Origin of the sequence: Bradyrhizobium sp. AZCC 1721 (assembly GCF_036924715.1) — a bacterium.
In the GTDB taxonomy this organism is placed as follows: Bacteria; Pseudomonadota; Alphaproteobacteria; order Rhizobiales; family Xanthobacteraceae; genus Bradyrhizobium.
Window position 1 is genome coordinate 4,542,179 of the sequence record NZ_JAZHSB010000001.1, and the last position, 113,066, is coordinate 4,655,244.

The window sequence follows — 113,066 nt, forward strand, 5'->3', positions numbered from 1 at the left end:
TGACCGGCGATACCGGCGTGCCCCGCTTTGCAAGCCAGGACGAGATCGGCTCGACGCGAATGACTTCCTGTTTCATCGTTGCACCTCTCGAGCAGACCTGATCGAGGGTGCAAGTTAGCTCAATCCGATGCCACCATGCTTCGATTGAGGTGGAAGTATCGATGTCGAGATCAGACGATCTTCTTCTCCTTCAGCGCTTCCACCTTTGCCTCGTCATAACCAATCGTCGCCAGCACGTCCTTGGTATCCGCGCCGAGCAGCGGCGGCGCGCGATATTCCTTCACCGGCGTCCCGGAGAAAGTGATGGCATTGCGGATCAGCGACAGGTCGGACTGTAGCGGATGGTTGACCTTGACCTGCATGCCGCGCGAGCGGACATGCGGATCGGAAAACACCTGCGAGAAATCGTTGATAGGGCCCGAGGGCACGCCGGCCTTCTCCAGTTCTTCCAGCCAGTAGGCGACCGGCTTTTTCAGGAACAGCCCGGCGAAGATCGCCATGATCTCCTTGCCGTGGACGACGCGGTCGTTGTTCTTGACGAAGCGCGGATCGGTGGCGAGTTCGGGCGCGCCGAGCACGGCGCAGGTGCGCTGGAATTGGCCGTCATTGCCGACCACCAGCATCAATTCCCCATCGGTGCATCGGAACACGCCGGCCGGCATGCCGCCATTACCCCAGGTGCCGCGCCGCGGCGGGGTCTGGCCGTTGACGAGAAAGATCTGTGCGTAATGCGACAGCGCGGCGATCACGGTGTCGAACAGGCAGACGTCGACATGCTGCCCCTCCCCGCCATTGACCTTGCGGTGATAGAGCGCGGCCAGAATGCCGATCGATGAGTTCATGCCGGTCATGTAGTCGACGATCGAGGGGCCGACCTTCATCGGGCCGGCGCCGGGCTCGCCGTCGATATGGCCGGTGACGCTCATCAAGCCGCCCATTGCCTGCAGGATCGCGTCGTAACCGGCGCGCGGCGCGTAAGGGCCGGTCTGGCCGAAGCCGGTCACCGAGCAATAGATGATGCCGGGATTGATCGCCTTGATCGATTCGTAATCGAGCCCGTAGCGCTTGAGATCGCCGACCTTGTAATTCTCCATCATCACGTCGCAGCTCTTGGCGAGCTCGCGAATGATCTCCTGGCCCTCCGGGGCCGCGATATTGACGGTAAGGGATTTCTTGTTGCGGTTGGCGCAGAGGTAGAACGAGTTGTTATTGTTCTGCTTGCCCTCGGGATCCTTCAGGTAAGGCGGGCCGAAGGCGCGCGCGTCGTCGCCGCCGCCGGGACGTTCGATCTTGATCACCTCGGCGCCGAGATCGGCGAGCATCTGCGCCGACAAGGGACCAGCGAGCACCCGCGTCAGGTCGAGAATTTTGATGCCCGATAGTGGCAGAGCCGACATGAACGTCCTCCGAATTTTTGGCGTGGTGGCGCGGGAACAGAATCCGGCGCGATGCTTGCCGATACACTATTTTGTGCGGCTGAGCCCTGCATTGTCGGCATGTAGGTATCCATCGCTGACTGGAGCTGCGACGAGGGCTCCGATCGATTGCGCTCCCTCTCGCACGCAACAATTGAATTGGACCACTAATTGGTCTATTCTTCCCAAGCCATCGATAATCGAACAAGACGCCTCATGCGCATCCCCGTCTCCGAAGCCAAAGGACAATTGACCGAGCTGGTGCGACGCGCCGAAGCCGGCGACGAAGTCATCCTGACCCGCCATGGCCTGCCGGCCGTGCGTCTGGTTCCGATCGCGGCAGCGCCGGACCGTAAGGCGCGTCGCGCCTTGCTTGAAGCCGCGCGCGCCAGCGGCGCGACAAAGGCCGCGGCCGGGCCCGACGCCGCCAGGAGTCAGGATTTCCTATACGGCGATGACGGCCTGCCCGGATGATCGCCGTCGATACGTCTGCTCTTATGGCTGTCGTGCTCGGTGAAGCCGAGGCCGACCCCTGCATCGCCACGCTGGAAACAGAAGACGAGCTATTGATCTCGGCGGTAACCATCGCCGAGGCATTGATCGTTGCGGACCACCGAAACGTCGGCGACGAGATGGGAAGCCTGATTGACGGGCTTGGCCTCAACACCATTGCCGTTTCGCTGGCCTCGGCACGAAGGGCCGCGCAGGCCTATGCACGATGGGGAAAAGGCATTCACGCCGCCGGACTCAACCTCGGCGACTGCTTCTCCTATGAGGTCGCGAAACAGCATCGCTGTCCCCTGCTCTTTGTCGGGAGCGATTTCGCGAAAACGGACATCAAAGGTGTTCTATGAACCGGACCATTCCAGTCACCCACCGCTAGCAGCGAAACGGGCGGCCCTGTGGAAGGAGCCGCCCGCTGCGATTGTCCAATCGTTATTGCCGATCGCCTGACTACCTGTTCGCGCCGGCCTTGGCGCGGCTGGCGCGCCATTCCAGGAATTCGCGGTACAGGGGATCGCGCTCCTGCGGGGAGAATGCGGCGGCGGCTGGCGCGGCAACCGGCGCCGGCACGGCACCCGATGCTGCCGATACGGCCGCGCCCGGAGGCATGTTGCGGTCGAGCCATTCCTGCGCCGCCTTGAAGCGGGTCCAGCCGGACACCGTCGCCCGCGGCGCCATTTCCCTCCACTTCGGATGGAACGGCGGACGCTGCAACTGCGCGACCTTGTCGAACATCGTGTCCACCAGCAGCGACAGGCGGCGGTAGCGATCGCTGTTCGGCGCCCAGTTATACGACGCCAGCACCGCTTCTGCCGCAACCGTCTCGACGTAGCCGCCATCCGGCACAAGGCCTGGGTAGTCCGCCGAAGAAAGCTTGGAAGGCAGATATTCCTCCTGCAGCGTCTTGGCGTAGTCGACCGGGACCAGATGCAGGTTGCGATCGTTGACCTGGTTCAGCCATTGCAACGGCTTGCCTTCGATCGCAACGATCGCGTCGACCTCACCCTTGCGCAGCATGTCCACCGCCAGTCGTGGCTCCTGGTAGATCAGATGCGGCCTGATCCCGAGCCGCTCGAATACGTTGATCGCGGTCACGAAGGTCGAACTGTCGGGCAAATCGACCACCACGGTCTTGCCGTCGAGTTCCCGCATGTTGGTGATCGTCCTCGGCGCGAGGACGTGCATTTCCTCGTTGAACATCTTGGCGACGTAGACGAACTGGTTGCGGATGTCCTTGGCGAAGTCCTTGCGGTCGAGATAGGCCAGCGTGTCCTTGCGCACGATGCCGGCGTCGACGCCCCGCAGCAGCAAAATGTCCGCCACCGCCTGCACCGATCCGCGGCCCATGACCGGCAGGATCCGCAGCGCCGTGCCATTGTCGAGCACCGAGGCGAGATCGGCGCCCACCTGAGCATAGGTGGAGCCGAACGAGCCCGTCATCAGGCTCACGGTATTGGCGTTGAGCTGGTTGGCCAGATCGCGCTTGGTGGCGGTGCCGTACTTGAAGATCGTCTTGAACGAATCAGAGACGGCGCCCGGATCGATGCCGCTTCGCACCGGGCCGAAGTGCTGCCAATTGCCATTGGTAAAGCGCATCATCCGCATCTGCTCGATCGGCGCATGATCCGAGGGGCTGGTGTTGATCAGGATGCCCTGCACCATCATGGGAAGCTGGATACCCTTGATCGCGCGAGCCTGCTTCATGATGTTTTCGCGTGAGAGATCGTCGCCGCAGTTCTTCAGCACCTCGACCAGAGTCCTGCTGACCAGATAGCCAAGGACGGCCTGGCCGTTGGTCTTGCTCACGCTCGGAACATAGCGCTGCATGAAGGCGCTCCACTCGCGGAACGCCACGTCACCGGCCGCCGCCGCGTCTTCGCCCTCCAGCCTGTATGCCGCCGACAACAGGCCTTCCGCATTTTGCGGGCCCGCCGGCTGAATCACCGCCGAGTACGAATTGGCGATGGACGCCACGAAATGGTTCGGCCGCCAGCCGAGTTCGACGCTTCGCCGGATCGCCATGATGGCGAATTTCGGCGTGGTGAATTCAATGAAGACGTCGGCATTGGACGCCTTCAGCTTGGCCATCTGCGCATCGATATTGGTATCGGTGACCTTGTAGGGAGCCTCGGCAACGATTGCGACCTTGCCGCCCAGACCGTCCTTCAGGCCTTTCAAGTACTCCTTGCCCATGCCATCCTCCTGGTAGAGGACGGCGATCCGGCTGCGGGGATGGTTCTCCAGGATATACTGCGCAAAAATTTGCGCTTCAGCCGTGTAGGTCGGCAGGAAGCCCATGGTCCAGGGAAATTCGCGCGGCTGGTCCCAGGCTGCTGCGCCCGACAAGGCATAAAGCTGCGGGACTTTTTTTGAGTTCAGATAGGGCTGGATCGCCGCGTTGGTGTTCGTACCGATGGTCCCCAAGGTGAAGAGAACCTGGTCCTCCTCGACGAGCTTGCGGGTCATCTCCATGGTTTTGTTGGGGTCATAGGCGTCGTCATAGGTGATCATATTGACCTTGCGGCCATTGATGCCACCCTCGGCGTTGACCTTGTCCAGATAGGCCGAGATGACCTTGGCGATGACGCCGTAGGCGGAAGCCGGACCGGTATAGGGAGCGGTGTTGCCAATCCGGATTTCATTGCTGCCCGGAGGAGCCGCGTACGCCTGATCGCTCATCATCGAGCCGGCCATCGCGGCCAACACCAGCGCCGCTGCCGCGTTGCGCCGAGGGATGATGTTGAACCGGCGCATGGCGTCGCGGGCCGAAGCCCAGGACAATTGTTCCATTCGCCAGCGAGTGATGCCGATCGTAGCTCCCATTACAGTCCCCCTGTGAGCCCATACTCTGCAAAATAATAATCGCGTGATGCGAGCGGGCACCGTTTCAACCCTACTCGCCGACATTGTGTCTCAATCGGATTGATTTTGTGGCGAGTCCAGGCGTTCCGTAAGGCATGGTTACTGAGCGCGTATTTTCGCCCAAGAAATGCACGGAATTGCCGCCAACTCGCCACACGCGCAATCAGCGCGTGTCCGTGTAAGCCACAAATGCCTGCGGCGCATCAACTTGCGGACACGCTGTCAGGGACAATTTTGATTAAATTTTGACCGACGGAGCGGTGAACGGAATCGAACCCGCTAGATGCCGTTCCCATCGGCCATCGCCGGCCGCGAAACGACATAGACGGCACAAGCAAGGAACATGACCGCCACAGCTACGGCAAGCGGCAATGACGGCTCGACGCTGTACCAGAACACGAGAAACCCGATCGTCATTCCCGCGCAAGCCATGGCCTTGGCCGACCGTGGGATGGCTCCGGCGGCGCGCCAATCCCGCAGCGGTTTGCCAAATGTCGGATGGTCCAGCAGCCATGCCTCGAACCGCGGCGACGAGCGCGCAAAACACGCCACTGCAACGATCAGGAAAACCGTGCCCGGCATCAGCGGCATCACCAGGCCGATCACGCCGAGCGCAACCATCACCCAACCGAGGCTGAAGTAGATGATGCGCATCAGACCTGCCGCCTGTCCTTCCCGTCAAACAAAGACCGCTCGCTTCCCGTTCATGCCACGGCTTGCCTAGCCGTAGCTCGCGGCCACGAGCCCGCCTTCGCCCGCTGGGCTTCGGCGCGGCAGCCTTCCCTCGCTTTGCGAGCGAAGGCTGGAGCGGGTGAAGGGAATCGAACCCTCGTATTCAGCTTGGAAGGCTGCTGCTCTACCATTGAGCTACACCCGCGCTGGCGTTGACCTAACACGACGCGCAGGCGGCCTCAACCGCCCCGCCGACCCTGTCCGCATGTCCTGTGCGGACCTTTCGACCAGGTCCGCACCCCTTAACAGGGGCAGATTCGCCGCTTATATTCGGATTTCCATCAACAACGAAAGGAGGTGATCCAGTGTCTTATACCAAGCGCTGTCACCTCGCTGGGATCGCCCGCTAGGCTTGTCTTTTGGCCTGGCATCGGGGCGCTCTCAGCCCTGGACCAGCGAGCACAACAGTTGGGGCGCGACGGGAGTTGTCCCGCCGCGCCTTTTTATTTCTTAAACGTCCTATTTCTTAAACGTCCTCGAAAGGCAGCCAGTCCGGGCCGCCATAAAGGAGAAAGCGATGCTCTACGCCATGCTGGCCTATCACGTCGAAGCCGAAGTCACATCCTGGACGGCGGAGGAGGACGCGGCCCTGATGAGCGAACTGCTGGCCGTGCATGAGCGGCTCAACGCGAAGAAGGTGCTCGGGCCTGCGGCGCGGCTGGGCGGCACGGCGGAAGCCCGCACCTTGCGCGGACCGGGCGCGGGAATGGTCATCGACGGGCCATTTGCCGAGACCAAGGAGCAGCTATTGGGTCTGTACGTGTTGAATTGCGCCAACGAGGAGGAAGCGATCGCGATTGCCCGCGACCTGCGGCGCGCCAATCCGTCCGCCGTCTACGAAATCCGCCCGATCAGGCTCTATCTTCCCGGCGAAGCGTTGCCGGAAACCTCGAGCGAACCCGGTTAGAGGCTGACGCTCCTCGCCGGCGATGAGGCTGCGGATGCCCGGAGGCACTGCCATACCGCACCGCAGCGGACCTCGAAAACAAGCATTATTGACTCGCTATCGGGGCCACCGACCCCCACATTGAATGCATCACCGACACAACCAGTGCTCGTAGGCGTTGGTGACTGAGAGTGTTGTGCTCCCGCCTGCAAAGGAAAGGAGATACGATGCCTCATTCAGCCAATCGTATTCTGTCCCGAGCAAGCCCTGTCGATCTCGAAGACCTCCGGCCGCATCTTCGCATTGTCGAAATGCAACGCGGCAAGGTCGTTGCGGAGAGCCGCGCGCGCGTCAATCAGGTGTACTTCCCGCACGGCGGCATACTTTCCTGCGTTGTTGAGCTGGAAGATGGTTGGGCGATCGAAAGCGCCATGATCGGAAACGATGGTGCTTTCGGGGCTGCACAAGCGATCGATAGCAAGGCGTCCCTGCATAAAGTCGTGGTCCAGGTATCCGGCCTTGTAAGCGTCGTGGATGCGGAGCACCTCAAAGCGGTTGCCCTGTCTTCCCCTGACCTGCTCGCACTGCTCATCACGTACGAACAATTCCTCCTCGGCCAGGTGCAGCAGACGGCTGCCTGCAACGCGATTCACAGCGTCGAACAGCGGACGTGTAAATGGCTAGTCAGGATGTGCGATCTGGTGGGCACCGAACTGCCGGTGACGCAGGAATTTTTGGCGCAGATGATGGGGGTGAGGCGAACCAGCGTCACCGGCGTTGCCAGCCAACTGCAAAAAGAGGGGCTGATCGCGTACAGCAGGGGCAAGCTAAGCATCCTGAATATGGATCTCCTGCAGCGCCGCGCGTGCGAGTGCCACCGAACTGTTCGAGAGCTGTATGCTGCGGAGTTCGATGACACCGAACGAGAGGCGCTTCCGGCCCGACACAGCGCCTGTCCTTGAATTTCGGGGCCTGGCATGCTGGCGGAATCGCGGTCAGCTAGGCTGCAATCCTGCGAAGCGCCTTGGCGCGAAGCAGGATGGTGGGGAAGGAAGGACTCGAACCTTCGAAGCCATACGGCGGCTGATTTACAGTCAGCTCCCTTTGCCACTCGGGACACTTCCCCGTCCGACAGCGTCACCGAACCGACCGCCCGAGTGGCGGAGGACCGGACCCAAGGATGACGCTGAGGCCGAAAGCCCGTTTCGAACCGGCTGCGACCGGCGCGTTTATGGGCGAAGCGGGATGGCAAAGTCAACCAACGCGGACCACCAAAAATAGGTTCGACCAGGCCAAATTGCCATATTCGGGCCCCCGTGACACAAGCTCCCCATGAGCGATCGCGACCGAAAACCGCCGTTCCGCCGCGGCGGCGGCAAACCCTTCGAAAAAGGGCGGAAATTCGCCCGTCCGCCGGGCCGGCGCGACCGGGAAACAAGCTCCGACGGGCCGGCGATTCTCTATGGCTGGCACACGGTCTCGGCTGCGCTAGCCAACCCGGAACGGCGGATCCGAAAGCTGTTCCTGACCGAAAACGCCGCCCGGCGGCTGGCAGAGGAAAATATCGATACCCGCGTTGCCCCGGAAATCGTCCGGCCGAACGCGATCGACCAGCGGCTCGGGCCGGACGCCGTGCACCAGGGGCTGTTGGCCGAGGCCGATCCCCTGCCCTCGCCCGATATCGACACGCTGCCGCAGGACGGCATCGTGCTGGTGCTCGACCAGATCACCGATCCGCACAATGTCGGCGCCATCATGCGCTCGGCGGCGGCCTTTGCGGTGAAAGCGATCGTCACCACCGCCCGCCACAGCCCGGAAGCAACCGGCGTGCTGGCGAAATCCGCCTCCGGCGCGCTGGAGCTGGTACCGCTGGTCACCGTGCAAAATCTCGCCCGCGCGCTCACCGAACTGAACGACCGCGGCTTCTTGACGGTCGGGCTGGACAGCGAGGGGACCGAGGACCTCGCCGCCGTGCCCTTGCAGCAACCGCTGGCGCTGGTGCTGGGCGCCGAGGGCAAGGGCCTGCGGCAACTGACCCGCGAAACCTGCCGCGCGGTGGCCCGGCTCGACATGCCCGGCGAGATCAAGAGCCTGAATGTTTCGAACGCCGCGGTGCTGGCGCTCTATATCGGCGCGAGCAGATTGGGCCTGATGAAATGAACAACGCCCGCTCGCGGAAAGCGAACGGGCGCTGAAGCTTTCAAACTACCGCTGGATCAGTAATAGCGGCGCAGTACGGGCCGACCGTGGTAGTAACGCCCCGTGTAACGGTAACCGTTCCGATGATAGCCGTACGAACGGTTGTAGCCATAGCCGTAACCGGAGATCGCGCCTTCGCGATAGACCGGATAAGGCGCGAAATTGCCCGGACCAGTATAGGTCGGGCCCTGGTTGACATAATAATACTGCTGCTCTGGATCGGGCAGACGCTCGCGGACCCAGCCGCCGCAGGGGCTGCAGCCGGCATAGCCGTAGGTCACGGCCGGGGCGACGTAGACCGGTGCTGCGCACGGGGCGTAACCGCAGGCCATCGCTGGTGCTGCAGCCATGACGGCCACTGCCGCCACTAATCCTTTAAGTATCTGACGCATTACTCTCTCCTGTTCGTATTTGCTTGGTCTTCTTAACGTGGAAGGTGATGCGGCCATCGCCTATCATCGCGCGGTGCGTAGATGATTTCGGGCGGATCGACGGGCACGTTGGACTGCGCCGGCAACGGCGCCGACTGCGCCGACCAGGACTGATGGTAGCTCTCGGCCGGTTGCGGCAACCTTCGATTCGCCGGCGGCTCGATTTCCAGGCGCCCGTAACCGGGCATGCGGCCGGCGCTCGGATAATAATGACCGACGCGCGGGACCGGATCGACATAGCGGCCGCCGTAGACAGTCGGCTCGACATGGGTGCCCTTGCCGAGGCCCCAGTCACCCTCGACCACCGCATAGGATGCATCGACGCCGTTAATGATGACGGGAACGCCGGGACGGCCCGGAATCACGATCTCGAAGCCGCCGCCGGCAAAGGCGGTCGAATTCGTCGCGATGAAAAGTGCCAGTGTGACGCCAATGCGCATCGCTTGGGATCCGGTTTTTCTAACGTCCCAATTTAATCCAACATGCCGGTTCAGGGGTTAAGGCCTTCGGCCAAATTGCCGGTAAGGCTAACGCGCAACCATGGATCGTCATTCAATTGCGAGAAATGCCGCTATCCAAACGTTAACGCCTCCAGGATCGGAAGGCCGACCCGGTGGTTTGGCCGCCCGCTCGATTGTCATTTGCGCTGACATATCGCACCATCCAGCCCCCTCCCAACGCCAGCCGAAATGCCTGAAATGACGACCAAAACGCCTGCAAAGAACGTGCTCTGGATCATGTGCGACCAGCTTCGCTACGATTATCTCGGCTGTACCGGGCACCCTGTGCTGAAGACGCCGAACATCGACGCGATGGCCAAACGCGGCGTATTGTTCTCCAACGCCTATGTGCAGTCGCCGATCTGCGGCCCGTCGCGGATGTCGTTCTATACCGGCCGCTACATGCGCTCGCACGGCTCGCACTGGAACGGCTGGCCGCTGCGCGTCGGCGAACCGACGCTCGGCGATCACTTAAAGAAGATCGGCGTCCGCAACGTGCTGGTCGGCAAGACGCACATGGCGCCCGATCTCGAAGGGCTGAAGAGCCTCGGCATCCCCGCCGACTCGATCATCGGCGTGCATGTGTCGGAATGCGGGTTCGAGCCCTATGAGCGCGACGACGGCCTGCATCCGACGGGACGGCCGCGGCCGGCCTACGACAATTATCTGCGCCAGCATGGCTACGACGCGCCCAATCCGTGGGAGCACTGGGCCAATTCCGGCGCGGCCGAGGACGGTAGCCTGCAGAACGGCTGGCTATTGGTTCACGCCGACAAGGCTGCCCGCGTGCCCGACGAGCACTCCGAGACACCCTACATGACGCGGCGCGCGATGGAGTTCATCGCGGAAGCCGAGGACGACGGCCGGCCCTGGTGCTTGCATTTGTCCTACATCAAGCCGCACTGGCCCTATATCGCGCCGGAGCCCTACGCCAGCATGTACGGGCCGCAGGACGTGCAGCCGGTGATCCGTTCGCAGGAGGAACGCGCCAACGCACATCCGGTGTTCGCCGCCTATATGGACATGCGCTATTCGCGCAACATGTCGCGCAACGAGGCGCGCGCAAAAGTCATTCCGACCTATATGGGCCTGATCAAGCAGATCGACGATCAGATGGGCGTGTTGATGCAGTTCCTCGAAACCCGCGGCCTGCTCGACACCACCATGATCGTATTCACGTCGGACCATGGCGACTATCTCGGCGATCACTGGATGGGCGAGAAGGACCTGTTCCACGAGCAATCGGCGAAAATCCCGCTGATCGTGATCGACCCCTCGCCTGCCGCCGATGCCACGCGTGGCACGGTCAGCGAAGCGCTGGTCGAGGCGATCGACCTGGCGCCGACCTTCATCGACTATTTCGGCGCCACGCCGCCGGATCATATCCTGGAAGGACGCTCGCTGGTGCCGCTGCTGCACGGCGCGCCGCCTGCCGATTGGCGCAAGGTGGTGTTCTCCGAATACGATTACGCCATGCAGGACGTCCGCGTGATGCTGAACCAGCCGATCGAGCGCTGCCGGCTGTTCATGGTGTTCGACGGCCGCTGGAAATACATTCACGCGTCCGGCTTCCGCCCGATGCTCTACGACCTCGAAACCGATCCGCAGGAATTTTGCGATCGCGGCGCCGACCCGGCCTGCGCCGACATCGTGGCGCGGCTGCAAGCGGAGCTATTCGATTGGGCGCTGCACCCGAAGATGCACATCACCACGCCGAGCACGAAGATCGCCGCCTATGCAGCCCAACAGTTGCAGGTCAGGAACGGCGTTTTGATCGGCATCTGGGACGAGGCCGAACTTGGCGCCATCAGAGAGAAGATCGGGATTATCCGCAGTTGAATTTCAAGAGCGATCATCGGCCGCAGAGTCCGAACGACGAGAAATTTGAAAATAAAACCGACACGGGCGAGACGCGGCTTTGACCCAAATGCGGACGCGCGGATCGGTCGAAACGCGAGCGTCAGACGCCTGTCAAGAACGTCTCAATCTCGCCGATGAACTTTGACCAGGCGGGCTCACCTGGTATGGGGATGTGGTTCTCTGAGTCCAAGATCACGAATTTGGCGTTCGGGATGGACGTGGCGATGCGGCGCCCCTCGTTAAACGGCGCCGCGTTGTCGTTACGACAGTGAAGGACCAGGGTTGGGGCAGATGCCTTCGGCAATAGATCGAGAATGTCGATATCGTCAACGGCGTATCGGTTCATGGTCGCGTTTTCAACTGATGTCGAGAGGCGCAGAAGGTTTGCGTACCACCTGATCTGCTCGGCCGAAGCGCCGGGAAGAAAGACAGAGCTGAATATCCTTAGCAGGGCAGAGTTGTCGTCGCCCCAACCCTGTCGCATGATGGCAATCCACGCCTTCGCGATTTCGGCCTCGTTCGGAGGGGCACGTTTGTTGCGGCCCAGCGCAAAGCCGCCGTGAAGGATCAGTTTCGACACACGTTTGGGATAGCGGGCAGCGTGGGCGATCGCGATCGCGGCTCCCTGCGATATACCCAAGATGGCGTAACGATGCAGATGCAAAGCATCCACAACTGCATCCAGGTCGCGCTCGAACGTTGTGAAGGAAATGTCGGTGATGTCGCGATCGGAAAGCCCAAAACCTCGACCATCATAACGAACGAGCCGGACGCGGTTGACGAGGGAGCGCCAAAGCGGTCCGCGGATGGGACTCTGCCAGTCGTACTCCAGGTGGGAGGCCCAGGTGGGAATGCACACAAGCGGCATGCCCTGGCCTACACATGCAACGGCAATGTTGACGCCGTCCTGGGTTCGGCAGAATGTAAGCTCCTGACCGCGTGAACCGATGGCTGGAGCTCGCTTGTCCAGTTCCTCGCCGGATAACTCGGCCGCGAACAGGTAGCCCCGGCGCGGGACGGTCTTGACGATCTCATGGGCATCGTCGGACAGCGCTTCGCGGATGTCCCTGATGCACTGCACGAGACAGTCATCGGATACGAACACGTTGGGCCAGTTTGCCTTGATCAGCTCTTCCTTGGAGACGAGCCTGCCGGCGTGCTCAGCGAGATAGCGTAGTACATCGAAGGATTTCGGCCGCAGTTGAAGCTCCCGCCCGCCACGCACGACCGCACAGCGCTGCAGGTCGAGGGCATAACCGCTGAAGCAGAGCACCTTGGAGGAGTTGGAATGCATCCTACCTCCACCGCGACCTTCAAAATGAATCTTACCACCTTCACCGATATTTCGGCGGAATTTCGTCGCGCGCTCGTTACGCCGCATGTCCGACGTGGCAGCGTCGGCCGGTGCGCGGGCGCGCCACTTGGGATTGCTTCGGACGCCTCGCAAAAAGCGCCAAACGCGTAGGCGTACAATGATACCGCGCGAGCACACGGATAACCGGAGGCAGCCATGAAATTGCTGCGTCGATTGGTGTTGGTTCTTGCCACTCTGATCATGGCCGTCACAGGAGGGCCAGCTGCACTGGCGCTGGATTATCCCGCCCACACGGTTCGAATTGTCGTCGGTTTCGGCCCGGGCACATCTCCGGATATTGTTGCGCGCTTGCTCGGCGATAAGCTTTTCCAGGCATGGGGCAAGCCAGTCGTGATCGAGAACACGGTCGGCGCCAACGGCAATATTGCCGGGGAGCGCGTCGCAAGGGCTGAGCCGGACGGCCATACGCTGCTGCTCGCGGCCAACCCGGCGATCGTCATCAACCCCAGCCTGTATGAGAAGATGCCGTTCGATCCGGTCCGGGACCTTGTGCCGATCTCTCAGGTGTGTGCTTACGCAAACATCCTCATCGTCAACAACGACGTGCCGGCGAAGAATGTGCAAGAGCTTGTGGCACTCGCACGCGCGCAGCCGGGCGCACTCACCTATGGGTCCGCAGGATTTGGCTCAACGCTGCACCTCGCCGGGGAACTGCTGAAATCGATGGCGAAAGTCGACATCCTGCACGTGCCGTATCGCGGTGCTGTCTTTTCGCAGGAGCTGGTCGCTGGACGGCTCAGCATGGCGTTTGTTCCTCCTACCGGCGCGTTTCCCCTCGCGCGCGAAGGGAAAGTCAGGGCGCTCGCCGTGACGTCGTTGGAGCGCCATGCCGGCGCACCCGATCTCCCGACCATGGCGGAATCAGGCTTCCCGAGCTTCGATTTAACAGTATGGTTTGGCTTGATGGCGCCTGCCAGAACTTCACCGGCGATTGTCGAAAAGCTGCACCGCGAAACCGTGAGGATTCTCGCGATGCCGGAGATGCGCAAGCGATTCGATGACCTTGGAATCGAGCCGATTGGCAACTCACCGGCGGAATTCGCTGCCGTTATTGACGGAGATTCCGAAATGGGCGAAGCTGATTAGAGAAGCGGGTATAAAGCTGCTCGATTAGATTGCGGCCGATCACGGAACCTGTCGCCGGCACCGCCGCCGCCCTTCGAGGAGAGCAATGAAGCCATATCGCGGCGACACCAGATTTGACCGGTGGTCATCCTTTCCCGACCGGGCATCGTGGCGCGGCTGCAGTTAGAGCTATTCGATTGGACGCTGCATCAAAAGATGCACGTCACAACGCCAAACGCAAAGATCGCTGCCTATGCCAACCAGCAACTGCAGGTAAAGAACGGCGTGCTGATCGGCATCTGGGACGAGGCCGAGCTTGGTGCGATCAGGGAGAAGATCGGGATCAAGCCATAAGACCAGTGATGCGCATTGCACGACGGATTAGCCCAGGCAAAAGACGTCTGGCGTTCTGTCTCGGCATCAAGTCAGCGTGAGGCGTGAGGCAGCTCACATTCGAGAACCGCGAGTTGATCTAAGGCCGTCGCAAACCCGGCTTCGGGAGACGAGCCATGCCATTATTCAACAGCCAAATCGATTGGCGGGGAATGGGCACCATAGTGGTGGTCGGGCTTTTCACCCTGTTCGCCCTTACGTTCGCCGTTGTTAGTTACGTGGAATCGTCATCGAATGCCGACCTGGCCGAGTTTACGAGCACGACCGAGTCATCGGCATCTGATCCGAACCATTCCAACGAATCTACAACCGAGAGCCCGTCCGCCAAGGAACGAACGAGCTGCCCCCTCGGTAACAAATCGCCACCAACTCAACTACTGCCCTTGCAGTAGTCTACACTTCAGACCAATTCGGCCTCGAGCGCCTACGACGCATCGTGCGCCACGGGACGATTTCATCCACGGCCGACAAGGTCGACCGGAGTACGGTAGAGCTCGTTACAGTCTCCATCGGTGACACGCACAGCACATCCGGTGGAACGCAGCTCGGGGCGAACGATGCAAAGCTCGCTCGCGAGGCTTTCGGCCTTATCGATCGCGTTTTCTGTGTTTTCGAGATACATGCCGCCCTGGTTTTTGAACTCCGCGCCTATGACGAGATCAAAGTTGAAGTATGGCATCAGTGCCCCCTGCCAAATTCAAGCTGCACGGAATCTAACTGAGTCTGGTGGGTTCCCTCATTTCAATTTCTGCCTTTGACATCTGATTGTAGTCGTCTGTTGCGCTTCGGTACCGCGACCGCACCATCGCGTGCACACCACTCGACGCGGCACCTGCTGGTCCGAGACCTGAGTGGTCGGACCGTCGCAATCGTGATTCTGCTCCGGGCTGCTAGCGCAAACCATTGAGGGGTTGGAAACTAGTGTTGCGGCGGAGACACGTCGGGTTGGTAAATTGCGGCCGCTCACGCCACGTTTATTGCAGTTCCGAGCACGCGGGCGCTACGGTCGCCGGCAAAGCACTTCGCAGCCCTTCGAGGAGCGCAATGAAGCCATATCGCGGCGATATCGGAACTGTCGGCTGGTCATCCTTTCTCTGTCTGGCATCGTTGCGTCGACTGCACGCGATAGCTATCGCGGTCTTGCTGCTCCTGGCGATCGGCGCAAGCCCCACACAGGCACGGAGTTCCGCGTCGGCGGCCTCGACTGCTCATGTCTATCTGCTCCGCGGCGTGCTCAATATCTTTTCTCTGGGGCTCGATGACATTGCGGTAAAGCTGCGGGCGCAGGGCATCCCGGTCACTGTCGCGAACTTTGCCTCTTGGTCGTCGCTCGCCGACGAAGCCGCCGCCGGATACAAGAGTGGCAGGATCAAGACGATCATTCTGGTCGGGCATTCCTCGGGGGCGACCGCGCTTCCCGACATGGTCGCCAAGCTGGATCAGCTTGGCGCTCCCGTTAAGCTCGCCATCGGCCTGGATTCGGTGTTTCGCACCAGCCTCTCGGGACGCGTGGGACGCTATGTAAACTTCTACATCGCCAACGGCGCCGGCACGCCGGTTCAGAAAACCGGACAATTCCAGGGCAAGCTCGAGAATGTGAACGTGCAGAACGTGCCTGGCGTCGGGCACATGTCCATCGAAAAGAACCTGATCATGCAGCAAAAGGTGATAAGCGAGATCGACGCGGTCGTCTTCGGCCGATCTGTACCAGCTTCGGCGGCGCAGAGGCCGCGGCAGCCTGAAGCGGCAAGCACGGCGAGACCTGGCACGGCAAGCACCGCGGCGGTACGTTAGTAGTTCGAATGCCGTCGCCGCAGCGACGAGCGCCGCAAATTCTGCCAATTCCTCGACGATAGATCACCCGCTAGAAGCGCCGGGTGGCGTGGCCCGCCGGCATTCAAGGTTCGTCACTTCTACGCCTAAATCGCGAGCGGAATGTACATGAAAAGTCCGACGCTGGTTGCAGCCGTGGTGATCCGTGCAGCCCTTTCCGTCTGCATCTTGGCGGCCGTTTGCAATCTGGCGGTCGCCGATCCGGTCGCACGCACGACCAATGCTGTCGCAACCGTCGCTCCCGACACGCCGCCAGCCGCGGCCCAGCCGCAGGCGCGCGTCTACCTGTTCCGCGGCGCGCTCGGCCCGATCTTCTCGCGCGGGATGGACCGCCTGACCAATCGTCTCCAGCAAGCCGGTATCCGGGCTGACGTCTATGAATTCACGATTTGCCGGCTGATTGCGGATCAGGCGATCCGCGATTTCCGGGACGATCCTGCGCCGATCGTGCTTATCGGTCATTCGATGGGCGGACTGTGCGCCTTGACGTTCGCCGGGATACTGAAGTCTGAAAACATACAGGTAAGCCTGGTGGTCACCATTGATCCGGCTCAAGCAAGCCCGAAAGTGCCGCTGAACGTCGAGCGTTACATCAACATTTTCCTGTCCGACAGTATACTGGGCGGCGGCGATGTGGTGGCGGAGCAGGGTTACCAGGGTCACTACGCAAGCTTCGATTTGAAGCAGCACGGGGAAGTCACCCACATCAACATCGACAAGATGGATTCCATCCACGAGCAAGTGGTGACAGCAATTGCGCAACTTGCGGCTACACCGGCCAAGGGAGAGGCAGTGCCGCTGCGCTACGTCGTTCCTCCTGATGCCCCGCTGGAGCTTTGGGACAGCGGCACGCAGCAACTCGCCCGTTCGGGCGATACCTTGCAGAGGCTAGCGGCACTGAACCATGTACCGCTGTGGTCACTTACCCAGGCCAATCAGCATTCCGACAGTGCACCGCTGTCAGTTGGCCAGCGCGTCCTGGTTCCGCGCCGTCTTGCTCCACCTGTCGCGACATCCGCGGCGTCACCCGTCGCGACACCAGCGGCGACGCGACGGAAACGGTAATGGCAGAGCGACGTCAGGTGCGCGGCAGGAACGGAATCAGCATCGGAACGCGACGGCAATACGATCCATAGGCATCCGCACCGAGTTCCGCCGTGAGGAAGCCCTCCTCCATGCGGGCCTTCAACCCCATCCCGAGCGAGATCAGCGCCGCCCCCAGCATCGCGGAAACTGTTCCGACCGCTATACCCGTCACCAGCATCCCGGCGATAAGCCCCGTATAGATCGGGTGGCGCACCAGCCCGTAGGGGCCGGTGTCGATGACCTGATGACCTTCCTTGTGCGTGATCGCGTTCGACCAGAATCGTCCGAGATGAATTCTCCCCCACCATGTGAATGAGATCCCCGCAAGGACAAGGCACGCGAGCACATAGATGCCCAGGTTGCCAAACTGCCAGAGCGGCTTTTCCCCCAGGACCTTGCCCGTCAACGGCAAGAAAAGAATGGCCCCTACGAGAATGGGGGAGCGGTATTTGAGCGACTCCCAGGTCATCACGTGTTTCTTCGTTTGACCGGACCAGAACGACGCCAAAACCCAGCTCATGACCCACAAAATCCAGATGATGGCGAGCAACTGTGTGGGCCAGGTAGTGGTCCAGCCACTCAAGGCGAAAGCCAGCCATTGACCAGGATCGTTGGGCATGTCGCGGACCATCTTAAGCGATTGGATCAACCGCCGAACAGGCGCTCGACGTGTAACGAGTGCTCGGCATTGAGTCCCATTCAGGTTGATTGTTGCCGGCATCAAGCAGATGCGCAATGGCCTCACGCAAAACGGGTTCGACGGGACCCGGCGCATAGCCCAGCTCTCGTTGCGCTTTTTCGATCGACAATGCCCCCGCCCGCAATGCGATACGAACGCCTTCGGCCGTACCGGACGGAGGCCGGCGCGTCACGTGATCGGCGATGAACTCCAGCGTTGCAGTGACCATTTCGGCGACCTTGCCGTTCACTTGAATGCAGCGGATGCGACGGCCGCTGATATCAGACATGAGTTCGAGAACCCGTCTTAGCGGCATGCTTTCGCCACCGAGAACGTAGCGATGTCCAGCCTGTCCGCGCTCCATGGCGAAGATCAGCCCTTCGGCGGCGTCGCGCACATCGACGAGGTTCACGACAAAATCAAGGTGCAATTGAAGACGCCGGTTGAGAAAATACCGGAGCATCGCCGTCGGCGGGGTAACGTTGTGGTCATAAGGCCCGACGGGCATGGTGGGACAGCCGATAACCACCGGGTATCCGGATGCGGCCGCCTGCATAGCGAACCGGTCGGCGAGCATTTTCGAGCGCGTATATGGACCCGGCATGTCGTCCGGCAGGAGCGCATCGTCAGCGACAGGAACCGCCGATGGCGAGGCACGGAACAGAATGGATTCCGTCGAGCAGTGCAGGAAGCGCTCTATGCCGCGCTTGCGCGCCGTCTCAATGACGATCTCGGTGCCGCCGAAGTTGACGGTGTGAAAATCGGCCTTCCGCGGCAGCCACATCCCCGGCAAGCCAGCCAGGTGGTAGACCTCGTCGACCCCGTCCATCGCGCGGTCAACCAGGTCCCGATCAAGCACCGATCCCCTGACATACTGAACCTGCGGCAACGCGCGAGGGGGCGGCTGAAGATCGAGCACCCTCACCTGCCGACCTCGCGCGATCAGCGCCGAGACCAGGTGCTTTCCGATGAATCCGCTGCCGCCTGTGACCAGTATGCGCGTCATGCTGCCAATGAACTCAAGCTGAACTATTTGAGATCAAGATGCAGCGCTTTGCGGATGCACTTGGATGATGATGGCGAGATCGCGCCGAAAGCCCAGCGAGATAAACAGTTTTGCCATGACAAACATTGGGCCCAGCAACAGGTGAGTCGGATTGTCGACCAGCGCCGGCTGCTGCCGCTCGAACACGCGGTGCCCAATAATCTGCGATGCGACGCCGACGACAATCAAGATGGCCGTAAGTGTCCACATGCCGGCAATCGTCGCATGACCAACGATCATGCCAGCAGCCGAGAGCAACACAACCGCGGCTCCAAGGATTCCGGCGCCAAGCGCGAAATCGAGCAGGAACCAATAGACGAGCACCGGTATGACAGCGATGGTCGCCGCGCTGGTTTGGAACCCGAACACGGTGATGGACCACAAGCTGAGCGGAAGGATGGCGGCCAGGAACAGGAACACGATGCCGAGTACATGCATTGCGCAGTTCCAGGGGTCGCGATGATACTCGACGTAATCAGCGAGCTGCCGCCGAAAATACGAATTCATGCGGTGCTTATCCCCCTGCTATCGGCAAACGCGGCCAGACGGGTCAACCAAAAACCCAGCCCACCTGCTTCGATGCCCCAACTTCCATCAGAGACAGTAGTTAAACTAGGAAATCATCATCAAGTCAAAACGCGGACGCGGCACGTTTGACACTCCCTCAAGCCCGCTGCCAATGTTGACAAATCATACAGTAGTTCAGACGATTAGCGTCGTACGGGGTCTCGGGAACCGCTGCGCGCAGCGATAATTTTCCGGCAAGTGTTGCCGTTCGGCCAACCTGTCACAATCGTTTCGTGAGCCCTTTACCCCAAGACGCTAAGCGCCAGCGCGCCTACTCCGGCGACATCTGCGTCTGCCGCCAGGCGGCCGGTGGCGTCCCTACCGTTCTGCGAAACGCACGATTGAAGGCGGCTTCGGAATCGTAGCCAACCGCCTCCGCCACGCGGGCGATCGGATCGCTTCCAGACGCCAGCAGACCGGCAGCGAGTTGCATGCGCCAGCGCGTCAGATACTGCATCGGCGGTTGTCCGATCAGGTGGGTGAACCGCTGCGCGAATGTCGATCGCGACAGCCCCACGGCCTTCGCGAGATCATCCAATGTCCAATCCGCCGCTGGCTTGCCATGCAAGAGATTCAGCGCTTGACCGACGTGTCGATCGGCCAAGCCGGCAAACCAACCGGTCTGTTCGGGGCCAAGCGCTTCGATATGGCATCTGATCGCCTCGACAAAGAGCAGTTCGCCCAGCCGGGCCAGCACGCCCTCCCCGCCGGTCCGGCGCCCCTCCGATTCAACCCGCGCGGCATTGATCAGATAACCAAGTCCCGAATTCTCCCGATATGAACTTCCGCGCAGATGAAGGACGGCAGGCAGGGACTCCAAGAGTGGATTGAAAGGGCGCGCGTCGCAGCCAAGAAATCCGCACAGGATGCGCGCGTCGGCAGGTCCGCTGTCGCCGAGGCGGAGCTTGTGGGGAAGCTGGTCGGCGGTCGGCCGATGATAGTAACTCAGGTCAGGGATCGCCTGCATGCCGGGCGCACTGGAAAGCACATGCGCAGCGCCTTGCGGAAATGCGATGATATCGCCCGCGTCGAGCCGCACGGATGGCTCATCGATCAGCCCGGCCCAGCAGCAACCATCGACAACGACGTGATATTCGATGACATGCTGCGCCCCCGGCAACACGGCTGAAGCGCAGGCGGACGATGCCGGCGCCGCGGCCACCCATGGTGCGCGAACGTCAAGATGGAAGAACATCGCACTGCAAAGTCGTACGGCGCGCAACACATCGGACAGGGCATCCGCCCCCATAGTCGCAGCTCCAATCGGACGCTCGGGCACGCTTCTCGGACGAACAGCAAAAATAGGAAGGATTCAGACGCTCAGTCAAGCCATCCGGCAGTCTGGTCATTTGCCGCAGCCTCGCGAGGACCTATGTCCCATCGCGCCAAAGGAGGCAGCAATGAACATTTTGGTCAGAGAATCAAACGAGCAGAAGCTGGAAGCATTTGTTACGCGGATATTGGGCGATCTCGGCGCCGCCATGATTGCACCGCTGGTGCGCATTGGTGACGAACTCGGACTGTACAGCACACTCGCCGCGTCGGGACCGGTGACGCCGGAAGAACTGGCGCGCCAGACCAGAACAGTCGAGCGCCTTGTGCGCGAATGGCTCAGCGCCCACGCCGCCGCCGGCTATCTGGACTATGACGTTACGACCAAGCGCTTCTCCATGAATCCCGAGCAGGCCATGGTGTTCGGCAATCCTGACAGCCCGGTCTACATGCTGGGCTCGTTCGAGGTTTGCCAGGCGGTGATGGTTGACCAGCCCAAGGTGAGCAAGGCTTTCCGCAACGGCGGCGCCGCCGGCTATCACGAGCGATGCAATTGCCTGTTCAGCGGAATGTCACGCTTCTTCGGCGTGAGCTACAAGGCCCATCTGGTGCAGGAATGGCTTCCCGCATTGGACGGCGTGGTCGAAAAACTCGGCCGCGGTGCGCGGGTCGCGGATATCGGCTGCGGCCATGGCATCTCAACCATCCTGATGGCGAAAGCATTCGAACGGTCCAGATTTTTCGGGATCGACAACCACGAAGATTCAATCGCCGGCGCCCGCGACGCCGCGAAACGCGACGGCGTAGCAGCCAGGACGGAATTTGATGTCGCCACGGCCAAGAATTTTGTAGGCGGCAATTTCGACCTGATCTGTTGTTTCGACGCGCTGCACGACCTGGGTGATCCCATCGGCGCGGCGAGCCGCATTCTGCAGGCTCTCGCTCCCGACGGCACGTTCATGGCCGTGGAGCCGCTAGCAGGAGACCGGCTGGAGGACAATATCAATCCGGTCGGCCGCCTCTACTATGCCGGCTCCACCATGATCTGCACGCCGGTTTCCCTGGCGCAGGAGGTCGGGCTCGCCCTCGGTGGGCAGGCAGGACCAAAACGGTTGGAAGCGGTTCTGCGCGAAGCCGGATTTAGCCGTGTCCGGATCGCAGCCGAGACACCCTTCAACATCGTGCTCGAAGCGCGGCGATAAGACTGACCGCGCTGTCGTTTCTTACGCCACCGGGAGCACTGCTCTCCGGTGGCAAAGGTGCCTAATCATGACGCAGACGTTACAAGCAAAACAAGGCAATCGAGGACTCGGCCAGGGAGGACTTGACCAGCAAGGACTTGGCCAGGCCGGCTGGATCCTCGATCATTGGATAGCCTCTTTCCTCGCCGCGGTAGAGCGCGCTGTCCGTCATCGACGCACGAAGCATCGGGCCGGGACGCAGCCCGCGATATCTACTGCATCTAGCGTTAGGTCCCTGCCCGAGGCCCGATAACGACAAGCTGCCGTTCGGAATCAGGGATGATCCTTGTTCCGAACTGCTGACATCTCCCATCCAGTGTCTGCTGGATCCATTCGATGTCCTGCCGCGCCGGAATGGAGAGACGAAAGTTCTTGATCTGCAGGGGAAACAGCTTGAGCGCATGGAGGCTTCCGCTGGTCGGATCCAGGTCGGCGAAATACATCAAGGCAAGGTCATCACGGTAGCGCTCGTAACCACTGATGCCTTCATAGTCGTTCAGGAAATCACCGCAGCCATAGAGAATGAGGCGGTCTCGATAAATTTCGATCGCTCGCGGATGATGCGAAGAATGCCCGTGAACGATCGACACGCCTGCCTTGTCGATGAGGGCCCGGGCCAGAATTCTCTGCTCGTGCGGAATGTGATATCCCCAATTGGATCCCCAATGGATTGAAACGACGACGAGATCGCCGGGCTTCCTGAGCGCCATGACCTGTTCGGCGACCTCTGACGCACTCGCCTCGGAGAGTTCCGGCAGCAAGTTGACGCCCGGAGTGTCTGACGTCGCAGCCCATTCGAGCGGGATGCCGCTCGATGTCGATCCAAACGAAAAGATCAAGAGCCGCGCTTTGCCAAGGTTCAGCACCGCGGGTGCGCGCGCTTCATGATCGTTGCGCCCCGCGCCCGTTGTCTTGACGTTGAGTTTTTGCAGAGTAGTCAGCGTCTCCAGCAAGCCGGCGCGGCCCCAATCGAGCACATGATTGTTGGCCAATACGCAGCAGTTGATCTCGGCCGCCGCGAGGCATTCTGCATTCTCCGGGCTCATGCGGTAGTTGATGCCCTTGTTCATGCGGTCGTTGCTGCGAGTCACTGCCGTTTCAAGATTGATGATCCGCGCGTCCGGCCGCATGCGCGCCAACTGGTCCAGCGCAGCGCCCCAAACGTAGGACGGCCCGTTCTGCCGCGGAATGGGTCCGTTCGCCTGCTCGGCGAGCCGCACGTACCCCTCCGCCGATCGCACGTAATGTTCGTAAATCTCAGGGCTGCAGGGGTGCGCGAGCACCTGGTCGATGCCGCGGCCGCACATGACATCTCCGCAGAGAAAGAGCCGTACCAATTTCCGATGCCCAGCCGGCAAACGTCTTTCCTCGAGCATGAAAATACCGCTCAGGTTGTTGCGTCAAATGTGGGCCCCCTTGAACGCCGTCATCACCTCGGCCAGCATCCGCTCCTCCTCTCCCGCATAGCGCGGAGAGAAGTGAAACGGCTCGACACGGCGCACATTAGCTTCCCGCGCAATTTCTCCGGCAGCCGTCGTTGTAAGATGGCCCCGCTCCCTCGCCAATGCGGCATCCGTCCCCGCGAATGCCGCCTCGATGAAGAGGATGTCCGCATTCTGAACGAGCGCCACGATGGCGGCGCGATTGGCTGGCGTATCGACAACATCGGTAACATAGGCAATTTTCTGGCCGGCAGTGACCGTCAGGAGGTCACGCAGGCTGCCGAGCGGCTCGAGGCGACCGTCTGAAGCCGCCGCCCCATCGATCCGTATCAAATGATCGTCCGGCCGGCCTTCCACAACCGCCTGCTTGAGCCACTGCAACCACGGACCGACCGGGAGCCCGCGCTCGTATAGTCGATTCTTCCAAATGTTGACATGGGCCGCTTCCTGCAGGGCAAAGCCGAGGCAGGGCGTGCCATGCTCAAGGATGGCGGCTGAAACCCGGCGGGTCCGCTCGTCAGACAGGACGCCGTCAAGAACTGTCTTCGACACCGGCGGTTCCGCGGCAAAGGCGTTCTTCAGCCGGAACTGCCTGGTCGCGATGGAGTTCGGCGTCTCAAATTCGCTGACAACGAAGATCAGATCGGCGCCGTAGCTCTCGACCAGATTCCATCGATAGGCCTGAAGCTTGTGAAAGACGCGCTCGGCAAAACCGGCCGGGCCGTAAAGATGTACAGTTTTCTCCAGTCCTACGTGCAAACGGAGCAGATGATCGAAGCCAACGAAATGATCGATATGCGCATGCGAGACAAAGATCTGATCGACGCGTCGTATCTTCCGCGGTGACAGTGAAGCGATTTCCCCGAGATCGAACAGTACGCTGCGCGTCTTGAACAGCGTCTCCACATAGACCGTCGGGTCGCCGTAGCGACCGTTGACCAGGTTCGGATGGAAGATCGGTCGCATGACAAACTATGCAGCAGGTTTTTCACACGGCGTGTGCGTCACTCTACTTTCACCGCCCAAGGAACCCTCCTTGTTTACCCGGTCAATGCTCCCTGAAACCTCCAGATTTAAGCAGACTTTTGGACTCCCGCACCGGCTAGTTCGTGATCTTGTACCCGGTCTCTTTCACGATCGGCTGCCAGAAGGCGTTGTTGGCAGCGAGCTCCTTCGTCAGACCTTCGGGCGTCGAACCGACAGGGATCAGGCCGATCGCTGCGAGCTTTTCCTTGACCTCCGGCTTGGCGAGCGCGGTGGCGACTGCCTCGCTCAGCTTTTTCGCAAGATCCGGCGAGGCGCCTGCCGGCAGCCACATGCCGTACCAGGCGTCCGCCACCAGATCGACGCCGCTCTCCCTGAGAGTCGGCGCATCGGGCAGGAACGGCGAGCGCTGCGCGCTGCCGACCGCGAGAATCCGGACGTTGCCCGCGCGATGCTGCGGGATGGCATCAGTCAAGGTGGAAATCGCGAACGGCATGTGGCCGCCGACGAGGTCGTTGATGATCGGCGCGCTGCCGCGATAGGCCACGCGGGTCAGCTTGACGCCCAGCGCCTGCTCGAGCCGCGAGCCGGTAAAATGCGGAATGGTACCGTTGCTCGGCACGCCGAACGTGGCCTGATCCGGATTGGCTTTCAGCCAGGCAACGAACTGCTTGAAGTCCTTGACCTCGGCCGGGACGGCCTTGCCGACAAAGACGCAGAATTCGAACCGCACGAGTTGGCTGACCGGAACGAAATCCTTTGCCGCGTCGAAGCTCGGCGTGGTCTCGACCATCGGCAGCAAATACATCGTCGGTCCCGTCGTCACCAGGATGGTCGTGCCGTCGGGATTGGCGCCCTTCACCGCCTTGATGCCGATCAGCCCGTCGCCACCGGTGCGGTTCTCGACGATGATGTTGCGATCAAGCAAGGGAGCGACGTGCTGCGCCAGCAGCCGGCAAAGTGCATCCCCGCCACCGCCGGCTGCAAAGGGAAAGATGATTTTGGTCAGCGGCCCGGCCTGCGCGAATGCCTTGCCCGTTATCGCCGCCAGCGAACACGCGGCGCTTCCGGCCAGAAAATCTCGGCGCTTCATTCTGTCTCCTCCCAGCACTTTATAATTGTTCATCGGTCCGCAACGCTAAGGCCACCCGACGTCAGGTCAGCACCGTCTCGACCACCGTCATAATTCCGATCGCGACGGTGGCAAGGCCGACTGCCCCTTGCAGGCTGCGATTGGCCCAGGTGAGCCAGCGCGCGGAGACCGCAAGCGGCACCGCGATCGCCGTCGACAGCGCGCCCATGCCGATCATCGAGCCGACGCCGAACAACGCGATATAGCCGAGCCCGACGGCGGGGCTGGAGGCCTGCGTGACCGCGAGCACCAGAAGTGCGGCCGAGCCCGCCATGCCGTGCATCAGGCCGATCAGCAGGGTCCGCCAGCGGAAACCATGTTCGTGGATGTGAGCGGCGCGGGCGTGCGGTGTGATTTCGCCGGCATGGCTATGGGCGTGGAAATGCACCGTGCCGTCGCCATGACCGTGTTGATGAAAATGCACCCGGTCGCGCCACAGCCGCCACAGCACATGCGCCCCGAGACCGACCAGCATCAGGCCGACGGCGGTCTCGAGCGGCCGGGCAACGCCGTCCGGGATCGCGCGGCCGAGCAGAATGGCGGCGCCGGCAAAGACGAATAAGGTAAGCGTATGGCCGAGCCCCCAGGTCAGCCCGTGCTTGACGATATCGGCGACACGGCTTCGGCGCGCGGCGATGCTGGAGACGGCGGCGATATGATCGGCTTCGAGCGCATGCTGCATGCCCAGCAGAAACCCCAGCCCCAGAATTCCGAACATACGCCCCCTGCTCGCTTGCCTGTTTGATAAAATACCACTTCGAAGCCTTTGTCAGGTCAAGACTTCATCACCGGAGTCGGCGGCGGCGCGCTGCGCACCGCCGCAGCCATCGTGACCACCCCAGTCGCCGCCGCCAGAGCCCCGATCGGCGGCGACGAATACGCCCGGCACAACGGCTTTGTCTGCACCCCCGGCACCTGGTTCCGCGGCGATGGACGGCCGCAGGCATATTTGCCAATAGGTCAGTGCAAATCTGCCAATAGATCAGTGCAAATCGAGTCCAGAAAAGGCGGCTGGAGGCCGCCTTTTTCATGCCTCGGGTGCGCTGGAGCGGTTCTTGAGGTTCTGGCCCTTTGCGACCAAGTCTGCTATTCGAGCCGCCGAAGATCGGCCCCACGCGGCGGGTATTTTCGCCGCCCACCGATCGCTTCAATTCGCCGGTTTAGCTCAGCGGTAGAGCAGCGGTTTTGTAATGCGCAAACCCGAGTGCCCATACGTACCGCATTGTATGTTTCAGTTAGGGTTTCCGAGCTCGGCGATCACCCGTCGGCCCTTCCAGTTACTGTGTATACTGGGCAGTTTGGGGCCAAATTTGGGACCAAAAAGCCGCCGGCGCTAGCCGACGCCATAGGGCCTTGTTGAGGAAGTTTTGCCCAGCGCCTTCTCCGCGTAACGACGGTGATCGCCTGGACGTGCTGATCCGGTGCCATGCGACCAGTCGGACCCCCGCTGATGGGCCTGACGTCAAGGCCAGCGCCCTCAGTTGAGATGTCGGCGGAGCTTTCCGTTGTGCCGCTATCGGACCCATAGGGCCACGAGGGCACACGCGAAACCTACCACCAGGATGCCCGCAGCCGTTACCGTGACTAGGTCAATTGACCAGGGGTGTCCTTTTCCACCGATCAAGTCGAAATGTCTGGAGCGTCTGTCGTCCCTGAATGTCTGAAGGCGCATGATACGCACCCCCTTGTGCGCGCGTTGGACGATCATTCAATCGGCGACAGCCCAGACAGTTCCTTGAAATGCGAAACGGACCGCGGGCATGGACGCGCAAGGGATACGGCCGACAGATGCCCCCGGCCCCCGCATGACACGGCGCCGATCTGACCAGAGGGCCCGCCAGCGTGAACCTGCGGTCCCCTCTCGTGCTACTCCGTCAAAGCCGGCCTAACTGATAGAAAAAAGGCCCGGCGGTTAGACCGGGCCCGTCTTAGTTGCAGTTCCCGAGGTCAGGCGCGTTTTGCCACTGATCCAGACCTCCGTCGGCCGATCCATTTCCCCCAGCCCGATGACACGCCCTGATGGATGGGCCTGCCTTCCGGCTCCGCCCGAGCTGGAAGAGCGTGCGGCGGCAGTTGCAGCCGGTCGTCACCGCCCGCAACGTCAGAAATCGCATTGAGGAAGAAGTGGTTCTCCGCGAGCGTTGCCCGCGCAATGCGAATTGAGAACACCGCGTGCGTCTCGTTGAGGGCGATCAGCGCAATGTCCGTCGATAACAGGCCTTCCGAGCATTCCATATCGTATTTCAGCATCAGACCAGCCTCCCCTCCTTGAGCGCCTCGGAGATGTTCTCCAGCAGAAAGTGCTGCCAGGGGCGCGCTTTGCCCTCGCTGCTTACCAGGTTCTCCGGCCACAAGTGTCCGGTAACATCGCTGGTTACGGCGTGCTCGACCAGGGCGCACAGGCCGGCAATTGTGGTGGGCGCGATGTTCAAGAGCTCGACCGCGGCGTCGTCTGCCGCGGCCGTTGTTCGGATTATCTCGCGCTCGCCTTCGATCCATCGCGGATCGTCTGTCTCGACAATCTCTTCACCCCAAACGGTGATCCGGGACTGACATTGTCCGTTTGGGAGCTGGGCCTCGAGATCGCCCTGACGGTCGACGCACGCGAGCCAGGTGGCAAGCGCCGCCTTGTGCGCCTCGATTGCCGCAAAGATCGGATCACGGGCCTGCACAGCGCCTGCGGCCGGTCCCGGCGCCGAGAGAGCCGTCGCGAGGGCGGCGCTCCCCGCGGTCACCGCGGCGGCTTGAGACAGGAATCGACGCCGAGAGGTATCGACTGCTTCGGTGGCGGTCGGCTCGGCGATGTTGTTTAGGGACGAGTTCAATCGTGGCGTGCTATGCACGCTGTCAGCCTTGAGCATGGTGTCGCTTCCTTGCTTGGGTTAGAGCCGGGGCGGAAGTTGGCGCTTCCCCTCGGCTTGTATTTTATGTAAACTAAAAATATGAAGAAGTCAATTTCAGTAAACAAAAAATCTAGAGGTCGCCCGAAGAAGAAGGGCGGCGTCGATCCGGTAACTGCAGTCCGTCTGCCAAAGACGATCTCCGACGCGGTCGACGCATGGGCCGCTAGTCAGGAAGACGAACCCGGCCGATCCGAAGCCATCCGCCGGCTGGTAGAGCTGGGGCTGAAGGCGAAGAAGTGATGAGGCAGTCGATGCAGCGCTTTGCGGCGTTGGTGCTGCTTTTCGCGCTTATCGGCAACGTCGGTAGCAAAGCGGACGACCTACTGCCGCAACTGAGGAAAAGCTACGAAGATTGCATACACCGCACAGTTCGTTTGCAAGGCCTAGGCAGCACTTCGGAGGCTATCGACTTGGCATTCCTAGCTTGTCAAAGCCAAGAGCAGGCTATCATAGAGCGCTTGGCTGCCCTCGGCATGGCGCCGGCTACAAGTTTTAAGGCCTTACAAGCGTTCAAGCTGAGGCTGCGGAAGGCGGTCAAATAGCTCGCGGAAGCCATCCGCCGGCTCGTGGAGCTGGGGGCTAAAAGGTGAAGAAGAATTTCTTGCTGTCGAGCCGGCGTAGCGTGTTACGGCCCGCGCCCGCCGGAACGTTTTAGCCCGTAGCGAGTCGTAAAGGCGTCGATCCCGCTTTTGGATCGAACATGGAAAAAGCGGCCGCCTATGCGATCTCGGCCCTCATCGTCGGCTTCGGTCTTTGGATCCTTATTGCCGGCTTAAGCTCCAGTGCACCTGCATTATGGATTTGCGCTGGTCTCATCCCCATAATGATCGGGCTCATCAGCGCTTTCGGCCCCAAGTGAATCCGTCCCCTTTCCGAGGCGCGCGGCGCGCCTATCCCCAAAGCCGATCGGCGTCAGTTTTCGTATCCAGCCAAGTCGCCCCTCCTTCATCGCTCAAAGGAATGTCCAAGCTAAAACGCTGGTCTCCGTAAACTCGGGGCCGGCGCCGGTGATCTCGCAAAAACTCATCGACGCGTGCCGAGGCTTCGGAAAGCTTCAGCCACCCTTCGCCGATTGCGATGTACATTCTCGACATGACGTCGCCTCGGTCGTGCTCATGCAAATGGGCAGTCGCTCGCCGCACGGCTTCGTAGGCGTCTTCTCCATTGTTTTGGGTCAACGATGGCGCGGCCGTGAGCCGCTTGGCCTGCCAAACCTCTCTCAGGCGTGCAGAAAGATTTGCTCGGGAGAGCGTATAAATACGACTTCCAATTTTCGGATTCTTTCTGAAAAAATTTCGAAGCGCTGGTTGCGATGATGCAGGCGCTGCTGCGGATAATGTTGCGCCGTGATGAAGCGCCACAACCACCGATCTCACCTGTTCTTCCGTCGGCATACGCGCGCGAATGGCCTTCTTGTTGCAGTCTTTGCACCGCCTCACGAGGCAATTTCGCTCATTCCGAACATAGAACGTATTTTCCAACGTGCGAACATGGCCGTTGGCGCAAGTCGCTGCGTTGCGGCGGCTCTCGGCAGAGCGCTCCCGTGCATGTTTTAGATTGACTGTCGTCGTTCGTATGCCGGCCGCCTTCTCGTTCTCCTTTGCCAATCGCAGGGCCTCAGCGCCCCATTCAGGATATGCTTTACAATGGTTGCGGAATTTTCCAGGAGTGACGATAATCACGTTCTCCTTGCTGCAGCCGAATATTCGCCTCAAGGTCGTTTTGTTTTTCAGAGCATCCATGCACCTCGTGGCCTGCGCTGGCGTCATTAGCCGGGAAAATCGGGCGTGGCTTATCGCGAGATAGTCTGCATTCACGTCGTCAAGGCAGGCGCCAACATTCCGGCAGTCGTTTTGATGAGGGCAGATAGCGCAGCATTGCAGTTGTTCGCTTGGCATCGGCATCTCCCGTGAGTGCGTGATTGCGCCGGCAGATGCAGGGCCTGAGTCGCGGCAGGTCAATGCTCCAAACGAGACAATCCCCGTCCATAGCGGCGGCTTTTCCGTTGCGATCGCCCTCCGGTTGCGGTTGGATGGACAAAGGATCTGGGGGAAGAAAAATGCGGAGTCTGGGAATCGTGGCGCTTGCCGTCGCGGTGAGTGGATGCGCGATCCAACGAGCTCAGGTTGCTCAAGATGCGCGCATTCAGATGGTCGGTATGTCAAAGGAGCAAATTCTAGCTTGCATGGGACCACCGGCGAACAAAGCCGCCGAAGGTCAAACTGAAGTGTGGGGTTACAACTCCGGCGATGGAACGGTGGTTGCTAGCGGATCAATTTCCGGCGGAAGCTTCTCCGGGGTTTCCTCAAGCCGGTTTTGCAAGATCAATTTAGTCTTCGCCGGAAGCGCCGTGAACTCCGTCAACTATCAAGGACCAACGGGCGGCCTGATCACAGCCGGCGAGCAATGCGCTTACGCGGTCGACGCCTGCGTCAAACCTCGATAACCGCGAGTAACATCATGGCGCTGCGTTTTCGAAAGACATTTTCGATCATCCCCGGCGTCAGGCTGAATATCGGCAAGAAGAGCGCGAGCGTCCGGATCGGCGTGAAGGGCTTCGGCTATACCACCGGGACCGCCGGAAAGACCATCTCCGCCTCGCTGCCTGGCACGGGCTTAAGCTTCTCCCACAAAATAAAAGACAACCCACCGATGACACCTGCTGCGGTGCCAGTATTGGATGTCCGACCGCGGCGCCCGTGGTTCCTGCTGGTAATTGTCTACGTGGTAGCAGGCCTGATCTGGTGGACGATCCTGCAACCTAAGTAGACGGACGACCTCGTCAAAAAGCGGCAAGAAAAAACCCGCCGGTTAGGGCGGGTCTCTGTCGTCGCGGTTAGTTGGCCACGCTACCTCGCTGACCAGGGCTACCTGATGGGTCGAACGTCGTCTTTCCGCAGCCGGACCAAGAACCGGGCATATTGCTCGGTCGCGTGCTCATCGGCGCGTTGCCGAGATACCCCGGACTTGTAACCACCAAAAACTTCGTAGTCATTGACCGCGATCAATTCGTCCAGCTTCTTGCTAAGATCAGCCATTGTCATGACCTTATTGCGGACTGCCTTCGACTGGACGTAAAGCAGGAACTGTTCGGCCAAGATGTGAAGAGCGAACAGTTCGTTTTCTTCAAGATAATTCTTTCCGACCTTGGCCTCCTGCACGGTCGGCAGGTTCCCCTCAAAAGTTTGAAGTCCCATGTTGGAGTGTTTGTGGTTGGCGCGATCAAGAATGATCTCTGCCGCGGTCATGGCACTTACCGCATAGTGAAACTTATCTTGGACCACAGCATAGAACGATTTGCAGGTCCGGCTAAGCGGGTCGTAGTCAACCGCCGCCTCCTTGAAGAAATCCCGGACGCTGGCGAACAGGTGCTTCTCCTCCGCCCTGATGGCGCGGAGCCTTTTGGCGAGGCTATCTGCGGCGGTAGGATCAGCCCGCAGGCGTTTCTCGTTGAGCGCGTAGCCATCTTGGAGATAGCCCTGCAGAATTTCGTTGGCCCATCGCCGAAATTCGACGGCCTCCGGCGATTTTGTCCTAAATCCAACCGCCAAAATCAAAGGCAGACTGTAGTGGATCACTTCGTAAGTCTTGCCGTCTGCGGCAGTAGAGGGGAATTTCCTCTCAACTGAAGAGGACGTTAATTCTCCATCCAAATAGACGTTTTTGATGTGCTCTCTGATGGTTGCCTTATCGCGGCCATAGAGGTCAGAGATTTGATTTTGGGTTGCCCAGACCGTGGCCGCCGTCAGGTCGATGTTAAACGGTATGTCCCGGTTGCCGGTCTTGTAGTGAACCGACTTCATTTCTATCACACGCGCCGTGGCATTGGTGATGCGAACGGTCTCCTTAGTTTCTTCGACGAGCTTCGTGATCTTCGGCGATTTCATTGGTCGCAATTCCTGTGCGGTGCGCCACGAATCGCTGGACATTCTGTCCTGCCGCTGTAAAACGACTCTTGTTAAGGGAGGCCGTGTCACAACATCGTGGCATTGGGTTTCAAATTTGAAGAGCGGGCCATTGTCGCGATGGGCCGCTCTTCGGCTTTTGGTGACGAATCACCAGTTCCCAATCTAAGGCCGATTGAGATTCCCCGGAACAGATTCCTGCTCCGTTCCCCATGTTTTACACATAGGGAAATCAGGTACTTGAGAGGATGGCGGCGGGCGGCCGGGGGCCTCTACCGCTCCTCGTCCGGATGCACCCATTGAGGGCGTGATCTCCTGCCGCTCGGTCAGTTTGATCATGCGCATGGGCGCCGAGCGACCTTTCCGACATGACCGGCATTTCAGCGAGGCTTCCAACTTCCATATCGGGGTGTCGCGTGGCCGGCGATTTGACTCCCATGGTCGCTCATTACAGCGCCACCAGCCCGAACTCGCAATTCACGAGAGCCGCTTCTTCTTGGTCAAGCCAGCCCCGCTACCGTCGGGAAAATGTTTGCAATCGCTGGAACCGCGGGCCTGGCAAGGCGTCGACTCCCGCTTCCGGCCGATGCCCCCAAAGCCCCCTGGCCGGAAGAAAACCTGCCTACAGGTTGGCGGCCCCAGCCTGAAAACCTGGGGCCGTTTTGGCTCGCTGGATCGTGGAAGGCGCCTATGCACTTCAGCCGCGTTGGTCCTGCAACAGGGGACTTAGAGATATGGAGCGCGAGCGAGCGCGGCTTCTCATTCGTAATCAGTAATGAGAGTACGAGTGGTCCTGGACTCCACGGGAAGCCTGGCTTTGTAGCCTCTTGGCGCTCCATCAATTTCAACAAGCCCGCCATCAGGGTAGGCGGATCACCATTTAAGACGTTTGCCGAAGCCGAGAACGCCTGTGAGGCCATGCTTGCGCACCTGACCAAATAGCTTCGGATTCCCAGGCCCGTCCGCCGGAGTCGTGCAAGGTCCAGTGCCCCTTGAGGGGCGCGGCCTGGTCCATCTCCCCCGCTTGGACTTCACCCGAGTAGCCCGCCCTTCCCTGCCCCCGAACACGAGCGCGCCGGGCGCGCGGACGTCGATGCTATCCAGGATCGCCAGCGACGGCGCGGGGAGCGGATTTAGCGTGATCCCGCCTCTCCTAATGCGTCCGCGCACCCAGGCGGCCCGGCGCGCGATGCTTCCGGACGACACGCGGCAGCCCCTCGCCACTACGGTCACCCCCGGAATGGCTAATTCAAGCTGGGTCCGATTCTTGGCAGAATTGGGCGCATGCGCTAGCCGACGCTGTAAGGCTTGTTGAGGAAGTAGTCGCGGTTTCCGAGCGCCTTCTCTGCGTACTGGTCGATCGCGACTGTGATCGCCTGGACGTGCTGATAACAGTAGCCTTCACGTGCAGCCCGCTGGCGCACTTCAGCAAGCGCCCTGATCCATGGCGAGTTGTCCGCCTTCTCGTCGTACCATTTGAGCGGCTCCGGCATCACCAGCTCCGGCCGCCCAGCACGCGCCCCTTCGTCGGGCCACCCTGCTCTGCCTTGAGCCGGTCCCGCTCGGCGCACAGCCCCTCGATCTTTGCCAGCATCCTGCCAAGCAAGAGCTCAGCCGCCGCTGTGGCGATGCCGGCGCGCTGAAGCTGCAGGATCTCCTTACGCTGTCTTCCGACTTGGACCCGCATGTGCTCGATTTCGGAACGGACGTGATCTAGGCCCATAGCGCTCCTTCAATTCTCTCTCGATTATTCGGCAAAGACCTTCGGCCCGGCGCCCAAGCTGGTCGTAGAACCGGAGCCGCCTGAACAGGGTCTCGATTTCACGATCGGTCGTCATTTGGAGATAGCACAAAACACGAACAAGATGACAAGCCGCTACCGATAGTCTTGGATAAGATGGAACACCCAAGATCATTGCCCGAGTAGATTTTATTGCCTTGGTCCGCCTCGTTTGAGGATCCAATACCGCTTCCCGATGGTCGGCGGCTCCTCACGTTGAAGGATGCCGTTACCTACATCATGAATCTGCCGAAGGCCGAGCACTCAGCGCAGAATGGCAGGCGGCGATGGAGGCGCTAATCTTGGTTGCGGAGAGCGGCGGGCCGACGATGCTGGCCCGTATCGGCGTCATTCAAATCCGATCGCAAAAGTCATCACTGGGGCAGGCGCAAACTGAAGAGAGACCAATGACCGTCTTTGTCTACATCGACACCAGCAAGCAGGTTGGCGATCCCGAGCACATCAAGGTGTTCGCCACAGGCTGCTGCTTTCCAATTCCAACTAGCGGAGAGCGAAATGGCTGAAAGGATCGATGCTGAGGGTACCGGCAAATCGCAGTTTGAAGTCGCCCACGAAATGGCGAGGTTCATTCTCATCAATATGGAAGGGCTTCAGGTGAAAAGCATAAAGCGGCATGAGTTCTTGCATTTGGTAGCTGACTGCATCGAGGCCTTGCGGGGCATCAAGGTCAAGGAGATTATCAGCTAAAGAGTGAGGCTGGCACTCCTTGGGCTGAATGCAGAAGGAGGCTCTGATGCGCATTCTGGCCTTGGCGATTTTGACGATCGGGATGGTCTCTCCGGCGACTGCCCAGATGTACGATCCGGCTTATCCGGTTTGCCTGCGCCTGTACGACCGGACCATCTATTACGAATGCAGCTACACGTCGCTGCCCCAATGCAACGCGTCGGCATCGGGCCGATCGGCACAGTGCGTCGTCAATCCATATTTCGCGAGAGCGCAAGAGCCCGCTGGCTATCGGCGGCATCGCCGGGTCTACTAAAGTGAACCGCATTGGCCGCAGGACCGCTTATGCAATGCTGGCGACCTTGGTGCTGGCGATCGACTGCCAGGTGCTGGTGTCGCTGTAGGACCGCCAACTGAGGCCAGCCTTACTTCTCCTGATCCGACAGCAAGTTTCCCAATGAGGTAGGGGGTTGCAGTCCGGGCGATCTCAGCCACTCATTGATGTGAACGGCCGTCTCAGCCTGGCGAGCCCGCCGTAGAAGTAGTTCCCGGGCCGGGCCGTGAGGGAGCTTATCTGCTGCCTCTTTAAAGCGTCGGGCCTCTTCCGCCAGTCGCTCTTCAAACGTCTTCTCGTGTTTGATGCGTCCCCGCTTTCCCATGGCGCTGCCTCCCTATGAGGCCATTTAAAATTCCGCGCTCTTCATCCGTCTATCCGGTACCGGACTCTACATCGAGTTTCGGGAAAAACCGGAACGGGAGCAGCCGAAATGCGTTTTAGGTACGCGCCGGCTCTGCCGTCTGGCGCATTGGAATGACGGCCCCCAGCCATCAACCCGTGCTGGGGCCGTTTCTTTTCTTAAACGAAAGCCCGGCTTTGGGCCGGGCGATTCACAAGTATTCCGAACATGATGAAACGCGAACACCTTAGATCAGAATAAACACAAACGTCAGTTCGCATTGTTACCTAGGAATCGGAATTTGGTCCCGTAAGAGTACGGATCAGCGCAGATTAGCCGCCCACGCGCGCCCAAAGGAACGGCCCCAGCGGGGAAGGGCTGGGGCCGTCAGTGTGTGCCTCGGGGGCAACGGTGGGATCAAAGGCACACGCCATAATTCGGGAATAGGTGGCAACGTTCCCGCTCAGGCGCATCCCTTCAGAGGATCCAGCGATGACAGTTTTTATCTACGTCGACACCAGCAAGGAAGTTGGCGACGTTGATCCGTCAAGGTCTTTTGCGACCCAAGATGTTGCCGAAGCTTGGTTCAAGGAGAACGACCCGGAAGGAGTTGCCTTCGAGTATGAGGTACTTGAGTGAAAGAGGACCCAATAGTGCAGCCTCTCAAAAGCTAACGGAAATGGGTGGTTACTATGAAGCGTGCTGTTTGATCACATTATATGACGCTTCGGAACATATGACGCTTCGGAACCGCGTTTATTTGGGGGCGTCCAGCCATTTCGAGCTGCCATAATTGCTTTCGCTCATATTTGTCCCGCCATGTGTAGCACAGCGGATAGACCTTCACGCTCCCACGGGAATAACTTGAAAGGTTCTGAGTGGTGCGTTGGTAGGAGGATTAAAAGATGGATCAGTTTATTTCAGGGGAGCAGCGTCTCTCGCAGATAGACCTCGATCTTTCCCATCGCATGGCCGAACTTCAAAAGCTCAGAGAAGCGGTCCATATTGCAGAGGCGCTGCAAGCGTCAACGGCGCAAAGGCGTCCCCGACCTTCACCGAGCGACACCGCCTCGTACACCGAATCTCGATTGGCGGTTTAGTTAGGTCGACGGCTTCACCCGTCGAGTGGGCTTCGCGCTTGCTGCATCGCTCCGCGGCTGGTTGAGCTGATGAAATCGATCTTCCAGCGCTGCCCTTTTGGCGAGCAGTTTTTCGCGGAGAACTGACTGCATCTGTTGGTGCAGTTCGAACAGTTCCTCAATCGACATTTGCTCCCACTCATTCCGCATGACGCACCCCGGCGATCATGAAACCATTTGAATTATCGCTCACGAAGAAACTTCAGAGATATGGGAGAGAGGCTCAGCCTCAATGCACTGAAGAAAAATTTAATGATGATGGCGGACGATCCTGACCGCGTAGCCCGTCATAAGAGATGTCTGTCGTGAATAAAGATGGCCCCAGCGCGGGGTCCGCGCCGAGGCCATACAAGTATTCCCATTTTCAAACAGCCAGACAGCGTAGTGGGTACCCGTCTGGTGCCCCGACAAAAGCAGGAACAACTGGCAACGTCTGCACGATAGTGAACAGAGCGGGAAGCTAAAGGAAACCTCGAGCCAGTTTCGCCGCTTGTAGACTCGGGGTTGAAGGGCGCCAAATGATCGCCTTTGGAACGGCTCGGCGGTCTCCAAGTTTCTACCCTGTGTTATTTGTTTGACTTTGCACGAGGGCGTTTGATGAAGGAGCTCTCTGCGCTCGAGTTGGCCATAGCTTCAAGCCTGATGGCCGGCGCCATGCAAGCGGCAATGATTCAGTCGATGATCCGCAACCATCTCATTACCGACGAGGAAGGCCATGAGATCTACGAGCAGGCACTTTTGATGCTTGAGACTAACCAGACCATGACTTCCTCGCCAGACGTGTTCGAGGCCGCTCGCGAACTGATCGAGCAACATCTTCGGAGTCCATAGTCAAATCGGCTGCGCGAAGATCAACCGTCACTGGTTGTGATAATACTACGCTGGCCGACCACGACGAGGACGTCGCGGTCAGACCAAAACCCCCAACAACTAGGCTTCGATAGCGCCGTTAGATATTTTTTTCTTGAGCGCTTCGCAGACCGCGCGCACCTCGGACGTCGTTAGCGAACACTCCTCGATCTGCAAGAAGTAGCGCTTGCCCTCCTCGCGATAGCTTGCCGCCAATGCCTTGATCTCGCTGACCGTCGTATGAACGCCAGCAACCGTGGCCTCGCACTTCTTGGCAGCCTCTGTCAGTTCGGCACCGAGCGCTTCGATCTCCTTTACGGCCGCATCGTATTCGCGAACGACCGCTTCGGCGGATAGTCTGCCGACCTGATTGACGCCCTCCTTGTGCTCGACGTAGTCGGGCAACGGGCCTTTCGGGAGCGGATGGTCGTCTTTCGGAACGATATGGATTGAAGGTAATGCGCGATTGCTAGTTTGGACGATGTCTCCAATATCGCGTTCAATGTCGTCAAACTTCGATGCGAGCAGTTCGTCAGTAAAACTCATTTTACAATGCTCCAAACTGTTGCGGGGCTATCAAGCGCCGTAACGGTCAAGCAAAATGTTCCGGCTGTCCACAGCTAAGTCGGCGGCTATGTATTGTGGCCGACATTGGAACCCTCGCTCCCTTCATCGCACCCTCACGCTCATCGGAGCGAGGTCCGAGGCCAGGTATTTTCGGTCAACGCGCGCGTCGGCATGCGCCAGCAGGCCTTGGTGCGTCTGGGGAAGTTCGGGTAGGCCTCCCGGCGCTTTAATCCTAAATCGGTTAGCCATCGCCAATGTGGTTTGCTCGTTCGCCTCTAACGCTCCACGGCGTGCGAACTCCAATTGTCGCGCGAGCGCGGATTATCTCGGCACCATTGATGCACTCGCCCGCCGAGATTCTGGTCTCAAGCTTCCGACGCTCTCCCTCCGATCTTACTGACGACGCCAATTCTATTAGTGCGTGCCACCTGACCTTGCAAAATATCTCCGGCCGGTCACCATATCGCCGAGCCACGCGCATCATCTCGGTGACGTCGCTTGAAACGTCAATGTCGAACTGCTTGCGAACGGCTGATTGTCGGCGAGGACATAGGCCTTCTTCTGCGCTTGACCGCACTGGTGGCGTTCATTCTGGTCGAGCTAGGCGTCGTAATCGCGGTTGCCGCCCTACTTTTCAATGTCGCTGTCGGTATCGATTGGTCGGCTTCGAATGAATAGAAAAATAACTCGCGAAATCCGCGATCTTCTGGTCACGATGGCAGGGCGATGAGGTGGGGAGCCACCGCCGCCGAAGCTCGACGGTCCGCCGGTCACCAACATCAGGAACGTCTCGCAGCCCTTACGAACTGCGTGCAGCCGGAACCATCACCAAAAAAGAGTAACTTGAGGCCCGCCACGGGTGGGAATAGGCTTCCTGGATTGGCGAAGTGAAGAAGAAGGAATGGCCTGATAACCCGTCAGAATTGGCGGTGGTTTACATGCGCCATACGATTGAGGCCGCACCGAACGTCGTCATCCTCGAGGCGTCACACGCGCGGCGGGGATTTGCAATTTCCTGGATCGCCCGAACCCTCAGCACGGCGGCGCTCATCGGAATCTGTCTCCACGCCGGAGTCGTCGCCTATGTGACGCGATACGCCAGTCAGCAGGAGATATCTAAGCTCATCACGATCGTCTCGCCGGTCATGGCGCAACAGACGCCATTGCCGAAGGACGACGAGACGGCGCAGCTCAAGCAGGCAGTCGACAACGCGACGGCGGAACTGCGGCAGGCTCTGCAGCAGAAGCACGATCGGGCCGAGGCGCTCGAAGCCGAACTGGTGAAGGCGTGGCGGTACGTCGGCAAGCTGTTGTCGATGCGCGACGGCGAGGCGGACCAGTTCAGCCAGGCGGTCGACAGCGCGACGGCGGTACTGCGGCAGGCTCTGCAGCAGGAGCACGACAGGGCCGAAGCGCTGGCAACCGAACTGGCGAACGCACGGCGCGCCATAGAACAGATACCCGCTGCCGTGGACGGGAGGCCCGGTGTCTCCTTGCCCGCCTGGGCAAACAGCTACGCCCTCGTGAAGCCCGCCCAGACCGCAGTGCAACCGGACGTGGCCAGGGAGAACGGCAAATCGGCAATTAGACCGGGTGAACCAGCTCGCGTTGAGCACAAACCGCGCGGAGGCTACGGCTGCCATCACTTCCGGACCTATGATCCGGCATCCGGAACCTACAAGGGCTATGACGGACGACGGCATTCCTGCCCATAAGTTCGGGCGGCGTTTTTGGAGACAAGCCTAGCTGACCTGCCGCTATGGGCAACAAAATGCACCCGCCCTCACCTCGGCTGCTGCGGCTTCCCAACGACGTCGCCGAACGCGATCGTCGAGCCGATCCACCCAAAGGCGATGCCGGTGATCCTGACGACCGATGAGGAGCGCGATGTCTGGATGCGCGCGCCGTGGGATGAGGCGAAGTCGTTGCAGCGGCCGTTGCTGGATGATGCCTTAAAAGATTGTGCTGTGGTGCGGAGAAAGGAAAGATCAGGCGGCGGCCTGAACTATTGCGCCTTGATCGGTTTTGTGTTTGCTAGGATACCGTTGATGATCTGTCTTGCGGTATGCGGGCCACTTGCGCCGTCTCTGGCGAAATTCCTGGCAGCTTGTAGTCGTCGGTCAAATCAAGCAATGCCTTTCTCACATCGGACCGAAACCCATCAGGATTCTCTGCCATATCGCCAAGATGCCATCAGCATAAAATTGTTGGCCATATCGATGCCGAGCTGCTGGCCTTGTGTATTCATCTGACCTCTTATAGTCGCGAGAACCCTGTTTCCTTTAGGCTATTTCTTCTCGCGCCGCACGCCTTGAGTTGACCACACAGTGCCGCCGGGCAATGTTTTTCGATACCAGCGGGCCCGGCGATGTTCGACCGGCTCGGCGTCATGCGGGCATTGAACCGTCACCACGTTCGGGAGTTTAACCCATCTCGGAAGAGCCCCCACTGGGGACGCCGCAAGCTGGCGCGAGATCGATGAAGACGGTCTGGATTTACGTTGATACCAGCAAGGATGTTGGCGACCCGGATCACCTCAAGGTGTTTGCGAGCCCTGAGGCTGCTGATGCATGGTTTGAGAAGAACGACACCGAGGGCGTTGCATTCGGGTACGATGTTCTGGATGAGGCCGACGTTGCAGGCGGCGGAGAATAGGAACTAGTCCACCGGCCCGCGCTTGAGTTCGCGTCCGTAGAGTGTGGAGCGATGAATAGCCCCGACCAAGATACGCTGGTTCGCGCCGTCGAGGACGCCAGGCGTATTCTTGGGGAGTACATCGAGCCGGGACCGCGTGATGCAACGCAAACCGTAGAGCGGCTTCTGGTCGTGCTCGACCGGGATGACCTGGTTCATGCGCTCGACAGGATCAATCGGCGCAGATCGATACGGCTGATCGAGGCGACGATCATACCGAAGAACCCGCCGGTGTGAACAGCAGGCGACGCGGCAGCGGCATTATTGCTTCGTCGGTTTGTCGACCATCACCTTGATCGCCTTATCAATAGCCATCTCCGCGAAACGGTTTGCGCCCAGTCGGTTGGAAGCCGTCCCGGACTTTGGCTGCTTACCGGGAACGTACACGGTCCACCTCCAGCCCGTGGGATTGGCCGTCTGGACTACACTATGGGATGCCCTTGTGCTCCATGAGGAGACAACGGTTGAGCGTTTCCCCTGGTTCAGACTCGGGGTCCGGTGGAGCGGCCTTAACAGTCTCGCGTGCTATCCTAATTGGGCCACCCGCAAATTCAAACGAGGCCCGAAACCAATTGCTGATTGCCCAGTTTTCCCGATACTTCCATGGAAGCCACAGGATTGGTCCCAGCTTTGCTCCTGTTGCCACGAAGCTGGGGCCGTTCTGTTGAACGAGGCCGCCAACGGAGCGGCCCGACTCGCTGGGAGTTGGACCCGCTCAGATGTTTTATTCTTCGCTGGACTTCCCGGAACCGGCGGTTCCGAGCAGCTCCCATGCCGTGTCGATTTGTTTCAGCAAGCGCTCTGTCTCTTCGCGCTCGTTCGGACCCATATCTCCCTGCATCCGATCCAACAGTTGCTGTTTGCGGGCGAGGAGGTTTGCCAGAGCTGTCATGTTGATGACCAGCGTTGAGGAGCTGCGCGACGGCTACAAGTGATACAGGCGAGGCGGGCATTTCTGCCCGCCTTATACTTTATTTTGCGAAAAGCCCGCTGTTAAGCTTCCAGAACTGCCACGATCTCGTAGGTGTTCGGATCGACGATCACGATCTGCTCCTTGACGAGGATATATTTGTACCTACGCCACTCCGGATAGATCGTCACCACTCGCTCCGGCAGCGTGTGGAAGGTCACGTCGCGCGGTACCTTAGTGCCGACCGAAATCGAGAAGTTCACGTTCGTCACCGGCTGAACGCGGGTCTCCTTGATCGCGCTGGTGATCTGGGTGCGTTGCTCGGTCGAGAGCTTCGCTGCTGCGCCAGCCTGGCCCGTAGTCGTGCTCTCGCCCGCTGCTCCGCCCTGCGTTTGAGTCTGCATGCGGTCTTCCTTGCCCTGGGCCTTCTGGTCCTTCTGCGGCATGGTCTGGTCGCGATCCTTAGTCGTGGTCTGGTCACGATCCTTGGTCGTGGTCTGCTCACGCTGCTGGGTCGTGCCTTGCTCACGCTGCATCGTGCCCTGGCCCGTCGTCTGACCCTTCTGGTCGGCCTTCGTGCCGGGGCGGTCCTCCTTGCCCTCGGCCTTCATGTCCTTGTCGCCCTTCATTTTGTCTTCGGCGCGCTGTTTCGTTTCACCGCCCGTCGACTTCTCGGACTCCGCACCCTTCATACCTGTCGTGCCGCCGTCATCGCGTTGCATCGCGCCGCCGGACGCACCACCACCGCGATCGGAGGGCGCGCTCTGCTGCGTCGTGGAACCTGGTGAACCTGCATCGCGGCCCGTTCCGGTACCCTGCGCATTCGCAAAACCGGTTCCAGCGATCAGGGCCGCAGTCGCGGCCGTAATCAAGAAACGATTGGCCATCGAATTGTCTCCTCAGTGTCTGCATTGCCCACGCCGACAACGAATAGGAATTGCCGGATGTTCCCGGTCTCTTGCTGTTCCGCGCGGACTTTGTTCGTGAATGCGTGATGAACTTGCGCGCCGCAGAAAACCTAGCAAGCGGCTAATCGCTATTTATACGGACGATGCTGAAGGCGTACCGCCTCACCGTGCAAATGCCAGCGTGGTGCACGATCTGCGCGACGGCCTTGGTGCTGCCCTCGGTCACCGGCTCATGCTGACCTTCGGCACCTATGGCGAGGTGCTCGGTGATCGCGGTGGGTATGATACGCTCGCCTTCGCCGGTCTCGGTGAGCGCGTAGCCGGTTTGGTAAAGCTGACTCCGGTAGGCACTCCAAGAGCACCTGCCTCACGCACAGCCAGTGACAAGGGAGGTTACGGCTTCACGCGCTCGTTTTAATCGCGGACCTCGCGTGGCACATAGCCGCGAAGTTCAGCCGGGTCTCAGTTAGTCTTGAGGAACTTGTACGTTCCTTTCTTATAGCCAATTACTTGATTGATGCCGTCGAAGTTGCCCTTGAGCGGGTTGATGGTAATGACGAGCGCCGCCTGGAGACCTTCGAATTTGCCGGTGCCGCCAGTGATTTTGCAATTGTTGGGTTGCCCCGGCAGGAAATCGCATTGTTCGAATGTTTGATCGCCGTCCTTGTCGACGTAAGTGCAGTACCCGCGCACTTCCATCGTATTCGCCGACGGATCCCTGAGCCGGCTAAACTGGCAGCGTCCACCCATGTTGTTGAGCACAGGATTTCCCGCGTCGTTCGTTGCCGTCATCGCTTGATTCAGTAGGTCAAACTCCCTGCCGCCGCCGACCGGCATCGGCTTGGGGGGCGGAATTGGCGTCGCCGTAAATGTGACGGAGACAGGTCCTTCCGGTGGAATGCTCTGAGCCTGGGCGTTACCAGCGATCAGAACGGCAGCAACCGAAGACAATGCGAGAAGTACGTTAGTGATTGCCATTGTTCCCTCCCGTTCTAGAGTATGAAGTCTCCTGCCGAAAGTATGTGACGGCCGACCAGGTCGATCTGAAATTCCGCCGCCGCGTCGGCGTCGATACTGCCCTCCACGATTGTGTGCTCGATGCCGTTTGCGTCCGTCTCGTAGTGATACCCGAGCTGGCCTCGCCCGAGCTGGCCCACACCACCGACGACGTTGATGAGTTCGCCGACAAACACGAACTCGGGGTTGCCGGCCTGGCCGCCATTGGCGTCGATTCCGCTCAGATCGAAGCGATCGGCCGCAGGCACAAAATCGGTGATGATATCCCGATTGGCGTCAATGCCAGCGGCATTGGTGCTTGCGAATACGAAGGTGTCATTGCCTGTTCCGCCACTAAAGGTGTTGTGCGCATTGCTGGCTGTGATCGTGTCTTGGCCGGAGCCCCCCACCACATTTTCTATGGTCGTTAGGGTATCGGTGCCGATCTCGCTGCTGGACGCTGTCCCTGTTACCAGATTGATGGTCGCGTCGGCAGCGAGTCCAGCAAGGCTATAAGTATCGCTCCCGCCATTGCCAGCGTAGCCATCGTTGCCATCACCCGCCGTGGCGATGAACGTATCGTCGCCAGCTCCCCCACCCAGTATATCATTGCCACCTAGGCCGACGATCGTGTCGTTCCCGCCAGCGCCCGACAGCGTATCGGCGTTACCGCCGCCGGCGATTGTGTTGGCCAAGCCGTTGCCGGTACCATTGAAGTTTCCGGTGCCCACGTAGGTCAGGTTCTCGGTACTCGCTGACAAAGTATAGGCCGCGCTCGCCGCCATCACGGTGTCCGTGCCTGCGTTCGCAACTTCGACGACGACATCCGACTGGTTGTCGACAGAATAGGTATCGTTGCCGCCGAGGCCGACCAGCCGGTCGACGCCTCCCGCGCCATCGAGCGTATCATTGCCGGCACCGCCCGTGATCGAATTGGCGAGTGCGTTGCCGGTACCCGTGAAATCGCCGCTGCCGACGAACGTGAGGTTTTCGACGTTGGCGATCCCGGCGAGCGCAAACACCGCGAGTGCCGTCCGGATCGTGTCCGTCCCCTCGCCGGCATTCTCGACGACGATATCCTCAGAACTGTCCACCACATAGCCATCGTTGCCTGCACCGCCGGTCATCGTATCTCGACCTGTCCCGCCATCGAGCACGTCAGCGCCGGCGCCGCCAATGAGCACGTCGTTTCCTGTAAGCCCCAGCAGCGTATCATTCCCACCCTGACCATTGAGCGTGTCTTCCTCGGCTGTTCCGGTCAGAGTGTTAGCGGCGCCATTGCCCGTTAGGGATGTGCCGGCCGTATTTTGGACCGTGACCGCAATCGCCTGCGTATCCATTCCGCCGTTGCTATCAGATACTTGGACGATGACGTCGTAGACGTTATCGGTTCCGGCATCGCTCGGTGTCTCAAAATCAGGCGCTGTGACGAATGAGAGCGCGCCGCTGCTCCCGTCAATCTGGAATAGCCCCGCATCGGCGCCGCCGCCGATTGTATAGGTCAGCGTCTGTCCGGGGTCCGGGTCTGTCGCCACCACGGTCGTGACCACCGTCACGTTCTCAGACACCACGCGAGCCGCCGTTTCGCCGCCGCCGTCGGAGGTGATAAAGGGCGACTGGTTAATAAGTTGGGCGGCCGGAATAATTCCATCGGCGAAGGCGAAGAACTCTACGTTTCGCACCGTATCGGTCGCATCGGGGGAGCCGGCGCGAAGATCAGTGATGGTAACGCTCCCGTCTCCGTTCAGCTCGATCGAATAGTTCGCCCTCATACCTGAATAGACAGCGGTGTCGATATCCGTACCGCCGTCGATGTTATCGATGCCTGCACTTCCCTCAAGTGTGTCGTCACCACTATTTCCGACCAGAATGTCGTCGCCACCCTGCCCACCAATGACGTCCGATTGCGAGGACCCCGTCACCGTGTCGGCTCCCGCGGAGCCATTGACGGTGACCGTGTCTTCTCCCGTATTCCAGTCGGCAAACGACCAGCCCGACAGGTCGAGCGATCCGGACGGCGTCATATTGATGGCAACGGCGTCCGTTGAGCGGCCATAGGCTGCAGGCTTGCCCGACACAATCAACGCTGACAGTGCAGCCTCTCCGATCTGATCGGAGTTGAAGACCACAGTGTTTGTTGCGCTGCCTCCCAGAAACGTCAAGGCTTCGATGGACGCTATGGTAGTACCGGAAAAATCCGTCGGCGCCGGTTCCGCGTGCTGTATTCTGATTATGTCGAAACCCGCACCACCATCGTAGGTTTCGCCAGCAACGACTTCTCCCGCCTGGAAAATTCGGAAGATATCGGTGCCGTCTCCGCCTGACAGATAATCCTGTCCCATTCCTCCGCCCAAATATTCGTCTTGTGCCGACCCCGAGATCGTGTCGTCCCCGATGGTCCCGCCAAGAAAGATCTGCTTGGACGGATTCCAATTGAGGAACGTCCAGCCGGAAATGTCGACGACAGGCCCGCCTATGGACAGAACAGCGAACCCTGCATTCCCCGTTACCACGAGGTTCGGCGAAAGCCCCGCTCCAAGGTGATCCGAAGTAAAGCTGGGGGAGTCAAAACCGGACGTGTAGGTGAGGGCCTCGATGGAGTTCAACGTGACCCCTTCGAACTCCATGAAGCCGGCAATTTGCAGGGTGTCCAGCCCGCCTCCACCATCGTATATCTCCCCACCGACAACATCGCCCGCTATGGCCAGAAGCGTATCGTCCCCCTCGCCCCCGAGCAGGCTGTCGACACCACCCCGTCCGTCGAGCGTGTCATTGCCGGCAAGGCCGCTAATCGTGTCCTCCTCGTTCGTTCCTACCAGGTTATTGTCGCCCGCATCTCCAACAATGCTGCCCGAAACGTTTGTTACGGTGATTGCGAGCGCCTGCGTGTCGGTTGCTCCGCTGCCATCTGAAACGCTGATCGTCAGATTGTAGACGTTATTGCTCCCCGCGTCGGCCGGCGCCTCGAAGTTCGGCGCAGAGACGAACGAGAGCGCGCCGGTATTGGCGTCAATCTCGAACTGCCCGGCATCCGCTCCGCCTGCGATGGCATACGTCAGTGCCTGGCCCGCATCCGGATCGGAGGCGACGAAGGTCGTTGCGGACGCGGTGTTTTCGGCAATCGAGATTGCCATCACATCCGGAGTGCCAAAGGTGCTGTCCAGGCTGCCGTCGGTATTATAGCGAACGAGCGCGAAATCGGCATTCACTCCGTTGCTGCTATATCCCGCGAGCAAGATTCTTCCGTCGGGCTGCAATTTGACGCTATAGCCTTCGTCCGAGCCAGCACCGATCTGCGTCGTGAGCTTGCCGCCGTCGCCGAACGACGTATCGAGGCTGCCGTCGGTATTGTAACGGACAATGGCAAAGTCGGTGTTCGCCCCATTAAAGCTGCTGCCCGCCACCAGGATCCTGCCGTCGGCCTGGATCGTGACGCTGCTCCCGACGTCGTTGCCCGCCGCGATACTGGTCGTTACCCTGCCGCCGTCGCCGAACGACGTGTCGAGACTGCCATCTGCGTTGTACCGCACGACCGCGATGTCGCCCTGACTGATTCCTGCGACGACGATCCTGCCGTCGGCCTGAACGGCGACGCTCTGACCAACATCGTTTGTGTGGCCGAAGTCGGTCGTCACTCTGCCGTCTTCACCAAAATCCGTGTCTAGCGAACCGTCCGCGTTGTAGCGGACAACGGCGATATCGTTCGTCCCAAAAAACAGACTATGACCAGCGGCGAGGATCTTGCCGTCCGGCTGCACCACGACGCTGTAGCTTGCCTCATGCGTGCCGATTCGCGTTGTGACCCGTCCATCACCGTTGAACGAAAAGTCGAGGCTGCCGTCGGCATTGTATCTGACGAGCGCAAAATCGAAGCCAGAGATGTTAGCATTGAAGCTGTAGCCTGAAACCACGATCTTTCCGTCGGGCTGCAGCCCGACGCTCTGGCCAAAGTCGTCGACCAGCAGATCTGTAATGACCTTGCCGCCGTCGCCGAAACTGGTGTCCAGGCTGCCATCGGCGTTGTATCGCACGATGGCGAAGTCGGATTCCGCGCCCGACCCAGTATAGCCCGCAACCAGAATCTTGCCGCTAGGATCTACGACAACACTGTATCCATTGCCATCGGCGCCGCCAAAATCGGTGATTACCTTTCCATCGCCACCAAAACTCGTGTCTACATGGCCATCGATCTCATAACGAACTAGGGCGAAGTCGATACCCGTGCCGTTGAAGCTGCTGCCTGCCACCAAGATCTTCCCGTCAGGCTGTATGGCTACGCCTCGACCGAAGTCATCACCGGGTCCAATAGCCGTCGTCGTCATGCTGTCGCCGACGAATGTTGGCGCCTCGTTGACGTTGCCGACCGTCACGGCAATCGCCTGCGTATCGGTGCCGCCGTAGCCGTCGGAGACCTGGACGGTGACGTCGTAGACATTGTTGGTGCCGGCGTTGGCCGGCGCCTCAAAGTCCGGCGCGGTGACAAAAGCCAGCGCGCCGGTATTGGCGTCGACAGTGAAGAGGCTCGCATCTACGCCCCCGACGATCGTATAGCTCAGCGTCTGCCCGGCGTCCGGGTCGGTGGCCGTCACCGTCGTGACGGCGATCGTGTTCTCTGCCACCGACACAGCCGCGGTATCGCTCCCGCCGTCCGACGTGATCGCCGGCGCGGTGCTTTCGGTCACATCGCTCACCGCGATCGTGAAGGTCTCCTCGCGCGTCAGCCCGCCCAAATCGGTGACGCGCACGATGAGGTCATGTGAGGTCGCACTTTCGAAGTCGAGGCCCGTTCCCGTGGCGACGATCTGATTGCCGTTGGCGAACGCAAACCGGCCCCCGGCGTCATCGACGAGATCAAAGCTGGTGGTGTCGTCATTGTCGACGTCGGTCGCCGACAATGTGCCAACAACCGTGCCGGCCGCCGCATTCTCGACGACTGTGTCGCCCGCGAGGGCGACGTCTGTCGGCGCGTCGTTCGTGCCGGTGACGGTGATGGAGACCGTCTCTGTATCGATGCCGCCTGCACCGTCCGATACACGGATCGTGAAATCGTCCTTCACCGTCTCGCCGGCAGCCAGCGCCTGTACATTGGCCTGGCCGTTGTCCAGATTATAGGTCCACTGCCCAGCCTGATTGATGTTAAGGGTGCCGTAGATGCCGGTGAGCGCAGAGTCAGTAATCTGCGGCGCGTAGCTGACGATCTGGGCAAGCGTCCAGTTCTCGTCATCGCCGGTGAAGCCGGGGGTCTCCGTGCCGAAAATGCGGCCAATCTCGCTGAAGCTCTGCGTGCCGACAACGACGCCGCCCGCGAGGTAATCAAACGATGCTTGGATCGCACCCACGTCGGCCGTCGAGTGCGACAACCGCAACACAATCTGGTCGGCACCGGGCGGGGGATTCAGCAATATCGACTGGATGATGGTCACTGTGTCCGCAGCGAAATCGAGCTCCAGCAGCTGAGCAATGACGACTCCGTTCAGTGCGCGACGCACGACCAGTTCTATTGCGTCATCACCTCGCTGATCGGGCGGCGTACCGCTGCCTCCTTGCAGGCGATCCGACAGCCGGATGCCGTAGGCTTCACGCGAACTGTCCGGAAGGATCAGGTCGAACCGGCCTTCGACAGTGAAATCATCGTCGCTCTTGAGACCCTGCGCCAAGTTGGCGGGATCAATGTTAGTCCGAAGAGTGGCAAACTGGCCTACGAAGGGATCTGGCGTGCCGACGCCCACACTAGGCACGGCGCCGCTGTCGTCCATGAAGAGGCGTCCGCCGTTTTCGGTGAAGGTTCCGTTCACCCCATAAGACGGTGGACTGCTGCCGGCAGGCACGCTGGGAGGCGGCGTCCCGTCGTCGAACTCATCAGTAAATATGGTGGCTCCGTTCTTGGCGATGTTCAGGCTATCCATCGAGAACGTGTAATCGGCGCCGCTGGCTGCGTTGCCGCCCACGACCGACCAGAGCTGGATCGCTCCTGCGTCCTCATCGGTAGCGGCCATCGTGCCCGATATTGACAGTGTCACGTCTTCCTGGACCGCGCCGACAACTGGCGGCGTCGTGATCACGGGCGCCTCGTTGGCGTTCGTCACGGTGACCGCGATCGCCTGCGTGTCGATGCCACCGTTACCGTCGGAAACCTGCACCGTGACGTCGTAGACGTTGTCGCTGCCGGCGTCGGCCGACGCCTCGAAGTCGGGTGCCGCGTTGAAGGATACTGCGCCGGTGCTGGCATCGATGGTGAAAAGACCTGCATCCGCCCCGCCGGCGATCGCATAGGTCAGCGTCTGTCCGGCATCCGGGTCGGTGGCTGTCACCGTCGTGACGGTCGTCGTGTTCTCGGCGAGCGTAATGAAAGCATCGTCGCCGCCGCCGTCTGAGGTGATGGCGGGCGCCTGGTTGTCGGGCACGACCTCGAAGATCTGCGCCCGCACGGCAATCAAGGACGTGTCGTCGCCCGTCTGACTCCTATCACTCCATGCGATGACGAAACGCCCGTCGCTCAGGGAGGTGATGGTCGGCCCAGCCTGGTCACTTATCGTTGTGGTATTGACCAGGAACTCAGAACCGGAGGGTGTGCCATCGGCGTTGAATACCTGCGCCCGCACGGCGGCGCCGGACGTGTCGCCGCCCGTCTGGCTCAAATCAGTCCACACGACGACAAAACGTCCGTCGGCCAGTGCACTGATGGTAGGCGACTCCTGGTGGGATGTCGTCGTGGTGTTAACCAGAAGCTCGGAACCGAACGGCGTGCCATCGGCGTTGAACACCTGGGCCCGCACCGCAGCACTGGAGGTGTCGCCGCCCGTCTGACTAAAATCAGTCCACGCGACCACAAACCGCCCGCCGGCCAAGGCGGTGATCGTAAACGCAACCTGGCTGCTTGCCGTTGTGGTATTGACCAGGAACTCAGAACCGGAGGGTGTGCCATCGGCGTTGAATACCTGCGCCCGTACGGCAGTACCGGACGTATCGCCGCCCGTCTGGCTCAAATCAGTCCACGCGACCACAAAACGCCCATCAGCCAAGGCGGTGATAGTAGGTAGATCCTGGACCCTTGCCGTGGATGTGGTGACCAGAAGCTCGGAACCGGACGGCGTGCCATCGGCGTTGAACACCTGGGCCCGCACGGCCCAATAGCCGCTCCCACTACTAACATCCACCCAGGCGACAACGAAACGCCCACCGGGAAGAGCGGTGATGGCAGGATCCCGCTGGGATGCCGCCGTTGAATTGACCAAGAACTCGGAGCCGGACGGCGAGCCATTGACATTGAATATCTGCGCACGCACGGCATAAAGGGTCTGCCCGGGGCTGTTATCCGTCCACGCGATGACAAAACGCCCGTCGGCCAGGGCGGTGATGCTAGGGTCAAACTGGTTGCTTGCCGTAGTTGTATTGACCAAGAATTCGGAACCGGACAGCGAGCCATCGGCATTGAACATCTGCGCTCGCAGAGCGTCTCCATCCGTGTCGCCGCCCGTCCGACTGGCATCAGCCCACGCAACGACAAAACGTCCGTCTGCCAGGACGGTAATGGTCGGGTCGACTTGGTTGCCTGCCGTCGTGGTGTTGACCAGGAATTCGGAGCCGATGAATTGGACGGCCATTTGCTGCCTCCTCCAAGACAGCGCGCCGTTGACCTGGTTTTTGGGGTTCTTGCGCCGGCTCCTCAGCGCGCCTAGTGAAAGAATTCTAGGCAACCCGCGACCGGCGGGAATGATACAAATGTACCAATCCCCCTACCTCGTTCGAGTAGGTCAGACGGGAAGAAGATCTACCGAACCCCGAACATGCCGAGCGTACGGACGATCGTTGTCACGAGTTCGGCTTGTCGCCGCGTGTTGGTCTTCTCGAAAACAGACGCGATCTGGTTGCGTACGGTGTTGCGCGAGTGCCCGCTGTCTCGGGCATACTCCGCCAGCGTCCGGCCCGCGATCAGCGCGCTGACGAGCCGCGCCTCGGCGGCGGACAATTTGAAAGCTGCCTGGATCACCTCTGCGGGAATGGACAGCGTATACTCGGCCGCTACCACGAGCACGAGAGCGGTCGCCCCGGCGCGGAGATCGAGCATGAATTGCGAGCGATGATTTGCTCCGTTTGCTTGCCCCGACTGCATCGAGACTGCCCAAGCGACGAAAGCTCGTCCAGATGCGCGCGAAGTCAAGCGCACGGGCTGCGTTGCTGGTGCCATTGGCGGGCACAAGGCGTGTGTGATGGCGGCATCGAACGCTGCGTTCTCCGTACAATTGGCAGCACATAGTCGCTTGGAATGATCTGTGCGCAGCACACTTTCACGCCGCAACAGGTCTTCGGCCTTTTGATTGGCAAGCAAGAGCCGCCCGGCCCCATCGACCACGAACGCGGCGAGCCTCAGCGCATCAAGTCCGGTCCCGAGCGTTCGCTCCGCCGTGCGCGCAGCCGCCATGACGCGATTGATCTCGACGGCACGCATCAGGTGCGGCACCAGCAGCGCGAACCGGCGTTCGTAAGTTTCCCTGTCGTTGCGATACACCGATTCGTGCGGACAGATGGCCAGAAGCGTCACGCCGTGCCCATCATTGTGGAGCGATACACCCAGATGATCTGTGGTGATACCCTGCGGTTTCATGAAGTCGGCGTAAAACTCGGTACGTCTGGCGATCTCGGACGGGAGAAGCTCGCTCGCGTGAACTACCCTACCAACTGGGAGTGTTTCGAGTCGTGCGGGTGGGTAAGGATTGATGCTGTGGAAATGATTTGCATACGAGACGTTAAATGCGGGATCGTCCCCGAAATGTCGGAATGAAGGTGTCGCTGCCGTAGCCACATCATAGGAGTGCAAGACGCCGCACGCGCCACCAAATGGGCTAGGCAGCGCATCGAGGAACGCCTGCCATCGTTCGGGATCGAGCGCCGCGTCGTAAAGAAGATCGAGCAGTCGCGGGAGCTCTCTCTCATGAAAGGTCCGCATGGCACCGCTCCCCAGTCACTCGTCCGGGCCGAGGCGCAGACGCGGCGTCAGCGCCGCCACGACGCCAACCAGCTCCGCTTGCCGATGCACGCTGAGCTTGGTCATGGCGGCCGCCAACTGGTTGCGCGCGGTGGCGTGACAAACGCCAAGCCGATCGGCAGCTCTCTGCACGCCGTCGCCCTCGGCGATGCGCAGAACGACATTCGCCTCGGCATTTGACAGGCCATAGAGGCTCTTGAGCATCTCGCTCGGCAGCGTTGGTGCGCGTCGCCCGTCGCTGATCAACACGAGGGCAAGCCCGGGATCCGCGCCTAGAGTCGCGAGCGGCCTTGAGATCGTGAACGGCAACACGAGAACCGGGCAGCGCCCGCTGCCCCCATTCGTCACCATGAAGGTCGCCGGAGGCGGCGCCTTCGCCGTCACGAAAGTACTTTGGAGCGCGCGACGAAATGCTTCGTCGGCCTGATGCGCGATGAACGTTAGCTCAGATGCCGGCGAGATGCGGACGAGCCGATGTTGTTCCAGCAAAACGACGGCGCGCTGACTGGCGGCCACCACCTTGCGTGGCGGACGCACCAGGAATGCGGCCCCGGAGATTCGATCGAGCAGCCCCTGCAATCCCGTCTCGGTAGCCCGCGCCGCGCGCAGGCGGGAGGTCACTTCGAGCGCCCGCGCAAAGTGCCGGCCGACGCTGTGCAGGAATTGCGCGGCGGGCGCTTCGAGATGCGACAGGCGCTCCGGGATATCGCAGCTGAGCCGCGTCAGGGAGCCGGGCGATCGCTTGAACGTCAAGTTGGCGCCGTGTGTATAGTCGCCGGCGGGTTTCAGCCATTCGTGATAGAAGGGCTGCCGGTCAAGCCATTGCCGGCCGAACATCTGGGACGCGCGCGCCACCTGTCCCGGCGCAACGCACCGCAACAGATCGTTGTATGGATTCAGCTTATAAAAATGCGCGAGGTACTGCCTGATCGATTCCGGGTCCCAACCGGCTGTGGTTGTCGGCGGAAGATGGCCAACGCCGTCCATGCAGATGAACAGACTGAAGGCCGTCCCTGGAAACAGGCTCTGGCAGCTCGCCACCACCTCCGGCCAGCGTGCAGGATCGCAGCCAGCCTGGTAGATCTGATCAACTGTCTCGAGCAGAGCTTTGGTGGAAACAGCCATCCCCGCGCCCAATCAATAACTATTCAGAAAAAGCAATACCCAAACCATTTGCGCCCACCGGCTAACCTCCCCGCGGCCTTGGCGTCATCTCGAAGCCTATGCCACAGGGCTGTGTCCGGTGGTCGCACTTTCCGTCGCGCCGATCTGGCTAGGATTGTAAGCACTCGAAACAGTGCTAAGCGCCGACGAATTATCCAAGGTCAATTTTCAGCCGCAGGAATGCGAATTCCGACGCCGTCACTGCGGTACCTGCCGATGGCATCGACGCTGCCAGTTAAGAAAACGGAGAGTTCGGCGTGCGTCGCCGTTTCATGAGCAGCTGTCAGGCGCCCAACGCGCCTGCGTCATTCTGGCGTTTTTTCGATCTGGAAGGCAAGGCCATGCTCCCGCTGGAGGGCGCACCCCGTAGTCCTACGGTGCTGGCCACAGGCCGGATGTTCGATGCAGCACATCACAAACCTGCCGCCAGAATAGTACGGTTTCGAGTCTGACGCGATAACGTGCTTGCAGTCGGCTCTGTCCCCGATGCGCCACCGAGGAAGCCGTCTCAGCGCTGGTTCTTTACCTCCCCTTCACATGTCCGTTGTAGATCATGCGGCACCTACGCGGCGGGCATGGGGCGCACGGCACCAACATTGGCGGCCGACGGCAATGCGATGTCACTCTCGAAAGCTCGGTGGCCTTCGCTTCGCCTTGCGCGCCATCGGCAACGCGGACGTAGCCAAGCCGCTTGAGCACCGCCGCATCAGCGTGCAGCGTCTCGCGGTAACTAAGCGACAATCTTGATCAGGACTCGGGCTGCGTGCGTGCAACAGCCTCCAGGGCTTCGACGTCGTGCTGCTGCCAGATGGCGGCGAGATCGGCAACGAAGCTATCAGCGAGCCTGTTGCGCGATCTCGCGGCCTTCCAGCGGGATTGCCCGATCGTCCTTTCTCGAATGGCCTGCGACAACTCGCTGTTGCTCTGGATAAAAGACCGGTGGCCGGATATTCGCCGGGCGGGTTCGGGGCCCTCGCCCCAGTTTCGGACCTGATCTCGCGTCACGTTGGTAACGCCGCGCGGCGGCGTCAGGCCTCGACGGGCTGACGCTTCGCAATCCTAGCGACGGTTGCGCGGCTAATCTGCCTCACTACTCAGGGAAACGCCATTAAAACGGTACGAACGGATTCGAGGAATTTCGCCACCTCGACGCCGGTTGCTGTCACCGGATAGCATCTGCGCCGCCAACAGAACTTGCGAGGAAGCCGATCCCGTCTCGCCGGAGCCGCGCTCAACGTCGCTGACGTTAGACGAGACCTGCTGGGTCCCCTGCGCGGCCTGCTGCACGTTGCGAGAGATTTCCTGCGTCGCCGCGCCCTGCTCTTCAACCGCCGCCGCGATGGTGGAGGAGATTTCTGACAGGCGCTCGATGGTGCCAGAAATTGCCCTGATTGCGCCGACCGACGCCGCTGTGCTCTCGTAAGCGGACATCGACATCCTGAACGCTCAGGTCCGAAAAGTGCCAACAGCTGACTCACGTCTGCCCAATCCGAACTCAACCACCTCGTCGACCCGGCGAGGAGCGACGCCGGCATCGCCGAAGAGAATCCTGGGGCGGTGGCAGCGTCGTCAGTGGCAGGCGCCGAGCCGAGCCTCGCTGAGTCGAATGAGATCTCGCGGAGCGACTTGGTCCGCGCCGGTTGGGACGACGTCAGGTATCCGGCCAGCTCCTGTATCTGTCCCTGACTTTCAATCTTTGATAAAGTCTCCTGGTTGACGCGAAGAGGGGCCAATGGATCCCCCAATTTCGTCAGTTCCAGATGCGGGTTTAAAGGCTTCCGGTGCGAAGGTGCACGGAGTGCTGTGGGACGTCAGTGACCGAGATTCGGTTCAGCGCGCTGCAAACGAAACGCTTGCCATCTTCGGTAAAGTTCACGTCGTTTGCAACAATGCCGGCGTTGGCGTCGGCGGGCAATTCGAAGCGATTGCGCCGAACGACTGGGAATCGGGTCATCGGAGTAAACCTCATGGGCGTCATCCACGGGATTCGGGCCTTCCTGCCGCACGTCAAGGCGCATGGCGAGGACGGTCACATCATCAACACTGCATCGTTGGCCGGGCTCGCTTGTGTCCTCCGGGAACTGCACCATACAATGCATCAAAATTCGGGGTCATAGCTCTCTCCGAAACGCTTGCTGCCGAATTGGCCGGCACCGCGATCGGCGTCAGCGTCCCATGTACGTCATTTGTCCGTACGCGGATTGCTACGTCTGCCCGCAACCGCCCACCGCGCTTCGGTGGCCCGCTTAATCAACCTTCAACCGCGCCAATGCACAACGGGCAGCACTCGTGGACACGGGATGGGAGCCGCAAACGGTTGCGCGCAGCGTGATGATCGCATTACGTGACAACGATCTCTATATCTTCACGACCCTGAGCTGAGCGGTATTATTGAGGAGCGATTTAGCAAAATTCTCGCCGCTTTCGACAAAGCAGCGGCGATGCAGCACGCCACATTCCGCGGTGAGAGTCGCGGACCCACTCGCTGTCGAGGGCTCCCGCAGAATTGGCTGAGCCCGATCCTGCAGAGCGTTGCACCGCACGATTATCCCATTCGATGGGTCACTGCGTCGTCGGGTTGACGCTCCACGTATGCGCCTTGATACGCAAAGCGGGCCCGTCCTTCTCCGCTACGAGCAAGAAGTTTCCGCTGATGTCCGCTGTCTGCTTGTCGGGCAGGTTGATATTTCCAGTCCAGGTACCTTGCTCCCACACGACATTTCCATCAGCCGAGCAGCGCCCCTGCTGGATCTCCAGATGATTCCAGACCTTGGTTGCAACTTCGCCCCATTGTTCAATCCCATCCCGGCCGCTGACACTCTGCTGTCCGGCCGGCACGAGAACGGCGTCGTCAGAAAACAAAGCCGCCCAACGGTGCGCGTCGTGAGCATTGACCGTCTCGACGAACCTAGAGTTCAAGTCAGCAAACGCCTGCGAAATATCCATAGCCGCCTCCTGAACGTGCGATGAGACTTGCAGTACTTGCCAGATGCTCGGTGACGATCTCACCATCGCGTTCCGCACGTGGCGAACTGCGTTTGTGATTAGTCACTCGCCGGCAGCCTACTCCTTCTGAGCGGCGCCGTCAGCTTGCATTGTCCAACCATTAGCTGAAAGCAATCGTAGGTGGCGGCTAAACGCGCCGCAGTTTGCAGGTGCGGCGCAGCCATCAGAAGCCAAAGGCGGCCTCGGGTTCACTTCCGGGTCCAGGTCGTCATCGACCCATGAAACCTTCCAAATGACGACGGCCCTTGGGCAGAGATATCCTGACCTGTATTTGAGATTTTGGTAAAGTCCTGAAGTTCAGGTTCGCATGAAGGGGTCCAGATGCCCCACCCAACGTCGGTTGCAGAGTGGTTGACGACCGTCGGAATGCCTGAGTACGCGGTCCGTTTTGCCGAGAACGATATCGACCTCTCCGTCTTGGTCCATTTGACCGATCAGGATTTGAAGGAGCTCGGTGTCTCGCTCGGTCATCGCCGAAAGCTGCTGGCGGGGATTGCCGAACTGCCAGGTGCCATTCGCGCCGGATCCCCTTGCGCGCCGTTCGGGCCGATGCGGCATGACGATGCCGAGCGCCGCCAGATTTCCATCATGTTCTGCGACCTGGTCGGGTCCACCACGCTGTCGACGCGACTCGATCTCGAGGACCTGCGCGCGGTCATCGGGACGTATCACCGATGTTGCGCGGAGTTGATCGGACGACACGGCGGTTTCATCGCGAAGTACCTGGGGGACGGTGTACTCGCTTATTTCGGCTATCCGCACGCGAGCGAACACGACGCCGAGCGCGCCGTCCGAGCGGGCCTCTCACTCATAGAGGCCGTGCCGAACCTTCAGACCGCCGCCGGCGTGCCGTTGAGCGTAAGGATCGGGATCGCGACCGGGTTGGTCGTGGTCGGCGACCTCATTGGGACGGGCGCGGCTCTAGAGCAAGCGGTCGTCGGCGAGACCCCGAACCTCGCGGCCCGGCTCCAGGCGTTGGCGGAGCCGGGCACCGTCGTCATCGCGTCGACTACCCGCGATCTGATAGGTGGCCTCTTCGAGTACCGCGATCTCGGCGCCGTTCCGCTGAAGGGCTTCGACCAGAACGTCCAGGCCTGGCAAGTCGTGGCGGGCGAGGCGGCGGACAGCCGGTTCGAGGCGCTGCGCGCCGTCGGCACGCCGCTCATCGGTCGCGAGGACGAGATCGAGCTTCTCGCGCGGCGTTGGGAGCAGGCAAAGGCGGTAGAAGGTCGCGCAGTCCTGTTGTCGGGAGACCCGGGCGTCGGCAAGTCGCGGATCACCCAAGCCCTGCTGGAACGATTGGCTCACGAGCCGAACGCGCGCCTACGATATTTCTGCTCACCCCACCATCAGGACAGCGCACTATACCCGATTATCACGCAGTTGAAGCGCGCAGCGGGCATTCGCCGAAACGACACCGATGAGCAGCGCCTCGCCAAGCTCGAAGCAGTGCTCGCGCGCGCAACCCTCGATTTGGGTGAGTCCGTGCCTCTATTCGCCGAATTGCTGAGCGTACCGATCGGCGACCGCTATCCACCCCTCGAACTGACGCCACTGTCGCGCAAGGAGAAGACGCTTCACGCGCAGCTTGCCCTGACAGCGGGATTGGCCGCGCAGCAGCCGGTGCTGATGGTCTTCGAGGACGTGCACTGGAGCGATCCGACCACGCGAGACTTGCTGGAAATCCTCGTCGACCGGATATCGGGCTTGCGGGTACTCTTGATCGCCACCTTCCGACCGGAGTTTGCCCTACCGTGGGGCAATCGTCGGCACGTGGATCTGCTGAGCCTTGGCCGGCTGCCGCCCGAGCAATGTGCAAAGATGATCGGTCATCTGACGGGCGGCAAGGCGCTGCCGAAGGAGATCGCCGATCAGATTCTGGATCGTACCGATGGAGTTCCGCTGTTCGTCGAGGAGTTGACCAAAACGGTCCTGGAGAGCGGCCTGGTCAGGGAAGCCGGGAAGGCCTACCTCGCGACCGGTCTCGTCGGCTCGACGGCGATCCCGACGACGTTGCACGCGTCCTTGCTCGCCCGTCTCGACCGGCTGGCGCCGACGCGCGACTTGGCGCAAATCGGCGCCGCACTCGGCCGCAATTTCTCGTACGACCTCATCAGTGCCGTCGCGCAGCTTGCGAAGCGGCAACTGGACGAGTCGCTGATGCAGCTTGAGCGCGCCGAATTGATCTTCCGGCGGGGAACGCCGCCGGAAGCGGAATACACCTTCAAGCACGCGCTGGTGCAGGATGCCGCCTACAGCACGATGCTCCGAGAGAAACGGCAGCAGTTGCATGAGCGCATCGCCGCGGTCCTCGAGCTCGACTTCCCCGAGATACGAAGGACCCAGCCCGAAACCCTCGCCCGCCACTGCGCCGAAGCGGGTCTGACGGAAAAGGCAGTGGAGCTGTACATTTCGGCGTCGCAATGCGCGACCGCCGCGTCGAACAATATAGAGGCGGCGGCGCATCTCAAAAGGGCCCTCGCCCTAGTCAAGACGCTTCCGCCTCTGGCCCAGCGCACGATCGAACTGCGAAACCGGATCATGCTGGGTGGATGGTGGTGGTGGTCAGCCTGACGGCGCTCAAGGCACGACTTTCACGTCTCAGTATTTGAGTAATGGAGAGGCAGGAGGGAGAGATGATCGGAGATCTTGAAGGAAAGGTAGCCTTCGTGACCGGCGGGGCCAGTGGCATTGGCCTCGCCTTAGCGCGTGTCTTTGCCGAAGCAAAGCTAAAGGTAATGCTCGCTGATATTGAAGAAGACGCCCTGTATGCCGCGCTGGAGAACCTAAAGGCTTCCGGTGTTGAGGCACGCGGAGTCGTATGCGACGTGTCAGATCGCTCATCGGTGCAGCGCGCCGCAGGCGAAACGTTCGCAGTCTTCGGCAACGTTCATGTCGTATGCAACAATGCGGGTGTCGGCGTAGGGGGACCCATCGAGTCGATAGCCCCGGCGGACTGGGATTGGATGATCGGCGTCAATCTGATCGGTGCAATCTACGGCGTTCAGGCGTTCCTACCACATATCAAGGCGCATGGAGAGGGCGGCCATATCGTTAATACCGCGTCCATGGCAGGTCTAATTGGTCCGCCCGGAATAGCACCGTACAATGCCTCAAAGTCCGCGGTGATCAGCCTGACCGAGACGCTCGCTGCCGAGTTGGCCGGCACTGAAATCGGGGTGAGCGTGCTGTGTACGGCGTTCGTGCGTACGCGAATCGCGACGAGCGCTCGAAACCGCCCGCCACGCTTCGGCGCTCGCCTCGACGAGCCAGCCAACCCGCAAATGGCCGCCCTGGTCGACGCCGGGTTGGATCCAACAATTGTGGCCCGCCGCGTTTTAGCGGCAATCCGAGAAAATGATCTCTACATCCTTACGCATCCGGAGTTGCGCAGCGCAATTGCGGGACGTTTCGACCAGATACTTGCTGCTTTCGACAAATCCTCAATCCAAGTGTGAAACCGGTAGTCTGCCGCGCGTCTGCTTAGCCTTCGGTAGCGGTGCAAAACGGCGAATCGCCTGATGTCCGAATCGGTAGAGTCGAGGATGGGCGCGGTAGCTTGGCGCCTATGGCCAACGCCCCGTTTCCCATCCCCGCTCATCAAACCGGGCGTGCCGATTTCCGGCACCCGGCTTTCCGACTGGCTTCACCGCAAGGCACACGGAGACAAACTAACCGCACGCGGCTTCGGCACGGTGAGTAACTCTCCTTCGCCCCTCGACACAGCAATCTCCGGCGGCGCCTGTCATTGATGGTGTTTGCAGGCTCATCGCCAATCACCACGACCTCGCCATCTTCAAAAGCGCACCAGAAGTCGGGGCCCTTTGCTCCGCCGGCATTACCCGGCATCAACGCTCTTATTGCCCCGTCCGACTCCCGCCGTGACCACCGCCTATTGCGATGCTGAGGCCGCTACCCTCGTCCGCGACGGGTCTCCCCCTGTAACTGCGAACCACCCTTCCGACGTGCCGTGCCCACTACCCCGGCGGATCGCGTGGGTGCGCGTGTCGATTACTTCCCCACGCGTGCGGCCTTCCCCAAATGACCGGAGGGTCGGCATCCGCATTCGAACTTTCGAGGCCTGCTCGGGCTTCACTTTGTTACGGCCCATCGGATCGCTCAGCGGCCCAAGGCCGCCTTCGTCGCAGGGCTTCGACCCAGCCAGTTACCCGGCCGTGCCGCCTGCCAGCTTCCGGACCAATCGACAATTATCCGGGTGAGACCCTCCCTCACTGGTAGTTCGCGCCCTCGGGGCGCACGGTCATTCGCGTCGGTTTGGCCGGTGATCCGCAACTTCCAGTCTCCCCCCATGAGCAGACGTTTTCAGGCTCCGTCGGCATGTCTCAAAGATGCCAATAACGGTCATCCCGCATCGTCGGTTTTGCGCGCGGTGAGGCTTAGGAACAGCATCGCTCCGTAGAATGTGCCGCTTGCAACGCGCCGCTCCGCCTCCCGCTCGAAGCCTTCGACCAGCACCTGTCCGATCTCGCCGGCCCGGCAAGCAGCCGTGGTGCCGCGCGAGACTAGAGTCAACAGGTAGTCAGGACTCGTCGTCTGCACGTAACCGTGCGGCTGAAGCGACTCCACACGAAATCCCGCTGCGCTGGCGAGAGCGGGAAGCTGTCGCATGATGTAGGGTGCGTGCACCAAATTTCGCAGCACCGCACCTACAGCAGACTGCATCGGATCGTCGTCAAACAGTGCCACGGTAAGGGTTGCGAAGTCGCCGTCGAAAATAACGAGCTGTCCGCCTGGCTTAAGAACCCGCCAGGCTTCAGTCAACGCGCTCTTCGGGTCAGCCAAATGGGAATAGACGGTGTGCGCGATAACAAGATCAAACGAAGCATCCGGCTGCCCAGTCGACGCCGCGTCGCCAAGTGCGAAGGATACCTGCGGGTCGCCCTTGAACGCCTCGCGTGCCATGTTGACGAACAAAGAACACGGGTCGACTCCCATCAGCCTAGCCGGCTTCACGTGCTGCATGATGAGCTTCGTCGCAGCGCCATTACCGCAACCAACCTCGAGCGCGTTGGCGCCCCGGATAACAATCTCCCCCATATAGCGCGCGCAGATCGACTGGATGGCCGGCTCGGCCGCCCGGACGTTCATCGACCTCGCGATTGCGTCAAGCACCTCAGGCGGCTGCGCTTCAATGTGCATGAGCAGATCAGTCAAAGCGACGCCCTCTGTCCCTCACCAATATCCGGCAAGGCCAAGATGCACGAAGACCTCGCGCCGAAGCTCGGCCAAATGTGGATCGCCGCGATGTCGCGGATACGGTCGGGTATTCACGACCTCGGCCCTGATGCACGCGGGGCGCTCGCTCAGCACGATAACTCGGCTGGCGAGGAACACGGCCTCTTCCACGTCATGGGTAACCAGAAGCGCGGTGAAGCCCGCCTGCTGCCAGAGCGACACGAGTTCGCCCTGCATGGCGATCCGTGTCAGCGAGTCGAGCTGGCCCAAGGGCTCGTCGAGGATAAGAAGCTTCGGATCGTTAACCAGCGCCCGCGCTAGAGCCGCACGTTGCGACATGCCCCCGGAAAGCTGGCGTGGATAAGCGTTGGCGAAACCAGTCAGGCCGACCAGGCGCAAGGCATCATTGACGCGTTCGCGATGGCTCCGAAGCAGTCCGCGCGCTTCCAGCCCTACCGCAACGTTGCTCCATACCGTCCTCCACGGATAAAGCGTTGGATCCTGGAAAACGACGATGCGTGCCGGATCCGGCCCTTCAATCGCCTCGCCGTCCATGAACACGCGGCCGACTGTGGGAAAGTCAAGTCCGGCAACCAGCCGCAACAAAGTTGATTTACCGCAGCCGCTCGGCCCCAAAATCGCAACGAACTCTCCAGAGCCGACGCGCAGGCTGATGCGCTCGAGCACCGGCAGCGGCTGCCCTTCCAGCTCGAAACAATGGCTCACCTCGCAAATCGAAAGGGTTGCCCCGCGGACCTGACGATGATCGGTTGAGCGCACTTTTTCGGAAAAGGCGAGAGGGGCTACCATCGCACAAGCCCTTTCTGCCAAGCCAACAGCCGGTCGCGCAGGCGGAACAGTAGGGTGATCAAACCCGAGAATATCAATGCCATGATCAGCAGCGCCGCGTACATGTTGGCGTAGGCGGCCCACCCCTGGGCCCATTGCAGGTACCAACCGAGGCCGGCCTTCACACCGAGCATCTCGGCCACCACCAGGACAGCGACCGAGTTGCCGAGACCCATGAAAAGTCCGACAAACACATGCGGCATCGCCGCCGGAATGGCGACTTTGAGAACGAGAAAGCGTTGGCTTGCACCGAGGGTACGCGCGATGTCGTAATAGGCGCTACTCACGCTGGCGACGCCTGACCAAGTGAGAACAGTGACCGGGAACCCGGTGGCGAGCGCAATCAGAAACGTGCTGGCGCTGTGGCTCGAAGGGAAGGCGAAGAACGCGATCGGCAGCCACGCGGTCGCCGGGAGCGGACCGATAAGTCGCAAGATCGGGTGGATCCAATAACCGACGGCGGGCGACCACCCCATCCCCACGCCGACAGCGAAGCCAATCGCAGCACCAAGAAAATAGCCGCCAGCCAGCAGGTGTAACGAGGCGAGGATGCCTTCGCCGAGGCGAGCCCAATCCTCGATAACGACTTCCAGGATAGCCTGTGGCGGAGGAAAAAACGGCATCGGAAGGAGGCCGAGTTTTGCCGTCACCGCTTCCCAAGCGCCGAGAAACAGTGCGAGCACGAGCGCCCAAGGTACAAGCCGTCTTGCGGGCCGGAAGCCGGCAAATCGAACGTCGGCAAAGGAAACGACTGCCAGCGCGGCCGCGAGGGCGCCGAAGCCAGCAGCGAGGTCGCCGGTGTAGGCCCAATCGGTCCCAGGCTGGTCGGACCACAACGCTGTGAGCACGGCGACTGCGAGCCATGCCGTCGCCGCCATTAATCCACCAATCCATGGTCTATCTGCTGCACGCGGACCCGCAACGAAAGCCCCCATTGACACGCGGCTCACTTTGTCGATGGCGGAACTCATCCCAGCCGCCTCCGGTTAACTCAGAACGTCGACACAGATCCGTTCGGCAAACTTTGCAGGATCACTGCTCCGCTTGATCACGCTCACCTGCCTGAGTTCGTCCGCGTAGAGCGAGATTTGCTCCTTGAGCGCTGCTCCAACCGGATGATTATGGTGTGTGTGGCTTGCGAGCATGGCGGCGAGATCTTGCACCGAGCCTTTGCCACCATAGCCAGAGTACACTGCGGCGGCGTCGGCCGGGTCGCGAGCGACCAGGTCGCCAGCCTCGAGCACCGATCGTGTCAACGCGCTTGCCGCCGCGCGTTCATCACGGATGAGACTCCCGCGGATGGCGAGCACGCAGCAGATTCGGTCGGCGAATGCCCCGGATAGGTTGGTGGCAACTTCGTTCAGCTTTCCGCCCTTGAGCCAGAGATAGGTGCGCGGGTCATTATCGGCGAGCGCGTGCGCCTCGCCCTTCTCGACAGCGAGCGGGAGCAGATCGGCCGGGTATTGGCGCCAATCAACGTCCTTGATCGGATCGATGCCCCCCTTGGCCAGCATGATGGAAAAGAAGTTCTTCGCCGGGCTTGCTTGGTCGCTAATGGCGATGGACTTGCCGCTCAGCGATTCTAGCGTGGTGATCCGGGCGGACTTGGACCCGAGAAGTCGTATGCAGCCGCCGTGCACGCCAGCACTGATGCGAACATCGAATCCCTGCTCTAATGGCTTGAGCCAACGCAGGGCCATGCCGATGCCGGCATCCGCCTTGCCAGTCGCGATAGCCTCGAGCAGTTGTTCGGTCGAGCCGCCGAAGTTGATGAAGTCGACATCAAGATTATGCTTCGCAAAAACTCCCCGCTCCTTCGCTACAGGCGCCGCCGCAGTGCAGACTGAGGTCGCATTCCAGGCGAGCGTGAGCGCACGCTGAGGGCCCGATAGCCCTTGCCCGGTCATGGCAGCGCGGCAAAGAGGGAATTCCCTGAGAGGGTCGGGAAGAGACCCGCCCCAAGCCGTCAGCGCGCGGGCCGCGCTGATCATCGCGAACGGCGCTGTGGCGCCGAAGGCGCCGGCAAAGGCGAGCGCCGCGCGGCGGGAGAGGCGCCGTTGCGCCAATTCGGCCATCTCGTTCGTCAATTTCCTGCTGTTTTCGCCCGTTTCCATTATCGTGCTCCAGGAACTCATCCGTTCAAATGGACGCGGAGACACTAGGCTGTTCGGTCGGCGATTTTGCTTCGGATCGCCCGTCGTTGCGAACACGTCAACGCGACATAACCGACTTTCCGAGTTTGTTACAAAAGACTGTCGCGTCGGCGCACTGATGTCCAATGCATAATTCTTCTAGAATTCCATGCCGATTAGACATACATTGACACCCATGGACCTGAGGCGCCTACGAACATTTGTTGCCGTCGCCGAGTTGGGCACGGTGTCGAAAGCTGCGGTGCGCCTGCGCATAGGGCAGCCGGCCTTATCGCGGCAGCTCGGCGATCTTCAGCAAGAATTGGGCCTCACACTGTTTGACCGCGTTGGGCGCGGTCTCATCTTGACAGCAGCAGGCGAGCAGTTCCTTGCGGACTGTCGCCACGTATTGGCCCACATCGACGCGGTCCGCGAACGGGCCGAAGTCCTCCGCCGTGGAGACAGTGGGGTGCTGAAGCTTGCCGCTCCGCCGCACACCATCGAGAGCGTCTTGTCAACGTTTCTGCCTCGATACGCTGAGCGCTTTCCCGACGTCCATGTGAAACTGAGCGAAGCTCTTGGTCCCGAGCAGACGCCCTTGCTCGAACGCGGCGACGTTCATGTAGGCATCAGACATGATCAGGGCGACCGCCGCTTCGAGAGTCGGGTCTTGCCGCCAGATGAGGTCTTGGCCGCTTGCGCAGCATCGTTCGAGCTTGGCCAAGCCGGCCATATTGATATCGGCCGGCTCGCGTCTTATCCGTTGCTATTGCCGGATTCGGGCTACTCCATCCGCAGGCTGTTCGACGCAGCCTGCCGCCTTGCGGACGTTAGGCCAAATGTTCTGCTCGAGAGTCGTGCACCGCACACCCTGCTTGCGCTGGCGGAGGCTGGACAAGGCGTGGCAATCATCACATCGCTCCTGCGAACGGATCGCTACAAGCTGCGAATTCTTCGCGTGACGCATCGCCGCAAGCCAATTCGAGAACGATTTGCAATCCAATGGGACAAGCGTCGCCCCTTGCCGCCCTACGCCGAAAGCTTTTGCGAGGCGCTTGCGGAGTATATTCGTGAAGTCCTGCCGATCACACATCCGACCGAGAGCAAAATGGGCGGCGCGCGGAAACAATCCGCTATTCGAAAATCTCGCCAACGGCGAGGTAGTTCAAGGGTGGGCACGCGCGGAAAGCTGGGGGCCTACGAACAATGACCGGTTTGGTCCAGACTGTGTGAAAACCCCGTCGATGCTATGATTCTCTTGCTGAATCGGCGGGGGAAGTGATGCGGGGTTTCGTTCAAGGGGCGGATCGGCAGCAGACGACGCTGTTGCCGGAATGCCTTGATGATTGGGTCGACGAGAGCAATTCTATTCGCGCGGTCGATGTGTTCGTGGATGCGTTGGAACTGCGCGACCTCGGGTTCGATGGCGTTGATCCTGCGGCGACCGGCCGGCCGGCGTACCATCCTTCGCCGATGCTCAAGCTCTACATTTACGGCTATCTCAACCGGGTCCAATCGAGCCGGCGGCTGGAGCGCGAGGCTCGCCGCAATCTCGAGGTGATGTGGCTGACCGGACGGCTCGCGCCGGATCACAAAACCATCGCCGACTTCCGCAAGGACAATGGCCCGGCGATCAAGAACGTTTGCGCGCAATTCGTCGAGTTGTGCCGCAAGATGGGCCTGCTGACAAAGGCCAGCGTTGCCATCGACGGCAGCAAATTCAAGGCCGTGAACAGTCGCGACAACAACTTCACGCAAGGCAAGATCCAGCGCCGCCAGAAGCAGATCGAAGAGAGCGTGGCGCGCTACTTGAGCCAGCTGGACACCGCCGACCGCCAGACTGCCGCAGGAGAAGAGCCGTCGGAAACGGTGCTGCTGACCAAGACGCGGCTTAGGGGAAAAGCTGGCGAAGCTCGAAGAAGAAGAGCTAATGGCATGCCCCACCGCGGCAAGGTTTGTTAATCATCCGCAGCATAACCGCGTCAGAACGAAGTTGGGTTTATCTGATCAGTCCGGGCCTGAGGTCATTGGAACAGAATCAGATCATCTGCCTGGCAAGAAGCATCGGATTGTCAGGTGCTTAGCCCACAGCGGCCACACCATCGTCCGGCCGAATTTGTTGGGCTGCCGAAATAACGGCATCGTCGGGAACTTCAACCCACTCATTCTCAATACGGACTCGATAATGACCATTGCTCGATTTCCACTCGGGATCTTTGACCACATATCCGTCAGCGAACGAGCAACATAGAGTCTTTCCGCTCGCGTGATGATTAAACCATTCCTTCAGTGGCGAGTTCGCCCCGGCCGCCGTCATCCCGTGCGAGCGCTGGTCCGCAGAACAGTAAAAGGAAAAGCAGAAGCCGATCATCGCCTCCGGCTGCTCCTGCTCCAGCACGCCTCAACAAGTAGCGAAATCACGATTACGCAGAGTTTACAGGCAATTCAGCTGTGCTGCTCGCGACCGCCTGCCTGTCCCAATTGAAGTCCGCCCTCACATCAGCGCCCCGCTTGCCGCAAACCCGGTGTGGCTTGCAACAAAGTTCCTGACGTGTTCGGGTACCGGTACGCTATCGATATCGCAGCGGGCTTGAATTTCTTCGGCTACTTGGTTGGAAACATCCTCGATCCAGTGCTCAAGTGTGTTGAAGGCCACGACGCGAACCGGAGCGTTGAATTGGCCGGTTAGGAGATCGGAGATGATCGTTTCGAGGTCATCCCGCTCGATCTCTTTTTCAGGGCAATCACTGCGTGACGCGCCGAAACTATCGAACACAAGGTAGACTGTCTGATCAGCGCCGTAAGGCACTCCCGTCAGCAAACAATTTGGCATATGCACCGCCATGTTGCTCTCCTTCGATCGAGGTTACTATAAGGTCTGCCATGCTACTTCTAGTCGGAAGCCGACAATCTGGATGCACTGTTGCGCAAATTTTGTACGGCATTTGGCCCGCCTTTTAGCGCCATGCAGCCGGGCATGATTGCCGAGTCGCGCGCCCGGCGCCATCCTTATGAACCCGAGGATCGGCGCCAAATTCGCCGTGGATCGTTTCTCTGCATCGGCTTTGTCCGTAACGGGAAAAGATCAGCAGCTTCGGTGAGAGCGCGCCCTCGCCGTTCGCGGCTGACGCAGTCCGGCCCACGCGATTGGTCCGGTAAGGCGCGGAAGCGCATCCAGATAAGCGCAGAGCGGTACCTTTTCATTGTCCTTGCCAGAATGCAGCGCGTTGAGTCTGAGACGCCGTCGACGCCGAGACCACGGCCGCCACTCGTTAGCGCATGGGTGCACACGCCTGCGTAGCTCCACGCGCCGATCTGCTTCTCACGTAGAGGTCGTGACGTTGGTCAGCATGATTCGGTCAAGTGGTGCGGCGCGTGTCCAAGACCTGACCGGAGATCCGCGTTCCATCCCCTGATCGACCTTCCTTGGGCGGATTCACTTTCCGTCGATCCGCAAGCCAATAGCAGAAGCATTGGACAAGCAAGATTGCGAATCGCACCAATCGCTCGAACTCCGTTAACCACGGATACTCGCGGTGCTCGGGATTGACGACCAAATTGCTCGTTTCATTCAGGTTTCGCGGAAAGCGCGGGAAAAGCTATCGAAGGCCGGCTTCATGATGTACTCGAAAAACGTACGCTCTCCGGTCTTGATGTAGATGTCGGCCGGCATGCCGGGTGTCGGGATGAATTCAGGCATGCGCTTGAGAATATCGTCTTGGTCTAGACGCACCCGAACCACATAGAATTCCCGACGCGTGTCACTCGCAGGGCGTGTATCGGCCTTGACCTGTACTTGCTCCGCCAATGCGTCCGCTGACACGTAGATGACGCTCGCGCCGACCATGGGCGTGATGCGCTGGTTGAGCGCCGACAGCCGCACCAGCGCCTCCTGACCTACGCTCACGTGCGAAATGTCCTTGGGACTCACATGTGCCTCGATGACGCGCTCTTCGCCTATCGGTAGGAGCTCAAGCAGCACGGCGCCAGGAGAGACGACGCCGCCCGGTGTATGGAAGTTCCTCTTCACCACGATGCCCCGGACCGGCGAGCGAACGTCGACCCGGTCGACGACATCCTGCGCGGCGCGAATCTGCTCCTCCACGTCATCCAGGTCCGCTTCGGTCTCGCGCAGCTCCTTGATCGCATCCCGGAGCGCCGTCGAGTGGAGCTGGGCTATTCTTTCGTTCGCCTGAGAGATCCTCTCCTTCGAATCGGCGATGCGGCCAAGATACTCGCCGAGCTCTCCCTCGAGACTCGCCTCGGAGCGTTGCAGCGCCAGCACATCCGACTTGCGGACCAACTGCTGGCGAAGAAGCGAATTCTTGTCCTTCAGCTCTTCGGCGAACAGCGCAATACGCTGTTGGGTGGACTGCACTTGAGCCTGATATCCGCGGATGCTTTCCTCCAGCCCGGCGATTTGCTTCATGAGTACGCTTTCCTGGGTCACGAGACTAGTCCGGCGTGCCCTCAGTTCGGTACGTTGCCGCTCAAGGACCGCTTTGATTTCCGGATCACGTGCGCTCGCGCTGAATGCTGCGGGAGTTTCGATTGTCTCTGAAGAGCTCATTTCAGCTTCGAGACGCGCCTTCATGGCGAGCAGCCGATACTTTTTTAAGACCAACCGCCTCAGCTTGGAGTTGGCAGCGGTGTCGTCCATGCGAACCAGCACCTGGTTCGCCTCCACGGCATCACCGTCCTTTACCGCAATCTCGCGTATGATGCCGCCCTCGAGGTGCTGGACCAGCTTGTTCTGTCCGGTAGCCACGAACGTGCCCGAGGTGACGACCGCACTGTTCAGTGGTGCGACTCCGGCCCAAACACCGAAACACCCGAGCCAAACGACCAGCATGGCGAGGCCGGTGAAGATGGGCCATCTGGCGCTCAGCGGAACGCCGCGGTACCACTCACCGGTGCTGTCCTTTTTTGCTTTCATGCTGTCCTCCCGCGCGGTCACCTCACGGGCCAGAGGATTCGATGCGTTGCGGCTGCTCCGGCTTACCTGCGGCGGCCCCACCGGGCGACCGAACCAGGCGGTGCAGCACGTCGCTCGGAGATCCGAATGCTTCGGCCCGTCCGGCCCGCAGGATGAGCACTTTGTCCACGCTGTTCAGCAGCGCAGGGCGCAGGGTTACCACCACCGCGGTGACCCCCCGCTTCTTGGCGCGCTGCAGGGTCTCGGTTAGAGCCAGCTCCCCCGCCGCGTCGAGATTCGAGTTGGGCTCGTCGAGGACGACGAGGCACGGATCACCGAAGAATGCCCGGGCGAGCGCGATGCGCTGCTTCTGTCCCCCGGAGAGCGGTCCGCCGCCGCGGTCGAGCACGGTCTCGTATCCTTGCGGCAGCTGACAGACCATGTCGTGGATGCCCGAGAATATCGCCGCCTCATAGATGCTCGCGTCGGGCAGGTCGTCCCGCATGCGGCAGATGTTCTGCTTGATCGTCCCGGGAAATAGCTCGACCTCCTGCGGCAGGTAGCCGGTATATTCGCCAAACTGGCGGCGATCCCAGTTGCGCAGCTCTGTTCCGTCCAGCCTGACCTTGCCGGCGGTCGGCACCAGACAGCCCACCAGAATGCGCGCGAGGGTCGACTTGCCCGACCCAGACGGTCCGACAATGGCAAGAGACTCTCCGGGCGCGAGCTCGAGCGACACGCTATTGAGCACCGGTTCCTTCGAGCCGGGCGGCAAATACAAGACCCGATCCACGGTCAGGCGCCCTTGCGGCTTGGGCAGGCGCAGCTTCGGCGTCTCGCGCTGGAATGACTCGACCGCCTGCTTGACACGCGCATAGGCCGATCGCGCCTGAACGCAGCTGCGCCATCCCTCGATCAGCCCCTCGAGCGGCTGCAGCGCGCGGCCGACGATGATTGCGGCCGCGATCATCATGCCGCCGGTGATCTCGGCGTTGAGGGCCAGATAGGCGCCCACGCCGAGGATCGTGATCTGGGTCACGAGCCGGACGAACTTCGACGCACCGCTTATCCAGAAATTCCGGTCAAGGGCTTGGCTCTGCACCGTCAGGGCCGGCGCCTGCCGGCGACCCCAATGAAGAATGCTCTCGCTCAGCATTCCCATCGCATTGATCACCTGCGAATTTCGCGCCAGCGACTCGGCCGCCGCATCGGCCTCAGCAGCATGCAGGCCTGCCTCGCTCAGACGCTCCGAGGTCGCTTTCTGGTTGAGCACCGCAATCAGCACCAGTGCCAAGCCCGACACGACAGCGATTAAGCCGAGATCTCGGTGAATGAGAAATATGACTCCGAAGTAGAGGGGCGAGAGCGGCGCGTCCATCAGCATAAGCATGACGGGGCTCGAGATGAATCCCCGCACCTGGTGAAGGCTACGAATCGCCTGGATGGTCCCGCCCTCGCCGGCCCTGGCGTTGTTGATGCTGCTCGCCAGCACTGCACCGCCGAGCACCGCCTCCATCTTGGTCGCAAAACGCCCCAGCACCTGCCGACGCAGAATGTCGATGATCGAGAGGATGCCGATGAACGCCAGCGCGAGAGCCGAGAGCATCAGCAGTGTTTCGAGGCTGCGGCTCGTCAGCACGCGATCGGAAATCTGGAACAGGTAGATCGGCAGCGTGAGCATCAGCAGATTCACGACGACCGAAAATGCAGCGACCGCAATCAGGTTCGTGCGCGCGACCGAACGCCAGGTGGCCAGCGGATTGACAGGTCCAACATAGTCGCGGGCCTCGCCGCCGGGTGTGACGCGAAGGTGATCTGCAGAATGGCTGCGCGGCGGATTGTCCAGTATCTCGACGGCCGCCATGTTCGCCCCCGCTATAGGATAGCAAGTTCAGGGTCTGTTGGCTGATTCGTATCCGCGATCTCGGGAGGCGGCGGCGCAGTGTCAGACGCCGACGCGGCGTCGGCCGAAGACCCGGTATCCTGCGGTGGAACTGCGCTATCGCTGCTAAGGTTAACGCCGTAATCGGTGTACTCGGTTCCGGTGTGCAGAGCGTTTTCTGGTGGCGGTGGCTCATCGTTCAAGGCGATCACGTCGCCTGCGGCCTTATCGACCGGCGCCGCATCCGCAACAGTGTCGCTGGCCACGGTCCCGGTGTCGGCCGGATCTGACACGTCGCTGGCCGGATCGCTCACTGTGGCAGCTGTTGTCGTCGGCGCCGGCTCGGTCGTCTCAACTGGCGCCGCATCCGCAACAGCGTCGCTAGCCACGGTCCCGGTGTCGGCCGGATCTGACACGTCGCTGGCCGGATCGCTCACGGCGGCAGCTGTTGTCGTCGGCGCCGGCTCGGTCGTCTCAACTGGCGCCGCATCCGCAACAGCGTCGCTGGCCGCGGTCCCGGTGTCGGCCGGATCTGACACGTCGCTGGTCGGATCGCTCACGGCGGCAGCTGTTGTCGTCGGCGCCGGCTCGGTCGTCTCAACTGGCGCCGCATCCGCAACAGCGTCGCTGGCCGCGGTCCCGGTGTCGGCCGGATCTGACACGTCGCTGGTCGGATCGCTCACGGCGGCAGCTGTTGTCGTCGGCGCCGGCTCGGTCGTCTCAACTGGCGCCGCATCCGCAACAGCGTCGCTGGCCGCGGTCCCGGTGTCGGCCGGATCTGACACGTCGCTGGTCGGATCGCTCACGGCGGCAGCTGTTGTCGTCGGCGCCGGCTCGGTCGTCTCAACTGGCGCCGCATCCGCAACAGCGTCGCTGGCCGCGGTCCCGGTGTCGGCCGGATCTGACACGTCGCTGGTCGGATCGCTCACGGTGGCAGCTGTTGTCGTCGGCGCCGGCTCGGTCGCCTCAACGACTGGCGCCGCATCCGCAACAGTGTCGCTGGCCGCGGTCCCGGTGTCGGCCGGATCTGACACGTCGCTGGTCGGATCGCTCACGGTGGCAGCTGTTGTCGTCGGCGCCGGCTCGGTCGCCTCAACGACCGGCGCCGCATCCGCAACAGCGTCGCTGGCCACGGTCCCGGTGTCGGCCGGATCTGACACGTCGCTGGTCGGATCGCTCACGGTGGCAGCTGTTGTCGTGAGCACCGGCTCGGTCGCCTCAACGACTGGCGCCGCATCCGCAACAGCGTCGCTGGCCACGGTCCCGGTGTCGGCCGGATTTGACACGTCGCTGCTCGGATCGCCCAAGGTGGCAGCTGTTGTCGTGAGCACCGGCTCGGTCGCCTCAACGACTGGCCCCGCATCCGCAACAGTGTCGCTGGCCACGGTCCCGGTGTCGGCCGGATTTGACACGTCGCTGCTCGGATCGCCCAAGGTGGCAGCTGTTGTCGTGAGCACCGGCTCGGTCGTCTCAACGACTGGCCCCGCATCCGCAAGAGCGTCGCTGGCCACGATCCCGGTGCCGGCCGGATCTGACACGTCGCTGGTTACGTCGTTGGTCGGATCGCTCACGGCGGCAGCTATTGTCGTCGGCGCCGGCTCGGTCGTCTCAACGACCGGCGCCGCATCCGCAAGAGTGTCGCTGACTGCACTTAACGGTTGTGCCACGTCACCGGTCACCGGCGCGATCGTCCCGCCCATGTCATCGGTCAGCGTACCCGCGCTGTCGCTCACCGTTGCGAGCACCGGCTGCGCCGCCGCCTCGACCGGCGCGATCGTCCCGCCCACGTCATCGGTCAGCGTGCTTACGGTGTCGCTTACCGTTGCCAGCACCGGCTGCGCCGCCGCCTCGACCGGCGCGATTGAGCCGCCGACGTCATCGGTCAGCGTGCTTACGGTGTCGCTCACCGTTGCGAGCACCGGCTGCGCCGCCGCCTCGACCGGCGAGATCGTCCCGCCCATGTCATCGGTCAGCGTACCCGCGCTGTCGCTCACCGTTGCGAGCACCGGCTGCGCCGCCGCCTCGACCGGCGCGATCGTCCCGCCGACGTCATCGGTCAGCGTGCCCACGGTGTCGCTTACCGTTGCCAGCACCGGCTGTGCCGCCGCCTCGACCGGCGCGATCGTCCCGCCCATGTCATCGGTCAGCGTACCCGCGCTGTCGCTTACCGTTGCCAGCACCGGCTGCGCCGCCGCCTCGACCGGCGCGATCGTGCCGCCCATGTCATCGGTCAGCGTACCCGCGCTGTCGCTTACCGTTGCCAGCACCGGCTGCGCCGCCGCCTCGACCGGCGCGATCGTCCCGCCCACGTCATCGGTCAGCGTGCTTACGGTGTCGCTTACCGTTGCCAGCACCGGCTGCGCCGCCGCCTCGACCGGCGCGATCGTGCCGCCCACGTCATCGGTCAGCGTACCCGCGCTGTCGCTTACCGTTGCCAGCACCGGCTGCGCCGCCGCCTCGACCGGCGCGATCGTGCCGCCGACGTCATCGGTCAGCGTGCTTACGGTGTCGCTCACCGTTGCCAGCACCGGCTGCGCCGCCGCCTCGACCGGCGCGATCGTGCCGCCCACGTCATCGGTCAGCGTACCCGCGCTGTCGCTTACCGTTGCCAGCACCGGCTGCGCCGCCGCCTCGACCGGCGCGATCGTGCCGCCGACGTCATCGGTCAGCGTGCTTACGGTGTCGCTCACCGTTGCCAGCACCGGCTGCGCCGCCGCCTCGACCGGCGCGATCGAGCCGCCGACGTCATCGGTCAGCGTGCTTACGGTGTCGCTCACCGTCGCCAGCGCCGGCTGCGCCGCCGCCTCGACCGGCGCGATCGTGCCGCCGACGTCATCGGTCAGCGTGCTTACGGTGTCGCTCACCGTTGCCAGCACCGGCTGCGCCGCCGCCTCGACCGGCGCGATCGTGCCGCCGACGTCATCGGTCAGCGTAGCCGCGCTGTCGGTCACCGTCGCCAGCACCGGCTGCGCCGCCGCCTCGGCCGGCGCAATCGTGCCGCCGACGTCATCGGTCAGCGTCGCCGCGCTGTCGCTCACCGTTGCCAGCACCGGCTGCGCCGCCGCCTCGACCGGCGCGATCGTCCCGCCGACGTCATCGGTCAGCGTCGCCGCGGTGTCGCTCACCGTCGCGAGCACCGGCTGCGCCGCCGCCTCGACCGGCGCGATTGAGCCGCCGACGTCATCGGTCAACGTCGCCGCACTGTCGCTCACCGTTGCGATCACCGGCTGCGCCGCCGCCTCGACCGGCGCGATCGTCCCGCCGACGTCATCGGTCAGCGTCGCCGCGGTGTCGCTCACCGTCGCGAGCACCGGCTGCGCCTCGACCGGCGCGATCCCTCCCACCACGTCATTGCTGAGACTGTCGACAGCTCCAAGCAGGGGAGCAAAGCCGATCATCGACGGGCTGAAAGAGTAGCACGTTGGACTGAACGGACTCGAGCGTTGACCCACCATGCATTTGAGTGCTTCCGAGGTGGGAATCCGCTGATAGCGGGTTGAGGGAACTATCTTCGATTGAGATGTGAGCGTTATGATGGCGGGACTCGGCATCATCGCCGCCTCCGCCGCCCCCTCGGCGGCGACTGCCTCATTGCGGGCCGTGCCCGGCTTGAGCGCATCGTCATGCGGCTGCGACAAAAGCCCCGTCGGATCGAGCTGGGCCGCAGGCGCCCCCGACGAGGCGGTGGGCCTTTTGACCGTCTCATCCTCTGCGCCCGTTTTCGAGGAATCAATAACCGGCGGATGGTCATTCGCCATCTGCGGCGCGGCGCCTGCCTGAGCCGTTTTGGCGACCTCCTGCTCGGCCGCCGCGGATTTGAAAATGCCGACAAGAAACTCGTCGCAGGCAATCAGCGGGGCAAGGAAGAACGACCAGGTCAAGAAATTGAAAGAGCCGGATCGCTTGTCCGCACGCTGCACCCCAGCTTCGAAGATTTTCCGCTCTTGTTCGAACAGTTCGCGTTTTTCTACTTCGTTCATCACTGCCGCCTTTTTTCTCGTTCGAATCAGAAATTACTCTCGCGCATTCCGTGCCGGGCGGGTCTTTCGGCGCATCAGGCGTCCGTGTCGTGCGACATGTCTGCCGGCATATGGAAATGCCCTCCATCAAATTGATCCGCGGGGCCCATTTGGGCGATCGCGTATTCGAGCGCGTCGTCGGACGACATCGAAGCGAGCGCGACCTGCATGTCACCCGAATGATCCGGACTATGCGCGCCGAAATTACCATGTGAGAAGTCGAACTTGGCCAACGCGTCACCCGGGTTACGATAAGTGTCGCCCTTGCCGCAGTCGTCGGATGGTTCGGGGTCGCAATAGTCCTTCTGCGGCGGGCCGTCGTCGTTCTTGGAGTCCTTCCAGCCGCCATCGTGCTTGGAGTAGTCCTCGCGACCCTCGTGAGCGTCATTCCACTTGACGTGCTCGCCGTTGCCGCCGTCGTCGAGCGTGGTTGGCTTGTGTTCCTCGCGTGGGACGCCGATTTCCGGAATCTTTGCCAATCCGAGAACGCTCGTAACCCAGCTCAGGATAGACATGGTTTCGCTCCTAACTTCGCGGTTGCGACGGGCCCATGCCTGCTCCGGATCCCGGCGCCCTCCCCCTACTGTCGTCGACGCGCCCCGATGGATGCAGCGCGCAAAACAAATTCACTCCTCATTCGAGCTGCCGCCGCATGGCCACGAGTTCTCTCCGGATCCACGCCTTGACCGTTCCCACCGGAACCCGGAGGTATTCGGCGATCTCCTCATGCGTATGCCCGTCGATGATCGCCAGAAGCAGGCTCGCGCGGCGCTTTGGCTCGAGTTGATCGAGCATGGTCCGTAGGGTCATGCTGTCTGGGATGCGAGACGCGGGGTTCGAAACCGTCTGTTCCCGCTCGCAGACGGCGTTCAGCGTGTGGTCTTCGAGCGCGAGTTCCCGCCTGGCGTTCTTCTGCATCCTGAGTGCTGTGTGACGGACGATCGCGTAGATCCAGCCCCGCGCGGATCCGCGTGCAGGATCGAAGCTTTTGGCACATCGGAGAATTTGCGCGAATGCATCGTGGATGACGTCCTCCGCACGCGACCTGTCGTGGACGATCCGGTGCGCCACCGCGCGCAACTGGTCCTTCTCCCGGGCGTAGATCTCGCCAACGGCAAACTGCGATCCGGCGGCGCACTCGATTAGCGCCGTTTCGTAATTCAGAGCCGTCTCGCAATTGAGATAGGTATCATCCTGCGCTGCGTCGGAGCGAGACTCTACCTTTGTGAAGTCGGCTCCGTGGTGGGGCATGGTCGAAGTCACCCCTTCGTAACGCAGACGCAACTATTCCCGTGCAGCGAATATCGCTGGCTTGCATTTCCAGAACACTGATGGCTTGCATTTCCAGAAAACTGGTGGCTTGCATTTCCTGATGCGGAATGAGCCGTTGGAGGAAATCAACTTTGATGCTGAAAATTGTTTCAATCTACGCCATCACAAAATCGTGACGCTTTCGTCAGGGCGCAGCCGGCGCTTAACACTTCATGCTCGCTTGCCACGCGAGTGATGCTCACTTGCCACGCGAGCCGCGGTGACCTGCACGCGATGGACATGATTTTGATTTTGCAATTTGATTTTGCCCCGGCGAGTAACACTTCTTGCTCGCTTGCCACGCGAGTGATGCTCACTTACCGCGCGAGTCGCAGTGACCAATCGCAGCCCGCGAGGGACATGATTTTGATTTTGCCTCGGCGAGGGTTCCAGCCTCGCAGCACCGATAGACAATCTCGTCGACGGATTTCAAAACGCGAAATTTTAGAGCCAGTCATGGCGCATGAAGGTCCAATGTTTTCTCTTAGTTCGAAGTGCGCGCCAGGAACTGGACGTCGCTCGGAACCTTAAGGGGCCTGGACGTGCCATCTCGCTTGATCGAGGAGGAGTGGCGTGAGCGCCTGCAGTGATTTTGATTGCGATCTCCTCGAGTTCACACGGCATCGACAAGCGTTATTGAACGACAAGCGTCATTCCTTATCGGCAAAATTCGAGCGACGTTGCATCCAGATTGGCGGTTTCTGACTAGAGAGGTGGATGGCAGCTGTTACTACAGCGCCATCAACACCCAAGGAATGTAACATGACGGCACAACACGTTGACAGCGACCTTATCCTGTTTGAGGGCTGAGCACATGGACCTGCACGATGATACCATCGACGAACTGAGCGGCGACGGCGCGATCATCATCGGCCAAGCGAAAGCGGGCGCCATCTGCTACTGGCTCACGATAGTACCGGTGGCAGGACCTGTCGTCGCAGAAGGCTCCATCACTGGGCCTGAGGAGTTCATGAGGATGATCATGAACGCGACTGGTCCGAAGTTGGTTATGCAGGATGGTTATGTCGTAACGCTCCGATGCGAGGGCGGCGCTACGGGCGTTCGATGGGTGAAAGCTCTCGCGGACTGTGATCCGACAGAACAATGCCCTTCTCGGAACGATGCCCTCCCAGTCCTGTATTGAGTGTTAGAGGGCAGCGCTTAGGTCTCGCTCCGAAGCCGAACGGAATTGGCGAATCGAATCGTCACCATCGAAAACGCAGACATTCCGGTGAACAGTGTTTCGCATGCTTCCAGGATGGGCAAGTCCAAGCCATCGCTGGACCCCAATCAGAATGATTTAGATGCACCTCATTGACCCAGCCTGGACTTGTAGCTGGTCAACTCGGCAATGGCAGCACCGATCGCCTATCCGGTCGGCGGATTGAAACGTGAATTTAGGGACTCGTTGTCCCGCATGACGGCCATTGTTTTTGGCTGCTGGAGTGCGCTTGATCGAGAATGGCGCGAGCGCTCGCAACGAGCTTGATTGGGATTTCTTCGACGACGAGCGGCATCAATGGACGGCAAGGGTTATGCCGCGCAAAAATTTACGCGACGTTGCATCCAGATTGGCGACTTCCGACTAGAGGATAGTGGTAGCCGTTAGTAACGGCGCCATCAACATCACGAGAGAGTACAAGGAGAGTAACATGCATGAACTTACCCACCCTGTTGAACTGCGCGACGAGGAACTCGAGCTCGTAGCCGCTGGCTCCGGCTGCCGCTGCCACAACGGCTCACTCATCAATGTCAGCGATAACGTTGTGCAGGCCAACGTCGCTGGAATCGTTGTGGGTGACAACAAGCAAACGAACTTCAACATCGGCTAATGCAATGAATTGGCGCGAGAACCGCTTCTCCGTAGCGGAGAGCGGTTCTCGACCGCATTGTGCGGTACCCATCCGCAGCCGTGCCGCGGCGGAGAGATACTACGCGCAGCCCTTGAATTGACGAATGAGAGCGTAACAACAAGGTGCGACCATGGCGACACGGCCAGCTCTATTTCGCCAGGAAGCAATCGACTTTCTGCATCAGCGCCACAGCTGGGGCGAGGTCGTATCGCTGCAGCCGATATCGAGCATGATGCTCAGCTGGACTCTCGCGGGCCTTGTTGCATTCATTTTGGTTTTTATCTCCATCGCTCAATACGCCCGCAAAGAAACCGTCACGGGCTATCTAACTCCCACCTTCGGAACGGCCAAAATTTTGGTGCCGCAACAGGGCTTCATCAAAGAACTCCACGTCAAGGAGGGTCAGGAGGTTGCCGAGGGCGCCCCGCTCCTGACGATAGTCACTTCCCAAATCAGCGCCAACGGCGATGACGTCAATGCCGCCGTTCTCGAAGCGCTGACGCGGCAACGCAAGGTGGTCGAGCGACAGATCGCTGCGGAAGAGCGCCGGACCACCTCCGAACACGAGCGCCTCGCCTCTACAACCAAGGCGATCGAGGGGGAGATTGCCCAACTCGAAGACCAGCGCAATATCCAGAACGAACGGCTGAAGCTTTCCGAGAGTTTTGTATCGACGGGCGCTACGCTAATAGCGAAGGGGGCGTTGCCGGCCATCGAGCTGAAGCGCCGCGAGCAGGCGGCGCTCGAGCAAGCGCAGAACCTAGCGTCGCTCGATCAGCAGATCACTGTACGACGCAGCCAGTTGACTGATGCCCGGCATACGCTCGAGCAACTTCCGACCGTTGCCGCAGAAAGGCTTCGCGTACTGCGCGGCGATCTCTCCTGGATCGAACAGCGCAGCGCCGAGGTAGACGGACGACGGGCCTACGTTATCAAGGCGCCGACGAGTGGGCGCGTGTCCACGCTGCAGGCGACCGTCGGCAAGGTCGCTGATCCAAAGCATATGCAGCTCGAAATCATCCCGCTTGATTCGAGCTTGCAGGCGGAGCTGTTCTTTCCGACGCGCGCGTCCGGATTCGTGCGCCCCGGCCAGCAGGTCAGGATACTTTACGATGCGTTTCCCTATCAGAAATTCGGCACCTACCGCGGCACCGTGGCAAGGGTCTCTCACACGATCCTGACCGGCAATGATGCTACCGGGCCGATCACCCTCAAAGAGCCGGCGTACCGCGTGACTGTGCTTCCCGAGCGGCCCGATATCGATGCCTATGGGCGCAAGATGCCGCTTCAGCCAGGCATGCTGCTCAAGGCCGACGTGATCCTCGAGCAGCGCTCGCTGATGTGGTGGCTGCTTGACCCAATGTTGAGCGCAAGGATGTAGCCACATGCAGGGACTGTTGAACTTCAGCGGACGCGGGTTCCTCCCGGTCATCAGGCAGACAGAGGCAGCGGAATGCGGGTTGGCATGCCTTGCCATGGTAGCGTTCTATCATGGCCATCGAACTGACATGAATAGCCTGCGGCGGCGGTACGCAGTCTCGCTGAAGGGTGTCACTCTCCGCGACCTCATGGAGATAGCGGCTCACCTGGGCCTCGCGTGCCGGCCGCTGCGAATCGAGGTTGACCATCTGTGCCAACTGCGTCTCCCGGCTATCCTGCACTGGGACATGGATCATTTCGTTGTCCTGAAGGCGTGCAAGAAACACGGAATCGTGGTTCACGATCCGGCCGCCGGCGAGAAATGGTTCCCCATCACGGAAGCATCGAGACATCTCACCGGAGTCGTACTTGAACTCTCACCCACCGAAGAGTTCTGCCGCACAGACCAGAGAGTGCGACTACCGTTCTCAGCATTCTGGAGCGGAATGAGGGGAAACTCTCATGTCTTAACGCAGATATTGGTTCTCTCGGTGGTCATCGAGATCCTTATCCTCGCCGCTCCCTTCTACATGCAGCTCACGGTTGACGAGGTCATCGCCAGAGGCGACGTCGATCTTCTGCTCGTACTCGGGCTTGGATTCGCGCTACTCGTCCTGATCAAAGTCGCGTCGACCGCGACCCGCTCGTTCATTGTTCTTCTTCTGCAGAATACGCTGAGCTTTCAGATCGGTGCCCGGCTGTTTCATCATCTGGTGCGTTTGCCTCTCTCATTTTTCGAAAAGCGGCACATCGGCGACATCCTGTCGCGCTTTGGCTCGATCGAGCCCATCCGCAACATGCTCGCGGAGGGACTGATCACTGGCTTGATTGACGGTCTCATGTCCGTGTTGATGCTGGCGTTGATGTTCGCATACAGCGTCCAGCTCGGATTTATCGTCCTGTTCGCGTTCGCGCTGTACGCCGCTTTGCGACTCGCTCTCTTCAGGATCTTCCGACAACGGAGCGAAGCGGCCATTCACAGCAAGGCACAGGAAGACTCCACCTTCATCGAAACCGTGCGGGCGGTGCAGAGCCTGAAGCTCCTCAACCGAGAGAACGAGCGGGAGAGCCAGTGGCTGAACCGCTATGCTGAGTACGTAAATGCCAACGTGCGGCTAGGCCGGGCGAGAATCAGCTTCAAAGCCATCAACGACACGATATACGGCCTGGAGAACGTAATCACAATCTACCTTGCCGCTCGCCTCGCACTAGACAACCTTATCACGGTTGGCATGATATTCGCGTTCGTCAGCTACAAGCTGCAGTTTGCCGAACGGACGGCGCTGCTAATCGAGAAGCTGGTGGACCTGCGCATTCTCGGACTGCACCTGGAGCGCCTCGCCGATATTGCGCTCACCCCCCTAGAGCGGGGGCACGACCAGGATTTGTCGTATGTGCGACCGATCCGCGGCTCGATCGAGCTGCGCAACGTGTGCTTCCGCTATGCAGAAGCAGAGCCTCTGATTCTCAACAACGTCAATCTGTGCGTTGCGCCGGGACAATTCGTGACGATCATGGGACCTTCCGGCTGCGGCAAGACAACTCTAGTCAAGATTATGCTTGGGCTGCTCGAGCCAACGAGCGGAGAAGTCCTGATAGACGGCCTTCCGCTAGGCCAGATCGGACCGCGCGTTTATCGCGAACACATTGGCGCGGTGATGCAGGAGGATCAATTGCTGTCAGGATCTATTGCCGACAACATCTGCTTTTTTGAGACGACATTCGATCGGCAATGGATGATCGAGTGTGCGCAGATTGCCGGCATCCACGACGATATCATGGCAATGCCGATGAGCTACAATAGCCTCATCGGTGACATGGGAAGCTCATTATCCAGCGGGCAGAAACAGCGAGTACTGCTTGCGCGCGCGCTCTATCGCCGACCAAAGATCCTGTTTCTGGACGAGGGCACGGCACATCTGGACACCGAAAAGGAAAAAGAAATCAATGCCAATCTCCAGCATTTAAATATGACTCGTGTGAGTATAGCACACCGACCTGAAATCGCCCACGGAGCGGACATGATCATCCGTCTTTCCACGGCGGCAGGGCCGTTTCAGGTCGGAGTCTCAGGTAGCAGACCAGCAGCGGCGCCTGCGCGCGATGCTGGCCACACCGGATTTGCCGCCGAAGGTGCGAAATCGACCAAGCTCGCGCAGGGCCACGACAACTGCTCCGATGACGGCCGCAAAGGCGACTATTCGAAGAAGGCCGGGAAGTTCGACTACTCGAAAGACGGCAAGGGTGAGTGCTCCAAGCACGATGGTGGCTGGAAGGACGCCAAGAACGATGACGGCCAGCCGCAGAAGGATTACTGCGGCCCGAAGCCATCCGACGGTTGCGGCAAGGGCGACATGGATCGTAACCCGGGTGAAGCGCTGGCCAAGTTCGACTTCTCACATGGTGATTTCGGCTCGCGTGGTCCGGATCATTCGGGTGATATGCAGGGCTCGGCGCGTCGAGATGGGGGTCGTTCGTAGGAATTTCCTGCGTGCTGCGCATGGCCAAATCTCCGCGACGGTGCATCCAGATTGTCGCCTTCCGACCAGAAGTAACATGGCAGCCGCTACAGCAAGCTGGCGCGCCGGGGGCTGGAAGCAACGGTGGACGCCCAACCGCATACCCTGCGCGAAAGGCAGCTCTGCGTGAGTTTCTCCGTTTTGAGGGTGAACCGATGGACGTGCATGAAGAGGCAATCGATGATCTAATCGGCGAAGGGCTCGTCGTCATAGATGGACGCAATGAGAAGGTCTCTTATTGGCTCACCGTTTCTCCTGAGGCCGGTCCCGTAGTTGCTGAGGGCTCAATCACGGGACCGGAACGGCTCATGAGAAGTGTTAGGAAGGCGAAAAGGGTCAAGCTTGCGCTGGGCGACGGGCCGGTTGTCACCCTCAAATGCCAAGGCGGCTCAGGCGACGTACAATGGGTTAAGGCTTTGATGGCCGAAAATCACAAGACTAATGTCGACTCACGGCGTACATCGCGGTTGCCGAGGGCAACTCCTCCAGTGCGTATCATCTGTACGCGGACCGGCTGAGGCAAGGTAGATGATGCTGGCGAGATCGAGATTGGCGTGCGGCTGGGATTTGGCCCATTACTGAAATGCGCCAACAGTATCGTCGCTCGATAACACCATCAGGTGATTGCCATCGGTAAAGATCACCACGCTGGCGTAACGCCTTATCCGCTTGCCATCTTCCTCGCTTGTGAAGCGATATGGCAGTTGCTCTCCAGCCGGACAGCGATAGGCGTCCTCCTCCGGCAAATAGACAAAGTCCTGCTTGCCGAAGCGCCCACCCTTCTGAACATCGGTCAACTTGGCCTTTGCGGCCTCCAGGGCGACACGGGCGTCATCGAGTTGCTTCGTGATCTTGCTCATCGGTAAGTTCGTCCTTGGGTGGGAGGCGGGAGATAAAGCCCGAGCGAGTTGGCGGCGAGGCTACGCCGGAGACGTCCCACCGACGTCCCGCTGCGGCTGTTTCACGTCCCATAGCGTCCCATTCGGCCGCAGAAACGCAGCAAACCGGCTGCGCGAGATCCGGTACTCTGCTTCGTCACCATCGAAGTAGGCGAATCCATCGGCGTTGCTGATTGGGTGAGCACGGCAGAGGCGATGCAACGTTGACTTCGGAATGGCGAACTCGTGGATCACATCGCCCGGCCTCATAAGGTCGCCGGGGAGACCATCGTCGCCTTGCGCCGGCGCGCGTTCCGACGGCAGCGAGTCCCGTATAGCTTTGACCGCTGCCTCGATAACATCAAGTCGCGCGGCGATTTCGGCAGCGTCGGTCATCGTTGGCCCACCCCGGGTTTGGCTAGCTCGAATAATTTGTGACCACGCCGCGCGCCCATGCGACGCGCCTTGCCGACAAATGCGACCTTGCCGGAGGACACCAAACGCCGGAGCGCTCTCCGGGTTGCGACAACTTCGGCATTGGTCGGTATGCGCCAGCCCGGCCGAATCATGGGCCGCCGAAAGCAATAAGCGCACGATGCGAGCTCGCGGGCTGTGAGGCAGGGACGCTGGTCTAGAATGTGAAGGATCGCCCGCCGCAGCGCCTTGGGGCGGAACGCGAAACCCCTAGTCAGCCGAAAGTACGATGCCATAGGAATATTTCCTGACAACGAAACCGCGATTTTGAGCGGCCCAAATATAGTGAACACGGGCAAGGCTCGGCCTCGCGGTGCGTATCCCTCCATACCGGTCCCTTGGAAATTTCGGCGGTTGATGGCTGATTGACGGGCTTGCCGTGCCCTGGCGCGCCCGATCGATCTCGACCGCAAGAACAGCGGCCAGGCGGCCGTGCGCGCATGAGTGGCGACTGTAGACGGTCGATTGCTGGCGATTACGGACGTGCTGGTGCGGCTTTGCTTCCTGCTCGGTGTCAGGCCCGCTCGATTGCTGTGTGTCGTGTACGTCTCGTGTTCGTGCATCTCTCCTCACTCGTAACCTTAGAGGCATAGCTTCGCCCCTTTCATCCCTTGAGAATGGTAGAGCCCTCTACCCTCAAGACCGCCGACCAGGCGGAAGCTTCAAAGCGAAGCCCGATTACTCAGTGTCCTTTCCCGGCGTTGCCGGCACGACGTTGTCCCCGTCGTGATCCCTGAGCGCTTTCTTCGGCACGCTCGGTCTTGTTCTCGCCGCGCGGTCGGAGGTCATCCCGATTGACACGCGGCGGAGCCTTTTCACCGTCCCCGGGGTTGCCGGGTTCCTCATTGGTCGCGGGTGTTATGGGTCACACTTGCCCGCACTACTTTGTTTCCGGTCGCGCGACGGCGTTTAGCGTCCGGCTCGCTGCCGCTAATTGAGCGCGCGGCGCGCTGCGGTCATTCATCTGCGGGCGTGGGGTCCCCACGTTTCCGGCGACGAGATCATGGCCGATCTCGACTCGTCGCTATTGTCGCGACGATCGATCCGTGTTCGTTTGATTGCGGCGGGAGCCACCGAGCAGACCCGCGATCTCGCGCACTAGGTCGACCGAACGCGCGTGTTCGATCAGCGCAAGCGGTCGCTCATGACGGCGCCCTGCTCGGAATTTGCTTGCAAAAAGCGATACGCTGGCGTATCCATACTGTTACTCATTGGTTGCGGTGCTGGTCACACCCGAACGACGCCTCCGGTTTTTCCGGAGGCGTTTTTCGTTTGTGGAGTGACCTATGGTTGGCCATGGCGACGGCCTCGGCGAATGATCGCGCCTCAAATGGCCCCAGCGGCTCAGCCAGCCCGACCTCGAATAGGCCGTCGTCACGCTCGAAAACTTGCGCGGAGCTCATGCCGCACATCCATCGTTGTCGCGAAAATCGTGGTGATAAATCCCGCCACGCCTCTGCAGTTTTTCGTAGGCACGCTCGATGGCTCGCAAGCGGTACAAGCCGTCCAACACGACGGCAAGTTCCTGCCGGGCGGCCTTCGATCCGATTTGCTTCCAGAACTCTGGTAGGCCGATCTCGTCGATGCGATCGATAATGGGATCGAGTGCGCACAGACCGACGCGCAGGGCGTTGGCGAGGCCTGCCACTTCGGCAGGACCAGGAGGATTGCTGCCGTCGCTCTGCGGGACATCAGCCTTTGATGGCGGTTGGTAGTTTGGGTTTTTATTGGAGGAGCCAGCGCCGGTGCCGGCACGATGACCGCGCATCGCCGCTTCTGTAACGACCTGACGCAGAGCCGCCTTTGTCGGCTCCTCGCCCTGCGCCAGCCTTTCGTCGATGCTGCGGCGGACGATGCCAGGGTCGGCCGCCTCCGCGTCGCGGATGATGCGCGCTTCGTGAAGCTGGTCTGGCTTGATGCCTTCAAGTTTGGAGCTCTCAAACTTGAACTCGTCAGTCTTCCTATCGCCGCCGTGGCCGTTGATCTCGCCCCGCTCTTGCGCGGCGTCGTACTCATCCGCCAGTCGGTGCTTTGCTCCGGCTTCCAGTTCCAGCGCGTCTCCCTGCGCGCGGTGAGCGGCGGCGACCACCTCATCATGCGCTCCTTTCGCGGCGGCCATGCGTGCGGCCTTCTTCGCGATGTCATAGATGATGCTGGCCTCGTCCTTGGCTTCAAGGATCTCCGCGGCTGTCCGAGCATTGGCCAGCGCCTGTCGGGCGCGATCGATCAGTGCGGGGAGCGGTGTGGTGACGGCAATGTTCATGTCAGGACGCGCCGACCTGATCGAGCCCTAGCTGCCGGCGCAGCACCGCCGTCGGGACCTTCAGCCGACCGCCGATTCGGATCGTCGGAATGTCGCCCTTCGCTGCGGCGTTATAGGAGCCGTTGCGGCTAAGGCCGTAACAAATTCGGCCGACGTCGGGCACATCTGCGGTGACCCCGGAAAGCAGGTTCCTCAGCTCTTCGTTCATGGTTATTCCCTTGGAAAAGTGTTGGCCGATGTACACCTCTTCACACCTAGGTGGAGATTTTTGATTCGCAATGGATTATTGGTGTACAACGTCCAATATTTTGGTACTGTTTCCCATGTCCAGCTTGAAGACGTATCTCCACGGGATCGCCCCGATCATCGGCCTCACCCCTGGCGCGCTGTACGAACGGCAGCGCTCGCTGGTGAAACTCGGCCTATTGACGCCCGCCCCGGGACGAGGCCCGGGAAGCGGAGTTCTCCTCACCCCAGAGAACGCCGCCGCGGTCATCATTAGTGCTCTGGCGGCGGAGGGGCTGAGCGATGTGGACGCGCGTGTCGTCGCGCTTTGCGAGGCGCGGTACGGTGGCACTCTCTCGAGGGGTGTACATAGAGCGCATTGGGGAGCGGCTGGGAAGCCGACATTCCGTTCCGAAGTTGCCAGCGTTCTCTCTGGCCAGAACATTCGCTCTGGGCCCGCTTACCGATACTCTGAATATCACGGCATCCGCGTTTCTCGCTGTTGGCGCGGCCAAATCATGCGCGGCCATGGCCCGGTCGCGATCGATTTTTTTGTCGATGGGTACGATCGCCAGGTTTCATGTCGCCAGATTAGCGTCACGGCCGAAATCGAGACTGAGATGCTTCATTATCTGGTTGCCTACACCCAAGACGCGCTTAGCCAAACCACCGAGCTTGACGAAGAGGGCTAGCAATGAAGCGATCACACGGCGACGGCAGCGTTCAGAGGCGCGGCGAAAATTCTTGGCGGCTGCGCTATTACGTCGGCGACGTCAGGCACTCCCTCACCTTCCGCGGCACGCGAAAAGAAGCGGCAGACAAACTTCGCGGTCTGCTGGCGGATGCAGGCAAAGGCGTGCACGTTGCCGCCGACAAGAAGACATTGTCGCAATGGGCCGACGATTGGATTGCGCTCAAGACGGCAGAACGCCAGCACAAGACGGTGGCGCGCTATGAGGACTTGCTCAAGAAGCATGTGCTGCCGAGATTGGGCGAGCGGCCGCTACAGCAAATAAAGCCGATCGAAATCCAGAAGCTGTATGCCGAGATGACTGCGCTGGCGCCTCGCACCCGACATCACGTCGCGACCGTGCTCAAGGCTTGCCTGCAGGCGGCCGTTGATATTGGCAAGCTGCTTCAGGCTAGCCCGGCAGCCGCGATCAAGAAGCCATCGGCCGGCGACTCCGATATCGGCCAGGCGCTCGAGCAAGAGAAGATCACGGCATTGGTCGAGGGCTTTCGCGGGTCCACGCTTTTCGATTTTACGTTCTTGATGGCGTTCACGGGCATGCGCCGCGGTGAATCGCTGGCGCTGCGCTGGTCCAACTTCAATCCGACCGCAAAGACGCTGCGCATTGAGCGCGCCCTGGAATACACAAAGAAGCACGGGCTTCAATTCAAGGAGCCGAAATCGGAGCGCGGCAAGCGCACGATCGTACTCGACGACACTCTCGTCGCGCTGCTGCTCAGCTTGCGGGCGCGCTTTCAGCGGTTGGTCGCTGGTGCACCCGACGGCATCGAGGTTGACCTGAGCCTTGTGCGCATTCCGGATGACTGGCTGGTGTTCCCAACCCCGGATGGCCAGCCGAGCGAGCCCCGGCATCCTGACAGCGTCACGAAGCAGTTCACCAAGCGGGCTGAGAAGATCCTCGGATTCTCGATCCGCCTGCACGATCTTCGGGTATCGCACGGAACTTGGCTCCTCGATCAAGGGACGCCTGTGCACGTCGTGGCAAAAAGGCTGGGCCATGACCCTAGCGTTTTGCTCAAGGTCTACGCTAAGAGAACCCAAAAGGGCGACGAGTCGGCCGCCGAGAAGATCGGCCTTCTGACGAAGGGCTTGATCATTGGGCCAATTTAGGACCAAGGTTGCTGAAACGTTCGATCGTGAATATCAACAACCCCTTGATAAACTAGATATTCGCCGGTTTAGCTCAGCGGTAGAGCAGCGGTTTTGTAAACCGAAGGTCGGGAGTTCAATCCTCTCAACCGGCACCATTTAAGAGCGTCAGGCGGACGAAACCGTTCGACCGAGCCAATACCCGTTCAGGCCTCTACCATTGCTGGGAATTCCACGGGAAGTTGTTGGGGGAACACCATCTCTGCCGATGTCCCGAGCTCTGCCGATTTTCCAAGGCTCGGCGTTGAATAGGGATCGAGCGACGCTTTCCGATTGCTTACCCGCTCTACACGCAACTGCAATCCGAACGCCCCGAGAATCGTCAGGACAGTCGTAAATTCGGGAGAACGATCGCCCATGAACGAGCGGTAGAGACGTGTTCGGCCAATCTGTATTCGTCGCGCGAACTCAGTAACATTCTCCTGGGCTCGGATGATCTCACCAAAGGTAGAACAAATGGCGCGAAGATTGGATGTTGCAAAGGCAGGATTCAAGAGCTCGGCAACGCCCGCCGGAGTGCTGTAACGTAAATGGCCATGCACTGGCTGTTGAGAGCTATATCTTTCGACCGTGGATGCGGACGGTTGCACTGTAACCAGCCTCAGACGTAGTGCCGTAATCACCTTCGTCACCGTGGAAAGCCGCGGCCCCCTCTCTGATGCAAAAGCCCCGTAGAGGTGTGCCCGCTCTATTCCTGATTCGATAGCGATCGTCGTGACATTTTGGGTCCGGACTGCTTCACCGAGAGCCAGGCAAACCTGACGGCTATCGGTGGTTTGAAACGCCTGATTCAAGAATTTTTCAAGCTGAGCCGTGCTAGCGTATTGAGAGCGACGAGCCGTCTTGGCCATCTGGTGCCATCCGAGTCTGCACCGGGCGCAATCAGAAACAGCCCTCAGAGGCCGAAAAACCTCTGGCCGGGCATGGCCAGAGGTTTCGGAGGTATTTCTGAAGATGCTGGTGCGCTTCTCCATGAGAAGCCGCCAACCGATTTGGCGGCTACGCCTTAAAATAATACATGAGTTACTCAAGTTATTACAACATATATTTTAGTTACACACACATCGGCGCACCGCTCCGGCGGAGACGCTTTGCCCGGGCTTCGATGGTGTGCGGGGCGACAAGGCTTCGCTGAAGGCTCGTCGCTCGATGCAGCGTTCAACGGCGCGACGGAGATCTCGCGAACATTCTGATGACGGGACGCACTTCCGAGTCTTTGAGCGCTTCAGCAAGCTTGCGCGCCGCTTTTGCGCCAGCAGATTTCTTCTCAAGAATGTTTCGAGTATTTGGCTGAAGTTTGAGAACGGAGTGCTGGCGTGGAGCTTTCCAAAAAGAGACCCCCGGCAGTGAAACTGCCGGGGGTCATTGCGATAGTTCAGATCAGGATCAGAAGTTGCGCTGAGCGCGAATGTTCAGGAACACAGTGCTCTGGTCCCGGAACTCGTAGGTCGCACTCGGCTTCGGGCTGGTCGCGCCCGGAGCTTGTGCCGTGATCGCACCCGTCATCTTCTGGTCAAGGAAGAACGCGCCGACTTCAGCCGAGAACGTCAGGTTCTTGACAGGAGTCCAGCGGGTGACCGCACCCACCATCGCAACATCGAAGTCCGGGTTGCAGGTGAAGTCGCCACTGAAGCTGCGTGCGGATATTACAGGACCGCCCGCAGCGGGGCCCGCAAAGGCCGCACAGTAGGCCGCGGTCGCTGTACCATTGTAGCGAACCTGGGCGTAGCTGCCCCAGAGGCTGGTCGACCAGTAGGGATCCCAGTTGTGGTTGAACGCACCACGGACGCCCCAGGCATCCGTAAGCTGGATATCGCCACCCGGGACATAAACGCCGTCACTGGTGTAGCCAACGCCGTAGCTCTGATAGGCTCCCGCACGGCTGGTATCACCGAACATCGCAAAGCTCGGCGACGTGCCGCTGGTGGAGATCACCGACTTGGTGGAGCCCTTGGCGTAGGTGGCGTCGATCTTGAAGTCATCGCCCGCACCGGTCGGCAGATTCTTGATCTGCAAGGCCGCCATCACCGCACCGCCCCACTTGCTTTCGGGGTGACCGGAGATTTCCGACAGAGCGGTCGGCACGCCCGTCGGGCCTAGCACGTTGTACGAAGCGTTCACGAGATGCGCCAGACCGCCGATCTGGAACAGACCCCAAGCCTGGTCGACCCGGATGTTGCCGACGATGTCGGGCGCATGCACGCCGCCATAGGCGTTCGGCGCAATTCCGAGCGTCGAGACCGAGCTGGCCGGATTGGTTGCGAGTGCCGTGGGAGTAGCAGCGGTTGCCGCGAAAGTTGCAAGATATCCGATGCCCGTGCGGCTGTACACGGTCGGTTCGTCCAGACCGATGGTGCCCGACACGCCGTTGCCGAACTGAGCGGTGTACTGGATGTTGTTGACGCCGGTCACGTAGTCCGGACCGCCGATCAGGTTCGAGTTGTTGTTGCCCGGATAGCCGTTCCACGGCGACGCAAAGGCCGAAACCGACTTACCGAAGGTGAAGCCCGCGAACTGCAGGAAGATCTGGTCAATTGACACGTAGCCGTTGCCGGCGGAGTCAAGCAGGTTCGTGTTGTTGCCCAGGCGCGTGTCGAGCGAGTTCGGATTGAAGGTGTTGTTGCCGAGTGTGCTGAACTGGAAGTTGGCCTGACCGAAGGTGCGGACAACGCCGTATTCAGTGGCGGTGCGGGTATCAACCGACAGCGACATACGGGAGCGGGCCGCGAAGTAATTGGCGTAGCGGTTGCCCTGACCGATGTCGCCGTTCCATGCCGGCGAGCCGTAGATGCCGCCGTTGAACGTGGTGTCGACGCGCAGGTAACCACCAATCTTCATGCAGGTGTCGGTGCCGGGGATGTAGTAGAAGCCAGCGCCGTACAGGGAGCAGATCTTCACGTATTCGACCGCTTTGGCCTTGACGGGAAGATCGGCGGCCTGTGCTCCACTCACGGCGATGAGACCCGCCGCTGAGCCGAGAACAAGGCTCTTGATCATAGTCATGTTAAACCTCCAAGTTGCTCTGCCAGGACGAGGACGGACCTGTGGCTGTTCCCCCAGGAAAGATCCGCCCTCGCCTTTGAAAAACCGCTCAGTCGTTTCGCGTCTTCGGACACACCCGCATGAACGCGAGGGACTTAAGCGAACCACCTGCAACGGAACGACCCAGGACCCCCCTCGGCCGTCTTCAGAACTATGCATGCGCAACTTACGTAATCAAAATAGTTTATGAACTCATCTATCTCTATCCTGTTCGACTGTGTCGCTGTGGCAACACCGGCTGCTCGCAAAATCGTGTTCGGGGAACCGCCAGAAAGGCGTCCACTTGGATGATATTGTTAGGTAAATCAGTTAAGTTAGTAAACGCTGGCTCGGATGAGAGAAACTATGGGACAAGAACTCCGCAAGGGATCGGACTCATCGAGCCGCGGCAACCGCGGAGGGCCGAATGAGGTCGGCGGAAAGAATCAGGACATCGCCCGGCAACTCGCCTGGGAGATCGCCGCCATCAACGTGCACCTCCAGGAGATTCGTTACTTCTGGGCAAAAGCCCTCGGCATCAGCGGCCCGCAATGGATGATCCTGATGGCCCTGGCCGATCTGGATAAAGGTGAGGGCGTCCCGGTGAAGGTCGTCTCAAAGATGCTTCACGTAGACCCGTCGTTCGTCACGACTCAGTCGAAAATGCTCGAGAAGAAGGGTTTCATGCGCCGGAGGACGTCGGCAGACGATGCAAGGGTTGTGCAGATGTCGTTGACGGACAAGACTTATAAGCACATTGCGAACCTGGCCTCCGAGCAGGAGGCCCTCAACAACTTCGTCTTCGCGGAATTCAGCGACCGTGAACTCAGCGAGCTCACCGGCAAACTCGCGACCCTGAAGGGCCGTCTCGAGAAGGCGAGCCTGAAGATAGCGATGGGTATATGACCTCTCTGACGGTAACGAGCTAGGCCGGTACCGACTCAAGGCGATCGGCCATCCAATCAAAAATGAACTCGTTGGCGAGCGTGGGATTATCGCAATGCCCATGCGCGGCAGCAGTTTCAGAGCTATCGAAAATTCTTAGTGAAATGTCGGGCTGGCTGGTCTTGAGTCGTTCGAACAGACCGGTCACATGGTTGCTTTCGAGCCAGCCCTGCTCACCCATGGTGATCAGAACCGGGCAGCGAAATTTTCGCCGCGGCCAGCCGCCTTCGCCTCCTTTACACGCGGAACCCAGCGAGAGGCGGTCCATCAAGAAGGCGCGCTCGTGCATATCCCAGATTCCGCCGTCACAAACCGCGGCAGCGAAACGATTGTCGAGAGCGACGCCACGCGCCACAAAGGACGATCCCGGACCGTCGCCGAGAATCGCCACCCTGTTTTCGTCGATGTCGCCCCTCGTCGTGAGGTAATCCATCACGTGGCTTACCGCCATTTCGAGATCGGGACGGCCCGCTACCTCATCGAATTTTGCGCCGGTGCCGGATCCAAGGAGATCCACGGCCAGCAGCGACAATCCCCTGTCGCGGGCGTAGCGCGCCACCTTGAAGAGATATTCTTCCTTCCGATGCCCGGGATCGCCCATGCACACCACGACAGGCGTTCGATGCGAAGCGGCCGGGGCAGGCAAAAAGTAGCCTTCCAGCGGATAATCTTCCTGCCAGGGAATCTCGACGACCTCGCCGGCGGGAGTGAGATGCGCAATGTAGCGGCGGGCGCAGGCCCGCATGGTTCTGAGCACACCCTGCTGTTTCTCGTCGGCAGCGTCGAAATCGAACGCTGATGCCTGATAGTAATTGATGGCACGGAGCCAGTTGCTTTGTGCGGTCAGCACGTGACCGCGCTGGAAGGCAGCGTTGGCGCGCTCGTTGCTGATATCAGCCATCCTCAGCCATTCCCGATACCAGGAATCGCCGCCATCCTTTGGGTCAATCCGACTTGCGACAAGGAAGCATTCCGAGATCAGCGAGCCCCCTTCCTGAGCCAGGCCGAGCAGCCTCATGAACTCGATTGAGAACTCTTCGCTGTCTGGCCATTGAACCCAACCCGCCGGACCAAAATGAATCTTCATGCCGGAAGCAAACCTGTGAACCTCAATTGATAAAATTAGTTATAGATTGTAATTTAAATCGTGAGGTCGACATCCTGCAAGCCCTCCAAACGTCCCATGCCGCAGATATGGGTTAGCCCGACCGAACGGCTCCCAGCCTTCAATAGCCGGGCGGTTCGGGCCATCGCCTGAGAGGCATCTCGGAAAATGTATTGCACCGGGCGGAACTAGGGGGAAAGTGCTTGTTAGCCCCATCTATCGGGCAACGTGCTGTTTTTTTAGGCGATTCTCGTAGTTCTACGGTGCTGAATGCGCCACCTGGCCCATTATCAGCGCGGCTTCTGGCCTGGATGAGATAGTAGTTCAACGTCCTGGCCGATGCGCCACCCGCGGTTGTGGGATCGGACACTCACTCTCAGACTGATCGGGGAAACCAACCCCCACCTCTCGCGTTCTCCCGGCATGAGAATTCGCGAAGAAAATTGCAACATGGTGCTGCTCGCTATCGTCGCGTGTTTCAGCGTGGCGATTGCTGGTGGCGCTATGCTGCTTGGGTTCGACGACAAGCCGGTCCGGTTCGCCCACCGGACAACCGCTGGCGTCGAGCGTTCGCCGGCAGCCGACCAGCGGATCATCTATGTCGGCGACCAGCCGCCGGTGCGTATGATCGGCGCGCCCTTTGTTCCGAACACCAATCCCCGCGACCGCTAGTCACTCCGCTTCGCGCGATCAGGTACATCATCCTCATGCGCCCGCGCCATGTCCACGTTGGCAGTCACGAACTGTCACCGTTTTGTCACCTCGCGCGCAAAAGAGCGGCAGTTATCCCCAGTTACGTCCCCGCCCGCTTGATTCCACAAAAGCCGTTTGGTGGAATGACTTGGGCCGAGGTGTCTCATGAAATGGATGAGGGAACGCGATCTCCTGATCGCGCAGACGATGGCGTTTGTTCAATCGGTGACCGGCAAGCCGCCGGAGGCCGAGAAGACGGGCACGACGTCGGTCACCGTCCTCTCCGTCCAGGCATCCGAGCCCACCCGTCCAGCCGCGCCGCCTTCTGACATCCAGGCCCTGCTGGCGGAGACGATGCCCATTGCCCAGGCGCCAAAGGAAGCGTCGAGGGAAATTGCGAGGCTGGCCCCTCTCGCGCGTCCTGACCTGCGGGACGACATCCAGTCCGAGATCAAGGCGCGGGTCGCGAGCTTCCGTGCCCATCAAGAGCGGTTCAACCGCGAGCGCGAGGCCTATTGCACCGCGACCATGGCAAAGGTGCACGCGGCGCTCCGAGAAGGCGAGCCGCCGGCGCGGCCGACTAAGTAGATCCCAGACATCTTGCTGCGTTCTCCGCCCCCGCCCCCGATGTTCAGAGCCAGGCATAGACCAGCGCCATGTTGGCTGCGCATGCAGCCAGCAGGCACACGGTCAGCGTGAGTTGGACACGCTCGCAGGAGGTCTGGAGGCTCGTTCTCATGGCCGGAAACATCCGGCGATTCTGGCGACTGAGTCTCGGGGATTCTTTTTTCGGGAGTTTACGGCTCGTTAAAGACTCAGAGACTCCACGAAAATGGGCCGAAGCGAGCCAATTTGCTCCCGAAACAGCCTGTGGAATGGCCGCATGGCAGCCAAGCCTGAAACCCGGCCCCCGCTTCCGCGTTGACCGTTTTTACCGGAGCTAACAATGCCCTACGCGCTGTTCTCAAACGATGCCAAGCTGAGCAAGGCCTATCCAACCGCAGCCGATGTCTGGAAGATCGCCCAGAAGAGCGGTCTCGTCGTCGACGTCATCGCCGGGCGAGACAACACGGGTCCCCGTCCGGTGCTGGACCATGACTACGAGATCAAGCCCTGCCAGCTTGAGCCGCACGAAGACCCCGCCCGCAACAAGGCCGACGCCGAGCGCGACGCGCAGACGGAATTGCAGCTCGCGTCGTAAGGTCGGCCGCAAGCGGCCGACACGCGACAGGTCCCGGCGAATGAACCGATTCGTCGGGACGACATCCGAGACGGGAAATCGGATCCTACGGCGTCGCCGAGACCAGCGATACCTGTTCCGAAGCAAGGGTGACGCAGGCCTTGCGCCGCTGCAGTCCCCTGATCGCACCGGTTACCTTGCGCACCTTGCCGGCCCCGCACGAGGGATCCTGCACGAAGGCGACTTCATAGGGAGCAAGGATAAGCGGTTCGGATTTCAGGACAGTTTGAGCAAGGCACGGAGACGCCGCTGCGGAAAAGATCAGCCCTAACGCAAAAGCACGCATGTTACGATGTCCAACCAGCCGGCTGAGACCATAATAGCGCATCATGACGAAAAGTTGCGTGCAGCGCGAAAAATTTTTTGACGCGCTCTGAGGACGCGCGCGGCGAGGCAGGCCGCACGCGGCCGCTCGGCATTCGCTGACAAAAAGGCCGGCGTAGCGCCGGCCTTTCGTGTCGATACGGAGGACCGAATCAATATTTGGCGGCCGGACCACCCCAGCCGAACCGGTAGTTCACGCCCACCTTGGCCGTATGCTCGTCGTTGCGGAAGGTGCGGCCGTTGATGTCGGCAGGACCGGATGTGAAGGTCGTGTCGCCGAAATTGTAATACTGGTACTCGGCCTTGGCCGACCAGTTCGGAGCGAACATGTATTCGAGGCCGCCGCCGACCGTGTAGCCGTCCTTGTGGTTGCCGTTGGTGGTGAAGCCTGCGGGCACCCCGGCCACCGATACGCCGAGATTGTTGCTGTCACGCCAGGCGTAACCGCCCTTGGCGTAAAGCAACGCCGGACCCCAGGTGTAGCCGAGCCGGCCGGTCACCGAGCCGATCTGATCGGTGTTGGAGGTCACGAGCGTCCCGTTCGGAAACAGCACGCCGTTATTATTGTTGCTGGGCAGCCAGCTATACTGGGCTTCGGCGCCCAGCACCCAGTTCGGCGCGAACTGATAGTCGAAGCCACCCTGCACGCCGCCGAGGAAGCGGACGTCGCTGCCCTGCAGGGAGTTGTCACCCGCGAAGGCGCCACCGGCATGGCCACCGATATAGAACCCGGTCCAGTTATAGACGACTTGAGGCGCCGTATAGGCAGGCGCCTTGGTGTACGGTCGGGGCGGCATGTCGGCCGCAAAGGCTGGAGCCGCCATGACGGCCAGCGCGGCAGCCCCGAGCAGTATCTTCTTCATCTTGCTTCCCCGTTACGAACGTCGCGGATACCAATCCAAACAACGTGACTTCATTTAGGTTGCTTTGCGGCAAGCGCCCGCGACCGGATGGCGCGCCACTGTGAAGGCACAGCAACAAAGCGGTTTAGTTCCCTCGCACGCCAGGCTTTTTCCCGGGTTAAGAGGTGATTCCCCCGCTTAGCTGGTGTCCGGGATGACTAAGGCAAGGTTCAACCATCGCCGAAAAGTGATCCGATTTCGTTCACGGTTCCTTCCGGGGAATACTCCCCCGTGCCGGCAGTCGTCGCGACTGCCGGCTGCAAGACCGTCCGTCTTCAAGAGCGAGCCGCTTCGACGACGGCGTCGGCAAATGCCTGCGGCGCCTCCTGCGGCAGATTGTGCCCGATCCCGCCGGTGATGAGACGGTGGGCGTATCTGCCGGAGAACTTCTTGGCGTAAGCCTTCGGGTCCGGATGCGGTGCGCCGTTGGCGTCGCCTTCGAGGGTGATGGTGGGTACGGTAATGACCGGAAATTCGGCCAGCCGTTTTTCCAGCGCGTCGTATTTGGTCTCGCCCGGGGCGAGACCAAGCCGCCAGCGATAATTGTGGATCACGATGGCGACATGATCCGGGTTGTCGAAGGATGCCGCGCTGCGTTCGAAGGTCGCGTCGTCGAAATTCCATTTCGGCGAGGCAAGCTGCCAGATCAGCTTGGAAAACTCGCGCCGGTATTTTTCGTAGCCCAGCCGGCCGCGGTCGGTCGCGAAATAATACTGGTACCACCACTGCAGCTCGGCCGATGGCGGCAGCGGTTTTGCGTTGGCTTCCTGGCTGCCGATCAGGTAGCCGCTGACCGAAACCAGCGCCTTGACGCGTTCCGGCCAGGCCGCGGCGACGATGCCGGCGGTTCGGGCGCCCCAGTCGAAGCCAGCCACCACCGCTTTTTCGATCTTCAGCGCATCCATCAGCGCGATGACGTCGGTGGCAAGTGCGCCCTGCTGGCCGTTTCGCGGCGTATCGCCTGAGAGGAAGCGCGTCGTGCCGTAGCCGCGCAGATACGGCACGATGACCCGGAAGCCTGCCGATGCCAGCACGGGAGCCACGTCGACGAAGGCATAGATGTCGTAGGGCCAGCCGTGCAGAAGAATGGCGACGGGACCATTGGCGGGCCCGACTTCGGCGTAACCGATATTGAGAACGCCGGCTTCGATCTGTTTCAGCGCAGCAAACGAAGCGTGGGCGCCCGGCCTGCCCGCGCCTGCTCCTGCGTCGCCGGACTGTGCGAACAGAGCCCCGCTCGTGGCAAACGGTGTGGCCGCAACGGTAGCTGCCACGATGCCGAGGAACCGGCGGCGGTCAGGCGTGATGGAATGGGACATGGTCTTTCTCCGCTCTATATCTCATGCGATTAGATCGCGTGCGATATAAATGATCGAAGGATGATATGTATAGGCGCGAAGCATCACACTCTCGTGTGAAGCTCACGGCACGCGCGCGAATCTAGCGCGTCAGTTTCTCCAGTTCCGCAAATGGCGCGTAGGCCAGCCCCGCACAGGGCTCCGCGGCGTTTTCGATGATGCGGTCGAGCCGGCCGTCGACAAAAAGGATGGCGCGTTCGCGCGGCTCGCGGTAACCGCCATCGGACTCGCGCGGGCTGAATCGGAGACAGACGACATAGCGCAGCCGCCCACCGACCACGCGCTCGATCGGCTCGGCCATCACGGCGCCGCGTACGCCGACGGGATCATTGAGATAAGTTTTCAGGAACGCCAGCACTTCCGTGCGGTAATTTTTCGGAAAAGGCTGGCTGGAGACGCCGCGATCGTCGGTAAACGTGATCGGCTTGCTCTCGTCGCTGGCGGCGCAGGCCGACAGCGCGAGCGGCAACAGTATCACCGCCGCAATTTTGACTGAACTTCGCAAGCGAAATGCTTCCCCCGCCCCCGTTGGGCCGTCTCATAGACTGCCCGGCGGCGAAATGGAATTCGCATCTCGGTTACTGGTCCCGAACAGATCGAAGCAGCGCCAGCCCACGGCCATCGGGGAAGCAATGGCACGTGGGCTGGTCCGATATCCGCCGACGCGGGGGCGAAACGCGCCGGCGGATCAGATTCGATCGCGCTGGTTCAACTGCGCTTGGCGGCAGGCGCGGCGGGTTTGACCACGGCACGCTTCTTCGAGAGGCCGACCTGCTTCTTGTGGCTGCTCGCATTCGCGTTCAGCGCCTTCGATTTTCCCTGTTCGGCCTTGGTGGCCGGAGCCTGCGTACTCTTGTTCACCGGAGCTTGCGCGGTTTTGCCCGCAGTGCCGGCAAACACGGGCGCGGCGAGAACGGACACGGCAACGAGCGCTGCAGAAAAGGTCTTGAGCATAGCTGTCTCCTCTTCCATGGGGACCTGCGGGCTCTCCGGTCCGAATGGCCGGGCTCGCCGATCATGCGCGCGACGTTAAGCACGGCGCAGTGAACCCGTCCTGAATCGAACGTGCGGACTTCGTTCATCTCCATGGCAGGTTCGCCATCTTTTGAACGCGAACTGCGGCCGGCAAATCGGCCGAATCCACAATCGGCAGAAACGAAGGCGGATGGCGGGAATGTTCTCAACTGCCGGGTGTTCACATCAACGGCCTTCGGTGTAGGATTGTGGAACCGGTCATCAGGAGAGATGCATGAACAAACTAGTGATCAGGCTTTTGACGCTCGCAATGTTGTCGCTTACGCTCGCGGCAGCTCCTGTCGTCACCGCCGTCTACGCAAATCCCGACAGCGAGCCGCCTCCGCCGCCGAAGAAGAAAAAGAAATCCAGCGAAGCCCGCCCGGCCATTGAACAAACCGCATTCGTCGACGGCTATCGCGCTGCTTACGCCGCGATCTACGAGCGCCACGACTATGCGTCGGCGATCGAGCAGTTGAAGGCGCTCGGCCGTGACGACTCGGCCGCCGTCGCCAATCTCATCGGCTATTCCTATCGCAAGCTCGGCGACTACAAGGTCTCGCAGATCTGGTACGAGCGCGCGCTGAAGGCCGATCCGAACCACGTCAAGACCTGGCAGTATTACGGCCTGTGGCAGGTCGAACAGGGCAACCGCGATCAGGCGCAATATCACCTGAACCGGATCGCGCAGCTCACCGGCACCTCAAGCGAAGAATATCGCTCGCTCGCCGCCGCGCTCGAAAAGCCGCCGGGCGCGGGATTGGTGTACTGAGGCACGACTTTCTCCGCGTCATTGCAATGACGAAGGAAACACCGGCGTAGTCATCAAGACTGCGCCGGTTTTGTTTGAGCGCTACTTCATCACCTTCTCAACTTCCGCGCGGAATGCCTGGCGCGCGCCGTCGCGCGAATAGAACATGTGGCCGCCGGGATAGACGACGAGTTTGACCCGGTCCGACCGCGCATAGGCCGGCAACTGGTCGAGAACTACCTTCGAGGCAAAATAGGGCGTGGCGAGATCGAAAAGCCCGTGACCGACCAGCAATTTCATTTTCGGGTCGAGCGCGAGAATCTGGCGAAGCTCCGAAACCGACTCGGCCGGACCGCGACCGAAATCCCAGGCCCTGTACACAGCTGAGTTAAGCAGGTGATACGAGCCATCGGGACGCCAGTTGAGTTTGCGCGTGGTGAGGTCGACGGCTGCGCTCGTCAGCGGCGCCGTCAGGGAATCGCCGGAAGGATCGCCGAAATGCGCGTTGTTCGAATCCGGATAGGGATCGAAACCTGAGACCGAGCCGTCATAACGTCCCGTCACACGGCCGTTGCGGCGGTCGAATTCTCTGCGGAACTCGCCGACCTCGAAACGCCCTCCGAGTCTGCGGCTCACCGCTTGATCGATGCCGGTCAGCGCGGCCACCTTGTCGGCAAGTCGCGTCGCGGCCTCGCGGTCCGCCTGCCCCTTGACGAGATCGGTCACAAACTCGCCTTGCGCGTAGCGCTCGACGTCAGCGAGATCGGCGCGCGTCACCGGTCCCTTGGCTTCGCGCGCCACCGCCGCCATGCTTGGCAGTGTGTTCATATACTGCAACAGGCTCGAGCCGGAAAAATCGCGATAGTCGAACAAGGGTGAGACCAGGATCAGCCCGCGCACGCCGACGCCCTGCTGGGTCTGCAGGTTGCGAACGATTTTGGGTCCACGGATGCCGCCATAACTTTCGCCGGTCACGAATTTCGGCGAGAGCAGACGATCATTCTTTTCCAGCCAGCGCCGGATCACGAGTGCGATGGCGCTGACGTCGCCGTCGATGGAGTAGAATCGCTTGCGCGTGTCCTCGCCGGTCGCGACGAAACGGCTGTATCCGGTGCCGACGGGATCGATGAATACGAGATCGGTAAAGTCGAGCCAGGTCTCGGCGTTGGGCAGCAAATCGGGCGTCGCTGACGACACTGCGCCCTCACCCGTGATCGATATGCGCCAGGGTCCGGCGTCGCCGAACTGCAGCCAGGCCGAGGACGCGCCCGGGCCGCCGTTGAACAGAAACGTCACCGGCCGGCTTGCGCGATCGGTGCCGTCGAGCTGGTAGGAGGTATAGGCGATATCAGCCTGCGGCTCGCGCTTGTCGTCGAACAGCCGGATCGAGCCGGCGGTGGCGGTGAAGTTGAGCGTGCGGCCGGGCAGCGTCAGCGTTTGCCGGGTGGTGGAATCCGGCGGCAGGCGATGTTGTTCGGCTGCCGGCGATGGCGTCGCGGCGGGGCCCCGCCCTGCTTCACCCTTCTGGCCCGACGGAGACGGCGATGGCGTCGCTGCGGCGGGCTGCTGCGAAGTCGGCGAACTCGCCTCCTCGGCGCGTATGCCGGTCGCGCAACACAGGACCAGAATCGCGGCGGCCAGACGCATGGGACGCGTTGCCATAAAACGAGAAGCCATGCCGTTCACTCCCAATCTGCGCCCGACAGCGCTGTTGGTACACAAGGGCAGGAAACCCGCGGAAATCACAATCCCGACAGCATCGCGTGAGAGGGTCGGAATGCCCTGCACTGCGCCCGATGGCTGTCCTCGGCGGCCGTTAGGTGATATCGGTCGGTTCCGCTGGCCTACCGGCCAGATATTTTGATCTATCCATGAAACCATTCGAGCGCTGGCGCGACTAACGAACCTGCGCTTTTTTATGGGGTCTTAGAATGAAACGTTCGATTGCTGTTTGTCTCGGCCTGCTGGCGCTGGCTTCTCCGGCGGCCGCAGATTCGCCGGCCGCGGTGGTCGAAGACATCAAGGGCAAGGTCACCGGTGCGGAATTCATGGACTATGTGACGCCCAAAGCGGTCATCAAGATCGGCGACGGCGGCTCTGTCATTCTGAGCTACCTGAAGTCATGCCGGCGCGAGACGATCAGCGGCACCGGCACCGTTGTCGTCGGCACCGAGGAGAGCGCCGTTCACCTCGCCGAGGTCAAAGCCGAGAAAACCAATTGCGATGCCAACCAGGCCAACGTGACCACGCGCGAAACCAGCGGCGTTGCCGCCACCGTGCTGCGAAGCGTCGACAGCAACAAGGCGGCCTCCCTGCCGCAGCCGCAGCTCACGCTTTACGGCGCCTCCCCGCTGGTGGAAGCCAAGGGACGCGGCAAGCTGATCATCCGGCGTCTCGACGCGGCGGGCGAGCGACAGCAGATCGACCTCGGCGGCACCCAGCTCAAGGGACGCTTCGTCGATTTTGCGAGCGAGAATGTCGCGCTGGTTCCCGGCGGCCTCTACGCCGCTTCGTTCAAGTCATCGCAGATCGTGTTCCGGGTGGACGCAGATGCCAAGCCCGGCGCAACACCGATCGTCGGCCGGCTGCTGCGCCTGGAATAGGCGTGCCGGACCGTCCAGCTTGAGAATAAGACGCAGCACGCGCGACAGAGTGGCGATCGCCGCCATTGCGCTGGTTTGCGCGGCGGCCTCGGTTTCTCCTGCGGCCCGACCGATCCGCGGGCTCTCCATCGATATTCTCACGGCGCTGCGCTGGGAGGTGTTTGGCCGAAGGCAGGATCCCGCCGCTTCGGCGGCGGTCGTCGTCGCGATGGACGAGGAAAGCCTGCGCACCGCCCCTTTCAAAGACGCGCCGATGCTGACCTGGACCGGCGAGATCGGCCGCGTGCTTTCAGCGACGCTCGAAGGCGGCGCCAAGGTCGCGGGCTTCGACGTGGTGATCCCGAAATCGATCGAGCAGTCGGAGATACCTTTCGGCGAGGGCACGCTGGGAGAGAAAGTCCGCGGATTCGACCGCGATTTTCTTCGCGCGCTCGCCGGGGCGACGGCGAACCGCAAGGTGGTGCTGGGAGAAGTCCTGGGCGGCAACCAACCGGTGGGGCCGTCGCCGGGACAGCGCGTCGCGGTGCGCCAGCAGCAGAACATCCGCCCCCTCAACGATTACACCGACAGCGACGATATCCTGCGGCGCATGCCGCTGAGCTTCACCGTCAACGGGGCAAGGGTGCCTTCGATGGCCGTCGAGCTCGCCTCGCGGGCGCTCGGCGCGGCACCCGAATTCGACGAGCGCGGCAGGCTGACGCTCGCCGGCTACCGGGTTCCTGGACGGGTGCCGAACACGATGACGCTGAATTTCGAAGGCGGCAGCGACGACATTCCGACCTTCTCCTTTGCCGACTTGCGGGCGTGCGCCGTCAAGAACGACAAGGACTATTTCCGGCGCTGGTTCGGCGGCAAGGTCGTGATCTTCGGCACCGTCCTCGATATCGAGGACCGCCGCTTCACGTCCAAGCGCTTTGCAACCGGCATCGAAGGCGCGCGCACCCCGCGCTGCACGACCGAGAGCACGCCGGTTACCGCAGGCTTCAAGAAAAGCACGATCGCGGGCGTCTATGTCCATGCCACCGCGGTCAATAATCTGATCGCGCGCAATGGCGTGGTCGAACCTGGGCCGCTCCTCCGCTTGCTTATCGCGGCACTGATTGCTGCGCTCGCCGCGGCCGCCGCCTGGCTGTTCCGGCCCGTCATCGCGTTCGCTGCCTGGACGGGAATGATCGTGCTCGGCGTGGCCGGCGCGACCGTCGCCTTCAACCACGCGCTGGCGCTGCCGCTCGTCGAGCCGATCCTTGCCAGCCTGACAGCGCTGGCCGCAACCATTGGCTTCCGCTTCGTCATCGCCGACAAGGATCGCCGCCTGCTGCAGAAGAGCTTTGCGCTCTACCTCGCGCCGCACGTCATCAACCGCATGCTGTCGTCGAGCAAATTGCCGGAGCTCGGCGGCGAAACCCGCAACGTGACGGTGTTTTTCTCCGACATCGAAGGATTTTCGCTGATCGCGGAAAAGATGTCGCCCGACGGCCTGATGGAGCTGATGAACGAATATCTTTCGGCGATGACCGACGTCATCGAGCGCCATGGCGGATATGTCGACAAATATATCGGCGACTCCATCGTGGCGGTGTTCGGCGCCCCGGCCGACGATCCCGACCATGCCGCGAACGCAGCGCGCGCTGCGCTGGACTGCTGCACGCAACTGGCGGAACTCAACGCCTCCTCCGCCGTGTTTCGCGACTACAAGCTGGCGCAGCGGATCGGCATCAATTCCGGCGAGGCGCTGGTCGGCAATTTCGGATCGCGGCGGCGCTTCAACTACTCCGTGATGAGCGACGCGGTGAACCTGGCCTCGCGGTTGGAGGGCGCCAACAAATTCTACGGCACCACCGTGATCGCTTCCGAGACGACGGTTGCGCTTACTGGCCAAGCCTTCGCCTGGCGCGAACTGGACGCCATCAGGGTGAAGGGGCGCACCCAGGCGCTGAAAATCTACGAGCTGCTGGCGCTGTCGGCCGGGCTGACGCCCTCGCAGCAGACGGTGATCGCCAACTATGCCGACGGGCTGGCGCACTGGCGGGCCCGCGAGTTCGAGCGCGCCGCAGCATGTTTCGGCCGTTCGGCCGATATCGACCGGCCGGCATCGCTGTTTGCCGCGCGGGCCCGGGAATTGGCCCAAATCCCGCCGGGCGACGACTGGGACCCGATCCGGACGTTGCAGGAAAAATGACGGCCCGATGACCGCCGGTTTAGGTTACCGGCGCGAAAGTGCCTGACGGCCATCTCGACAAGCCTGTCCAAGGTGTATAGACGAGCGCGGCGCAATCCGGCGCCAGGTATGAGTTCGTCGTCCGATGGCCACCCCCAAGCGATACGACCGGATCGCCTTCGTCGCGAGCGCAGGCGCAGAGGCGCAGACCGCGCTGGCGCAGCTCGTCAAGCTCTACGGCAATCATGACGCCGACGACGCCGACGTCGTGGTGGCGCTTGGCGGCGACGGATTGATGCTGCAGACGCTGCACGCCCACATGCGCTCGGGAAAGCCGATCTACGGCATGCATCGCGGCACCGTCGGCTTCCTGATGAACGAATTCACCACGCATGATTTGCATACGCGGCTAGCGGCGGCGCGGGAATCCCTGATCAATCCGCTCTTGATGCGCGCGACCGACGTGAACGGCGTCGTGCATCTGCATCACGCCATCAATGAAGTCGCGCTGTTTCGCCAGACCAACCAGGCCGCGCACCTGCGCATCCTGATCGACGAGCACGAGCGGATGGCGGAATTGATCGCCGACGGCATCCTGGTGGCGACGCCGGCCGGCTCCACCGCCTATAATCTGTCGGCGCAGGGACCGATTTTGCCGATCAACGCCGCGCTTCTGGCGCTAACGCCGATCAGCGCGTTCCGACCCCGACGCTGGCGCGGCGCCCTGCTCCCGAACTCCGCTTTTGTGGTGATCGAGGTGCTCGAGGGTGAGAAGCGTCCGGTCGCGGCCGCCGCCGACCATGACGACGTGCGCGACGTCCGCCGCGTCGAGGTGCTGTCCGACAAGACGATTTCGATGCGGATGCTATTCGATCCCGGCCACAGCCTCGAGGAACGCATCCTGCGCGAGCAGTTCGGGTATTAGAGCCGTCGTCCCTGCGAACGCAGGGACCCATAACCATGGGCGTTAGTTGTCGCGAAAAGCCGTCAATTGTCACCTCCCTAGACCGAGAAGCCGCGGCGTATGGGTCCCTGCTTTCGCAGGGACGACGAGTTCAGGCGCCGGTTTTGCAACCATTCCTTAACCGGCGCCGCGATATGGTTAACGCCAGTATACCGTTTTGCTGGGCCGGGCCGGACCATGTATCGCATTGACTTCAACAAGCTGCGGTTTTTGATTTGCGACGACAATCCGCATATGCGCCGCATCCTGCGGACGCTGTTGCATTCGTTCGGCGCGCGCGAAGCCTATGAAGCCGAGGACGGCGCCACCGCGCTCGAAATGTACAGCCACTACGTACCCGACATCGTCATCACCGACTGGGCGATGCCGATCTTCGACGGCCTCGAACTGGCGCAGATGATCCGGCAGCCGGAATCGAAGGGTAACCCCTACGCGCCGATCATCATGCTGACCGGACATTCGGAGAAACGGCGCGTCACGGTCGCGCGCGACGCCGGCGTCACCGAGTTCCTGGCCAAGCCGATCTCGGCCAAGGGACTCTATCAGCGCATCCTCAACGTCGTCGCCAATCCGCGCCCCTTCATCAAGACCAAGACCTATTTCGGCCCCGACCGGCGGCGCAACACCAACAACGCCTATATCGGCCCCGAGCGCCGAGTCGGTGGCGAGATGGAAGTGATGCAGCAGCCGTCGTTGCTCGACAAGGCGCGGTCGAACGTTTAGCGCGAGCCTGGAGAGACCATCATGGCGAAAGAAAAGCCGGGGACGATACAGGTCAAATCGTTTGCCGATCATCACGTGATCACGCAGCCCAATCCGTTGCGCAAGGTATTGCTGCGCGTTCCCGAATCCGATCTCGACGATCCTGTCGGGCGCGCGGAGAAGGCGCTTGCAGGACTATCCGGTGAATTCAAGAACTGGATGACGATCGAGGCGGACCGGCTCTCGGCCGCGCACGCGGCCATTCTCCGCGACGGCTTCACCATCGACAACCGCGAAGAGCTGTTTCGCGCCGCCCATGACATCAAGGGTGATGCTGCCACGTTCGGCTTCCCTTCCGCCGGCGCTGCCGCCGAAAGCCTGTGCCGCATCATCGAACACGCACCTGATCTCGACCAGGTCCCATCCGAGCTGATCACCCATCACATCAATGCCATTCAGGCGATCGTGCGCGAACGAACCAAGCTCGACACTGCCATGATGGCGAGCGCGCTCAGCAAGCAGCTCCGCGGCGTCGCGGATGAATTCCTGCTCAAGGTCAACCGCGACCGCCCCGAACATCTCGAAGCGATCCTGGCGCCGAGCATCGTGCCGGCAGAGTAGCCCGCGATATCTCCACACCGTCGTCCCTGCGAACGCAGGGACCCATACGCCGCGGCTTATCGATTAAGAGCACGCTGGTCGATGACCTTCACCCAACCACAAACGACTGTGGTTATGGGTCCCTGCGTTCGCAGGGACGACACCGGTCGTGTTGCAGGAGTTCGCCTACGCCGCGATCAGATCGCGCACGGCTGGCACGAACGCTTCGTCAGCGACCAGCTCCTCGCAGAACAGGCGGGCTTCCTCGCGCGCGGACTCGGTTGCGAACCGCCGCAGCAGGATCAAGAGCGGCTCGGCGGCCTTGCGGTCGGTCTCGCAATGGGTCAGCACACGCTCGACCATGCGGCGGCGCAGCCTCGCGGCGCCGCCGATCGTGTCGACAAAGCCGGTCTCACGGCTGACTTCGAGCGCGATACGGAAGGCTCCGAATGTCGATTCGGGAAGGCCCGCGCGGATCAGGAGCGCCTGCAGGCTGGCGCCGCCGCGGTCGTGCAGCAGCGCGGTGACGCGGGCCAGCGGCAGGTCAGCCAGTTCGGCAAGCGCCGCATCGAACAGTTCGAGATTGCCCGACAATAGCGCGCGCAGGATCAGGCCGGCGGTCAGTTGCCCGGTGGCGCGCAGGTGCCGCACCAGGCCCAGCATATCATCGCCGCGCGAACACGCCGCAATGTTCACGGCCGAGCGCTCGCGCGCTTCGCTCGCCAGCCGCCCTGCCCGGTCGGCGCTCAGCCAATTCCGCGCGACGACGAATTGCGCCAGCGTCTCGGAGAGTTTCGCGACCAGCGCTGCGCGGGTGGCAGCCGGCAAGCCTTCCAGCACCAGCATCGCTTCCCTGATCGCGGCGAGATGGCCGTGACGTTCGACGATACGGTCCCATGAAAACGGCGCCAATTCCGCGTAGGCATTTTCGATCAGTTCGAGCGCCGCGGCCGCCGAGCCAACTTCGGCAATCGCGGCGGAAACCGAGGGCGGCAGGTTGATGCGGCGGGCGATGGCGCATTGCGTGTCGCTGTTGCCGGTGGCGACGATGTCGACGAGGTCGGCGTCGATCAGAAGCGGCGAATGTTCGAGCACGGGAAGCGCGATCGAGGGTTGGTCGAGCGAGAGCGCCTGCACGATCGCGGCCGGCGCGTCCGAGCTGCGCGCGAAGACTTCCGACATCGCCTGGCGCACCAGCGGCGACGGATCATCGAGCAGCATCAGCAGCGCGCCTTCGGCGGCGATGCGATCGTCCTCGGAAAGATCTGAAATCAACCAGGCCCGCGCCAACGCCCGCGTCGCCTCTGCCCGCTCGCCTGCCGGAGCGGTACGAATCCAACTGATGAACTGCCGAACGATCATGGTCCTGGCTACGCAACCTGAAACGACACCGTGACGCGGTGCCACTATTAGAAAAAATAAACCATGACGCTTAACAAAGGGTTCACCATAAACGGCTGGTTTTATTGACGTTTTGTTAAGGGTGCGAGGACGGTTGCGATGTCTCGTTCCCCGGATGCTGCGCAACACGCAGTGCTGCGCTGCTGATCCGGGGTCCATCCGAGCTCGCCCACCGCGATGGGTCCGGTTCTGCGACGCATCGCTGCGCGCTGCATCGCGGGTCAGCGTCAGCTACTGAACGTGCCGTTGCGGTCGCTGAAGAGGTCGAGTCTTCCGGGTGCGCGGACTTCGGGCGCATGTCCCGACAATGCGGTGCTCGCGGAGGCAACTGACACCGAATTGCTGCCCCACAATTCCTGCACCGCCGGCGAAATCGGCTGCGTGCGTTCGCCGCCCTGGAACAGCGAGCGGAAGATCGGCTCCGTTGACGCCGACGCGGTCTGCGCCGTTGCGGAAACCGGCGTCACCGCGCGAGAATCCGGGAAGCTCGAGAGATAGGCGGCGTTGTCGATCGCCATCGCTGCCGGCGCGGCGCTTGCGACCGTGATGCGCCGTGGCAGATCGCCGCCGGCGGCCGCCATCGCCGTGCGCGTCACCGGCGAACTGGCGGCCGCCGCATAGCGCGTGCTCAGCACCGAATAGACCTGTGAGACGCTGCGCGGCTGCCCGGAGCGATCGTAGAAGATCGATTGATTGGCCGCCGCAGCGTTCGGAAACATCCGCACGGCCGACGCGTTCGGATTGTCCTCGGCGTTCTGGATCAGCTTGCCGGCGCCGCCGACGCCCATGAAATGCGCCATGTAGAGTTCGGCATCGGTCGGGCGGCGCCCGATCTTGCCGGTCAGCCTGAAACTGTTGGATTGCGTCAGCACCGCCGCCATCGAAGAGGCAGCTTCGGGATCGTCGCGCAGCCGCATGATCGCGGCGCGTGCCGCGGGATCCTCGACCGAATAGCTGCCCGACGGATTTTTGGCGATGGCGTCGGCATATTTGCCGTAGCCGAGATGGGCCCCCGCCTCCTTTACCGTGCCGAGCCAGGTCTGGTCGATGAACTGAAACAGGCCGCGTGCCGACGAGGTGGTTGCGGCGGCCTTCGGGTTGAAATTGGATTCCATCTTCGCGGTGGCAAGCAGATATTCGAAGCTGGCGCCGGTCGTGGATGCGGCCTGCTTGATCGAGCCCGCAATCCTCGCGCGCGCGGGATCGACACCTGCCGCAGCCGTGGCGCTTGATGTGTCGACCGCCATATCCGTGGTGCCCCGCTCCTCGCGAAACCTCGCGGGCTCGTGAACGCCGCCAATCCGGCGCCTCACCGACCCAGCCTGCGACATTTATGGTTAATGCCGGGTTAAAATGCCGCATTTCCAACATAAAACAGGAATGAACTTTTCGGTCGTTCGACCGACTGAATATTTGACGTTGGATCTGACCGGCTCGCAAAGAGGAGACGTTCCGGGCAATCACGACCGTCCGCACTGAAAGCAAGGCTTCCGCAGTCTTCCCTGAGAGGATCAAGATCATGACAGACCATGCACTCCACTCCCCTCCCGCAAAGACCATAACCGGCGGCTTGACGGCTATGCTGTACGGCACGCTTACGTACCTGCTGTTTCTCGGTACATTTCTTTATGCGATTGCCTTTGTAGGCAACTTGCCGGTACCAAAGACCATCGATAGCGGCACCGCCGGGCCGCTCGTTCCTTCGCTGCTCATCAACGTCGTTCTGCTTGGCGTGTTTGCAATCCAGCACAGCGTGATGGCGCGTCCCGCCTTCAAGCGCTGGTGGACAAGGATCGTGCCGCAATCGGTCGAGCGTACGACCTACGTGCTGTTGGCCAGCCTTGCGTTGCTGCTGCTCTACTGGCAATGGCGGCCGATGACTGATGTCATCTGGTCGGTGACCGATCCAGTTGCGGCAATTGTCCTTCAGACGATTTCCTGGATGGGCTGGACGGTGGTGCTCGCCAGCACCTTCATGATCAACCATTTCGAGCTGTTCGGCTTGCGCCAGGTGCTGGCGCGGCTTCTTGGGCGCGAGTTGCCCCCGGCCGAGTTCAAAACGCCGATGTTCTACAAGGTGGTCCGGCATCCGATCTATCTCGGCTTCCTGCTTGCGTTCTGGGCGACGCCGGTGATGACGTTCGGTCATCTGGTGTTCGCCATCGCCACCACCGGCTACATCCTGATCGGCATATGGCTGGAGGAGCGCGACCTGATAGCGCTGTTCGGCGACCAGTACCGCCGCTACCGGCAGCAGGTCTCGATGCTGATCCCGCTGCCGCGAAACAAGGCGAAGGTCGGGTGACGTTTGTTTCACGGTGTCCGGCATGGCTCCGGGCATCGGTTTTCCGGCCGGTAGAGGGTTGAAACGGCAAGGCTGGCCTTCTCAGCCGGAATGCATGTAGCGTCTTGACGCTTCCATCACATCATGAGGTACCATGGCGCGCGCGGCAGTGAAGAAGATCGAAACCAGCACGAGCTTGCTCGAAGCTGCCAAGAAGGTGTTGCGCCGCGCCGGCTATGCCGGACTTTCCACTCGCGAAGTCGCTGCAGAAGCGGCCGTGCCCTTAAGCCAGATCCACTACCATTTTGGCTCCAAGCAGAACATGGTTCTGGAGCTGTTCGAATATCTCAATGCTCAACTTCTCGACCGGCAGAACAGGCTGTTCGAAGATCCATCGCTAAAACTGTCCGAGCAGTGGTCCCGCGCCTGTGACTACCTCGATGAGGATATCGCTTCGGGCTACGTGCGGGTGCTGCAGGAGCTGATCGCGGTGAGCTGGCATGACGCGGAAGTAGCAAGGGTGATCCGAGCCGGCCTCATGGGCTGGATCGACCTGATCGTAGGCGTGGCGCGGAGGACCGAACAGACGATCGGCCCGCTCGGCCCGTTCTCGGCAGAAGAGGTCGGCGCGATCGCCGCCTCCAGTTTCATCGGCGGCGAAAGCCTGTTCCTGCTGGGACTGGAGAAAAAAGGCTCGCCGATACGGGCGTCGCTGCGGCGCGTCGGCGACCTCATTCGGATTGCGGAAGGATCTTCACCGGAAAAAGGATGACAGCATGCGAGCAAAGCTGGCGGACAGCGAAGGTTTCATCGCCCGCGACGGCGTGAAACTCGCCTACGAAAGCTACGGCGCGGGCGCGGAAACCATGCTGTTTATTCCGCCATGGAGCATCGTCCACTCCCGGATCTACAAGGCGCAGCTTCCCTACTTCAGCGAACATTTCCGCTGCATCGCCTATGATGGCCGCGGCAATGGCAAATCCGATCGACCAGAAGACGTCACTGCCTACACGCTCGACAACTACCTCGCCGACGCGCTTGCCGTGATGGACGGCCTCGAGGTGGAGCAAGCTATCCTGGTCGGACTTTCGTTTGGCGGGTTGCTCGCCTCCATTCTCGCCGCCTATCACCCGACGCGTGTGCGTGCAGCCATCCTCGCCGGCACGGTCTCGACCATCGGACCTGCGCACCAGGCAAGATTTGCGGCCTCGCATTTTCTCGCCGAGAGAGACAGTTACGACGGCTGGAACAAATTCAACCGTGACTATTGGCTGAAGAGTTACCCTGATTTCGCGGAGTTCTTCGTTCGCAACATCTGCAGCGAGCCGCATTCGACCAAACAGATCGAGGACGGGGTCGGCTGGGCTGCCGAGACGGATGGACCAACCCTGATCAAAACGGTCGAGGCGCGAAACATTCCTCCCCAATTCGATGTCAGCGCGGAAATGTATCGCAGCATCCGCTGCCCGGTTCTGTTCATCCACGGCGACAACGACCAAATTCAGCCCTGCGAACGCGCCCGGGCGGCCCACGCCGCGGTGAGCGGTTCGGAGTTCGTAACGATCAGAGGCGGCGGTCACAATCCTCTCGGCCGGTATCCGGCCAAGGCTAACGCGCTGATCAACGACTTCATCGATCGCCGGCTCGCCATCCGTCAGCCTGCACGTGAGACTTTGCCGCACGGCGCACGCCAGAAGCGCGCCCTCTATCTCTCCTCGCCGATCGGCCTCGGCCATGGCCGCCGCGACATCGCCATCGCGCGCGAGCTGCGCAAGCTTCATCCTGACCTCACGGTGGACTGGCTGGCGCAAGATCCGGTCACGCGTCTGCTGGAGGCCGGCAACGAACATGTCCATCCGCTAAGTGCAAGGTTGGCGAGCGAAACGCGGCATATCGAGCTCGAAAGCGGCGAACACGAATTGCACTGCTTTCAGGCGCTTCGCCGCATGGACGAGGTGCTGATCAAGAACTTCATGATCTTCCAGGACGCCGTCGAGCAAGACGCTTACGACATCGTGATTGCGGACGAGGCCTGGGATATCGATCACTACTGGCACGAGCATCCCGAGCTGAAAAAGGCAAAACTCGTCTGGTTGACCGACTTCGTCGGCTACGTGCCGATGCCGTCCGGCGGCAAACATGAGGCGCTGCTGACGGCGGACTACAATGCCGAGATGATCGAGCATGTCGAGCAGCATCCTGGCGTGCGCGATCGAGCGATCTTCGTGGGCCAACCTGAAGACGTGGTGCCGCTATCGTTCGGTGCGGATCTGCCCCTGATGCGCGATTGGGTACCGAGGCACTTCGATTTCGCCGGCTACGTCATCGGCGAGCATCCGCAAACCTTCGGCAACCGCCAATTTCTTCGTGAAGCGCTAGGCTACGGGAGCGCCGAGCAGATTTGCATCGTCACCGTCGGCGGATCGGGGATCGGGGCTCACCTGGTCAAGCGCGTCCTGCAGGCCTATCCCATCGTGAAGGCCAAGCTGCCG

107 protein-coding genes, 3 tRNA genes and 4 pseudogenes (2 of these 114 running past the window's edge) are annotated in these 113,066 nt (G+C 61.0%); 55 read left to right on the top strand and 59 right to left on the bottom strand.

The features are described 5' to 3' along the window. Window positions 1–76, bottom strand: partial view of a RidA family protein gene (locus V1273_RS22010; RefSeq protein ID WP_334410846.1) — the 5' end (the start) only. The gene continues 317 nt to the left of window position 1, outside the view; the window shows 76 of its 393 coding nt (coding positions 1–76); the start codon lies at window positions 74–76; the stop codon falls past the left edge of the window. A gap of 94 nt (window positions 77–170) precedes the next feature. After that, window positions 171–1,397, bottom strand: coding sequence for a CaiB/BaiF CoA transferase family protein (locus tag V1273_RS22015; RefSeq protein ID WP_334363394.1), 1,227 nt, complete (start codon window positions 1,395–1,397; stop codon window positions 171–173). A 234-nt stretch (window positions 1,398–1,631) separates the two neighbouring features. On the opposite strand from V1273_RS22015, the gene V1273_RS22020 reads away from it, so the two are divergent. Continuing rightward, window positions 1,632–1,889: a type II toxin-antitoxin system Phd/YefM family antitoxin gene (locus V1273_RS22020; RefSeq protein WP_334363395.1), complete on the top strand. Its 258-nt coding sequence runs from the start codon at window positions 1,632–1,634 to the stop codon at window positions 1,887–1,889. Then, window positions 1,886–2,269, top strand: coding sequence for a type II toxin-antitoxin system VapC family toxin (locus V1273_RS22025; protein ID WP_334363396.1), 384 nt, complete (start codon window positions 1,886–1,888; stop codon window positions 2,267–2,269). The genes V1273_RS22020 and V1273_RS22025 overlap by 4 nt, the downstream gene beginning before the upstream one ends. Window positions 2,270–2,369: 100 nt before the next feature. On the opposite strand, the gene V1273_RS22030 is transcribed toward V1273_RS22025, so the two are convergent. The 3 genes from V1273_RS22030 to V1273_RS22040 all read right to left on the bottom strand — a co-directional run bounded on the left by V1273_RS22030 (window position 2,370) and on the right by V1273_RS22040 (window position 5,658). Beyond that, a complete protein-coding gene (locus V1273_RS22030) occupies window positions 2,370–4,742 on the bottom strand; it encodes an ABC transporter substrate-binding protein (RefSeq protein WP_334410847.1) in 2,373 nt (790 codons plus the stop codon). A gap of 318 nt (window positions 4,743–5,060) precedes the next feature. Then, window positions 5,061–5,435 (bottom strand): YbaN family protein, encoded by a 375-nt coding sequence (locus tag V1273_RS22035; RefSeq protein ID WP_334363399.1) that lies wholly within the window; start codon window positions 5,433–5,435, stop codon window positions 5,061–5,063. A gap of 149 nt (window positions 5,436–5,584) precedes the next feature. Beyond that, window positions 5,585–5,658 (bottom strand) — tRNA-Gly (locus V1273_RS22040). 372 nt (window positions 5,659–6,030) lie between these two features. On the opposite strand from V1273_RS22040, the gene V1273_RS22045 reads away from it, so the two are divergent. Then, window positions 6,031–6,420 carry a YciI family protein gene (locus tag V1273_RS22045; RefSeq protein WP_334410848.1) on the top strand — a complete coding sequence of 130 codons (390 nt, stop codon included), beginning with the start codon at window positions 6,031–6,033 and terminating at the stop codon, window positions 6,418–6,420. A 206-nt stretch (window positions 6,421–6,626) separates the two neighbouring features. Next, a complete protein-coding gene (locus V1273_RS22050) occupies window positions 6,627–7,361 on the top strand; it encodes a Crp/Fnr family transcriptional regulator (RefSeq protein ID WP_334410849.1) in 735 nt (244 codons plus the stop codon). A gap of 78 nt (window positions 7,362–7,439) precedes the next feature. Here the strand turns inward: V1273_RS22050 and V1273_RS22055 are convergent. Continuing rightward, window positions 7,440–7,525: transfer RNA gene (locus V1273_RS22055), tRNA-Tyr, on the bottom strand. A gap of 206 nt (window positions 7,526–7,731) precedes the next feature. On the opposite strand from V1273_RS22055, the gene rlmB reads away from it, so the two are divergent. After that, a complete protein-coding gene (gene rlmB, locus V1273_RS22060; protein ID WP_334363403.1) occupies window positions 7,732–8,559 on the top strand; it encodes a 23S rRNA (guanosine(2251)-2'-O)-methyltransferase RlmB in 828 nt (275 codons plus the stop codon). A 56-nt stretch (window positions 8,560–8,615) separates the two neighbouring features. On the opposite strand, the gene V1273_RS22065 is transcribed toward rlmB, so the two are convergent. Together V1273_RS22065 and V1273_RS22070 are read right to left on the bottom strand one after the other, a co-directional pair. Next, window positions 8,616–8,990 carry a hypothetical protein gene (locus V1273_RS22065; protein ID WP_334363404.1) on the bottom strand — a complete coding sequence of 125 codons (375 nt, stop codon included), beginning with the start codon at window positions 8,988–8,990 and terminating at the stop codon, window positions 8,616–8,618. A 32-nt stretch (window positions 8,991–9,022) separates the two neighbouring features. After that, window positions 9,023–9,469, bottom strand: coding sequence for a hypothetical protein (locus V1273_RS22070; protein WP_334363405.1), 447 nt, complete (start codon window positions 9,467–9,469; stop codon window positions 9,023–9,025). Between the two features lie 258 nt (window positions 9,470–9,727). Between V1273_RS22070 and V1273_RS22075 the strand changes: the two genes are divergently transcribed. Beyond that, window positions 9,728–11,368, top strand: coding sequence for an alkaline phosphatase family protein (locus V1273_RS22075; protein WP_334410851.1), 1,641 nt, complete (start codon window positions 9,728–9,730; stop codon window positions 11,366–11,368). A gap of 121 nt (window positions 11,369–11,489) precedes the next feature. Here the strand turns inward: V1273_RS22075 and V1273_RS22080 are convergent, their stop codons facing one another. After that, the gene (locus tag V1273_RS22080) at window positions 11,490–12,683 is read right to left on the bottom strand and encodes an alpha/beta fold hydrolase (RefSeq protein ID WP_334410853.1); all 1,194 of its coding nucleotides are present in this window, start codon (window positions 12,681–12,683) and stop codon (window positions 11,490–11,492) included. A 216-nt stretch (window positions 12,684–12,899) separates the two neighbouring features. Here V1273_RS22080 and V1273_RS22085 point away from each other — a divergent pair, with 216 nt between their 5' ends. The 3 genes from V1273_RS22085 to V1273_RS22095 all read left to right on the top strand — a co-directional run bounded on the left by V1273_RS22085 (window position 12,900) and on the right by V1273_RS22095 (window position 14,614). Then, on the top strand, window positions 12,900–13,850 hold the full coding sequence (locus tag V1273_RS22085) for a Bug family tripartite tricarboxylate transporter substrate binding protein (RefSeq protein WP_334410854.1): 951 nt from the start codon (window positions 12,900–12,902) through the stop codon (window positions 13,848–13,850). A gap of 120 nt (window positions 13,851–13,970) precedes the next feature. Next, window positions 13,971–14,183: a hypothetical protein gene (locus V1273_RS22090; RefSeq protein WP_334363410.1), complete on the top strand. Its 213-nt coding sequence runs from the start codon at window positions 13,971–13,973 to the stop codon at window positions 14,181–14,183. 155 nt (window positions 14,184–14,338) lie between these two features. Further along, a complete protein-coding gene (locus V1273_RS22095) occupies window positions 14,339–14,614 on the top strand; it encodes a hypothetical protein (protein ID WP_334363411.1) in 276 nt (91 codons plus the stop codon). 62 nt (window positions 14,615–14,676) lie between these two features. On the opposite strand, the gene V1273_RS22100 is transcribed toward V1273_RS22095, so the two are convergent. Further along, window positions 14,677–14,901, bottom strand: coding sequence for a hypothetical protein (locus V1273_RS22100; protein ID WP_334363412.1), 225 nt, complete (start codon window positions 14,899–14,901; stop codon window positions 14,677–14,679). A 365-nt stretch (window positions 14,902–15,266) separates the two neighbouring features. On the opposite strand from V1273_RS22100, the gene V1273_RS22105 reads away from it, so the two are divergent. Together V1273_RS22105 and V1273_RS22110 are read left to right on the top strand one after the other, a co-directional pair. Next, window positions 15,267–16,016, top strand: a complete 750-nt coding sequence (locus V1273_RS22105) for a hypothetical protein (RefSeq protein ID WP_334363413.1) — start codon at window positions 15,267–15,269, stop codon at window positions 16,014–16,016. Window positions 16,017–16,163: 147 nt separating this feature from the next. Next, window positions 16,164–17,120: an alpha/beta fold hydrolase gene (locus V1273_RS22110; protein ID WP_334410855.1), complete on the top strand. Its 957-nt coding sequence runs from the start codon at window positions 16,164–16,166 to the stop codon at window positions 17,118–17,120. Window positions 17,121–17,133: 13 nt separating this feature from the next. Here V1273_RS22110 and V1273_RS22115 read toward each other — a convergent pair whose 3' ends face one another. The 4 genes from V1273_RS22115 to V1273_RS22130 all read right to left on the bottom strand — a co-directional run bounded on the left by V1273_RS22115 (window position 17,134) and on the right by V1273_RS22130 (window position 20,681). Further along, window positions 17,134–17,760 (bottom strand): methyltransferase family protein, encoded by a 627-nt coding sequence (locus tag V1273_RS22115; protein ID WP_334410856.1) that lies wholly within the window; start codon window positions 17,758–17,760, stop codon window positions 17,134–17,136. Window positions 17,761–17,773: 13 nt separating this feature from the next. Beyond that, window positions 17,774–18,826 (bottom strand): NAD-dependent epimerase/dehydratase family protein, encoded by a 1,053-nt coding sequence (locus tag V1273_RS22120; protein WP_334410857.1) that lies wholly within the window; start codon window positions 18,824–18,826, stop codon window positions 17,774–17,776. Window positions 18,827–18,859: 33 nt separating this feature from the next. Further along, on the bottom strand, window positions 18,860–19,372 hold the full coding sequence (locus tag V1273_RS22125; protein ID WP_334363416.1) for an Mpo1 family 2-hydroxy fatty acid dioxygenase: 513 nt from the start codon (window positions 19,370–19,372) through the stop codon (window positions 18,860–18,862). Between the two features lie 331 nt (window positions 19,373–19,703). Then, entirely contained in the window at window positions 19,704–20,681 is a 978-nt protein-coding gene (locus V1273_RS22130; RefSeq protein WP_334410859.1) for an AraC family transcriptional regulator, read from the bottom strand. A 151-nt stretch (window positions 20,682–20,832) separates the two neighbouring features. Here V1273_RS22130 and V1273_RS22135 point away from each other — a divergent pair, with 151 nt between their 5' ends. Continuing rightward, complete coding sequence (locus V1273_RS22135; RefSeq protein ID WP_334410861.1) at window positions 20,833–21,906, top strand: class I SAM-dependent methyltransferase; 1,074 nt, start codon at window positions 20,833–20,835, stop codon at window positions 21,904–21,906. Window positions 21,907–22,172: 266 nt separating this feature from the next. Here V1273_RS22135 and V1273_RS22140 read toward each other — a convergent pair whose 3' ends face one another. The 6 genes from V1273_RS22140 to V1273_RS22165 form a co-directional block, all read right to left on the bottom strand. Further along, window positions 22,173–23,321, bottom strand: a complete 1,149-nt coding sequence (locus tag V1273_RS22140; protein ID WP_334410862.1) for a CapA family protein — start codon at window positions 23,319–23,321, stop codon at window positions 22,173–22,175. Window positions 23,322–23,345: 24 nt separating this feature from the next. Beyond that, entirely contained in the window at window positions 23,346–24,353 is a 1,008-nt protein-coding gene (locus tag V1273_RS22145; RefSeq protein ID WP_334410863.1) for a ribonuclease Z, read from the bottom strand. 136 nt (window positions 24,354–24,489) lie between these two features. Then, on the bottom strand, window positions 24,490–25,464 hold the full coding sequence (locus tag V1273_RS22150) for a Bug family tripartite tricarboxylate transporter substrate binding protein (protein WP_334363422.1): 975 nt from the start codon (window positions 25,462–25,464) through the stop codon (window positions 24,490–24,492). A gap of 61 nt (window positions 25,465–25,525) precedes the next feature. After that, a complete protein-coding gene (locus tag V1273_RS22155) occupies window positions 25,526–26,221 on the bottom strand; it encodes a HoxN/HupN/NixA family nickel/cobalt transporter (protein ID WP_334381791.1) in 696 nt (231 codons plus the stop codon). A gap of 1,229 nt (window positions 26,222–27,450) precedes the next feature. Continuing rightward, window positions 27,451–27,753: a hypothetical protein gene (locus V1273_RS22160; RefSeq protein ID WP_334381790.1), complete on the bottom strand. Its 303-nt coding sequence runs from the start codon at window positions 27,751–27,753 to the stop codon at window positions 27,451–27,453. Then, the gene (locus tag V1273_RS22165) at window positions 27,753–28,364 is read right to left on the bottom strand and encodes a hypothetical protein (protein ID WP_334381789.1); all 612 of its coding nucleotides are present in this window, start codon (window positions 28,362–28,364) and stop codon (window positions 27,753–27,755) included. The genes V1273_RS22160 and V1273_RS22165 overlap by 1 nt, the downstream gene beginning before the upstream one ends. An 81-nt stretch (window positions 28,365–28,445) precedes the next feature. Here V1273_RS22165 and V1273_RS22170 point away from each other — a divergent pair, with 81 nt between their 5' ends. The 3 genes from V1273_RS22170 to V1273_RS22180 all read left to right on the top strand — a co-directional run bounded on the left by V1273_RS22170 (window position 28,446) and on the right by V1273_RS22180 (window position 29,265). Beyond that, complete coding sequence (locus tag V1273_RS22170) at window positions 28,446–28,646, top strand: hypothetical protein (protein ID WP_334381788.1); 201 nt, start codon at window positions 28,446–28,448, stop codon at window positions 28,644–28,646. Window positions 28,647–28,657: 11 nt separating this feature from the next. Next, window positions 28,658–28,948: a hypothetical protein gene (locus V1273_RS22175; protein ID WP_334381787.1), complete on the top strand. Its 291-nt coding sequence runs from the start codon at window positions 28,658–28,660 to the stop codon at window positions 28,946–28,948. A gap of 158 nt (window positions 28,949–29,106) precedes the next feature. Further along, window positions 29,107–29,265 carry a hypothetical protein gene (locus tag V1273_RS22180; protein WP_334381786.1) on the top strand — a complete coding sequence of 53 codons (159 nt, stop codon included), beginning with the start codon at window positions 29,107–29,109 and terminating at the stop codon, window positions 29,263–29,265. A gap of 31 nt (window positions 29,266–29,296) precedes the next feature. On the opposite strand, the gene V1273_RS22185 is transcribed toward V1273_RS22180, so the two are convergent. Further along, window positions 29,297–30,304, bottom strand: coding sequence for a hypothetical protein (locus tag V1273_RS22185; protein ID WP_334381785.1), 1,008 nt, complete (start codon window positions 30,302–30,304; stop codon window positions 29,297–29,299). Between the two features lie 179 nt (window positions 30,305–30,483). Between V1273_RS22185 and V1273_RS22190 the strand changes: the two genes are divergently transcribed. Both V1273_RS22190 and V1273_RS22195 read left to right on the top strand, forming a co-directional pair. Then, window positions 30,484–30,852, top strand: a complete 369-nt coding sequence (locus tag V1273_RS22190) for a hypothetical protein (RefSeq protein ID WP_334381784.1) — start codon at window positions 30,484–30,486, stop codon at window positions 30,850–30,852. A gap of 14 nt (window positions 30,853–30,866) precedes the next feature. Beyond that, entirely contained in the window at window positions 30,867–31,175 is a 309-nt protein-coding gene (locus V1273_RS22195) for a DUF4236 domain-containing protein (RefSeq protein WP_334381783.1), read from the top strand. 98 nt (window positions 31,176–31,273) lie between these two features. On the opposite strand, the gene rhuM is transcribed toward V1273_RS22195, so the two are convergent. The 3 genes from rhuM to V1273_RS22210 form a co-directional block, all read right to left on the bottom strand. Then, window positions 31,274–32,335: a RhuM family protein gene (rhuM, locus tag V1273_RS22200; RefSeq protein WP_334410864.1), complete on the bottom strand. Its 1,062-nt coding sequence runs from the start codon at window positions 32,333–32,335 to the stop codon at window positions 31,274–31,276. Window positions 32,336–33,600: 1,265 nt separating this feature from the next. Beyond that, window positions 33,601–33,804 (bottom strand): hypothetical protein, encoded by a 204-nt coding sequence (locus V1273_RS22205; protein ID WP_334381781.1) that lies wholly within the window; start codon window positions 33,802–33,804, stop codon window positions 33,601–33,603. Beyond that, entirely contained in the window at window positions 33,804–34,034 is a 231-nt protein-coding gene (locus V1273_RS22210; RefSeq protein WP_334381780.1) for a hypothetical protein, read from the bottom strand. The genes V1273_RS22205 and V1273_RS22210 overlap by 1 nt, the downstream gene beginning before the upstream one ends. 344 nt (window positions 34,035–34,378) lie before the next feature. Between V1273_RS22210 and V1273_RS22215 the strand changes: the two genes are divergently transcribed. The 6 genes from V1273_RS22215 (at window position 34,379) to V1273_RS22240 (ending at window position 37,425) form a co-directional block, all read left to right on the top strand. Then, a complete protein-coding gene (locus V1273_RS22215; RefSeq protein WP_334381779.1) occupies window positions 34,379–34,615 on the top strand; it encodes a hypothetical protein in 237 nt (78 codons plus the stop codon). Next, on the top strand, window positions 34,608–34,799 hold the full coding sequence (locus tag V1273_RS22220) for a hypothetical protein (RefSeq protein WP_334381778.1): 192 nt from the start codon (window positions 34,608–34,610) through the stop codon (window positions 34,797–34,799). The genes V1273_RS22215 and V1273_RS22220 overlap by 8 nt, the downstream gene beginning before the upstream one ends. 46 nt (window positions 34,800–34,845) lie before the next feature. Beyond that, window positions 34,846–35,094 carry a DUF3551 domain-containing protein gene (locus V1273_RS22225; protein ID WP_334381777.1) on the top strand — a complete coding sequence of 83 codons (249 nt, stop codon included), beginning with the start codon at window positions 34,846–34,848 and terminating at the stop codon, window positions 35,092–35,094. A gap of 853 nt (window positions 35,095–35,947) precedes the next feature. Then, window positions 35,948–36,094, top strand: a complete 147-nt coding sequence (locus V1273_RS22230) for a hypothetical protein (RefSeq protein WP_334381776.1) — start codon at window positions 35,948–35,950, stop codon at window positions 36,092–36,094. Window positions 36,095–36,360: 266 nt separating this feature from the next. Further along, on the top strand, window positions 36,361–36,555 hold the full coding sequence (locus V1273_RS22235; protein WP_334381775.1) for a hypothetical protein: 195 nt from the start codon (window positions 36,361–36,363) through the stop codon (window positions 36,553–36,555). A gap of 636 nt (window positions 36,556–37,191) precedes the next feature. Beyond that, window positions 37,192–37,425: a hypothetical protein gene (locus tag V1273_RS22240; protein ID WP_334410865.1), complete on the top strand. Its 234-nt coding sequence runs from the start codon at window positions 37,192–37,194 to the stop codon at window positions 37,423–37,425. Window positions 37,426–37,524: 99 nt separating this feature from the next. Here V1273_RS22240 and V1273_RS22245 read toward each other — a convergent pair whose 3' ends face one another. Then, on the bottom strand, window positions 37,525–37,989 hold the full coding sequence (locus V1273_RS22245; RefSeq protein ID WP_334381771.1) for a hypothetical protein: 465 nt from the start codon (window positions 37,987–37,989) through the stop codon (window positions 37,525–37,527). A 908-nt stretch (window positions 37,990–38,897) separates the two neighbouring features. Here V1273_RS22245 and V1273_RS22250 point away from each other — a divergent pair. The 4 genes and pseudogenes from V1273_RS22250 to V1273_RS22265 all read left to right on the top strand — a co-directional run bounded on the left by V1273_RS22250 (window position 38,898) and on the right by V1273_RS22265 (window position 40,941). Continuing rightward, on the top strand, window positions 38,898–39,725 hold the full coding sequence (locus tag V1273_RS22250; protein WP_334410866.1) for a BA14K family protein: 828 nt from the start codon (window positions 38,898–38,900) through the stop codon (window positions 39,723–39,725). A 66-nt stretch (window positions 39,726–39,791) separates the two neighbouring features. Next, window positions 39,792–39,968, top strand: a pseudogene (locus V1273_RS22255) (SOS response-associated peptidase); the annotation flags it as partial. 520 nt (window positions 39,969–40,488) lie between these two features. Beyond that, entirely contained in the window at window positions 40,489–40,665 is a 177-nt protein-coding gene (locus V1273_RS22260) for a hypothetical protein (protein ID WP_334381768.1), read from the top strand. 51 nt (window positions 40,666–40,716) lie between these two features. Next, window positions 40,717–40,941, top strand: a complete 225-nt coding sequence (locus V1273_RS22265) for a hypothetical protein (RefSeq protein WP_334381766.1) — start codon at window positions 40,717–40,719, stop codon at window positions 40,939–40,941. Between the two features lie 487 nt (window positions 40,942–41,428). Here the strand turns inward: V1273_RS22265 and V1273_RS22270 are convergent, their stop codons facing one another. Next, window positions 41,429–41,596: a hypothetical protein gene (locus tag V1273_RS22270; protein WP_334381765.1), complete on the bottom strand. Its 168-nt coding sequence runs from the start codon at window positions 41,594–41,596 to the stop codon at window positions 41,429–41,431. Between the two features lie 101 nt (window positions 41,597–41,697). Next, window positions 41,698–42,501 (bottom strand): DUF1236 domain-containing protein, encoded by an 804-nt coding sequence (locus V1273_RS22275; RefSeq protein WP_334381764.1) that lies wholly within the window; start codon window positions 42,499–42,501, stop codon window positions 41,698–41,700. 100 nt (window positions 42,502–42,601) lie between these two features. On the opposite strand from V1273_RS22275, the gene V1273_RS22280 reads away from it, so the two are divergent. Further along, a complete protein-coding gene (locus tag V1273_RS22280; RefSeq protein WP_334410867.1) occupies window positions 42,602–42,940 on the top strand; it encodes a hypothetical protein in 339 nt (112 codons plus the stop codon). A 44-nt stretch (window positions 42,941–42,984) separates the two neighbouring features. Here the strand turns inward: V1273_RS22280 and V1273_RS22285 are convergent, their stop codons facing one another. The 5 genes and pseudogenes from V1273_RS22285 to V1273_RS22305 form a co-directional block, all read right to left on the bottom strand. After that, a complete protein-coding gene (locus tag V1273_RS22285; protein WP_334410869.1) occupies window positions 42,985–43,500 on the bottom strand; it encodes a hypothetical protein in 516 nt (171 codons plus the stop codon). Between the two features lie 14 nt (window positions 43,501–43,514). Next, window positions 43,515–51,122, bottom strand: coding sequence for a beta strand repeat-containing protein (locus V1273_RS22290; protein WP_334410871.1), 7,608 nt, complete (start codon window positions 51,120–51,122; stop codon window positions 43,515–43,517). Between the two features lie 167 nt (window positions 51,123–51,289). Then, the gene (locus V1273_RS22295; protein ID WP_334381759.1) at window positions 51,290–52,465 is read right to left on the bottom strand and encodes a helix-turn-helix transcriptional regulator; all 1,176 of its coding nucleotides are present in this window, start codon (window positions 52,463–52,465) and stop codon (window positions 51,290–51,292) included. A 15-nt stretch (window positions 52,466–52,480) separates the two neighbouring features. Continuing rightward, window positions 52,481–53,629, bottom strand: coding sequence for a helix-turn-helix transcriptional regulator (locus V1273_RS22300; protein ID WP_334381757.1), 1,149 nt, complete (start codon window positions 53,627–53,629; stop codon window positions 52,481–52,483). A 1,133-nt stretch (window positions 53,630–54,762) separates the two neighbouring features. Further along, a pseudogene (locus V1273_RS22305) lies at window positions 54,763–55,081 on the bottom strand (methyl-accepting chemotaxis protein); the annotation flags it as partial. Between the two features lie 319 nt (window positions 55,082–55,400). Between V1273_RS22305 and V1273_RS34095 the strand changes: the two are divergent. The 3 genes and pseudogenes from V1273_RS34095 to V1273_RS34105 form a co-directional block, all read left to right on the top strand. Next, window positions 55,401–55,580, top strand: a pseudogene (locus V1273_RS34095) (SDR family NAD(P)-dependent oxidoreductase); the annotation flags it as partial. Window positions 55,581–55,635: 55 nt separating this feature from the next. Further along, window positions 55,636–55,785 carry a hypothetical protein gene (locus tag V1273_RS34100; protein ID WP_442894102.1) on the top strand — a complete coding sequence of 50 codons (150 nt, stop codon included), beginning with the start codon at window positions 55,636–55,638 and terminating at the stop codon, window positions 55,783–55,785. Next, on the top strand, window positions 55,734–56,000 hold the full coding sequence (locus V1273_RS34105; RefSeq protein ID WP_442894164.1) for an SDR family NAD(P)-dependent oxidoreductase: 267 nt from the start codon (window positions 55,734–55,736) through the stop codon (window positions 55,998–56,000). Before V1273_RS34100 ends, V1273_RS34105 begins: the two co-directional genes overlap by 52 nt. A 230-nt stretch (window positions 56,001–56,230) precedes the next feature. Here the strand turns inward: V1273_RS34105 and V1273_RS22310 are convergent, their stop codons facing one another. Then, window positions 56,231–56,614: a YybH family protein gene (locus V1273_RS22310; protein ID WP_334381756.1), complete on the bottom strand. Its 384-nt coding sequence runs from the start codon at window positions 56,612–56,614 to the stop codon at window positions 56,231–56,233. A gap of 381 nt (window positions 56,615–56,995) precedes the next feature. Here V1273_RS22310 and V1273_RS22315 point away from each other — a divergent pair, with 381 nt between their 5' ends. Then, window positions 56,996–59,248, top strand: coding sequence for an adenylate/guanylate cyclase domain-containing protein (locus V1273_RS22315; RefSeq protein WP_334381754.1), 2,253 nt, complete (start codon window positions 56,996–56,998; stop codon window positions 59,246–59,248). Window positions 59,249–59,310: 62 nt separating this feature from the next. Further along, window positions 59,311–60,132 carry an SDR family NAD(P)-dependent oxidoreductase gene (locus tag V1273_RS22320; RefSeq protein ID WP_334381753.1) on the top strand — a complete coding sequence of 274 codons (822 nt, stop codon included), beginning with the start codon at window positions 59,311–59,313 and terminating at the stop codon, window positions 60,130–60,132. A 904-nt stretch (window positions 60,133–61,036) separates the two neighbouring features. On the opposite strand, the gene V1273_RS22325 is transcribed toward V1273_RS22320, so the two are convergent. Genes V1273_RS22325 through V1273_RS22340 form a run of 4 tightly spaced genes read right to left on the bottom strand, consistent with a single transcriptional unit; the run spans window position 61,037 to window position 64,794 of the window. After that, window positions 61,037–61,849 (bottom strand): methyltransferase domain-containing protein, encoded by an 813-nt coding sequence (locus V1273_RS22325; protein ID WP_334381752.1) that lies wholly within the window; start codon window positions 61,847–61,849, stop codon window positions 61,037–61,039. Between the two features lie 18 nt (window positions 61,850–61,867). Continuing rightward, complete coding sequence (locus V1273_RS22330) at window positions 61,868–62,680, bottom strand: ABC transporter ATP-binding protein (protein WP_334381751.1); 813 nt, start codon at window positions 62,678–62,680, stop codon at window positions 61,868–61,870. Further along, window positions 62,674–63,654, bottom strand: a complete 981-nt coding sequence (locus V1273_RS22335; RefSeq protein WP_442893836.1) for an ABC transporter permease — start codon at window positions 63,652–63,654, stop codon at window positions 62,674–62,676. Before V1273_RS22335 ends, V1273_RS22330 begins: the two co-directional genes overlap by 7 nt. Window positions 63,655–63,705: 51 nt before the next feature. Continuing rightward, window positions 63,706–64,794 (bottom strand): ABC transporter substrate-binding protein, encoded by a 1,089-nt coding sequence (locus V1273_RS22340; RefSeq protein ID WP_442893837.1) that lies wholly within the window; start codon window positions 64,792–64,794, stop codon window positions 63,706–63,708. Between the two features lie 226 nt (window positions 64,795–65,020). On the opposite strand from V1273_RS22340, the gene V1273_RS22345 reads away from it, so the two are divergent. Both V1273_RS22345 and V1273_RS22350 read left to right on the top strand, forming a co-directional pair. Beyond that, window positions 65,021–66,061 (top strand): LysR family transcriptional regulator, encoded by a 1,041-nt coding sequence (locus tag V1273_RS22345; RefSeq protein WP_334381748.1) that lies wholly within the window; start codon window positions 65,021–65,023, stop codon window positions 66,059–66,061. 71 nt (window positions 66,062–66,132) lie between these two features. After that, window positions 66,133–66,699 (top strand): annotated as a pseudogene (locus V1273_RS22350) (transposase); the annotation flags it as partial. Window positions 66,700–66,931: 232 nt separating this feature from the next. On the opposite strand, the gene V1273_RS22355 reads toward V1273_RS22350, so the two are convergent. The 7 genes from V1273_RS22355 to V1273_RS22385 all read right to left on the bottom strand — a co-directional run bounded on the left by V1273_RS22355 (window position 66,932) and on the right by V1273_RS22385 (window position 76,951). Beyond that, complete coding sequence (locus tag V1273_RS22355) at window positions 66,932–67,249, bottom strand: hypothetical protein (RefSeq protein ID WP_334381747.1); 318 nt, start codon at window positions 67,247–67,249, stop codon at window positions 66,932–66,934. A 96-nt stretch (window positions 67,250–67,345) separates the two neighbouring features. Beyond that, window positions 67,346–67,696 carry a hypothetical protein gene (locus V1273_RS22360; RefSeq protein WP_334381745.1) on the bottom strand — a complete coding sequence of 117 codons (351 nt, stop codon included), beginning with the start codon at window positions 67,694–67,696 and terminating at the stop codon, window positions 67,346–67,348. Window positions 67,697–68,422: 726 nt separating this feature from the next. Beyond that, window positions 68,423–69,787, bottom strand: coding sequence for an HlyD family type I secretion periplasmic adaptor subunit (locus tag V1273_RS22365; RefSeq protein ID WP_334410876.1), 1,365 nt, complete (start codon window positions 69,785–69,787; stop codon window positions 68,423–68,425). Window positions 69,788–69,809: 22 nt separating this feature from the next. Next, on the bottom strand, window positions 69,810–71,630 hold the full coding sequence (locus V1273_RS22370) for a type I secretion system permease/ATPase (RefSeq protein ID WP_334381742.1): 1,821 nt from the start codon (window positions 71,628–71,630) through the stop codon (window positions 69,810–69,812). An 11-nt stretch (window positions 71,631–71,641) separates the two neighbouring features. After that, window positions 71,642–75,628 (bottom strand): beta strand repeat-containing protein, encoded by a 3,987-nt coding sequence (locus V1273_RS22375; RefSeq protein ID WP_334410877.1) that lies wholly within the window; start codon window positions 75,626–75,628, stop codon window positions 71,642–71,644. A gap of 74 nt (window positions 75,629–75,702) precedes the next feature. Continuing rightward, window positions 75,703–76,182 (bottom strand): hypothetical protein, encoded by a 480-nt coding sequence (locus V1273_RS22380; protein ID WP_334381740.1) that lies wholly within the window; start codon window positions 76,180–76,182, stop codon window positions 75,703–75,705. Window positions 76,183–76,300: 118 nt separating this feature from the next. Further along, window positions 76,301–76,951, bottom strand: a complete 651-nt coding sequence (locus tag V1273_RS22385; RefSeq protein ID WP_334410878.1) for a sigma-70 family RNA polymerase sigma factor — start codon at window positions 76,949–76,951, stop codon at window positions 76,301–76,303. An 841-nt stretch (window positions 76,952–77,792) separates the two neighbouring features. Between V1273_RS22385 and V1273_RS22390 the strand changes: the two genes are divergently transcribed. From V1273_RS22390 to V1273_RS22405, 4 genes are all read left to right on the top strand, one after another. Further along, window positions 77,793–78,122: a hypothetical protein gene (locus tag V1273_RS22390; protein ID WP_334381739.1), complete on the top strand. Its 330-nt coding sequence runs from the start codon at window positions 77,793–77,795 to the stop codon at window positions 78,120–78,122. Between the two features lie 508 nt (window positions 78,123–78,630). After that, window positions 78,631–78,810: a hypothetical protein gene (locus V1273_RS22395; RefSeq protein ID WP_334381738.1), complete on the top strand. Its 180-nt coding sequence runs from the start codon at window positions 78,631–78,633 to the stop codon at window positions 78,808–78,810. Window positions 78,811–78,961: 151 nt separating this feature from the next. Then, the gene (locus V1273_RS22400; protein WP_334381737.1) at window positions 78,962–80,212 is read left to right on the top strand and encodes an HlyD family efflux transporter periplasmic adaptor subunit; all 1,251 of its coding nucleotides are present in this window, start codon (window positions 78,962–78,964) and stop codon (window positions 80,210–80,212) included. 4 nt (window positions 80,213–80,216) lie between these two features. Beyond that, on the top strand, window positions 80,217–82,730 hold the full coding sequence (locus V1273_RS22405; protein WP_334381736.1) for a peptidase domain-containing ABC transporter: 2,514 nt from the start codon (window positions 80,217–80,219) through the stop codon (window positions 82,728–82,730). Between the two features lie 614 nt (window positions 82,731–83,344). Here V1273_RS22405 and V1273_RS22410 read toward each other — a convergent pair. From V1273_RS22410 to V1273_RS22425, 4 genes are all read right to left on the bottom strand, one after another. After that, window positions 83,345–83,629 carry a hypothetical protein gene (locus V1273_RS22410; protein WP_334384339.1) on the bottom strand — a complete coding sequence of 95 codons (285 nt, stop codon included), beginning with the start codon at window positions 83,627–83,629 and terminating at the stop codon, window positions 83,345–83,347. A 60-nt stretch (window positions 83,630–83,689) separates the two neighbouring features. Continuing rightward, the gene (locus V1273_RS22415; RefSeq protein WP_334381735.1) at window positions 83,690–84,043 is read right to left on the bottom strand and encodes a hypothetical protein; all 354 of its coding nucleotides are present in this window, start codon (window positions 84,041–84,043) and stop codon (window positions 83,690–83,692) included. 1,477 nt (window positions 84,044–85,520) lie between these two features. Further along, window positions 85,521–86,384, bottom strand: coding sequence for a hypothetical protein (locus V1273_RS22420; protein ID WP_334381733.1), 864 nt, complete (start codon window positions 86,382–86,384; stop codon window positions 85,521–85,523). A 1-nt stretch (window position 86,385) separates the two neighbouring features. Continuing rightward, window positions 86,386–86,592, bottom strand: coding sequence for a DNA-binding protein (locus tag V1273_RS22425; RefSeq protein WP_334381732.1), 207 nt, complete (start codon window positions 86,590–86,592; stop codon window positions 86,386–86,388). A gap of 115 nt (window positions 86,593–86,707) precedes the next feature. On the opposite strand from V1273_RS22425, the gene V1273_RS22430 reads away from it, so the two are divergent. From V1273_RS22430 to V1273_RS22440, 3 genes are all read left to right on the top strand, one after another. Continuing rightward, window positions 86,708–87,301 carry a hypothetical protein gene (locus V1273_RS22430; protein WP_334381731.1) on the top strand — a complete coding sequence of 198 codons (594 nt, stop codon included), beginning with the start codon at window positions 86,708–86,710 and terminating at the stop codon, window positions 87,299–87,301. A gap of 2 nt (window positions 87,302–87,303) precedes the next feature. After that, the gene (locus tag V1273_RS22435; RefSeq protein ID WP_334381730.1) at window positions 87,304–88,470 is read left to right on the top strand and encodes a tyrosine-type recombinase/integrase; all 1,167 of its coding nucleotides are present in this window, start codon (window positions 87,304–87,306) and stop codon (window positions 88,468–88,470) included. 62 nt (window positions 88,471–88,532) lie between these two features. After that, window positions 88,533–88,607: transfer RNA gene (locus V1273_RS22440), tRNA-Thr, on the top strand. Between the two features lie 48 nt (window positions 88,608–88,655). Here the strand turns inward: V1273_RS22440 and V1273_RS22445 are convergent. Next, window positions 88,656–89,360 carry an addiction module antidote protein gene (locus V1273_RS22445; protein ID WP_334410880.1) on the bottom strand — a complete coding sequence of 235 codons (705 nt, stop codon included), beginning with the start codon at window positions 89,358–89,360 and terminating at the stop codon, window positions 88,656–88,658. Between the two features lie 535 nt (window positions 89,361–89,895). Beyond that, the gene (locus V1273_RS22450; protein WP_334363426.1) at window positions 89,896–91,512 is read right to left on the bottom strand and encodes a porin; all 1,617 of its coding nucleotides are present in this window, start codon (window positions 91,510–91,512) and stop codon (window positions 89,896–89,898) included. A gap of 384 nt (window positions 91,513–91,896) precedes the next feature. Between V1273_RS22450 and V1273_RS22455 the strand changes: the two genes are divergently transcribed. Next, window positions 91,897–92,436: a MarR family winged helix-turn-helix transcriptional regulator gene (locus V1273_RS22455; RefSeq protein WP_334363427.1), complete on the top strand. Its 540-nt coding sequence runs from the start codon at window positions 91,897–91,899 to the stop codon at window positions 92,434–92,436. Window positions 92,437–92,455: 19 nt separating this feature from the next. Here V1273_RS22455 and V1273_RS22460 read toward each other — a convergent pair whose 3' ends face one another. Further along, window positions 92,456–93,562 carry an alpha/beta hydrolase family protein gene (locus V1273_RS22460; protein WP_334410882.1) on the bottom strand — a complete coding sequence of 369 codons (1,107 nt, stop codon included), beginning with the start codon at window positions 93,560–93,562 and terminating at the stop codon, window positions 92,456–92,458. Window positions 93,563–94,030: 468 nt separating this feature from the next. On the opposite strand from V1273_RS22460, the gene V1273_RS22465 reads away from it, so the two are divergent. The 3 genes from V1273_RS22465 (at window position 94,031) to V1273_RS22480 (ending at window position 95,474) form a co-directional block, all read left to right on the top strand. Beyond that, window positions 94,031–94,252 carry a hypothetical protein gene (locus V1273_RS22465; protein ID WP_334363429.1) on the top strand — a complete coding sequence of 74 codons (222 nt, stop codon included), beginning with the start codon at window positions 94,031–94,033 and terminating at the stop codon, window positions 94,250–94,252. A 186-nt stretch (window positions 94,253–94,438) separates the two neighbouring features. Beyond that, entirely contained in the window at window positions 94,439–94,861 is a 423-nt protein-coding gene (locus V1273_RS22470) for a hypothetical protein (protein WP_334363430.1), read from the top strand. A 358-nt stretch (window positions 94,862–95,219) separates the two neighbouring features. After that, complete coding sequence (locus V1273_RS22480) at window positions 95,220–95,474, top strand: hypothetical protein (protein ID WP_334363432.1); 255 nt, start codon at window positions 95,220–95,222, stop codon at window positions 95,472–95,474. An 85-nt stretch (window positions 95,475–95,559) separates the two neighbouring features. On the opposite strand, the gene V1273_RS22485 is transcribed toward V1273_RS22480, so the two are convergent. The 5 genes from V1273_RS22485 to V1273_RS22505 all read right to left on the bottom strand — a co-directional run bounded on the left by V1273_RS22485 (window position 95,560) and on the right by V1273_RS22505 (window position 99,051). Beyond that, window positions 95,560–95,799 (bottom strand): hypothetical protein, encoded by a 240-nt coding sequence (locus tag V1273_RS22485; RefSeq protein ID WP_334368940.1) that lies wholly within the window; start codon window positions 95,797–95,799, stop codon window positions 95,560–95,562. A gap of 190 nt (window positions 95,800–95,989) precedes the next feature. Continuing rightward, entirely contained in the window at window positions 95,990–96,700 is a 711-nt protein-coding gene (locus V1273_RS22490; RefSeq protein WP_334363433.1) for an outer membrane protein, read from the bottom strand. A gap of 314 nt (window positions 96,701–97,014) precedes the next feature. After that, the gene (locus V1273_RS22495) at window positions 97,015–98,058 is read right to left on the bottom strand and encodes an alpha/beta fold hydrolase (RefSeq protein ID WP_334410884.1); all 1,044 of its coding nucleotides are present in this window, start codon (window positions 98,056–98,058) and stop codon (window positions 97,015–97,017) included. Window positions 98,059–98,179: 121 nt separating this feature from the next. Next, window positions 98,180–98,602, bottom strand: a complete 423-nt coding sequence (locus V1273_RS22500) for a hypothetical protein (protein ID WP_334410886.1) — start codon at window positions 98,600–98,602, stop codon at window positions 98,180–98,182. A 203-nt stretch (window positions 98,603–98,805) separates the two neighbouring features. Then, entirely contained in the window at window positions 98,806–99,051 is a 246-nt protein-coding gene (locus V1273_RS22505) for a His-rich protein BRANT (RefSeq protein ID WP_334363436.1), read from the bottom strand. A 295-nt stretch (window positions 99,052–99,346) separates the two neighbouring features. Between V1273_RS22505 and V1273_RS22510 the strand changes: the two genes are divergently transcribed. Further along, complete coding sequence (locus V1273_RS22510; protein WP_334410887.1) at window positions 99,347–99,883, top strand: tetratricopeptide repeat protein; 537 nt, start codon at window positions 99,347–99,349, stop codon at window positions 99,881–99,883. 81 nt (window positions 99,884–99,964) lie between these two features. On the opposite strand, the gene V1273_RS22515 is transcribed toward V1273_RS22510, so the two are convergent. Then, window positions 99,965–101,539 (bottom strand): S10 family peptidase, encoded by a 1,575-nt coding sequence (locus V1273_RS22515; protein ID WP_334410888.1) that lies wholly within the window; start codon window positions 101,537–101,539, stop codon window positions 99,965–99,967. A gap of 254 nt (window positions 101,540–101,793) precedes the next feature. On the opposite strand from V1273_RS22515, the gene V1273_RS22520 reads away from it, so the two are divergent. From V1273_RS22520 to V1273_RS22540, 5 genes are all read left to right on the top strand, one after another. After that, entirely contained in the window at window positions 101,794–102,465 is a 672-nt protein-coding gene (locus V1273_RS22520; RefSeq protein ID WP_334363439.1) for a hypothetical protein, read from the top strand. Window positions 102,466–102,490: 25 nt separating this feature from the next. Continuing rightward, entirely contained in the window at window positions 102,491–104,644 is a 2,154-nt protein-coding gene (locus V1273_RS22525) for an adenylate/guanylate cyclase domain-containing protein (RefSeq protein WP_334412252.1), read from the top strand. A gap of 124 nt (window positions 104,645–104,768) precedes the next feature. Then, window positions 104,769–105,548: an NAD kinase gene (locus V1273_RS22530; protein ID WP_057843854.1), complete on the top strand. Its 780-nt coding sequence runs from the start codon at window positions 104,769–104,771 to the stop codon at window positions 105,546–105,548. A gap of 216 nt (window positions 105,549–105,764) precedes the next feature. Next, a complete protein-coding gene (locus tag V1273_RS22535; RefSeq protein WP_028349127.1) occupies window positions 105,765–106,310 on the top strand; it encodes a response regulator in 546 nt (181 codons plus the stop codon). Between the two features lie 21 nt (window positions 106,311–106,331). After that, entirely contained in the window at window positions 106,332–106,910 is a 579-nt protein-coding gene (locus tag V1273_RS22540) for an Hpt domain-containing protein (protein ID WP_334363442.1), read from the top strand. Between the two features lie 165 nt (window positions 106,911–107,075). On the opposite strand, the gene V1273_RS22545 is transcribed toward V1273_RS22540, so the two are convergent. After that, window positions 107,076–108,251 carry a DUF2336 domain-containing protein gene (locus V1273_RS22545; RefSeq protein WP_334363443.1) on the bottom strand — a complete coding sequence of 392 codons (1,176 nt, stop codon included), beginning with the start codon at window positions 108,249–108,251 and terminating at the stop codon, window positions 107,076–107,078. Window positions 108,252–108,517: 266 nt separating this feature from the next. Continuing rightward, on the bottom strand, window positions 108,518–109,537 hold the full coding sequence (locus V1273_RS22550; RefSeq protein ID WP_334368942.1) for a transglycosylase SLT domain-containing protein: 1,020 nt from the start codon (window positions 109,535–109,537) through the stop codon (window positions 108,518–108,520). 272 nt (window positions 109,538–109,809) lie between these two features. Here V1273_RS22550 and mddA point away from each other — a divergent pair, with 272 nt between their 5' ends. The 3 genes from mddA to V1273_RS22565 form a co-directional block, all read left to right on the top strand. After that, window positions 109,810–110,595, top strand: coding sequence for a methanethiol S-methyltransferase (gene mddA / locus V1273_RS22555; RefSeq protein ID WP_334381714.1), 786 nt, complete (start codon window positions 109,810–109,812; stop codon window positions 110,593–110,595). Window positions 110,596–110,743: 148 nt separating this feature from the next. After that, window positions 110,744–111,346, top strand: a complete 603-nt coding sequence (locus tag V1273_RS22560) for a TetR/AcrR family transcriptional regulator (RefSeq protein ID WP_334363445.1) — start codon at window positions 110,744–110,746, stop codon at window positions 111,344–111,346. A gap of 4 nt (window positions 111,347–111,350) precedes the next feature. Then, on the top strand, window positions 111,351–113,066 hold the 5' portion of the coding sequence (locus tag V1273_RS22565) for an alpha/beta hydrolase (protein WP_334410890.1). It continues 402 nt past the right edge of the window; only the first 1,716 of its 2,118 coding nucleotides appear in the window; the start codon lies at window positions 111,351–111,353; its stop codon lies beyond the right edge, outside the window.

Bases quoted from the DNA above. Each gene is read 5' to 3' on its own strand.
- V1273_RS22015 (WP_334363394.1), bottom strand. From the start codon at position 1,397: ATGTCGGCTCTGCCACTATCGGGCATCAAAATTCTCGACCTGACGCGG.
- V1273_RS22020 (WP_334363395.1), top strand. From the start codon at position 1,632: ATGCGCATCCCCGTCTCCGAAGCCAAAGGACAATTGACCGAGCTGGTG.
- V1273_RS22025 (WP_334363396.1), top strand. From the start codon at position 1,886: ATGATCGCCGTCGATACGTCTGCTCTTATGGCTGTCGTGCTCGGTGAA.
- V1273_RS22030 (WP_334410847.1), bottom strand. From the start codon at position 4,742: ATGGGAGCTACGATCGGCATCACTCGCTGGCGAATGGAACAATTGTCC.
- V1273_RS22035 (WP_334363399.1), bottom strand. From the start codon at position 5,435: ATGCGCATCATCTACTTCAGCCTCGGTTGGGTGATGGTTGCGCTCGGC.
- V1273_RS22045 (WP_334410848.1), top strand. From the start codon at position 6,031: ATGCTCTACGCCATGCTGGCCTATCACGTCGAAGCCGAAGTCACATCC.
- V1273_RS22050 (WP_334410849.1), top strand. From the start codon at position 6,627: ATGCCTCATTCAGCCAATCGTATTCTGTCCCGAGCAAGCCCTGTCGAT.
- rlmB (WP_334363403.1), top strand. From the start codon at position 7,732: ATGAGCGATCGCGACCGAAAACCGCCGTTCCGCCGCGGCGGCGGCAAA.
- V1273_RS22065 (WP_334363404.1), bottom strand. From the start codon at position 8,990: ATGCGTCAGATACTTAAAGGATTAGTGGCGGCAGTGGCCGTCATGGCT.
- V1273_RS22070 (WP_334363405.1), bottom strand. From the start codon at position 9,469: ATGCGCATTGGCGTCACACTGGCACTTTTCATCGCGACGAATTCGACC.
- V1273_RS22075 (WP_334410851.1), top strand. From the start codon at position 9,728: ATGACGACCAAAACGCCTGCAAAGAACGTGCTCTGGATCATGTGCGAC.
- V1273_RS22080 (WP_334410853.1), bottom strand. From the start codon at position 12,683: ATGCATTCCAACTCCTCCAAGGTGCTCTGCTTCAGCGGTTATGCCCTC.
- V1273_RS22085 (WP_334410854.1), top strand. From the start codon at position 12,900: ATGAAATTGCTGCGTCGATTGGTGTTGGTTCTTGCCACTCTGATCATG.
- V1273_RS22095 (WP_334363411.1), top strand. From the start codon at position 14,339: ATGCCATTATTCAACAGCCAAATCGATTGGCGGGGAATGGGCACCATA.
- V1273_RS22100 (WP_334363412.1), bottom strand. From the start codon at position 14,901: ATGCCATACTTCAACTTTGATCTCGTCATAGGCGCGGAGTTCAAAAAC.
- V1273_RS22105 (WP_334363413.1), top strand. From the start codon at position 15,267: ATGAAGCCATATCGCGGCGATATCGGAACTGTCGGCTGGTCATCCTTT.
- V1273_RS22110 (WP_334410855.1), top strand. From the start codon at position 16,164: ATGAAAAGTCCGACGCTGGTTGCAGCCGTGGTGATCCGTGCAGCCCTT.
- V1273_RS22115 (WP_334410856.1), bottom strand. From the start codon at position 17,760: ATGCCCAACGATCCTGGTCAATGGCTGGCTTTCGCCTTGAGTGGCTGG.
- V1273_RS22120 (WP_334410857.1), bottom strand. From the start codon at position 18,826: ATGACGCGCATACTGGTCACAGGCGGCAGCGGATTCATCGGAAAGCAC.
- V1273_RS22125 (WP_334363416.1), bottom strand. From the start codon at position 19,372: ATGAATTCGTATTTTCGGCGGCAGCTCGCTGATTACGTCGAGTATCAT.
- V1273_RS22130 (WP_334410859.1), bottom strand. From the start codon at position 20,681: ATGGGGGCGGATGCCCTGTCCGATGTGTTGCGCGCCGTACGACTTTGC.
- V1273_RS22135 (WP_334410861.1), top strand. From the start codon at position 20,833: ATGAACATTTTGGTCAGAGAATCAAACGAGCAGAAGCTGGAAGCATTT.
- V1273_RS22140 (WP_334410862.1), bottom strand. From the start codon at position 23,321: ATGCTCGAGGAAAGACGTTTGCCGGCTGGGCATCGGAAATTGGTACGG.
- V1273_RS22145 (WP_334410863.1), bottom strand. From the start codon at position 24,353: ATGCGACCGATCTTCCATCCGAACCTGGTCAACGGTCGCTACGGCGAC.
- V1273_RS22150 (WP_334363422.1), bottom strand. From the start codon at position 25,464: ATGAAGCGCCGAGATTTTCTGGCCGGAAGCGCCGCGTGTTCGCTGGCG.
- V1273_RS22155 (WP_334381791.1), bottom strand. From the start codon at position 26,221: ATGTTCGGAATTCTGGGGCTGGGGTTTCTGCTGGGCATGCAGCATGCG.
- V1273_RS22160 (WP_334381790.1), bottom strand. From the start codon at position 27,753: ATGCTGAAATACGATATGGAATGCTCGGAAGGCCTGTTATCGACGGAC.
- V1273_RS22165 (WP_334381789.1), bottom strand. From the start codon at position 28,364: ATGCTCAAGGCTGACAGCGTGCATAGCACGCCACGATTGAACTCGTCC.
- V1273_RS22170 (WP_334381788.1), top strand. From the start codon at position 28,446: ATGAAGAAGTCAATTTCAGTAAACAAAAAATCTAGAGGTCGCCCGAAG.
- V1273_RS22175 (WP_334381787.1), top strand. From the start codon at position 28,658: ATGCAGCGCTTTGCGGCGTTGGTGCTGCTTTTCGCGCTTATCGGCAAC.
- V1273_RS22180 (WP_334381786.1), top strand. From the start codon at position 29,107: ATGGAAAAAGCGGCCGCCTATGCGATCTCGGCCCTCATCGTCGGCTTC.
- V1273_RS22185 (WP_334381785.1), bottom strand. From the start codon at position 30,304: ATGCCAAGCGAACAACTGCAATGCTGCGCTATCTGCCCTCATCAAAAC.
- V1273_RS22195 (WP_334381783.1), top strand. From the start codon at position 30,867: ATGGCGCTGCGTTTTCGAAAGACATTTTCGATCATCCCCGGCGTCAGG.
- rhuM (WP_334410864.1), bottom strand. From the start codon at position 32,335: ATGTCCAGCGATTCGTGGCGCACCGCACAGGAATTGCGACCAATGAAA.
- V1273_RS22205 (WP_334381781.1), bottom strand. From the start codon at position 33,804: ATGCCGGAGCCGCTCAAATGGTACGACGAGAAGGCGGACAACTCGCCA.
- V1273_RS22210 (WP_334381780.1), bottom strand. From the start codon at position 34,034: ATGGGCCTAGATCACGTCCGTTCCGAAATCGAGCACATGCGGGTCCAA.
- V1273_RS22215 (WP_334381779.1), top strand. From the start codon at position 34,379: ATGGAGGCGCTAATCTTGGTTGCGGAGAGCGGCGGGCCGACGATGCTG.
- V1273_RS22220 (WP_334381778.1), top strand. From the start codon at position 34,608: ATGGCTGAAAGGATCGATGCTGAGGGTACCGGCAAATCGCAGTTTGAA.
- V1273_RS22225 (WP_334381777.1), top strand. From the start codon at position 34,846: ATGCGCATTCTGGCCTTGGCGATTTTGACGATCGGGATGGTCTCTCCG.
- V1273_RS22230 (WP_334381776.1), top strand. From the start codon at position 35,948: ATGACAGTTTTTATCTACGTCGACACCAGCAAGGAAGTTGGCGACGTT.
- V1273_RS22235 (WP_334381775.1), top strand. From the start codon at position 36,361: ATGGATCAGTTTATTTCAGGGGAGCAGCGTCTCTCGCAGATAGACCTC.
- V1273_RS22240 (WP_334410865.1), top strand. From the start codon at position 37,192: ATGAAGGAGCTCTCTGCGCTCGAGTTGGCCATAGCTTCAAGCCTGATG.
- V1273_RS22245 (WP_334381771.1), bottom strand. From the start codon at position 37,989: ATGAGTTTTACTGACGAACTGCTCGCATCGAAGTTTGACGACATTGAA.
- V1273_RS22260 (WP_334381768.1), top strand. From the start codon at position 40,489: ATGAAGACGGTCTGGATTTACGTTGATACCAGCAAGGATGTTGGCGAC.
- V1273_RS22265 (WP_334381766.1), top strand. From the start codon at position 40,717: ATGAATAGCCCCGACCAAGATACGCTGGTTCGCGCCGTCGAGGACGCC.
- V1273_RS22270 (WP_334381765.1), bottom strand. From the start codon at position 41,596: ATGACAGCTCTGGCAAACCTCCTCGCCCGCAAACAGCAACTGTTGGAT.
- V1273_RS22275 (WP_334381764.1), bottom strand. From the start codon at position 42,501: ATGGCCAATCGTTTCTTGATTACGGCCGCGACTGCGGCCCTGATCGCT.
- V1273_RS22280 (WP_334410867.1), top strand. From the start codon at position 42,602: ATGCGTGATGAACTTGCGCGCCGCAGAAAACCTAGCAAGCGGCTAATC.
- V1273_RS22285 (WP_334410869.1), bottom strand. From the start codon at position 43,500: ATGGCAATCACTAACGTACTTCTCGCATTGTCTTCGGTTGCTGCCGTT.
- V1273_RS22290 (WP_334410871.1), bottom strand. From the start codon at position 51,122: ATGGCCGTCCAATTCATCGGCTCCGAATTCCTGGTCAACACCACGACG.
- V1273_RS22295 (WP_334381759.1), bottom strand. From the start codon at position 52,465: ATGCGGACCTTTCATGAGAGAGAGCTCCCGCGACTGCTCGATCTTCTT.
- V1273_RS22300 (WP_334381757.1), bottom strand. From the start codon at position 53,629: ATGGCTGTTTCCACCAAAGCTCTGCTCGAGACAGTTGATCAGATCTAC.
- V1273_RS34100 (WP_442894102.1), top strand. From the start codon at position 55,636: ATGGGCGTCATCCACGGGATTCGGGCCTTCCTGCCGCACGTCAAGGCG.
- V1273_RS22310 (WP_334381756.1), bottom strand. From the start codon at position 56,614: ATGGATATTTCGCAGGCGTTTGCTGACTTGAACTCTAGGTTCGTCGAG.
- V1273_RS22315 (WP_334381754.1), top strand. From the start codon at position 56,996: ATGCCCCACCCAACGTCGGTTGCAGAGTGGTTGACGACCGTCGGAATG.
- V1273_RS22320 (WP_334381753.1), top strand. From the start codon at position 59,311: ATGATCGGAGATCTTGAAGGAAAGGTAGCCTTCGTGACCGGCGGGGCC.
- V1273_RS22330 (WP_334381751.1), bottom strand. From the start codon at position 62,680: ATGGTAGCCCCTCTCGCCTTTTCCGAAAAAGTGCGCTCAACCGATCAT.
- V1273_RS22335 (WP_442893836.1), bottom strand. From the start codon at position 63,654: ATGGGGGCTTTCGTTGCGGGTCCGCGTGCAGCAGATAGACCATGGATT.
- V1273_RS22340 (WP_442893837.1), bottom strand. From the start codon at position 64,794: ATGGCCGAATTGGCGCAACGGCGCCTCTCCCGCCGCGCGGCGCTCGCC.
- V1273_RS22345 (WP_334381748.1), top strand. From the start codon at position 65,021: ATGCCGATTAGACATACATTGACACCCATGGACCTGAGGCGCCTACGA.
- V1273_RS22360 (WP_334381745.1), bottom strand. From the start codon at position 67,696: ATGGCGGTGCATATGCCAAATTGTTTGCTGACGGGAGTGCCTTACGGC.
- V1273_RS22365 (WP_334410876.1), bottom strand. From the start codon at position 69,787: ATGAAAGCAAAAAAGGACAGCACCGGTGAGTGGTACCGCGGCGTTCCG.
- V1273_RS22370 (WP_334381742.1), bottom strand. From the start codon at position 71,630: ATGGCGGCCGTCGAGATACTGGACAATCCGCCGCGCAGCCATTCTGCA.
- V1273_RS22375 (WP_334410877.1), bottom strand. From the start codon at position 75,628: ATGAACGAAGTAGAAAAACGCGAACTGTTCGAACAAGAGCGGAAAATC.
- V1273_RS22380 (WP_334381740.1), bottom strand. From the start codon at position 76,182: ATGTCTATCCTGAGCTGGGTTACGAGCGTTCTCGGATTGGCAAAGATT.
- V1273_RS22390 (WP_334381739.1), top strand. From the start codon at position 77,793: ATGGACCTGCACGATGATACCATCGACGAACTGAGCGGCGACGGCGCG.
- V1273_RS22395 (WP_334381738.1), top strand. From the start codon at position 78,631: ATGCATGAACTTACCCACCCTGTTGAACTGCGCGACGAGGAACTCGAG.
- V1273_RS22400 (WP_334381737.1), top strand. From the start codon at position 78,962: ATGGCGACACGGCCAGCTCTATTTCGCCAGGAAGCAATCGACTTTCTG.
- V1273_RS22405 (WP_334381736.1), top strand. From the start codon at position 80,217: ATGCAGGGACTGTTGAACTTCAGCGGACGCGGGTTCCTCCCGGTCATC.
- V1273_RS22410 (WP_334384339.1), bottom strand. From the start codon at position 83,629: ATGAGCAAGATCACGAAGCAACTCGATGACGCCCGTGTCGCCCTGGAG.
- V1273_RS22415 (WP_334381735.1), bottom strand. From the start codon at position 84,043: ATGACCGACGCTGCCGAAATCGCCGCGCGACTTGATGTTATCGAGGCA.
- V1273_RS22420 (WP_334381733.1), bottom strand. From the start codon at position 86,384: ATGAACATTGCCGTCACCACACCGCTCCCCGCACTGATCGATCGCGCC.
- V1273_RS22425 (WP_334381732.1), bottom strand. From the start codon at position 86,592: ATGAACGAAGAGCTGAGGAACCTGCTTTCCGGGGTCACCGCAGATGTG.
- V1273_RS22430 (WP_334381731.1), top strand. From the start codon at position 86,708: ATGTCCAGCTTGAAGACGTATCTCCACGGGATCGCCCCGATCATCGGC.
- V1273_RS22435 (WP_334381730.1), top strand. From the start codon at position 87,304: ATGAAGCGATCACACGGCGACGGCAGCGTTCAGAGGCGCGGCGAAAAT.
- V1273_RS22445 (WP_334410880.1), bottom strand. From the start codon at position 89,360: ATGGCCAAGACGGCTCGTCGCTCTCAATACGCTAGCACGGCTCAGCTT.
- V1273_RS22450 (WP_334363426.1), bottom strand. From the start codon at position 91,512: ATGACTATGATCAAGAGCCTTGTTCTCGGCTCAGCGGCGGGTCTCATC.
- V1273_RS22455 (WP_334363427.1), top strand. From the start codon at position 91,897: ATGGGACAAGAACTCCGCAAGGGATCGGACTCATCGAGCCGCGGCAAC.
- V1273_RS22460 (WP_334410882.1), bottom strand. From the start codon at position 93,562: ATGAAGATTCATTTTGGTCCGGCGGGTTGGGTTCAATGGCCAGACAGC.
- V1273_RS22465 (WP_334363429.1), top strand. From the start codon at position 94,031: ATGGTGCTGCTCGCTATCGTCGCGTGTTTCAGCGTGGCGATTGCTGGT.
- V1273_RS22470 (WP_334363430.1), top strand. From the start codon at position 94,439: ATGAAATGGATGAGGGAACGCGATCTCCTGATCGCGCAGACGATGGCG.
- V1273_RS22480 (WP_334363432.1), top strand. From the start codon at position 95,220: ATGCCCTACGCGCTGTTCTCAAACGATGCCAAGCTGAGCAAGGCCTAT.
- V1273_RS22485 (WP_334368940.1), bottom strand. From the start codon at position 95,799: ATGCGTGCTTTTGCGTTAGGGCTGATCTTTTCCGCAGCGGCGTCTCCG.
- V1273_RS22490 (WP_334363433.1), bottom strand. From the start codon at position 96,700: ATGAAGAAGATACTGCTCGGGGCTGCCGCGCTGGCCGTCATGGCGGCT.
- V1273_RS22495 (WP_334410884.1), bottom strand. From the start codon at position 98,058: ATGTCCCATTCCATCACGCCTGACCGCCGCCGGTTCCTCGGCATCGTG.
- V1273_RS22505 (WP_334363436.1), bottom strand. From the start codon at position 99,051: ATGCTCAAGACCTTTTCTGCAGCGCTCGTTGCCGTGTCCGTTCTCGCC.
- V1273_RS22510 (WP_334410887.1), top strand. From the start codon at position 99,347: ATGAACAAACTAGTGATCAGGCTTTTGACGCTCGCAATGTTGTCGCTT.
- V1273_RS22515 (WP_334410888.1), bottom strand. From the start codon at position 101,539: ATGGCTTCTCGTTTTATGGCAACGCGTCCCATGCGTCTGGCCGCCGCG.
- V1273_RS22520 (WP_334363439.1), top strand. From the start codon at position 101,794: ATGAAACGTTCGATTGCTGTTTGTCTCGGCCTGCTGGCGCTGGCTTCT.
- V1273_RS22530 (WP_057843854.1), top strand. From the start codon at position 104,769: ATGGCCACCCCCAAGCGATACGACCGGATCGCCTTCGTCGCGAGCGCA.
- V1273_RS22535 (WP_028349127.1), top strand. From the start codon at position 105,765: ATGTATCGCATTGACTTCAACAAGCTGCGGTTTTTGATTTGCGACGAC.
- V1273_RS22540 (WP_334363442.1), top strand. From the start codon at position 106,332: ATGGCGAAAGAAAAGCCGGGGACGATACAGGTCAAATCGTTTGCCGAT.
- V1273_RS22545 (WP_334363443.1), bottom strand. From the start codon at position 108,251: ATGATCGTTCGGCAGTTCATCAGTTGGATTCGTACCGCTCCGGCAGGC.
- V1273_RS22550 (WP_334368942.1), bottom strand. From the start codon at position 109,537: ATGGCGGTCGACACATCAAGCGCCACGGCTGCGGCAGGTGTCGATCCC.
- mddA (WP_334381714.1), top strand. From the start codon at position 109,810: ATGACAGACCATGCACTCCACTCCCCTCCCGCAAAGACCATAACCGGC.